Annotated in this window: 93 protein-coding genes, 1 other RNA gene and 1 pseudogene (1 of these 95 running past the window's edge); 71 read left to right on the top strand and 24 right to left on the bottom strand. The window is 65.1% G+C overall.

Annotated elements, in window-relative coordinates; all coding sequences use genetic code 11:
- From DMX06_RS10770 to DMX06_RS10750, 4 genes are all read right to left on the bottom strand, one after another.
- Positions 1–338, bottom strand: the beginning of a protein-coding gene (locus DMX06_RS10770) for a heavy metal sensor histidine kinase (protein ID WP_110736829.1). It extends 1,084 nt beyond the left edge of the window; only the first 338 of its 1,422 coding nucleotides appear in the window; it begins with the start codon at positions 336–338; the stop codon falls past the left edge of the window.
- 159 nt (positions 339–497) lie between these two features.
- A complete protein-coding gene (locus tag DMX06_RS10760; RefSeq protein WP_110736828.1) occupies positions 498–1,169 on the bottom strand; it encodes a heavy metal response regulator transcription factor in 672 nt (223 codons plus the stop codon).
- A gap of 9 nt (positions 1,170–1,178) precedes the next feature.
- Entirely contained in the window at positions 1,179–4,271 is a 3,093-nt protein-coding gene (locus DMX06_RS10755) for a multidrug efflux RND transporter permease subunit (protein WP_110736826.1), read from the bottom strand.
- Positions 4,268–5,431: an efflux RND transporter periplasmic adaptor subunit gene (locus tag DMX06_RS10750; RefSeq protein ID WP_110736824.1), complete on the bottom strand. Its 1,164-nt coding sequence runs from the start codon at positions 5,429–5,431 to the stop codon at positions 4,268–4,270. Before DMX06_RS10750 ends, DMX06_RS10755 begins: the two co-directional genes overlap by 4 nt.
- A gap of 222 nt (positions 5,432–5,653) precedes the next feature.
- On the opposite strand from DMX06_RS10750, the pseudogene DMX06_RS26790 reads away from it, so the two are divergent.
- Both DMX06_RS26790 and DMX06_RS10745 read left to right on the top strand, forming a co-directional pair.
- Positions 5,654–5,935, top strand: a pseudogene (locus DMX06_RS26790) (PAS domain-containing protein); the annotation flags it as partial.
- 210 nt (positions 5,936–6,145) lie between these two features.
- Complete coding sequence (locus DMX06_RS10745) at positions 6,146–7,237, top strand: methyl-accepting chemotaxis protein (RefSeq protein ID WP_375538094.1); 1,092 nt, start codon at positions 6,146–6,148, stop codon at positions 7,235–7,237.
- Positions 7,238–7,352: 115 nt separating this feature from the next.
- Here DMX06_RS10745 and DMX06_RS10740 read toward each other — a convergent pair whose 3' ends face one another.
- Positions 7,353–8,087 carry a YkgJ family cysteine cluster protein gene (locus DMX06_RS10740; protein ID WP_110736820.1) on the bottom strand — a complete coding sequence of 245 codons (735 nt, stop codon included), beginning with the start codon at positions 8,085–8,087 and terminating at the stop codon, positions 7,353–7,355.
- The gene (locus tag DMX06_RS10735) at positions 8,084–8,389 is read right to left on the bottom strand and encodes a hypothetical protein (protein ID WP_110736818.1); all 306 of its coding nucleotides are present in this window, start codon (positions 8,387–8,389) and stop codon (positions 8,084–8,086) included. The genes DMX06_RS10740 and DMX06_RS10735 overlap by 4 nt, the downstream gene beginning before the upstream one ends.
- Positions 8,390–8,576: 187 nt before the next feature.
- On the opposite strand from DMX06_RS10735, the gene DMX06_RS10730 reads away from it, so the two are divergent.
- Positions 8,577–10,328: an anti-phage dCTP deaminase gene (locus DMX06_RS10730; protein ID WP_110736816.1), complete on the top strand. Its 1,752-nt coding sequence runs from the start codon at positions 8,577–8,579 to the stop codon at positions 10,326–10,328.
- Positions 10,329–10,524: 196 nt separating this feature from the next.
- On the opposite strand, the gene DMX06_RS10725 is transcribed toward DMX06_RS10730, so the two are convergent.
- Together DMX06_RS10725 and norR are read right to left on the bottom strand one after the other, a co-directional pair.
- A complete protein-coding gene (locus DMX06_RS10725; protein WP_110736814.1) occupies positions 10,525–11,424 on the bottom strand; it encodes a chemotaxis protein in 900 nt (299 codons plus the stop codon).
- Positions 11,425–11,665: 241 nt separating this feature from the next.
- Complete coding sequence (norR, locus tag DMX06_RS10720; protein WP_110736812.1) at positions 11,666–13,216, bottom strand: nitric oxide reductase transcriptional regulator NorR; 1,551 nt, start codon at positions 13,214–13,216, stop codon at positions 11,666–11,668.
- Positions 13,217–13,370: 154 nt separating this feature from the next.
- Here norR and hmpA point away from each other — a divergent pair, with 154 nt between their 5' ends.
- From hmpA to DMX06_RS10625, 18 genes are all read left to right on the top strand, one after another.
- The gene (gene hmpA / locus DMX06_RS10715) at positions 13,371–14,549 is read left to right on the top strand and encodes an NO-inducible flavohemoprotein (RefSeq protein ID WP_110736810.1); all 1,179 of its coding nucleotides are present in this window, start codon (positions 13,371–13,373) and stop codon (positions 14,547–14,549) included.
- A 450-nt stretch (positions 14,550–14,999) separates the two neighbouring features.
- On the top strand, positions 15,000–15,506 hold the full coding sequence (locus DMX06_RS10710) for a disulfide bond formation protein B (RefSeq protein ID WP_023629873.1): 507 nt from the start codon (positions 15,000–15,002) through the stop codon (positions 15,504–15,506).
- A 561-nt stretch (positions 15,507–16,067) separates the two neighbouring features.
- A complete protein-coding gene (gene cyoA / locus DMX06_RS10700; protein WP_028689802.1) occupies positions 16,068–17,012 on the top strand; it encodes a ubiquinol oxidase subunit II in 945 nt (314 codons plus the stop codon).
- Between the two features lie 3 nt (positions 17,013–17,015).
- On the top strand, positions 17,016–19,034 hold the full coding sequence (gene cyoB, locus DMX06_RS10695) for a cytochrome o ubiquinol oxidase subunit I (RefSeq protein WP_050703798.1): 2,019 nt from the start codon (positions 17,016–17,018) through the stop codon (positions 19,032–19,034).
- 3 nt (positions 19,035–19,037) lie between these two features.
- Complete coding sequence (locus DMX06_RS10690; protein ID WP_023629875.1) at positions 19,038–19,661, top strand: cytochrome o ubiquinol oxidase subunit III; 624 nt, start codon at positions 19,038–19,040, stop codon at positions 19,659–19,661.
- On the top strand, positions 19,661–19,993 hold the full coding sequence (gene cyoD, locus DMX06_RS10685; RefSeq protein ID WP_110736808.1) for a cytochrome o ubiquinol oxidase subunit IV: 333 nt from the start codon (positions 19,661–19,663) through the stop codon (positions 19,991–19,993). The genes DMX06_RS10690 and cyoD overlap by 1 nt, the downstream gene beginning before the upstream one ends.
- Before the next feature lie 11 nt (positions 19,994–20,004).
- The gene (gene cyoE / locus DMX06_RS10680) at positions 20,005–20,892 is read left to right on the top strand and encodes a heme o synthase (protein ID WP_028689798.1); all 888 of its coding nucleotides are present in this window, start codon (positions 20,005–20,007) and stop codon (positions 20,890–20,892) included.
- A 185-nt stretch (positions 20,893–21,077) separates the two neighbouring features.
- Positions 21,078–22,070 (top strand): isocyanide synthase family protein, encoded by a 993-nt coding sequence (locus DMX06_RS10675; RefSeq protein ID WP_110736806.1) that lies wholly within the window; start codon positions 21,078–21,080, stop codon positions 22,068–22,070.
- 10 nt (positions 22,071–22,080) lie between these two features.
- On the top strand, positions 22,081–22,782 hold the full coding sequence (locus tag DMX06_RS10670) for an HAD family hydrolase (protein WP_258378829.1): 702 nt from the start codon (positions 22,081–22,083) through the stop codon (positions 22,780–22,782).
- A 22-nt stretch (positions 22,783–22,804) separates the two neighbouring features.
- A complete protein-coding gene (locus DMX06_RS10665; protein WP_110736802.1) occupies positions 22,805–24,565 on the top strand; it encodes an isocyanide synthase family protein in 1,761 nt (586 codons plus the stop codon).
- Positions 24,566–24,785: 220 nt separating this feature from the next.
- Entirely contained in the window at positions 24,786–25,994 is a 1,209-nt protein-coding gene (gene alaC, locus DMX06_RS10660; RefSeq protein ID WP_110736800.1) for an alanine transaminase, read from the top strand.
- A gap of 201 nt (positions 25,995–26,195) precedes the next feature.
- The gene (locus DMX06_RS10655; protein ID WP_110736798.1) at positions 26,196–26,579 is read left to right on the top strand and encodes a YkgJ family cysteine cluster protein; all 384 of its coding nucleotides are present in this window, start codon (positions 26,196–26,198) and stop codon (positions 26,577–26,579) included.
- Between the two features lie 321 nt (positions 26,580–26,900).
- Entirely contained in the window at positions 26,901–42,185 is a 15,285-nt protein-coding gene (locus tag DMX06_RS10650; RefSeq protein ID WP_258378828.1) for an autotransporter-associated beta strand repeat-containing protein, read from the top strand.
- 430 nt (positions 42,186–42,615) lie between these two features.
- On the top strand, positions 42,616–42,861 hold the full coding sequence (locus tag DMX06_RS10645) for a hypothetical protein (protein ID WP_110736796.1): 246 nt from the start codon (positions 42,616–42,618) through the stop codon (positions 42,859–42,861).
- The gene (locus DMX06_RS10640; protein ID WP_110736794.1) at positions 42,858–43,109 is read left to right on the top strand and encodes a DUF3077 domain-containing protein; all 252 of its coding nucleotides are present in this window, start codon (positions 42,858–42,860) and stop codon (positions 43,107–43,109) included. The genes DMX06_RS10645 and DMX06_RS10640 overlap by 4 nt, the downstream gene beginning before the upstream one ends.
- A gap of 187 nt (positions 43,110–43,296) precedes the next feature.
- Positions 43,297–43,860 (top strand): GNAT family N-acetyltransferase, encoded by a 564-nt coding sequence (locus DMX06_RS10635; protein WP_110604401.1) that lies wholly within the window; start codon positions 43,297–43,299, stop codon positions 43,858–43,860.
- A 33-nt stretch (positions 43,861–43,893) separates the two neighbouring features.
- Complete coding sequence (locus tag DMX06_RS10630) at positions 43,894–44,451, top strand: hypothetical protein (protein WP_375538092.1); 558 nt, start codon at positions 43,894–43,896, stop codon at positions 44,449–44,451.
- An 82-nt stretch (positions 44,452–44,533) separates the two neighbouring features.
- A complete protein-coding gene (locus DMX06_RS10625) occupies positions 44,534–45,073 on the top strand; it encodes a hypothetical protein (protein WP_110736790.1) in 540 nt (179 codons plus the stop codon).
- Between the two features lie 79 nt (positions 45,074–45,152).
- Here the strand turns inward: DMX06_RS10625 and DMX06_RS10620 are convergent, their stop codons facing one another.
- Positions 45,153–45,620: a DMT family transporter gene (locus DMX06_RS10620; protein ID WP_110736788.1), complete on the bottom strand. Its 468-nt coding sequence runs from the start codon at positions 45,618–45,620 to the stop codon at positions 45,153–45,155.
- A 91-nt stretch (positions 45,621–45,711) separates the two neighbouring features.
- Here DMX06_RS10620 and DMX06_RS10615 point away from each other — a divergent pair, with 91 nt between their 5' ends.
- The gene (locus DMX06_RS10615) at positions 45,712–46,632 is read left to right on the top strand and encodes a LysR family transcriptional regulator (protein ID WP_110736786.1); all 921 of its coding nucleotides are present in this window, start codon (positions 45,712–45,714) and stop codon (positions 46,630–46,632) included.
- A 34-nt stretch (positions 46,633–46,666) separates the two neighbouring features.
- Positions 46,667–47,053, top strand: a complete 387-nt coding sequence (locus tag DMX06_RS10610) for a lysozyme inhibitor LprI family protein (protein ID WP_110736784.1) — start codon at positions 46,667–46,669, stop codon at positions 47,051–47,053.
- A 202-nt stretch (positions 47,054–47,255) separates the two neighbouring features.
- Here the strand turns inward: DMX06_RS10610 and mnmH are convergent, their stop codons facing one another.
- Together mnmH and selD are read right to left on the bottom strand one after the other, a co-directional pair.
- Entirely contained in the window at positions 47,256–48,368 is a 1,113-nt protein-coding gene (gene mnmH / locus DMX06_RS10600; RefSeq protein ID WP_110736780.1) for a tRNA 2-selenouridine(34) synthase MnmH, read from the bottom strand.
- Positions 48,368–49,402: a selenide, water dikinase SelD gene (gene selD / locus DMX06_RS10595; RefSeq protein WP_110736778.1), complete on the bottom strand. Its 1,035-nt coding sequence runs from the start codon at positions 49,400–49,402 to the stop codon at positions 48,368–48,370. Before selD ends, mnmH begins: the two co-directional genes overlap by 1 nt.
- A 163-nt stretch (positions 49,403–49,565) precedes the next feature.
- On the opposite strand from selD, the gene DMX06_RS10590 reads away from it, so the two are divergent.
- From DMX06_RS10590 to moaE, 8 genes are all read left to right on the top strand, one after another.
- Positions 49,566–50,420 (top strand): putative selenate ABC transporter substrate-binding protein, encoded by an 855-nt coding sequence (locus tag DMX06_RS10590; protein WP_050703810.1) that lies wholly within the window; start codon positions 49,566–49,568, stop codon positions 50,418–50,420.
- Complete coding sequence (locus tag DMX06_RS10585; RefSeq protein WP_110736776.1) at positions 50,417–51,211, top strand: phosphonate ABC transporter ATP-binding protein; 795 nt, start codon at positions 50,417–50,419, stop codon at positions 51,209–51,211. Before DMX06_RS10590 ends, DMX06_RS10585 begins: the two co-directional genes overlap by 4 nt.
- Positions 51,205–52,032, top strand: a complete 828-nt coding sequence (locus tag DMX06_RS10580) for a PhnE/PtxC family ABC transporter permease (RefSeq protein WP_110736774.1) — start codon at positions 51,205–51,207, stop codon at positions 52,030–52,032. The genes DMX06_RS10585 and DMX06_RS10580 overlap by 7 nt, the downstream gene beginning before the upstream one ends.
- Positions 52,029–52,796 (top strand): phosphonate ABC transporter, permease protein PhnE, encoded by a 768-nt coding sequence (phnE, locus tag DMX06_RS10575; RefSeq protein WP_110736772.1) that lies wholly within the window; start codon positions 52,029–52,031, stop codon positions 52,794–52,796. Before DMX06_RS10580 ends, phnE begins: the two co-directional genes overlap by 4 nt.
- A gap of 294 nt (positions 52,797–53,090) precedes the next feature.
- Positions 53,091–54,485, top strand: coding sequence for a PhoH family protein (locus DMX06_RS10570; RefSeq protein ID WP_110736770.1), 1,395 nt, complete (start codon positions 53,091–53,093; stop codon positions 54,483–54,485).
- 222 nt (positions 54,486–54,707) lie between these two features.
- Entirely contained in the window at positions 54,708–55,178 is a 471-nt protein-coding gene (gene moaC, locus DMX06_RS10565; protein WP_046857035.1) for a cyclic pyranopterin monophosphate synthase MoaC, read from the top strand.
- On the top strand, positions 55,178–55,423 hold the full coding sequence (locus tag DMX06_RS10560) for a MoaD/ThiS family protein (RefSeq protein WP_110736768.1): 246 nt from the start codon (positions 55,178–55,180) through the stop codon (positions 55,421–55,423). Before moaC ends, DMX06_RS10560 begins: the two co-directional genes overlap by 1 nt.
- A 2-nt stretch (positions 55,424–55,425) precedes the next feature.
- Entirely contained in the window at positions 55,426–55,878 is a 453-nt protein-coding gene (moaE, locus tag DMX06_RS10555) for a molybdopterin synthase catalytic subunit MoaE (protein WP_110736766.1), read from the top strand.
- A 154-nt stretch (positions 55,879–56,032) separates the two neighbouring features.
- On the opposite strand, the gene rhlB is transcribed toward moaE, so the two are convergent.
- Both rhlB and DMX06_RS10545 read right to left on the bottom strand, forming a co-directional pair.
- Complete coding sequence (gene rhlB / locus DMX06_RS10550) at positions 56,033–57,484, bottom strand: ATP-dependent RNA helicase RhlB (RefSeq protein WP_110736764.1); 1,452 nt, start codon at positions 57,482–57,484, stop codon at positions 56,033–56,035.
- Between the two features lie 92 nt (positions 57,485–57,576).
- Positions 57,577–58,233: an alpha/beta hydrolase gene (locus DMX06_RS10545; protein ID WP_110736762.1), complete on the bottom strand. Its 657-nt coding sequence runs from the start codon at positions 58,231–58,233 to the stop codon at positions 57,577–57,579.
- A 336-nt stretch (positions 58,234–58,569) separates the two neighbouring features.
- On the opposite strand from DMX06_RS10545, the gene DMX06_RS10540 reads away from it, so the two are divergent.
- The 4 genes from DMX06_RS10540 (at position 58,570) to DMX06_RS10525 (ending at position 62,727) form a co-directional block, all read left to right on the top strand.
- Positions 58,570–59,598: an amino acid ABC transporter substrate-binding protein gene (locus tag DMX06_RS10540; RefSeq protein WP_110736760.1), complete on the top strand. Its 1,029-nt coding sequence runs from the start codon at positions 58,570–58,572 to the stop codon at positions 59,596–59,598.
- Positions 59,599–59,665: 67 nt separating this feature from the next.
- The gene (locus DMX06_RS10535) at positions 59,666–60,844 is read left to right on the top strand and encodes an amino acid ABC transporter permease (protein ID WP_110736758.1); all 1,179 of its coding nucleotides are present in this window, start codon (positions 59,666–59,668) and stop codon (positions 60,842–60,844) included.
- Positions 60,845–60,854: 10 nt separating this feature from the next.
- Positions 60,855–61,952 carry an amino acid ABC transporter permease gene (locus tag DMX06_RS10530; protein WP_110736756.1) on the top strand — a complete coding sequence of 366 codons (1,098 nt, stop codon included), beginning with the start codon at positions 60,855–60,857 and terminating at the stop codon, positions 61,950–61,952.
- Between the two features lie 10 nt (positions 61,953–61,962).
- On the top strand, positions 61,963–62,727 hold the full coding sequence (locus DMX06_RS10525; RefSeq protein WP_050703824.1) for an amino acid ABC transporter ATP-binding protein: 765 nt from the start codon (positions 61,963–61,965) through the stop codon (positions 62,725–62,727).
- A gap of 246 nt (positions 62,728–62,973) precedes the next feature.
- Here DMX06_RS10525 and algW read toward each other — a convergent pair whose 3' ends face one another.
- The gene (gene algW, locus DMX06_RS10520) at positions 62,974–64,134 is read right to left on the bottom strand and encodes a Do family serine endopeptidase AlgW (protein ID WP_110736754.1); all 1,161 of its coding nucleotides are present in this window, start codon (positions 64,132–64,134) and stop codon (positions 62,974–62,976) included.
- Between the two features lie 281 nt (positions 64,135–64,415).
- Between algW and DMX06_RS10515 the strand changes: the two genes are divergently transcribed.
- The 3 genes from DMX06_RS10515 to cysN all read left to right on the top strand — a co-directional run bounded on the left by DMX06_RS10515 (position 64,416) and on the right by cysN (position 68,212).
- Complete coding sequence (locus DMX06_RS10515; protein WP_028689771.1) at positions 64,416–65,174, top strand: Nif3-like dinuclear metal center hexameric protein; 759 nt, start codon at positions 64,416–64,418, stop codon at positions 65,172–65,174.
- A 203-nt stretch (positions 65,175–65,377) separates the two neighbouring features.
- Entirely contained in the window at positions 65,378–66,295 is a 918-nt protein-coding gene (gene cysD / locus DMX06_RS10510; RefSeq protein WP_011535568.1) for a sulfate adenylyltransferase subunit CysD, read from the top strand.
- Between the two features lie 15 nt (positions 66,296–66,310).
- A complete protein-coding gene (gene cysN, locus DMX06_RS10505) occupies positions 66,311–68,212 on the top strand; it encodes a sulfate adenylyltransferase subunit CysN (RefSeq protein WP_110736752.1) in 1,902 nt (633 codons plus the stop codon).
- A gap of 105 nt (positions 68,213–68,317) precedes the next feature.
- On the opposite strand, the gene DMX06_RS10500 is transcribed toward cysN, so the two are convergent.
- Positions 68,318–68,797, bottom strand: a complete 480-nt coding sequence (locus DMX06_RS10500) for an Lrp/AsnC family transcriptional regulator (RefSeq protein ID WP_028689769.1) — start codon at positions 68,795–68,797, stop codon at positions 68,318–68,320.
- Between the two features lie 127 nt (positions 68,798–68,924).
- Between DMX06_RS10500 and DMX06_RS10495 the strand changes: the two genes are divergently transcribed.
- The gene (locus DMX06_RS10495) at positions 68,925–70,121 is read left to right on the top strand and encodes a methionine gamma-lyase (protein ID WP_110736750.1); all 1,197 of its coding nucleotides are present in this window, start codon (positions 68,925–68,927) and stop codon (positions 70,119–70,121) included.
- A 24-nt stretch (positions 70,122–70,145) separates the two neighbouring features.
- A complete protein-coding gene (mdeB, locus tag DMX06_RS10490; protein ID WP_110736749.1) occupies positions 70,146–72,836 on the top strand; it encodes an alpha-ketoglutarate dehydrogenase in 2,691 nt (896 codons plus the stop codon).
- Between the two features lie 112 nt (positions 72,837–72,948).
- Here mdeB and DMX06_RS10485 read toward each other — a convergent pair whose 3' ends face one another.
- Positions 72,949–73,386 (bottom strand): YhcB family protein, encoded by a 438-nt coding sequence (locus DMX06_RS10485; protein ID WP_028689766.1) that lies wholly within the window; start codon positions 73,384–73,386, stop codon positions 72,949–72,951.
- A gap of 135 nt (positions 73,387–73,521) precedes the next feature.
- Between DMX06_RS10485 and DMX06_RS10480 the strand changes: the two genes are divergently transcribed.
- The 3 genes from DMX06_RS10480 to zapE all read left to right on the top strand — a co-directional run bounded on the left by DMX06_RS10480 (position 73,522) and on the right by zapE (position 76,863).
- On the top strand, positions 73,522–74,157 hold the full coding sequence (locus DMX06_RS10480; protein ID WP_110736747.1) for an alpha/beta hydrolase: 636 nt from the start codon (positions 73,522–73,524) through the stop codon (positions 74,155–74,157).
- Positions 74,158–74,182: 25 nt separating this feature from the next.
- Positions 74,183–75,532 (top strand): tryptophan--tRNA ligase, encoded by a 1,350-nt coding sequence (locus tag DMX06_RS10475; RefSeq protein ID WP_110736745.1) that lies wholly within the window; start codon positions 74,183–74,185, stop codon positions 75,530–75,532.
- 236 nt (positions 75,533–75,768) lie between these two features.
- Positions 75,769–76,863, top strand: a complete 1,095-nt coding sequence (zapE, locus tag DMX06_RS10470; protein WP_110736744.1) for a cell division protein ZapE — start codon at positions 75,769–75,771, stop codon at positions 76,861–76,863.
- A gap of 75 nt (positions 76,864–76,938) precedes the next feature.
- Here the strand turns inward: zapE and DMX06_RS10465 are convergent, their stop codons facing one another.
- Both DMX06_RS10465 and DMX06_RS10460 read right to left on the bottom strand, forming a co-directional pair.
- The gene (locus tag DMX06_RS10465) at positions 76,939–77,835 is read right to left on the bottom strand and encodes a GlxA family transcriptional regulator (RefSeq protein ID WP_181427810.1); all 897 of its coding nucleotides are present in this window, start codon (positions 77,833–77,835) and stop codon (positions 76,939–76,941) included.
- Positions 77,836–78,103: 268 nt separating this feature from the next.
- Positions 78,104–79,144, bottom strand: coding sequence for an NADP(H)-dependent aldo-keto reductase (locus tag DMX06_RS10460; protein ID WP_110736743.1), 1,041 nt, complete (start codon positions 79,142–79,144; stop codon positions 78,104–78,106).
- Positions 79,145–79,400: 256 nt separating this feature from the next.
- Between DMX06_RS10460 and rplM the strand changes: the two genes are divergently transcribed.
- The 10 genes from rplM (at position 79,401) to DMX06_RS10410 (ending at position 91,458) form a co-directional block, all read left to right on the top strand.
- Positions 79,401–79,829 (top strand): 50S ribosomal protein L13, encoded by a 429-nt coding sequence (gene rplM / locus DMX06_RS10455; RefSeq protein ID WP_008097538.1) that lies wholly within the window; start codon positions 79,401–79,403, stop codon positions 79,827–79,829.
- A 14-nt stretch (positions 79,830–79,843) separates the two neighbouring features.
- Positions 79,844–80,236 (top strand): 30S ribosomal protein S9, encoded by a 393-nt coding sequence (gene rpsI / locus DMX06_RS10450; RefSeq protein ID WP_110736741.1) that lies wholly within the window; start codon positions 79,844–79,846, stop codon positions 80,234–80,236.
- A gap of 265 nt (positions 80,237–80,501) precedes the next feature.
- Complete coding sequence (gene petA, locus DMX06_RS10445; protein WP_023628711.1) at positions 80,502–81,095, top strand: ubiquinol-cytochrome c reductase iron-sulfur subunit; 594 nt, start codon at positions 80,502–80,504, stop codon at positions 81,093–81,095.
- Positions 81,095–82,306, top strand: coding sequence for a cytochrome b (locus tag DMX06_RS10440; RefSeq protein ID WP_046857021.1), 1,212 nt, complete (start codon positions 81,095–81,097; stop codon positions 82,304–82,306). The genes petA and DMX06_RS10440 overlap by 1 nt, the downstream gene beginning before the upstream one ends.
- Positions 82,306–83,085, top strand: coding sequence for a cytochrome c1 (locus tag DMX06_RS10435; RefSeq protein ID WP_110736739.1), 780 nt, complete (start codon positions 82,306–82,308; stop codon positions 83,083–83,085). The genes DMX06_RS10440 and DMX06_RS10435 overlap by 1 nt, the downstream gene beginning before the upstream one ends.
- A 117-nt stretch (positions 83,086–83,202) precedes the next feature.
- Entirely contained in the window at positions 83,203–83,826 is a 624-nt protein-coding gene (locus tag DMX06_RS10430) for a glutathione S-transferase N-terminal domain-containing protein (RefSeq protein WP_110736738.1), read from the top strand.
- Positions 83,827–83,838: 12 nt separating this feature from the next.
- Positions 83,839–84,258: a ClpXP protease specificity-enhancing factor gene (locus DMX06_RS10425; protein ID WP_110736737.1), complete on the top strand. Its 420-nt coding sequence runs from the start codon at positions 83,839–83,841 to the stop codon at positions 84,256–84,258.
- Positions 84,259–84,317: 59 nt separating this feature from the next.
- Positions 84,318–85,040: a hypothetical protein gene (locus DMX06_RS10420; RefSeq protein WP_146232198.1), complete on the top strand. Its 723-nt coding sequence runs from the start codon at positions 84,318–84,320 to the stop codon at positions 85,038–85,040.
- A gap of 243 nt (positions 85,041–85,283) precedes the next feature.
- Entirely contained in the window at positions 85,284–88,283 is a 3,000-nt protein-coding gene (eprS, locus tag DMX06_RS10415) for an autotransporter serine peptidase EprS (protein WP_110736734.1), read from the top strand.
- A 160-nt stretch (positions 88,284–88,443) separates the two neighbouring features.
- A complete protein-coding gene (locus tag DMX06_RS10410; protein ID WP_258378833.1) occupies positions 88,444–91,458 on the top strand; it encodes an autotransporter outer membrane beta-barrel domain-containing protein in 3,015 nt (1,004 codons plus the stop codon).
- Between the two features lie 74 nt (positions 91,459–91,532).
- Here the strand turns inward: DMX06_RS10410 and DMX06_RS10405 are convergent, their stop codons facing one another.
- From DMX06_RS10405 to DMX06_RS10385, 5 genes are all read right to left on the bottom strand, one after another.
- Entirely contained in the window at positions 91,533–91,751 is a 219-nt protein-coding gene (locus DMX06_RS10405) for a YgdI/YgdR family lipoprotein (protein ID WP_028689754.1), read from the bottom strand.
- Positions 91,752–91,809: 58 nt separating this feature from the next.
- A complete protein-coding gene (locus tag DMX06_RS10400) occupies positions 91,810–92,388 on the bottom strand; it encodes a BON domain-containing protein (RefSeq protein ID WP_050703839.1) in 579 nt (192 codons plus the stop codon).
- Positions 92,385–92,978: a phosphoheptose isomerase gene (locus tag DMX06_RS10395; RefSeq protein WP_050703840.1), complete on the bottom strand. Its 594-nt coding sequence runs from the start codon at positions 92,976–92,978 to the stop codon at positions 92,385–92,387. The genes DMX06_RS10400 and DMX06_RS10395 overlap by 4 nt, the downstream gene beginning before the upstream one ends.
- A gap of 87 nt (positions 92,979–93,065) precedes the next feature.
- The gene (locus tag DMX06_RS10390; RefSeq protein WP_110736730.1) at positions 93,066–93,437 is read right to left on the bottom strand and encodes a YraN family protein; all 372 of its coding nucleotides are present in this window, start codon (positions 93,435–93,437) and stop codon (positions 93,066–93,068) included.
- The gene (locus DMX06_RS10385; protein WP_110736728.1) at positions 93,437–95,254 is read right to left on the bottom strand and encodes a penicillin-binding protein activator; all 1,818 of its coding nucleotides are present in this window, start codon (positions 95,252–95,254) and stop codon (positions 93,437–93,439) included. The genes DMX06_RS10390 and DMX06_RS10385 overlap by 1 nt, the downstream gene beginning before the upstream one ends.
- A gap of 188 nt (positions 95,255–95,442) precedes the next feature.
- On the opposite strand from DMX06_RS10385, the gene rsmI reads away from it, so the two are divergent.
- From rsmI to lpxC, 18 genes are all read left to right on the top strand, one after another.
- The gene (rsmI, locus tag DMX06_RS10380; protein WP_110736726.1) at positions 95,443–96,318 is read left to right on the top strand and encodes a 16S rRNA (cytidine(1402)-2'-O)-methyltransferase; all 876 of its coding nucleotides are present in this window, start codon (positions 95,443–95,445) and stop codon (positions 96,316–96,318) included.
- Between the two features lie 67 nt (positions 96,319–96,385).
- Positions 96,386–96,745: RNase P RNA component class A (gene rnpB / locus DMX06_RS10375), an RNA gene on the top strand.
- A gap of 309 nt (positions 96,746–97,054) precedes the next feature.
- Positions 97,055–97,510, top strand: a complete 456-nt coding sequence (mraZ, locus tag DMX06_RS10370; protein ID WP_011535546.1) for a division/cell wall cluster transcriptional repressor MraZ — start codon at positions 97,055–97,057, stop codon at positions 97,508–97,510.
- Positions 97,507–98,454, top strand: a complete 948-nt coding sequence (gene rsmH, locus DMX06_RS10365; protein WP_110736725.1) for a 16S rRNA (cytosine(1402)-N(4))-methyltransferase RsmH — start codon at positions 97,507–97,509, stop codon at positions 98,452–98,454. The genes mraZ and rsmH overlap by 4 nt, the downstream gene beginning before the upstream one ends.
- Positions 98,451–98,744, top strand: a complete 294-nt coding sequence (gene ftsL / locus DMX06_RS10360) for a cell division protein FtsL (RefSeq protein ID WP_028689746.1) — start codon at positions 98,451–98,453, stop codon at positions 98,742–98,744. The genes rsmH and ftsL overlap by 4 nt, the downstream gene beginning before the upstream one ends.
- A complete protein-coding gene (locus tag DMX06_RS10355; RefSeq protein ID WP_181427808.1) occupies positions 98,744–100,471 on the top strand; it encodes a peptidoglycan D,D-transpeptidase FtsI family protein in 1,728 nt (575 codons plus the stop codon). The genes ftsL and DMX06_RS10355 overlap by 1 nt, the downstream gene beginning before the upstream one ends.
- Positions 100,471–101,934, top strand: a complete 1,464-nt coding sequence (locus tag DMX06_RS10350; protein WP_110736722.1) for a UDP-N-acetylmuramoyl-L-alanyl-D-glutamate--2,6-diaminopimelate ligase — start codon at positions 100,471–100,473, stop codon at positions 101,932–101,934. The genes DMX06_RS10355 and DMX06_RS10350 overlap by 1 nt, the downstream gene beginning before the upstream one ends.
- Positions 101,927–103,294, top strand: a complete 1,368-nt coding sequence (locus DMX06_RS10345; protein WP_110736720.1) for a UDP-N-acetylmuramoyl-tripeptide--D-alanyl-D-alanine ligase — start codon at positions 101,927–101,929, stop codon at positions 103,292–103,294. Before DMX06_RS10350 ends, DMX06_RS10345 begins: the two co-directional genes overlap by 8 nt.
- Positions 103,294–104,376 (top strand): phospho-N-acetylmuramoyl-pentapeptide-transferase, encoded by a 1,083-nt coding sequence (gene mraY, locus DMX06_RS10340; protein ID WP_110736719.1) that lies wholly within the window; start codon positions 103,294–103,296, stop codon positions 104,374–104,376. The genes DMX06_RS10345 and mraY overlap by 1 nt, the downstream gene beginning before the upstream one ends.
- Before the next feature lie 6 nt (positions 104,377–104,382).
- A complete protein-coding gene (gene murD / locus DMX06_RS10335) occupies positions 104,383–105,729 on the top strand; it encodes a UDP-N-acetylmuramoyl-L-alanine--D-glutamate ligase (RefSeq protein WP_110736717.1) in 1,347 nt (448 codons plus the stop codon).
- A complete protein-coding gene (ftsW, locus tag DMX06_RS10330; RefSeq protein WP_110736716.1) occupies positions 105,726–106,940 on the top strand; it encodes a putative lipid II flippase FtsW in 1,215 nt (404 codons plus the stop codon). Before murD ends, ftsW begins: the two co-directional genes overlap by 4 nt.
- On the top strand, positions 106,930–108,009 hold the full coding sequence (gene murG, locus DMX06_RS10325; RefSeq protein WP_110736714.1) for an undecaprenyldiphospho-muramoylpentapeptide beta-N-acetylglucosaminyltransferase: 1,080 nt from the start codon (positions 106,930–106,932) through the stop codon (positions 108,007–108,009). Before ftsW ends, murG begins: the two co-directional genes overlap by 11 nt.
- Positions 108,002–109,450: a UDP-N-acetylmuramate--L-alanine ligase gene (gene murC / locus DMX06_RS10320; RefSeq protein ID WP_110736712.1), complete on the top strand. Its 1,449-nt coding sequence runs from the start codon at positions 108,002–108,004 to the stop codon at positions 109,448–109,450. The genes murG and murC overlap by 8 nt, the downstream gene beginning before the upstream one ends.
- Positions 109,447–110,403 carry a D-alanine--D-alanine ligase gene (locus DMX06_RS10315; protein ID WP_110736710.1) on the top strand — a complete coding sequence of 319 codons (957 nt, stop codon included), beginning with the start codon at positions 109,447–109,449 and terminating at the stop codon, positions 110,401–110,403. The genes murC and DMX06_RS10315 overlap by 4 nt, the downstream gene beginning before the upstream one ends.
- Positions 110,404–110,409: 6 nt before the next feature.
- Positions 110,410–111,279, top strand: coding sequence for a cell division protein FtsQ/DivIB (locus DMX06_RS10310; RefSeq protein WP_110736708.1), 870 nt, complete (start codon positions 110,410–110,412; stop codon positions 111,277–111,279).
- A 14-nt stretch (positions 111,280–111,293) separates the two neighbouring features.
- Positions 111,294–112,562: a cell division protein FtsA gene (gene ftsA / locus DMX06_RS10305; protein ID WP_028689735.1), complete on the top strand. Its 1,269-nt coding sequence runs from the start codon at positions 111,294–111,296 to the stop codon at positions 112,560–112,562.
- A gap of 55 nt (positions 112,563–112,617) precedes the next feature.
- Positions 112,618–113,814, top strand: coding sequence for a cell division protein FtsZ (gene ftsZ / locus DMX06_RS10300; protein ID WP_016395521.1), 1,197 nt, complete (start codon positions 112,618–112,620; stop codon positions 113,812–113,814).
- Positions 113,815–113,926: 112 nt separating this feature from the next.
- Positions 113,927–114,838 carry a UDP-3-O-acyl-N-acetylglucosamine deacetylase gene (gene lpxC / locus DMX06_RS10295; protein ID WP_110736706.1) on the top strand — a complete coding sequence of 304 codons (912 nt, stop codon included), beginning with the start codon at positions 113,927–113,929 and terminating at the stop codon, positions 114,836–114,838.
- Between the two features lie 88 nt (positions 114,839–114,926).
- On the opposite strand, the gene DMX06_RS10290 is transcribed toward lpxC, so the two are convergent.
- On the bottom strand, positions 114,927–115,343 hold a 417-nt coding region (locus DMX06_RS10290; protein WP_110736705.1), incomplete at its 5' end, for a DUF721 domain-containing protein.

Here is a 115,343-nt window from a genome sequence, read left to right as displayed (position 1 = left end):
AAGCCGCGCACCTGTTCGGTGGGGTGGCCGTATTCGAAGGCCGGATTACTGCTCACCACCCAGAAGCGGATGCGCCGGTCTTCCTCGCTGAGCAGGTTGAGCTTGTTGTTGATCTTGGCCCAGTGCTCGGGAGTGCCGTAGCGGTTGAGGGTTGATTCGAGCACGCTGAAGCGCGCGTCCAGTTCGGCGGCGGGTAGCAGGTCGAGGCTGCGGTCGACCTGGCGGTACAGGGCGCTGCCGATCAGCACGAACACGGCCAGGGCCACCAGGGTGAACAGGGCCGAGAGGCGCAGGGCGATGGAGTTGCCGGGTTTGCTGGGCAGAATGGTTTGGATCATTTACCGCCTCTCGCTGGGGCAGGCCCTGTCAGATAAGGCAATGGGGGCCGTTGAGCGGTCTCTGTGGGAGCGGGTTTACCCGCGAACACCGGCGAAGCCGGTGCCAAGCACCGCGCAGGCCACTTCGCGGGTAAACCCGCTCCCACAGGGGCCCCGTCACTACCCACGGTTCTCCAGGACATAACCCATGCCTCGAATGGTATGCAGCAGCTTGTTGTCGAACGGCCCGTCGAGCTTGGCGCGCAGGCGCTTGATGGCCACCTCGACGACATTGGCGTCGCTGTCGAAGTTGATGTCCCAGACCAGCTCGGCGATGGCGGTCTTGGACAGGATCTCGCCCTGGCGCCGGGCCAGCACGCTGAGCAGCGAGAATTCCTTGGCGGTCAGGTCCAGGCGCGATCCCGCGCGGGTGGCCTTGCGCGCCATCAGGTCGATCCACAGGTCGGCGACCTGAATCTGCAAGGGCTCGTGGATGGCACTGCGTCGCGTCAGGGCCTGCAGGCGGGCGACCAGTTCAAGGAACGAGAACGGCTTGCCCAGGTAGTCGTCGGCGCCTTCGCGCAGGCCGTGGATGCGGTCCTCGACCCGCTCGCGGGCGGTGAGCATGATCACCGGTGTCTGCTTGCGCGCCCGCAGCGCGCGCAGCACGCCGTAGCCATCCAGGCCGGGCAGCATCACGTCGAGCACGATCACCGCATAGTCGCCTTCCAGGGCCAGGTGCAGGCCGTCGATGCCGTCGCGGGCCAGGTCGACGGTGAAGCCCTGCTCGGTAAGGCCGCGATGCAGGTAGTCGGCAGTTTTTTCTTCGTCTTCGATGATCAGCACACGCATGGTCTTGTCTCAACTGGCGGTCGGCGCGGGGGCGGCAGCGGCCCGGCGGCGGTGGAACAGGCGCTCCAGGGCCAAGTATATGACCGGGGTGGTGAACAGCGTCAGGGCCTGGCTCACCAGCAGGCCGCCGACCACGGCGATGCCCAGCGGCTGGCGCAGCTCGGCGCCGGTGCCGAAGCCGAACATCAGCGGCACCGCGCCGAGCAGCGCGGCCAGGGTGGTCATGATGATCGGACGGAAGCGCACCAGGCATGCCTGGCGGATCGCCTGTTCGGGCGTCATGCCCTGGTGGCGCTGGGCGTCGAGGGCGAAGTCGATGAGCAGGATGCCGTTCTTCTTGACGATGCCGATCAGCAGCACCACGCCGATCAGGCCCATGATGGTGAAGTCCTGGCCCATGGCCCACAGCAGGATCAGCGCACCGAGGCCCGCCGAGGGCAAGGTGGAGATGATGGTCAGCGGGTGCACGAAGCTCTCGTAGAGCACGCCGAGGATGATGTACACCGCCACCAGCGCGGCGAGGATCAGGTACGGCTGGCTCGACAGCGAGCTCTGGAACGCCTGGGCCGCGCCCTGGAAGTTGCCGGCGATGGCGTCGGGCATGCCCAGCTCGCGCTGGGTGCGTTCGAGGATCTGCACCGCATCGCCCAGGGCCACGCCGGGAGCCAGGTTGAACGACAGGTTGGCCGCCGGGAACAGGCCGTCATGGCTGATCGACAGGGGGCCGGTGCTGGGCGGCGCGACATGGGCCAGGGCCGACAGCGGCACCATCTCGCCGGACAGCGGCGAGCGCAGGTAGAAGTAGTCGAGGCTTTCGGCCTTGCCACGCTGGCGGGCATCCAGTTCGAGGATCACCTTGTACTGGTTGGTCTCGGTCTGGAACTCGCTGATCTGTCGCTGGCCGAAGGCATCGTACAGCGCCTGGTCGACGTCGGTGGTGGTCAGGCCGAAGCGCGCCGCGGCCTGGCGGTCGATGTCGATGCGGGTGACGCTGGCGCCCAACTGCAGGTCGTTGGACAAGTCGCGAAACGCCGGATTCTCGCGCAGGCGATCGGTCAGGCGCTGGGTCCACAGGTTCAGGGCCACGCCGTCGTTGCTCTTGAGCACGTACTGGTACTGGGTGCGCGAGGGGCCGGAGCTGAGGTTGATGTCTTGTCCGGCGCGCAGGTACAGGACGATGCCGGGGATCTGCATCAGTTTCGGGCGCATGCGGTCGATCCATTCACTGGCCGACACATCGCGTTCGCCACGGGGCTTGAGGGAAATCCAGAAGCGGCCGTTGGCGATGGTCTGGTTGCTGCCGGTGACGCCGACCGAGTGGGAGAAAGCGCGCACCGCAGGGTCGGCCTCGATGATCTTCGCCAGGGCCTGGTGTTTCTCGATCATCGCCGGGTAGGAGACATCCGCCGCCGCCTCGGTGGTACCGAGGATGAAACCGGTGTCCTGCAGCGGGAAGAAGCCCTTGGGGATGGCCACGTAGCCGGCCACCGCCAGCGCCAGGGTCAGGCCGAACACGCCGAGGGTGATGCGCCGGTGCGCCAGGGCCCGGTCCAGGCCCTTTTCGTACCCGCGCACCAGGCGCTGGCCGAGGCCGCCGTGCTGCTCCTCGGGCGGGCGGCGCATGCACAGCGCGGCCAGGGTCGGCGCCAGGGTCAGCGAGACCACCACCGAAATCAGGATGGTCGCAGTGGCGGTCAGGGCGAACTCCTTGAACAGCCGGCCGACCACGCCGCCCATGAACAGCAGCGGGATGAACGCGGCGATCAGCGAGAAGCTGATCGACACCACGGTGAAGCCGATCTCGCCGGCGCCCTTGAGCGCGGCGGTGCGGCTGTCGTCGCCGGCCTCCAGGTGGCGGTGGATGTTCTCCACCACGACGATGGCGTCATCCACCACGAAGCCCACGGCGATGACGATGGCCACCAGGGTGAGGTTGTTGAGGCTGAAACCGAACACGTACATCAGCGCGCAACTGGCGATCAGCGACACGCCGAGCACGCTGGAGACGATGAAGGTCGCCGACCACTGGCGCAGGAACAGCGCCATCACGCCGATCACCAGGGCCACGGCGATCATCAAGGTCAGCTCGACCTCGTGCAGCGAGGCGCGGATGGTCTGGGTGCGGTCCTGCAGCACTGAGACATCGACCGCCGCCGGCAGCATCTCCTGCAGGCGCGGCAGGGCGTCGAGCACCCGGTCCACGGTGTCGACGATGTTGGCGCCGGGCTGGCGGAAGATCACCAGGTTAAGCCCCGGCCGGTCGCCGGACCAGGCCTTCACATAGGCGTTCTCGGCGCCATCGATCACTTTGGCCACGTCGGCCAGGTGCACCGGCGCGCCGTTGCGATAGCTGACGATCAGCCTGGCGTAGTCCTCGGGGTGGAACAGCTGGTCGTTGGCGGCAATGGTCGACACGCTGTGCTCGCCGTACAGCGCGCCCTTGGCCAGGTTGAGGCTGGTCTGCTGGATGGCCAGGCGGATATCGGCCAGGGTCAGGCCGATGGCGGCGAGCTTCTCGGGCTGGGCCTGCACGCGGATGGCCGGGCGCAGCTGGCCGGTGATGTTGATCAGGCCGACCCCGTCGATCTGGCTGAGCTGGCGGGCCAGCAGGGTTTCGGCGTAATCGCTCAGTTCGTTGCCGGGCATCTGCGTCGAGCTGACGGTGAGGATCAGCACCGGGCTGTCGGCCGGGTTGACCTTGCGCCAGGTGGGCGGGCTGGGCATGTCCTGGGGCAGGCGCGCGGTGGCGGTGTTGATCGCCGCCTGGACTTCCTGGGCGGCGGTGTCGATGTTCTTGTCGAGGGTGAACTGCAGGATCAGGTTGGTCGAGCCCAGGGCGCTGCTGCTGGTCATCTGGGTCATGCCGGGGATGGCGCTGAACTGCACCTCCAGGGGCGTTGCGACCGACGAGGCCATGGTTTCCGGGCTGGCGCCGGGCAACTGGGCGGTGACCTGGATGGTCGGGAAGTCGGCCTCGGGCAGGGGCGCCACCGGCAGGCGCGGGAAGGCGATGGCGCCCAGCAGCACCAGGGCGAAGGTCAGCAGCAGGGTGGCGATGGGGTGGTCGATGCACCAGGCCGAGACGCCGTTGCGGGTGTTCATGGCTGGCTCCTGCGGTCGGCCATTTCCGCCGGCACGGGGGCGTCAGGTGTCACCTCGACGGTGCTGCCGGGCTTGAGCCGCGACTGGCCGTCCAGTACCAGGCGGTCGCCGGCGTTGACCCCGGCGATGATGTTCAGCGTGCTGTCCTGGTACACCACCTTGACCGGCACGGCGCTGACCTTGTCGCCGTCCAGGCGGTAGACGAAGTGGCCGTCGAGGCTGCGCTGCACCACCGGCGGCGGCACCACCAGGGCGTCCTCGTCCACCGCCGTGCGCAGGCGCACGGTGACCAGCTGGCCGGGCCACAGACGGCCGTCCTGGTTGTCGAACTCGGCCTTGACCCGCACCGTGCCGGTGGTGGCCGAGACCTGGTTGTCGATCAGCATCAGCTGGCCCCTGGCGAGCAGGCTGCGTTCGCCGTCGGCGTCCATGTAGGCCTCCACCTCGGCGGGTGTGGGCGATTTCAACAGGCCCTGCAGGATGGGGAGCTGTTGTTGGGGCAGGGCGAATTCCACGGCGATCGGGTCGATCTGGGTGACGCTGAACAGGCTCTGGGTGTCGCTGGTACGCACCAGGTTGCCGGGGTCGACGTTGCGGATGCCGACACGGCCGGTCACCGGCGAACGGATCTGTGTGTAGCTGAGTTGCACCGCGGTGTTGTCGATGGCCGCCTGGTTGCCCTTGATGGTCGCCTGCAACTGGTTCACCAGGGCCTGCTGCTGGTCGAGGGTCTGCTTCGACACGCCGTCGTCGGTGCTCAGCAACTGGTAGCGCTTGAGGTTGACGTTGGCCACCTGCAACTGCGCCTGGGTCTGGCCGAGCTGGGCGCGGGCCTGGTCCAGGTTCGCGCGGATCGCCCGATCATCGAGGGTTGCCAGCAGGTCGCCTTGCTTGACCGACTGGCCTTCCTTGACCAGCACCTGGGTCAGCACGCCCTCGACCTGGGGGCGGACGTCGACGCTGTGCAGCGACAGCACCGAGCCGATGGCGCCGAGGTAGCGGGGCACGTCCTGCTCGGCCACGGCGATCACCCGCACCGGGATTGCGCTGGCGGCACGGCTGGCCGGAGCCTCGCGGCGCAGGCCTTGCCAGGCTGCGACCGCGACCAGAAGGACAATGGCCAGGCCGGCCAGAACGAGGGAGCGGGACGGACGTCGCATCGGGGCGGGCACCTTGGCCAAGGGGCTGGAAAACGGATTCGGGTATTGCAGGGTTATAGCGCGCCGACCGGGTCGGCAGCGTGACGCCTGGCTGTCACGGCTGTCAGTTTCGGCGGGTTGATGGCCAAGTGCCAATACCCTGCCGTGGATCAATGTTGCGCCGGCGTTTGCCCCTAGAGTCGTACGCCCTGCCGATTTCACGTACAACAACGAGAGCCTCCGATGAAGTGCAATATGCCTGTTACCGGTCGCGAAGTGGATTACCCCGGCGACGCCAACATCCTGTCCACCACCGACCTGGACAGCCGCATCACCTATGCCAATGACGATTTCCTGCGGGTCAGCGGGTTCTCCCGCGAGGAGCTGCTGGGCAACGCCCATCACATCGTCCGCCACCCCGATATGCCGCCCCAGGCCTTCGCCCAGATGTGGCAGGCGCTCAAGGCCGGGCGCTCGTGGATGGGGCTGGTGAAGAACCGCTGCAAGAACGGCGACCACTACTGGGTGAGCGCCTTCGTCTCGCCGATCAGCAGCGGCGGGCAGGCGCTGGAGTACCAGTCGGTGCGGACCAAGCCCGCTGCCGAGCAGGTCGCGGCCGCCGAGCGCTGCTATGCGCATTTGCGCGAAGGCCGGCGTGGCTGGCGCGAGCGCTTGCCGGTGCTGGGGCTGGGCACGCGCTTGTCGTTGGCGGTCGGCATGGTGCTGGCGCTGGTGATGGGGGCAGGGCAGTGGTGGCTGGGGGCGCCGCTGCTGGAATCATTGCTGGAGGTGTTGGCGGCCGCCGGCTTGAGCAGCCTGGCAATCCTGGTGCTGCTGCGCCCCTATGAGCGGCTGCGTCAACAGGCCCAGGTAATTGCCGACAACCCGTTGAGCCAGCAGTTGTACACCGGCCGGCGTGATGGCCTGGGGCAGATCGAGTTCGCCATGCGCATGCTCAAGGCGCAACTGGGGGCGGTGGTCGGGCGTATCGGCGACACCTCGTCGCGCCTGGCCGGGCACTCCGGCTCGCTGGTCGAGGCCTTGCACAGCAGTCACGCCAACAGCCTGGAGCAGCAGAGCGAAGCCGACCAGGTGGCCACGGCGATCCATCAGATGAGCGCCAGCGTCGCCCAGGTGGCCAGCAGCGCGCAGATGGCGGCGATGGCCGCCGACCAGGCCGAGGACGAAACCCAGTCCGGCCACCAGCTGGTCGACCGCAACCGCTGCGCGATCCAGGACCTGGCCGGCTCGCTGGTCGAGGCCAGTGAGGTGATCCACCAGCTGGAAAGCCACAGCAGCGAGATCTCGGGGGTGCTCGACGTGATCCGCGGCATTGCCGAGCAGACCAACCTGCTGGCGCTCAATGCCGCCATCGAGGCGGCGCGGGCGGGTGACCAGGGGCGTGGCTTCGCGGTGGTCGCCGACGAGGTGCGCGGCCTGGCCCAGCGCACCGCGCAGTCCACCCACGATATCCAGCGCATGATCGCCGCCCTGCAGGACGGCGCCCGCGCGGCGGTGCAGGTGATGCAGCAGAGCAGCGCCCATGCCGGGCACAGTGTCGAGCAGGCGCAACTGGCCAGCGACGCGCTGGACAGCATCAGCGTGCGGGTCAACCAGATCAACGAGATGAGCCTGCAGATCGCCGCGGCGGTGGAGCAGCAGAGCCAGGTCAGCGAGAACATCAACCGCAACATCACCAGCATCCGCCAGGCCAGCGAGGCGACGGTCAGCGTCGGGCAGCGCAGTCACAGCAGCGCCAGCGATGTGGCGGATCTTGCCAAGGACCTGCGGCGGCTGGCGGATGAGTTCTGGCGGCGGTGTCAGTGATTGATTGAGTTGTCAGGGCCGGCCCTATCGCGGGGCAAGCCCGCTCCCACAATGTTGGTATCCATGCTTCGAAGTGGGGAGCGTGGGAGCGGGCTTGCCCCGCGATTGGATCTATCTAGAAACCGATGAATGCGTAGTAGACCGGCGCTTCGCCTGTCACCTGCAAGCGATGAGCCTGTAGATCGGCCGCAAGCGCCTCGTCGTGCACATGCACCACCCAATGTCCATCGACCGCCCTTGGCGCCTGTTCCAGCACCGCAGCAAACGCCGCCATGTCCGGCAGCCACGCGGTAAATCCGTTGCCCTTCAGCGCACTGGTGGTCATCCCCAGCGCCTGGCAGATCGCTACCTTGGCCGCGATATCGTCGCGGTCCGCCTGGCGCGAGGCCTCGATCAAGGCACGCAGCCCTTCATCCACCGGCAGGCTGCCGTGAATCAGTTCCGGCCCCTGTTCCCAGGCCTCGGGTGGACAATCCTTGTTTTCCGGCCGCAGTGGCAGGTGCGGGTTGATCTCCGCCGGGTAGATGCGACAGACCAGCGGCCGGCTTTCATAGATGCCGCACAGATCGTTGTCATCGAGGTTGCGGCAACGCCCCGGGTTGAACGCGGCGAAGGTCACTGATACGTGCAGCTGCCCCGCGCCACAGGGTACCGGGTGTGAACGACGCAGCACATGCTCGCGCTGGTCCGTCGGCATGCCAGGGCCATCGGCGATGAACCCTTCGATCAACACCACTACCTGGCCGCCGGCCCCCGCCCACTGATGGGCTTCGGCAAGCGTCAGCGGTACATGATGGCCCGTGCAGCATTTGCCGCAGCCGGTGCAGGCGAAGCGAATGCTGTCGCTCATCGCTTGCCGGCTTCCCATTCGGTGGTGAAGGCTTGCTGGCGTTGTCGGTCATAGAGGCACAGCTCGGTGCCAGTGCGGTTCTGCATGTGCTTCTGGGGGTAGGTGCCCTCGATCAGCAGTGCGCTGTAACCGACTCGGTCGTCGAACTCGGCGGGCTTGCCCAGGGCGTGGGCATCCTTGAACTGGCTGGCGGCCAGGCAGGCCTTGAGCATGTGCTGGCGCTGGTCGCTCCAGGCTTGTGGCGTCGAAGCTTGGGCGGAAACGGTTAGTAACGAAAGGCTAAGCAGTATCGAACGTAGCATGGGGCATGACCTCAACAAGAGAGGGAATTATGCCTTTCCATTGGCGCAACGCAAATTGCGAATTTTCCTACGTTTTTAGCGGAAGGCTGAAACTTTATTAGCAAGCATTGCTCGCGCTGGAAAGAGGATGATTCGTGGCTATACCTGTAGGGATTCAAAAGCCAACGGGCAACGGTGAGGTCATGGAATGCGTTTCGAGGGATCATTCGCGCAGCTGAAGGAGCGCCTGGAAATATTGGCGCAGGTTGGAGCATGGAAAGAACTTAACCCGAACCAGTTTGAGTTTCGCACCCATAGCGGTGGTGTGATGTCTTGGTACCCGGGCACGGGTGAACTGAGTTTTCAGGGGAAGCCGGAGTCCTCCCTGGAGCTGGAGCAGTTGGTAAGAGGGATACTGTCACAGGACGGTGAGGCCATGCCCGATGCCCGGCCACTCATGGAAAATCTTGCGCACGCTCCTGAATTCATGAATATGTCCTTCCTGGATGATTCCTACGCGGATTCCGAGTTGGTTCTGGGATTCGTCGGGGCACTGGGAACTGACCTGAAAGTGGTTTGCCAAATTGTCGAAGATCGGCTCAAGGCGTTTCGCTATACCTCTAACTCCATTCGTATATCCAGTGAGGTTATTTCAAAAATCGGGAACGTTCCGGACACAGAAAACCGCGTTGAGCGTATAGACAGGTACATGCGTGAAGGTAATCGGTTAAGAGAGGTGTCAGGGGATAATTCGATACTGGCGTTGGGTGCTGCTGTCGCCATCAGCCAATTGAGGTACCAGAAAAATCAGGGAGCGCCTGGTAGAAATGCCTATCTGATCAACTCACTGAAAACACCGTTTGAGGTGCAGCGACTGCGGAAGATTTACGCTGGAGGGTTCTTCTTGATCGGCGTGCATGCGGACCATGAGCGCAGAAGTCGCTATCTTCTCAAGGACTTGCAGTTGACTAAGGAGCAGGCGGCGGATCTGATTTCACGGGATGAGAACGAAAAAGAGCCACATGGGCAGCACACCCGAGATACTTACCATTTGTCTGATTTCTTTGTCAGTTATGACGGGAATCTTGATGCCCTCAAGAATCAGGTCTGGCGAATTCTGGATCTGTTGTTCGGAAAGCCCTACGTCACCCCCACTTTCGATGAGTATGCGATGTTCATGGCATTTTCTGCCTCACTGAGGTCCGCTGACCTATCACGGCAGGTCGGTGCTGTACTGACCAAGCACGATTGCATCATCGCAACGGGGGCTAACGATGTACCCAAGGCAGGAGGCGGCCTGTACTGGCCAACCAGGAGTGAAGCACATGAAATTGTGGATGAGGAGGATGGAAGGGACTACAAACGAGGCGAGGACTCCAACGCCATGCAAAAAAAGGAGATTGTAGACAACATCATTCGCTCATTACCCGAGCACTGTCGGGATGAAGTGGCGCCGTTGATAAGAAATAGCGGAATAAAAGATATCACTGAATACGGGCGGGTCGTCCATGCGGAAATGGAAGCGCTGCTGTCATCTTCAAGAATGGGGGTAAGTGCAGTTGATAGCACGCTGTATTGCACCACTTACCCTTGTCACAACTGTGCAAAACACATTATTGCCGCAGGTGTCGACCGTGTGGTTTATGTCGAGCCTTACCCCAAGAGTAAGGCTCAGAAATTTCATTCGGATTCGATTTCCCAGGACCGTTCGAACAAAGGGGTATTTTTTGACGCCTTCATCGGCGTGGGCCCAAGAAGCTTCTTTGATCTGTTTTCCATGAGTCTGGGTAGCGGCTACGCTGTCATACGTAAGACCGAGGATGGGCAAACGGTTGACTGGACTGAAGCAGATGCTAGATTGCGCACCCAGATGCTGCCTTGTTCATACATCGATCATGAGGATGAGGCTGGGTATACTTTGTCAATGTACTTGAAGGATGATTCCGATGAACGGAAGTAAAGAGGAATTTCTTCGTTACCTCGATGAATGTCGAGAAAAGGTCGAGCAGTGGCCGACCTGGAAGCGGGGGGGCGTGAAAGCGCCGAACCGAGAGCCAGTCGTTTCCAGGGCGGCCTCGCAGCCCCGCCCTCAGTCGACGAATAGCCGCTGAGGCCTCAAGAGCCATGCACTCGCATGGCTCTTCACGCTCTGGCTTTCAGCGCTCCTCGAACACCACCGCCCGCGCCGCCGTCACCAGGCAGTTGGTCAGCTCCGGCGAGGAGAACTTGGTCAGGATCGCATTGGCCCCCGCCAGCTTGGCCTTGTCGCCGCTCATCGCGCTGTCCAGCGAGGTGTGCAGCAGGATGTACAGGTGCTGGAAGTCGGGGGTTTCGCGCAAGGTGCGGGTGAAGGCGAAGCCATCCATCTCGGACATCTCGATGTCGGAGACAATGATGTTGATCTCCCTGTCGGTGCCTTGCAGTTCCAACAGCACGTTGATCGCATCCTTGGCGCTGCGCGCGGTATGGCACTCGATGCCGAGGTTGCGCAGGGTGTGCACCGACTGCTGCAGCGCGACCTGGCTGTCGTCCACCACCAGGATGTTGGCGGCGGCCAGCAGGCTGGCGTCCTCCTCGCTGACTTCGCCCGGGTGTGGTTCGTGCGGGGGCGGGGCGATGCCGTGGATGACCTTCTCGATGTCCAGCACCTGCACCAGGGTGTTGTCGACCCGGGTCACGCCGGTGATGAACGAGCGGTTGCCCGAGCCATAGGGCGGCGGCTTGATGTCGGTGCTCAGGCAATGGACGATGCGGCTCACCGCCTGTACGTGCAGGCCCTGGCGCGAGCGGCTGATCTCGGTGACGATCAGGCAGCCGCCGTCGGGGTCGGCCAGGGGCATTTCGCCGATGGCCCGGGACAGGTCGATCACCGACAGCGAGTTGCCGCGCAGGGTGGCGACACCTTTGACATGCGGGTGGGCCTCCGGCAGCTTGGTCAGTGGCGGGCAGGGGATGATCTCGCTGACCTTGAGCAGGTTGATTGCCATCAGCTTGCCGCTGCGCAGGGTGAACAGCAGCAGGGACAACGAGTCCGCGCGGGCTTTTTGCGTGGCCATGGGCAACCTTCGGTTCGAAATGGGGGAGGATGCCGGGTTATCGGCTTTTTGGCGTCAGGCTTTAGCTTAGTTTGCTATTTGCGGTGCATCGCAAAGCTGTAACTGTAGGAGCGGCCTTGTGTCGCGAAAGGGCCGCGAAGCGGCCCCGGCAATCTGTGCTTTAACGCGACAATTCTGGGGCTGCTGCGCAGCCCTTTCGCGGCACAAGGCCGCTCCTATAGGGGCTGCACATGGCCTGAAGCTAGCGCAGTCCCAGTCGCTTGGCCAACCGGCTCAGGTTGGCCCGGTCCAGACCCAGTTCCCGCGCTGCGGCAGCCCAGTTGTCCCCGTGGCGATTCAGGCAGGCTTCGACGATCTGCCGCTGATAATCATCCACTGCCTCGCGCAGCCCACCCTCGGGCAATGGCACGTCGGCCGACGGCACCTCGGCTACTACCGGCATGGCCGGCGCCACGTTGCGCAGGTCGAGGTCGGCCGCCTCCAGGGTGAGGATCTTCGGCCGCTGTCCATGTTGCCCCAGCGCCTTGAGCGCCGAACGGCCGATCAGGTGCTCCAGCTCGCGCACGTTGCCCGGCCAGCCGTAGGCCAGCAGCGCGGTCTGGGCATCGGTGGACAAGCGCAGGCTGCCCAGCCCCAGGCGCGAGCGGTTCTGTTCGAGGAAGTAGCCGGCAAGCAGCAGCACATCACGGCCTCGCTCGCGCAGCGGCGGGACCTGCAGTGGATAGACGCTCAGGCGGTGGTAGAAGTCGGCGCGGAAGTTGCCGCTGCGCACTTCCTCGGCCAGGTCGCGGTTGGTCGCGGCGATCAGGCGCACATCCACCCGGTGCTCGCGATCCGAGCCCAGCCGCTGCAACTGACCGCTCTGCAGTACCCGCAGCAGCTTGGCCTGCACCGCCAGGGGCAGCTCGCCGACCTCGTCGAGGAACAGCGTGCCACCATTGGCCAGTTCGAACTTGCCCCGGCGTTCGCCGTGGGCGCCGGTGAAGGCACCACGCACATGGCCGAACAATTCGCTTTCCACCAGGGTGTCGGGCAGCGCGGCGCAGTTGAGGCTGACCAGCGGTTTGTCGGCGCGCTGGCTGGCGCGGTGCAGGGCCTGGGCCACCAGCTCCTTGCCGACGCCGGTCTCGCCGGTGATCAGCACGGTCAGGTCGCTGCCGCCGACCAGGCGGACCTCCTCGACCAGGCGCTTGTGCGCCTTGCTCTGGCCGATCAGCTCCCGGTCCTGGCCGCTGGCCTGGCGGTACACTTCGGCGCGCTGGTGTTCGTCCTCGGCACGCAGGGCCAGATGCTCGATGCGCTCGGCCACGGTCACCGTGGCGGCGGCCAGGCTGGCGAAGGCCTGCAGGGCGTCGAGCTCCAGGCTCTGGAACTGGCCGGGGGTCAGGGCGTCGAGGGTCAGCAGGCCCCAGGGCCGTTCGTCGACCATCAACGGACAGCCCATGCAGTCGTGGACTTCGAGGTCGACATGCTCGGCATTGACCAGGCCGTCATAAGGGTCGGGCAACGGGCTGTCGCTGGCGAAGCGGGTCGGTTCCGGGCGCCCGAGGAGAATCTTGAAGCGTGGATGCTCGCTGACCTTGAAGCGCCGCCCCAAGGTGTCTGGCGACAGGCCGTCCACCGCCAGCGGCACCAGCCATTCACCGTCCAGGCGCAGCAGCGCTGCGGCATCGCAGGGCAGCAGGCCGCGCATGGCGCCAAGCAGGCGGCGGTAGCGCTCCTGGTCGGGCAAGTCGCAGGAGAGGTCGCTGACCAGGGGGAGGAGGGCGGTGAGCAGGGGCTTTGCAGTCATATGGACTCCTGTTGGTCGTAATGACTATACGCCTGAGTGTGTCTTTATGACACTTATGTGCTCAACACCCTGATTTTATTGATGATTAAAGTTGGCACGATTGCTGAAAAGCCTAACGCAATCATTCGAAGCCAAAGGCTCAGGAGTTGTCGCAATGCTCAATGCCGAACAACGTGCAATCATCAAGGCCACTGTCCCCCTGCTGGAAAGCGGTGGCGAGACCCTGACCACCCACTTCTACAAACTGATGCTCAGCGAGTACCCCGAGGTGCGTCCGCTGTTCAACCAGGCCCACCAGGCCAGCGGCGACCAGCCGCGCGCCTTGGCCAACGGCGTGTTGATGTACGCGCGCCACATTGACCGGCTCGAGCAACTGGGTGGCCTGGTCGGGCAGATCATCAACAAGCATGTGGCCCTGCAGATTCTCCCTGAACACTATCCGATCGTCGGCAGCTGCCTGCTGCGCGCCATCGAGGAAGTGCTGGGCAAGGACATCGCCACCCCTGAAGTGATCGCCGCCTGGGCCGCCGCCTATGGCCAGCTGGCCGACATCCTGATCGGCGCGGAAGAGAACCTCTATAAAGAGAAGGAGCAGGCCGCCGGCGGTTGGCGCGGCACCCGCGAGTTTCGCCTGGTGCGCCGCGAGCAGGAAAGCAGCGAGATCGTCTCGTTCTACTTCGCACCGGTCGATGGCAAGCCGGTGCTCAAGGCCGAGCCGGGCCAGTACATCGGCCTGCAGCTGTTCATCGATGGCCAGGAGCAGCGCCGCAACTACTCGCTGTCGGCCCTGTGCGACGGCGAGCAGTACCGCATCAGCGTCAAGCGCGAAGCGGGTGGCAAGGTCTCCAACTACTTGCATGACGGCTTGATGGTCGGCGATACCCTGCAACTGTTCCCGCCGTCCGGCGACTTCACCCTGGCCGCCAGCGACAAGCCGCTGGTGCTGATCAGTGGCGGCGTGGGCATCACCCCGACCCTGGCGATGCTCGAGGCGGCGCTCAAGACCGAGCGACCGGTGCACTTCATCCACTGCGCGCGCAATGGCGCGGTGCACGCCTTCCGCGACTGGATCGACGGGCTGGCGGCGCGCCACCCGCAGCTCAAACGCTTCTATTGCTACGCCGAGGAAGATGGCAGCCAGGCCGCCGACGCCGTGGGCCTGCTGGACCAGGCGCTGCTGGGCGAGTGGCTGCCGCGTGAGCGTGACATCGATGCCTACTTCCTCGGGCCGAAGGGCTTCATGGCCGCGATCAAGCGCCAGCTCAAGGGGTTGGGCGTGCCGGAAGGGCAGAGCCGCTACGAGTTCTTCGGGCCGGCGGCGGCGTTGGAGTAGCAATCGCCGGGGGCGCAAAGCGCCCCCGGACTCCACCATCCCAATTGCTCGCAAGCCAGCTCTCGTGCCGGATGCTCCCAACCGTGGGTAATCGAGAACGAAGCGGACGATTGCATTCTCCGTGCGGGGGCTGGCTTGCCAGCCATTGGGCCTACCACCCCTTCTCTATATAGAAAGAGATGAACGCCTCTACACCCGCGTTCATCTTTAATCCTCCTTTAATCACTGTATCCTTCACTCCCGGGTGTCGAGGGGCCTGCCCCTGTCCGGCGCTCGGGCTGGCGTATTTTTCATGTGCGCCAGTGAACCGAAACCGACCCGCTCGGTCCTAGGTCATCAATGGATAGCCGCGCACGCCCCTCCTCGATGCATTCAAAGGTCATCTCCAGCGTGTAGACTGGGCGCCCCTCGGGCAGCCCGCGCTGCCACTCTCCATCGAAGGAATCGGCAATGAACGAACTCTCATCGCGCCTGAATCGGGAACGGCGCTTTCTGGTGCTCCTCGGCGTGATCTGCCTGGCGCTGATCGGCGGCGCCCTGTACATGCAGGTGGTGCTGGGCGAGGCGCCGTGCCCGTTGTGCATCCTGCAGCGCTATGCCCTGCTGTTCATCGCGATCTTCGCCTTCATCGCCGCCGCCATGCCTGGGCGGCGCAGCCTGACCTTCTTCGAGGCGCTGGTGGTGCTCAGCGCCATCGGTGGGATCGTTGCGGCCGGCAACCATGTGTATATACTCGCCAACCCGATGGTCAGCTGCGGCATCGATACCCTGCAGCCCATCGTCGACGACCTGCCGCTGGCCAAGCTCTGGCCGCTGGCCTTCCAGGTCGACGGTTTCTGCTCCACCCCGTACCCGCCGATCCTCGGCCTGTCGCTGGCGCAATGGGCGCTGGTGGCCTTCGTCCTGACGGCGGTGCTGGTGCCCCTGGGGATCTACCGGAACCGACGTCGCGCTTAGACCAAAGTCCCGAATTGACCTGGGTCTATTGCGCGGCGAGATAAGCCGCAAAGTGCGCCGCACGATTGATCCAGGTCAGCCATCAGCCCTTGCGTGGCAAGGGTTTCAGGGCTACTGGAAGGGGTGCGACAAACTGTCGCGAAGTTGATTTTTTGACCAGTATTGTTACGCATTCTGTAAAAGACTGTTGCTCAATAAGTCATAGTCATCGTTGAACGACCTATCTACAATCGCCCCCAATTTCCGTTCGGCACTGCTTGCGAGTCGCAGGATTGATGGGAGCCGCAGCGCTTTCCCATTTGCTGACTTCGACAAGTTTCGCCCAACGGCGATACCGGGCGGATACCCCTCCGCGTTTTCCCGCACCAAATGGACTTGGTCTGAAGTACAGGCCTGTTGCCTACGAAACCATAAGCACCGCACACCCGCTTGACGCCAAGATCCTGCAGTCGGATCCCTGGCAGGGGCGAGTACGGGCGCCAATTGCCGCACTTGGCAGGACGAAGTGTTGGCTACCAAAACACAAATTGCATTGAAGCAAGCTGATCTAGAGGTCGTGAGATGAGTAAAAAGCGTTACCCCAGACTGTTTGGCATATTGCCCTTTTTAGGCATGCTTTTACTCAGTGGGTGCAACTGGACCCTGCTCGACCCGAAGGGCCAGGTCGGCATTGAGCAGAAGAACCTGATCCTGATCGCCACCGGCCTGATGCTGCTGGTGGTCGTGCCCGTGATCATCATGACCCTGGCGTTCGCCTGGAAGTACCGTGCTTCCAACAAGGCCGCCACCTACACCCCCGACTGGTCGCACTCGACCAAGATCGAGGCCGCGGTGTGGATCATCCCGATCCTGATCATCATTGCCCTGGGTTACTTCACCTACCACTCCACCCACAAGCTGGACCCGTACCGTCCGCTGGATTCCGATGTGAAGCCGGTGCAGATCGACGTGGTCGCGCTGGACTGGAAGTGGCTGTTCATCTACCCGGAACAGGGCATCGCCACGGTCAACAAGATCGTCTTCCCGGCCAACACCCCGGTCAACTTCCGTGTGACCTCCGACGCCGTGATGAACTCCTTCTTCATCCCGGGTCTGGGCGGCCAGATCTACGCCATGGCCGGCATGACCACCAAACTGCACCTGATCGCCAACGAGAACGGTGTGTTTGACGGTATCTCCGCCAACTACAGCGGCGCCGGTTTCACCGGTATGAAATTCAAGGCTGTTGCCACCTCGCAAGCTGACTTCGATGCATGGGTCGCTGAAGTGAAGGCATCGCCGAAGAAACTGGACCAGGCCGAATATGACGCCTTGGCCAAAGCTAGCGAAAACAACCCAGTCGCGCTGTACAGCGAGGCCCCGGCTGACCAGTTCCAGCGCATCGTCGACAAGTACGAAGGCATGAACCGCGGTCGTCCGAACCACGAAGAAGCAGGCAGCAAAGACCTGGCCACTACCAAGGGTGTGGAATCGAGTATGCAACCAGCTGCCGGTGCAGAGGAGTAAGAGATGTTCGGTAAATTAACTCTGGAGGCGATACCGTATCACGAGCCGATAGTCATGGTGACGCTTGCCATGATCGCGCTCGGTGGTATCGCTGTCGTTGGTGCCATCACCTATTTCCGCAAGTGGACCTACTTGTGGACCGAGTGGTTGACCACGGTCGACCACAAGAAAATCGGCGTGATGTACATCATCGTCGCTATGGTCATGCTGCTGCGCGGCTTCGCCGACGCCATCATGATGCGTACCCAGCTTGCTGCCGCCACCGGTGGCTCGGAAGGCTACCTGCCGCCTGAACACTATGACCAGATCTTCACCGCCCACGGTGTGATCATGATCATCTTCATGGCGATGCCGTTCTTTACCGGCCTGATGAACCTCGCGGTTCCGCTGCAGATCGGTGCGCGTGACGTTGCCTTCCCGTTCCTGAACTCCCTGAGCTTCTACCTGCTGCTGGCAGGCGTGCTGCTGGTCAACATCTCGCTGGGCGTTGGTGAATTCGCCAAGACCGGCTGGGTTGCCTATCCGCCGCTCGCGGGTATCCAGTACAGCCCTGGGGTGGGTGTCGACTACTACATCTGGGCGCTACAGCTATCCGGATTGGGTACGACGCTTACCGGCGTGAACTTCCTCGTCACCGTGATGAAGATGCGCGCCCCTGGCATGAAGCTGATGGACATGCCGATCTTCACCTGGACCTGCACCTGGGCCAACGTGCTGATCGTCGCTTCGTTCCCGATCCTGACCGCCGCACTCGCCCTGCTGACCGTTGACCGTTATCTGGACTTCCACATCTTCACCAACGAGCTTGGTGGGAACCCGATGATGTACGTCAACCTGTTCTGGGCATGGGGTCACCCTGAGGTCTACATCCTGATCCTGCCGGCCTTCGGCGTGTTCTCGGAAGTCACCTCGACCTTCGCAGGCAAGCGCCTGTTCGGTCACCACTCGATGATCTACGCCTCGGGCGCGATCGCCATCCTGGGCTTCGCGGTCTGGCTGCACCACTTCTTCACCATGGGTGCCGGCGCCAGCGTCAACACCTTCTTCGGCCTGGCGACGATGCTGATCTCCATTCCGACCGGTGTGAAGCTGTTTAACTGGCTGTTCACCATCTACCAGGGCCGTCTGCGCTTCACCGCGCCGATCATGTGGACCCTGGGCTTCATGGTCACCTTCTCCATCGGTGGCATGACCGGCGTTCTGCTGGCTGTTCCAGGTGCCGACTTCGTTCTGCACAACAGCCTGTTCGTGATCGCCCACTTCCACAACGTGATCATCGGTGGCGCGGTATTCGGCTACATCGCCGGCTTCGCCTTCTGGTTCCCGAAAGCCTTCGGCTTCACCCTGAACGAGAAGTGGGGCAAGGCTGCCTTCTGGTTCTGGATCTCCGGCTTCTACGTAGCGTTCATGCCGCTGTACGCCCTGGGCTTCATGGGCATGACCCGTCGTCTGAACCACTCCGACAACCCGCTGTGGGAACCCTACCTTTACGTAGCCGTGGTCGGCGCCGTGCTGATCCTGTTCGGTATCGCCTGCCAGCTGATCCAGATCTACGTCTCGGTTCGCGACCGCAAGGACAACATGGACGTCACCGGCGACCCATGGGGCGGCCGTACCCTGGAATGGTCGACTTCGTCGCCACCTCCGTTCTACAACTTCGCTCACATGCCTGAGCATGTTGGCCTGGACGCCTGGCACGAAGCCAAGCAAGCCGGCGCTGCGTACAAGGCCCCTGCCAAGTACGAAGCGATCCACATGCCGAGCAACACCTCCACCGGTCTGTTCATGGGTCTGCTGCTGACCGTGTTCGGCTTCGCCTTCATCTGGCACATCTGGTGGCTGGTGGGCGCGAGCCTGGTGGCAACCATCGCTGTCTTCGTTCGCCACGCCGCGCGTGACGACCAGGGCTACATGGTTCCGGCCGAAGAAGTGGCGCGCATCGAAGGCGAGCGCATGAAAGCGCTGGCCAAAGCAGGTGCTCTGCCTGCCGGCGCACGTGTCGAATCGTTTGAACGGGTGTAATCAATGTCCAGTCAAGTAATCCACGGTGGCGCGCATGGTCATGACCATGCGCACGACGACCACCACCACGACTCGGGCCAGATGACCGTACTCGGTTTCTGGCTCTACCTGATGACCGACTGCATCCTGTTTGCGTCGCTCTTCGCCACCTACGCGGTGCTGTCCGGCGGTTTCGCCGGCGGCCCGTCGGGTCACGACATCTTCCAGCTCGACTTCGTGCTGGTTGAAACCGCGTTCCTGCTGCTGTCCTCGATCACCTTCGGCTTCGCCATGCTGAAGATGTTCGCCGGCAACAAGGCAGGCGTGCTGGGCTGGTTGGCCGTGACGTTCCTGTTCGGTGCCGGCTTCATCGCGATGGAAATCTATGAGTTCCATCACCTGATCGCCGAGGGCTACGGCCCGCAGCGCAGTGGCTTCCTGTCGGCGTTCTTCGCGCTGGTCGGTACCCACGGCCTGCACGTGACTGCCGGCCTGATCTGGATGGCAATCATGATGTACCAGATCAACAAGCACGGCATCACGCCGACCGCCAAGACCCGCATGAGCTGCCTGAGCCTGTTCTGGCACTTCCTGGACGTGGTCTGGATCTGCGTATTCACCGTCGTCTACCTGCTGGGGGTTCTGTAATGGCTAACGCACACGACACTCACCACGAAGGTAATCACGGCAGCGTGAAGTCGTACATGATCGGTTTCGTACTGTCGATCATCCTGACCGCGATCCCGTTCGGCCTGGTGATGTACCCGAGCCTGCCGAAGAACCTGACCGTCCTGATCGTGGTGGCCATGGCCATCATCCAGGTTGTCGTGCACCTTGTGTACTTCCTGCACATGGACCGTTCGAAAGAGCAGCGTTCCAACGTGTCGACGTTCCTGTTTACCGTCCTGGTAATTGCACTGCTGGTCGGCCTGTCGCTGTGGATCATGTTCAGCATCCACTTCGAAATGTTGGCCAAGTGAGGTAAGACTGCATGTCCGTGAAGCACTTTATCCAAATCACCAAACCGGGGATCATTTTCGGTAACGTGCTTTCCGTGGCAGGCGGTTTCTTCCTTGCCGCTAAGGGGCATGTGGATTTCGCCCTGTTCCTGGCGGTGGTGATCGGTACGTCCCTGGTGGTCGCGTCCGGATGCGTGTTCAACAACTGCATCGACCGTGACATCGACCACAAGATGGAACGTACCAAGAACCGCGTCATGGTCCAGGGCGGCATGTCGCTGCCCCTGGCGCTGATCTACGCCACCCTGCTCGGGGTGGCGGGTTTCAGCCTGCTGTATGTGCAAGCCAACCCGCTGGCGGCGTTCTGCGCCCTGGTCGGTTTCGTTGTCTACGTCGGTTTCTACAGCCTGTGGCTGAAGCGCAAATCGGTGCACGGCACCTTGGTCGGCAGCCTGTCCGGTGCCATGCCTCCGGTGATCGGCTACTGCGCCGTGAGCAACAGCTTCGACCTGGCCGCGGTGACCCTGCTGGTGATGTTCAGCCTGTGGCAGATGCCGCACAGCTTTGCCATCGCCATCTTCCGCTTCAAGGACTACAGCGCCGCCAACATTCCGGTCCTGCCGGTGGCACGCGGTATCCTCGCGGCGAAGAAGCAGATCGTGCTGTACGTGCTGGCCTTCGTCCTCGCCACCCTGATGCTGACCCTCGGCGGCTACGCCGGCCTGGGTTACCTCGCCGTGGCGGCCGCCATGGGCCTGTACTGGCTGTACATGGCCTGGGGCGGCTACAAGGCCGAGGACGACAGCAAGTGGGCCCGCAAGGTATTCGGCTTCTCCATCCTCACCGTCACCGCCCTGAGCGTGATGATGGGCGTGGACAGCCAGACCGCGGCCGATGTGCTGATGACCTACGCGCGCTGAAACACCGCTGCTGCACAAGACGCCCCGGCTTGCCGGGGCGTTTTTTTGTCTCGGAAAATTCATTCGAAGGGCAGTTGACAGCGCCATGCCCTTTGCCGGATGTTATGCGCCGCAGGTCAGGATGACCTGCAGGCCAGGGTAGGCCGCGATCCATTCGGATCGATCCACATGACAAGGACTGTTCCATGACCGAATCGAGCTTCGCTCCTTCGCCGTGCGCTGCTTCGCCGCGCCAACGCCATGCCTGCGCCAGCACCGATACCGCGCTGGCCATCCTCGAATGCCTGTTTCGTCGGCGCAGCCTGGCCCCAGGGCAGGATGAGGCGCTGGACGATGCCGTGCTCGCCCCGCACCTGCCCAAGGTGCTGCAGGCCGTCGAACACGGCCTGCCGGTGGAAATGGTCCTCCCGGCCTTCCCCGGCAAGTCGCCCAACCGCCAGAAGACCCTCGGCCCACTCCCGGACCTGGCAGAGCACCATGCCATCGACGAGCTGAACCGCCTGGGTGAGGAAATCCGCGCATTGCATGCTCCCGGTGCGGTCATTCACATCTGCTCGGACGGCTACGTCTTCGCCGACCTGGTGCGGGTGCCCGATGCCCACGTCCAGGCCTACACCGACGATATTCAGCGCTATGCCGGCCAGCACTACCCCGGCCGTTTCACCCTGTTCGACCTCAAGGATGCCTATCCGCAACTGGGTTGCCTGGACTCCATGCGCGAAGAGCTGATGATCGAGCATGGCCAGTCGCTGCGTGCCCTGCAGCAGCGCTTCGAGGACGAGGAGCACATGCGGCTGATGTACTGCGGCATCCATCGTTTCCTCGCGGAGGACTACGCCGGGCTGGTGGAGTTCGAAGGCATGAGCATGAATGCGGTGAAGAAGGCCGCCAAGCCAGCCTCCCAGCGGGTGATCCAGCGTAGCGAGGCCTGGAGCGCGTTGCTGCAAGCGCGTTATCCGCACTGCCTGCGCCTGTCGATCCACCCGCAGCTGGCGGTATCGAGCAAGATCGGCATCCGCCTGGTACCAACCAGCGACTTGTGGCGCACCCCCTGGCATTCGGTGGCGATCAAGCGTCGCGGCGTGGTGACCCTCGACCGGCGCAGCAATGTCGATGAGCGTTACAGCCGGCTGGTATTCCGCCGTGGCCGGCCTTGCCACTATGCCAGTGCCCAGTGAGGGGGCGCCAATGGACATACGCGCGGTTCTGTTTGACCTGGACGGCACCTTGGTCGATACCCTGCCTGATATCGCCTGGTGCCTGAATCATGTGCTGAGCCTGCACGGGCTGCGCGCGCTGCAGCCGGATGAGGTGCGCGGCATGATCGGTGGCGGTGTGTCGGCGATGCTCGAACGGTCCGCCGTCGGGCTCGACGCCGAACGGCGCCAACGCCTGCATGACGACTACAGCAGCTGTTATTACGACAACCTGATCCAGCGTTCCCGACCGTTCCCTGGATGCATCGCACTGATCGAGACGATCGCCGGCAAAGGGTTGCCCATGGCCGTCGTCACCAACAAAGCCCACGCGCTCGCCGAGCGTGTTGTGCAAGGGCTGCTGCCCGCGCAGCGGTTTGGCGCGGTGCTGGGCCATCGCCCCGGCGAGCGTCTCAAACCGGCACCGGACATCGCGCTGCAGGCCGCCCAACGGCTGGGCATTGACCCAGGCCACTGCCTGCTGGTCGGCGATACCCCCATTGACCTCCTTACTGCCAAGGCCGCCGGCATGCCCGCTGCCGCCGTCGGTTGGGGCTACGGCGTGTGGCAAGCCTTGCTCGAGCAGCGGCCGCAGTTCCATTGCCAGCAACCCTTGCAGTTGCTCCGCGCCCTGCGCCCGGAGCAACTGCGCCACTGTGCAAGCCAATCCGCAACGCCAATCGGTTCGCTGTAGCCGCTCTCAAGGAAGACACGACATGCAAGATAAAGACAGCTGGATCCAAGCCGTCGGCCAGGTGCTGGACGGTTACCTGCTCAAGGCGCAGGACGACCGCTTCGACCAGGCGGGCAGGGCGCACCTGGCCCGCGACCTGGCGCGCTGCTTCGACAGCGGCGAGCCCCTGCGCATGGTACTGCCGGGCTTCCCCTGCAAGTCGCCGAATGATCGCGACAAGACCTTTGGCGTGCTGCCCGATCATGGCGAGGTGATCGCCATCGAACGCCTCGACCGCCTTGCCCAGGAACTTGCCGAACTCCACGCCCCAGGCTGCGAAATCGCGATCCTCAGTGACGGCACCACCTTCAACGATATCGTCGGCGTGCCCGACGAAGTGCGCCGCGCCTACAACCAGGCGCTGCGCACCCTGTGCACGACCCATTGCATCCGCTGGGTGAGCATGGAAGACCTGTTTCCCCAGGCCAGCAGTGCCGAGGCCTTGCGCGCCACCCTGATCAAGCAGGCCCGCCTGCCATGGAAGAACGTCGAGGCGCTGATCGAGCAGTGCCAGCACGACGAGGCCCTGGGCCGGACCCACGACAAGTTGTGCAGTCACCTCTACAACGACCTGCGGCTGTGCCGCCAGGCCGGGCAGGACGAAGACGAGCACCTGCGCCAGATCAGCTACAAGGCTTACCAGATGATGCTGCGCGGCCAGGCCTTGAATGCGGCGGTCGAGCGGTTTTTCCCCGGCCACGTGCGCCTGTCGGTGCACCAGTACGACAACGCAGGCCCCAAGTTCACCGTGGCCTTGGCCGAGGGCCTCGATCATGTAGCCAGCCCCTGGCATGCAGTGCCGGTGTGTCAGCTTGACGGTCACCAGACCCTGCGTGGCCGCGCGCAGATCGAGCCCGCGCGGCATGTGCTGGTGACCTGGCAGGGGCAGCCGTGGCTGTTCCATGAAACGGCGGGCGAGGCACTGGAAGGCTTCAGCTTCGCATTGCAGAAGCTCCCCCTGTTCGGGTTGCTGGTCTGCGACCCGCTGGGGCTGGGTTTCCAGCGACTGTCCACCGAGACCTTGCAGGCACTGGTGCGCAGTTTCGGTTTTGTCTGCCTCAGAGGCTGTGAATTCGCCGATCAGCAGGCATTCGCCGCCGACTGCGAGCGTTTCGGCACCATCTACCGCTGGTCCTTTGGCGAAGTGCATGTGGTCAAGCCTGCCGAGCAGCCCCAAGGCGTGGTGCATTCGCTGGAGAAGACGCCGTTGCACTGGGACCTCAACATGCTGCCCGACAGCGATCCGCTGGTGCAGCGCGATCCAAAGTTCTGTGCCCACACCTTCATGCTGTATTGCAAGACGCCGCCGCAGGCAGGGGAAGGGCAGACCACCGTCGTCGACAGCCGCAACGCCTTGCGCAAGGTGGGCCTGCGCACCGCCCGCCAGTGGCAAGGCATCCATTTCACCTACTACACCCGCATGACCTATTTCGGTGGTTCGCCGCGCAGCTACGCGCTGGTCGACCTCGATCCGCGCAGCGGCGAGCGGGTGCTGCGCTATCAGGAGGGGTGTCAGTCGTCGTTGCAGACGCTCGAACAGAAGGTGCAGGGGCACGACGAAGCCTTCCAGCAGGCTCTGATCAGCGAGCTCGACGAACTGGTCTACGACCCCGAATGCCTGATTGCCCATGAGTGGCAAGCGGGCGACCTGGTGCTGATCGATAACTACCAGACCTTGCACGGGCGCCTGCCGATGAGCGCGGCCTCGGCCGCGCGCGAACTGTGGCGGGTGCAGGTGTACTGAGCCCTTTGGCGGCGGTGCTTGCCGGTGTTTCGGCAAGCACCGCCTGCTGGAGGGTGATTCTGTAATTACGATTTATTCAAATGAAGTGGCTGAAAAAATCTAATAAAACAGGAAATTATCCTTTACGAAGTGATCATTGCGGGATTATGTTGTGTGTCGGCCGCCGCAGCGGCCAGCGTCGCTCGGACGGTTCCGGGCGCTTACGTCTCTCGAGGAACACATGGCCAACCCAGGTTCGCCGCGCCGCTTTGCGCGCATCGATCGTCTCCCGCCTTACGTCTTCAACATCACTGCCGAGCTCAAGATGGCTGCCCGCCGCCGTGGCGAGGACATCATCGACCTGAGCATGGGCAACCCCGATGGCGCGACCCCGCCGCACATCGTCGAGAAGCTGGTGCAGGTTGCCCGGCGCGAGGATACCCACGGCTATTCCACCTCCCGTGGCATCCCACGCCTGCGCCGCGCCATCTCCAATTGGTACAAGGAACGCTACGATGTCGGCATCGACCCGGAAAGCGAAGCCATTGTCACCATCGGCTCGAAGGAAGGCCTGGCGCACCTGATGCTCGGCACCCTCGACCATGGCGATACGGTCCTGGTCCCCAACCCCAGCTACCCGATCCATATCTACGGTGCGGTCATTGCCGGTGCCCAGGTGCGCTCCGTGCCGCTGGTGCCGGGGGTGGACTTCTTCAACGAGCTGGAACGGGCGATCCGCGAGTCGATCCCCAAGCCGAAGATGATGATCCTCGGCTTCCCGTCCAACCCCACCGCCCAGTGCGTCGAGCTGGACTTCTTCGAGCGCGTGGTGGCCCTGGCCAAGCAGTACGATGTGCTGGTAGTGCACGACCTGGCCTACGCCGACATCGTCTACGACGGCTGGAAAGCCCCTTCGATCATGCAGGTGCCGGGGGCCAAGGACATCGCGGTGGAGTTCTTCACCTTGTCCAAGAGCTACAACATGGCCGGCTGGCGAATCGGCTTCATGGTCGGCAATCCTGAGCTGGTCAGCGCCCTGGCGCGGATCAAGAGCTACCATGACTACGGCACCTTCACCCCGTTGCAGGTGGCTGCCATCGCCGCACTGGAGGGCGACCAGCAGTGCGTGCGCGACATCGCCGAGCAGTACCGCCAGCGCCGCAACCTGCTGGTCAAGGGCTTGCACGAACTGGGCTGGATGGTCGAGAACCCCAAGGCGTCGATGTACGTGTGGGCCAAGATTCCCGAGGCCTATGCGCACCTGGGCTCGCTGGAGTTCGCCAAGAAGCTGCTGGCCGAGGCCAAGGTCTGCGTGTCGCCGGGGATAGGCTTCGGTGACTACGGCGACGACCATGTGCGCTTTGCCCTGATCGAGAACCAGGACCGCATCCGCCAGGCTATTCGCGGGATCCGCCAGATGTTCCGTGCCGATGGTTTGACCAGCAAGTAAACAGGCCGTTGCAGATCGCGGGGCAAGCCCGCTCCCACAGGCTGGATACGTTTGTGGGAGCGGGCTTGCCCCGCGATGCGTTTGCGCCGATCAGCGGCGATCTTTTTTTGCATTCCCCCTCTTCTCAGCCGCCCGCGCCTGGATTACAAATAGCGCCGCGGGCGCTCGCCCCGATAACAACAACCTCCTTCCCTGGCCATCATGTCCGAACAGAACCCTTGCCTGACCTGCGGCGCCTGCTGCGGCTACTTTCGTGTGTCTTTCTTCTGGGGTGAATGCCAGTCCGCCGGCGGCGTGGTGCCCGACGATCTGGTGGTGCAGATCAACCCGACCCGGGTCGCCATGATCGGCACCGACGCCAAGCCCTGTCGCTGCGTCAGCCTGGGTGGCGAGATCGGCACGCAAGTGGCGTGCTCCATCTATGAGAACCGCTCCAGCCCCTGCCGTGAGTTCGACGCCTCCTGGGAAAACGGTGTGCACAACCCCAGCTGTGACGACGCCCGTGCGGCCTATGGCCTGCCACCGCTGACACCACCGGGCGCCAATGAGCCGCATTGGCCGGATGAGGGCGCCGAGGTCGCCTGACGGGGCTCCTTGGCCACAGGTTGTCGAGCCACTCCCCAAAATCCCATCACATTCTGGCCATTCGACATGACCGTTCGTCGGTTGGATCCAATGGCCAAGCGGCTGAAACCCGCGAAACACGTGCCGCCTAGACAAAGTATTAACACCATTTGACCGTCCCCTGCGCCGTACCGCCCGCGCCTGAGCGGCTACACATTCCCTCAAAGGATATTCGTAGCCAATAGATCAGGCGTTTCGGCCGTCGCGTGTTCCACCGCTCTTTCCTGCCCCGCTGTACACGCATCCAAGGACTGAAGTGCCTGATCCACGAAGGAGCTCTCCGTGGACAGACGTGCCGCCCCCCGTTCACCCGCCCGTTTCTCGCAACTGTCGCTGGCTGTCAGCCTGGCTGTCGGTGCGATGGCATTTGGTCTGTCCAGCGAGCAGGCCCTGGCCGCCTGTAGCGCGGCCGGGTCCACGATCACCTGCAACGGCGCGGCCAACCCGCTGGCGCCAAGCTATACCAATGGCGGCAGCGGTCTCACCGTCAACGTCAACCCGGGCGCGACCCTGGGCACCTTGCTGGGCGTGGGCGGCACCTCGCTGTCGCTGGCCGGCAACAACAACACCCTGAACAACTCCGGCACCATCGACCCGACGTTGCTCGGGCTGCTGAGCATCCAGTCCTCCGCCGTGCTGATCGGCAACACCGGCACCGGCAGCAACCTCACCATCAACAACAACGCCACGGGTGTGATCAAGGGCACCGGCGCCTTGCTCGGCGCCAACCTGCTGAACCTCACCGGCATGGCGCTGGACGCGCGCAACGGCGCCGCCGGCACCACCACCATCAGCAACGCCGGCAGCATCGGCTCCTCGGCGCTGGCGAGCCTGAGCCTGATAAGCGAGGATACCCCGGTCATCGCCGTGACCGGCGGCAGCACGGTGAACTTCACCAACACCGGCACCATCCTTGGTCGTGCCGCGTTCGAGGCTTCCGCGGCGGGCAACACCTTCACCAACGCCGGGACCCTGACCGGCAGCCTGTCGATGGGTGCCAACAGCACCAACCGCTTCAACGCCATCACCGGCTCCAGCGTCGGGGCAGGGCTTGGCGTCAGCGTGGCCTTGCTGGTCACCAGCAACCCCAACCTTACCTTTGCCGCGGCCGGCAAGATCGACGGTGGCGCCGGTGGCACCAACACCCTGGCACTGCAAAACGCCATTGGCGGCGGCAGTGGCACCAGTGGCAGCGGTACAATCAACGCCACCAACTACATCAACTTCAGCCGCCTGATTGTCGACGCCGGCACCTGGAGCCTGATCGGCCAGGTGCTCAACGGCACCACCCAGACCACCCTCAACGGTGGCCAGCTCAACTTCGACAACTCCAATGCCTTCGGCAGCGGTGCCATCACCGTCAATGGTGGTGGGCTGGCGGGCACCGTCGGTGGCCTGAGCCTGGCCAACAACTTCACCCTCAACGCCGGCCTGAGCGTCGGCGGCGCCACCGACATGGCCCTCAATGGCGTGGTTTCGGGTGTCGGCGGCCTGACCAAGACCGGTACCGGGCTGCTTACCCTCGGCGCCACCAACACGTACAGTGGCGGCACCAACCTGGCCGCCGGCGGTCTCAACCTGGCCAGCGCCGCGGCGCTGGGCAGCGGCGGGCTCACCGTCAGCGGCGCCAGCAGCCTGCAGGGCAGCGTGCCGCTGGTGTTGAACACCGCCGTGGCGCTGAACGCGGCGCTGACCCTGCCTGGCAGCAACGCCCTGACCCTGGGCGGTGTGCTCAGCGGTACCGGCTCGCTGGTCAAAAGCGGCAGCGGCACCGTGACGCTCAACGGCGTCAACACCTTCAGTGGCGGTACCACACTGGCCAGCGGCACGCTGACCATCGGCAACGACAGTGCCCTCGGTACCGGCGCGCTGACCCTTACCGGCAACGGCACCCTGAACCACACCGCCGCGCTCAGCCTGGGCAACGCCATCAACCTGGGCGGCAACACCCTCACGCTGCCGGGCAGCAATGCCGCCATTCTCAACGGCGTGATCAGTGGTACCGGCAACCTGACCAAGAACGGCACCGCCGACCTCACCCTCAACGGCGTCAACACCTACAGCGGCACCACCACCCTGGGCGGTGGCAAGCTCTCCGTCGGCAACAGCGCCGCGCTGGGCACCAGCGGCCTGACCCTGGGCGGCAATGCCAGCCTGGACGCCAGCAGCGCCGTCAGCCTGAGCAATGCGATCAACCTGGGGGCCAACACCCTCGACCTGCTGGGCACCAGCGCCACCACCCTGGGCGGTGTCATCAGCGGTACCGGCGCGCTGGTCAAGAATGGCGCCGGCGACCTGACCCTCAATGGCAACAGCACCTTCAGCGGCGGGCTGACGCTCAACACCGGCAAGCTCACCGTCGGGCACAGCAACGCACTGGGCAGCGGTGCGCTGACCCTGGGCGGCAACGTCAGCCTCGACGCCGGTACGGCGGTCAACCTGGGCAACGCGATCAACCTCGGCGCCAACACCCTCAACCTGCTGGGCACCAGTGCCACGACGCTGGGCGGTGTCATCAGCGGCACCGGCGCGCTGGTCAAGAACGGCAGCGCCGGCCTGACCCTCAACGCCAGCAACACCTTCAGCGGCGGCACCACCCTCAATGGCGGCGTGCTGACCGTGGGCAACAACAATGCCCTGGGCACCGGCGCGCTGTCCCTGGGCGGCAATGCCAGCCTCGATGCGGGCGTGGCGGTCAACCTGGGCAACGCCATCAACCTGGGTGGCAACACACTCACTCTGCCGGGCACGAGTGCCACCACCCTGGGTGGCGTGATCAGCGGCACCGGGGCGCTGGTCAAGAATGGCAGCAGCAACCTGACCCTGGGTGGCGCCAACACCTTCAGCGGCGGGTTGACCCTCAATGCCGGTACCCTGACCCTGGCCAGCGCCGCGGCCCTGGGCACGGGAGACTTGACCGTCGGCGGGCCCTCGACCCTGGCCAACGCCGTGACGATGACCCTGAACAATGGCGTCAACCTCGGCGCCAACCTGACCCTGGCCGGCGCCAACAATCTCACGCTGGCCGGCAACCTCGGCGGCACCGGCGGCCTGATCAAGAACGGCAGCGCCAGCCTGACCCTGAGCGGCAACAACACCCAGAACGGCGCCACGGCGCTGAACGCCGGCACCCTGGTGCTCGGCAGCAACACCGCGCTGGGCACAGGCGCGCTCAGTGCCGCGGCCAACACCACCCTGGACACCAGTGTCGCCGGGCTGAACATCGGTAACGCCCTCAACCTGGCCGGCAACCTGAACCTGCCCGGCAGCAACGACCTGACCCTGAGCGGCGTCATCGCCGGCGTCGGCGGTATCACCAAGGGCGGCAACACCACCTTGACCCTGACCGGTGCCAACACCAACAGCGGCTCCACCTTCCTCAACGCCGGTACCCTGGTGGTCGGCAGCAACACCGCGCTGGGCACCGGCACCCTCAACACCGCCGCCGGCACCCACCTGGACGCCAGCACGGCCGTGAGCCTGGCCAACGACGCCATCATCGCCGGCCCCCTGACCATCGACGGCACCGCCAACCTGGGCCTGAGCGGCGTGCTCAGCGGCATCGGCTCGCTGGTCAAGAACGGCAACGCCAGCCTGACCCTGAGCGGCAACAACGTCTTCACCAACGGCACCCAGCTCAACGCCGGTACGCTGATCCTGGGCAGCAACACGGCATTGGGCATCGGTGGCCTGACCCTGGGTGGCAACGCCAACCTAGACACCAGCACCGCGGTGGCCGCCACCAACACCATCAGCCTCGGCGCCAACACCCTGACCGTGCTGGGCAGCAACGCCACCACCCTGACCGGCCAGATCAGCGGTACCGGCGCGCTGGTCAAGAGCGGCAGCGCCGCCCTGACCCTCAACGGCAACAACACCTACAGCGGCGGCACCACCCTCAACGGTGGGTTGCTGACCCTGGGCAACAACAACGCCCTGGGCAGCGGCGCCTTGACCCTGGGTGGCAATGCCAGCCTCGACAGCAGCGGCACCCTCAACCTGGGCAATGCCATCAACCTCGCCGGCAATACCCTGACCCTGGCGGGCAGCAATGCCACTACCTTGGGTGGCGTGATCAGTGGCACTGGCGCGCTGATCAAGAACGGCAGCACCAACCTGACCCTGTCAGGCGCCAACACCTTCAGTGGTGGTCTCAACCTCAATGCCGGGACCTTGACCCTGGCCAGCGCCGCCGCGCTGGGAACCGGCGCGTTGAACGTCGGCGGCGCCGCCACCCTGGCCAACTCCACGGCCATGACCCTGAACAACGCCATCAACCTCGCCGCCGACCTGTCGCTGCCCACCACCAGCAACCTCACCCTGGCCGGCAACCTCAGTGGCACCGGCGGCCTGGTCAAGAGCGGCAGCGCCACCCTGACCTTGAGCGGCAACAACACCCACAGCGGCGCCACCGCGCTCAACGCCGGCACCCTGGTACTGGGCAGCAACACCGCCCTGGGCACTGGCGCGCTGAATGCCGCCAACAACACCACCCTGGACACCAGCGTCGCTGGGCTGAACATCGGCAATGCCTTGAACCTGGCCGGCAACTTCATCCTGCCCGGCAGCAACGACCTGACCCTGAGCGGCACCATCGCCGGCGCCGGCGGCATCACCAAGAACGGCGCCACCAGCCTGACCCTGACCGGCAACAACAGCAACAGCGGCATCACCCGTCTGAACGCCGGTACCCTGGTGGTCGGCAGCAACACCGCGCTGGGCACCGGCACCCTCAACACCCTGGCCGGCACCCACCTGGATGCCAGCACCGCGGTCAGCCTGGCCAACGACGTCACCATCGCCGGCCCCCTGACCATCGACGGCAGCGCCGACCTGGGCCTGAGCGGCGTGGTCAGCGGCATCGGTTCGCTGGTCAAGAACGGCAACGCCAACCTGACCCTGAGTGGCAACAACCTCTACACCAACGGCACCCAGCTCAATGCCGGCACGCTCACCCTCGGCAGCAACACCGCGCTGGGGATCGGCGCCCTGACCCTGGGCGGCAACGCCAACCTCGACGCCAGCACCGCAGTGGCGGTGACCAACGGCATCAGCCTGGGCGGCAACACCCTGACCGTGCTGGGCAGCAATGCCACCACCCTCGGTGGCCTGATCAGCGGCAGCGGCGCGCTGGTCAAGAACGGCAGCGCCGGGCTGACCCTCAACGGCAACAACACCTACAGCGGCGGCACCACCCTCAATGCCGGGCTGCTGACCCTGGGCAACAACAACGCCATCGGCAGCGGCGCACTGAGCGTGGGCGGCAATGCCAGCCTCGACGGCAGCGCCGCGCTCAACCTGACCAACGCCATCAACCTGGGAGTCGGCGCCACCCTGACCTTGCCGGGCAGCAATACCACCACCCTCGGTGGCGTGATCAGCGGCACTGGCGCGCTGATCAAGAACGGCAGCACCAACCTGACCCTGTCGGGCGCCAATACCTTCAGCGGGGGCCTCAACCTCAACGCCGGCACCCTGACCCTGGCCAATGCCGCGGCGCTGGGGACCGGCGCGCTGAACGTCGGGGGCGCCGCGACCCTGGCCAACAGCGTGGCGATGACCCTGGGCAACGACGTCAACCTCGGCGCCAACCTGACCCTCGGCGGCAGCAGCAACCTGACCCTGGGCGGCGTGCTCGCGGGCACCGGTGGCTTGCTCAAGAACGGTGTGTCCGACCTGACGCTGACCGGTAACAACACCTTCAGCGGTGCCATTGACCTGCTCGGCGGCAGCATCACCACAGTCGGTACCACGGCGTTGGGCAATACCTCGGCGGTCAGCGTCGGCGCCGGTACCAGCCTCAATCTCGGCGCCAGCGCCACCATCGGTGGCCTGAGCGGCGCCGGTACGGTGAACATCGCCGGCGGCGGCGACCTGACCCTGGGCGGCAACAACCTCAACAGTGTATTCAGCGGTGCCCTGGCCGGCAGCGGCGGGCTGGTCAAGACCGGCACCGGCAGCTTCGAGCTGTCCGGGGTCAGCGTGCTTGGCGGCAGCACCACGGTCAATGCCGGCCTGCTCAATGTCACCGGCTCGCTGGCAAGCCCCAGCGTGCAGATCAACAGCGGCGCCAGCCTCGGCGGCACCGGCAGCCTGCTGGGGACGGTCGACATCGCCAACGGCGCGCACCTGCTGGCCAACAGCGGCGCGACCCTCGGTACTGGCGCGCTGACCCTGCACAGTGGCTCGATCCTCGACTTCGGCCTGGGCTCGCCCGCCACCGGCGGCACGGCGCTGGTCAACGTCAACGGTAACCTGACCCTGGACGGTACCCTCAACGTCACCGACGTCGGCGGCTTCGGCACCGGTATCTACCGGCTGTTCGACTACACCGGCGCGCTGGTCGACAACGGCCTGCTGGTGGGCAACGTGCCGGGCGCCATGTTGCCCGGCGACCTGCAGGTGCAGACCTCCATCGGCAGCCAGGTCAACCTGCTGGTCGGCGGCGCCACCGGCACCGTGCAGTTCTGGGACGGCGCCCAGAGCGTGCCCAATGGCGTGATCGACGGCGGCACCGGCACCTGGAATGGCAGCAACACCAACTGGACCGATGTCAACGGCGTGCTCAACGGCAGCTGGGCCAGTGACTTCGCGGTGTTCCAGGGCACCGCGGGGGATGTCACCGTGGTCGGTACCCAGGCCGCCACCGGGCTGCAGTTCGTCACCAACGGCTATCGCCTGATCGGCGCCGGTGGGCTGGACCTGGTCAACGGCAGCAACGGCGCCTTCGCCGTGCGTGTCGACCCCGGCGTCACCGCGACCCTCAACGTCGGCCTCTCGGGCAGCGGCCAACTGGCCAAGCTCGACAGCGGCACCCTGGTGCTCAATGGCGCCAACAGCTACACCGGCGGCACCCTGTTCAACGGCGGCACGGTCGTGGTTGGCAACAACACCGCTTTGGGTAGCGGCTCCGTCAGTACCGCCAACGGCACCACCCTGGACAGCAACACCGCGGTGACCCTTGGCAACGCCTTCAATCTCAGCGGCGCCCTGACCGTCGCCGGTTCCGCCGACCTGGGGCTGTCCGGCGTGGTCTCCGGCCTTGGCAGCCTGATCAAGGCCGGCGGCGCCAACCTGACCCTGGGCAACGCCAACACCTACAGCGGCGGCACCAGCCTGGGTGCTGGCACCCTGACCTTGGGCAACGCCCAGGCGCTGGGCACGGGCGGCTTGACGGTATCTGGCGCCTCCAGCCTGGACACCAGCGGCAACCTGGCACTGGGCAATACCATCGCCCTGAACGCCAACCTCACCCTGCCGGGCAGCAATGACCTGACGCTCAATGGTGCGATCAGCGGCACTGGTGGCCTGATCAAGGCCGGCGCCAGCACGCTCACCCTCAACGGCAGCAACAGCCAGCAGGGTAGTACCAGCCTGAACGGCGGCACCTTGGTGGTGGGCAGCAACACCGCGCTGGGCACAGGCGCCTTGAACGCAGTCGGCGGCACCACCCTGAGCAGCAATGCCAACGTCACCCTGGCCAACCAGCTCAACCTGGCCGGCAACCTGACGATTGCCGGGGCGCAGAGCCTGACCCTGGGCGGTAACGTCAACGGCGTCGGCGGCCTGACCAAGACCGGCAGCGGCACCCTGACCCTGAACGGTACCAATGGCAACCTGGGCAACACCAACCTCAATGCCGGCACCCTGGTGCTCGGCAGCGCCAGCGCCCTTGGCCTCGGCCAGCTCAACGCGGCGGCCGGCACCACGCTGGACAGCTCCGCGGCGATCAACATCGGCAACACGGTCAACCTGGGAGGCAACCTCACCATCACCGGCAGCAACGACCTGGGCCTGGGCGGCCTGGTCACGGGGGCCGGCAGCCTGACCAAGAACGGTGCCAGCAACCTCACCCTCAGTGGCGCCAACACCCTGACCGGAGGCGTGACCCTCAATGCCGGCACGCTGACCCTGGGCAACAACCAGGCACTGGGCACCGGCACCCTGACCGTCGGCGGCGCCAGCAACCTGGCCACCACCGGCGCCCTGACCCTGGCCAACCAGGTGACACTCAACAACACCCTGAGCCTGACCGGCAACAACAACCTGGCCCTCAATGGTGTGATCAGCGGTACCGGCGGCCTGACCAAGACCGGCAGCGGCAACCTGAGCCTCGGCGCCGCCAACACCTACCAGGGCACCACCACCCTGGGTGGCGGCACCCTGACCCTGGGCAACAACACCGCTTTGGGCACGGGCAACCTGGCGGTGACCGGCAGCAGCACCCTGGCCACCGCCGGCGTGCTGCAAGTGGCCAATGCCATCGGCCTTGGTGCCGGTACCAGCCTCGGCGTCAACAATACCCAGGCCCTGACCCTCGATGGTGTCATCAGCGGTGCCGGGGCGTTGAACAAACTGGGTGCCGGGCAGCTGATACTCAATGGCAGCAACACCTACGCCGGCGGTACCTCGCTGCAGGCCGGCAGCCTGCTGCTGGGCAATGCCGGCGCCCTGGGCAGCGGTGCGCTGACCGTCAACGGCGCCGCCAGCCTCGATGCCAGTCAGGCGCTGGCGCTGGTGAACGCCGTCAACCTCGCCGGTGGCAACCTGACCCTTGGCGGCAGCCAGGCGCTGACCCTCAACGGCGTGGTCTCGGGCAGCAACGGCCTGGTCAAGAACGGCGCCGCCACCCTGACCCTCAACGGCAACAACACCTACAGCGGCGGCACCACCCTCAACGCCGGCACCCTGGTGGTCGGCAGCAACACCGCGCTGGGCAGCGGCGACCTCAGCACCGGTGCCAACACCAGCCTCGATGCCGGCGGCGCGGGCGCCACCCTGGCCAACAACGTGCACCTGGGCGGTACCCTCAACGTGCCGGGCAGTGCCGACCTGACCCTCAACGGCGTGGTGGATGGCGTTGGCGGCCTGAACAAGGCCGGCGCCAGCACCCTGACCCTCAACGGCGCCAACAACTACCTGGGCGGCACCACCCTGAATGCCGGCCGGCTGGTGGTCGGCAACGACAACGCGCTGGGGCAGGGCGCGCTGACCGTCGCCGGGGCCTCGACCCTGAGCGGCGGCGCCAGCACCACCCTGGCCAACAACGTCACCCTCAACGCCGGCCTGACCGTCGATGGCGGCAACGACCTGACCCTCAACGGCGTGATCAACGGCACTGCCGGCCTGACCAAGAACGGCAGCGGCAACCTGACCCTCAACGGCAACAACGGCTACCAGGGCGGCACCCAGCTCAATGCCGGGCGCCTGACCCTGGGCAGCAGCGGCGCGCTGGGCACCGGCACCCTGTCGGTCACCGCCGACGCCACCCTGGCCAACAGCGCGCCCATGGCCCTGGGCAACACCATCGCCTTGAGCAATGGTGCCAACCTGACCGTTGAAGCCGCCAACGCGCTGATCCTCAGCGGCGACCTCGGCGGCAGCGGCAACCTGGTCAAGACCGGCGTCGACGACCTCACCCTGGTCGGCGTCAAGACCTTCACCGGCAACGTCGACATCCAGGCCGGCTCCCTCACCACCCTCGGCAGCGGTGTGCTGGCCAACGTCGACACCCTCAACGTCGGCGCCAGCGGCCAGCTCAACCTCAACGGCAACGCCAGCCTCGGCAGCCTGACCGGCAGCGGCCAGGTCGATGTCGGCATCGGCAGCGTCCTGAGCCTGGGCGGCAACAACCTAAGCAGCACCTTCGCTGGTGGCCTCAACGGCCTGGGCGGCCTGACCAAGGTCGGCAGCGGCACCCTGACCCTGACCGGCACCAGCAACCTGGCCGACAACACCCAGGTCAATGCCGGCACCTTGAAAATCGACGGCACCCTGGGCAGCAACCTGCTGACGGTCGCCAGTGGTGCCACCCTGGCGGGTAGCGGCACCGCGAACGCTACGGTGGTGATCAGCAACGGCGGCCACCTGGCCGGGCAGAGCGGCGCCACCCTGGGCCTCGGCAGCCTGGTGCTCAACAGCGGCTCGATCGTCGATGTCGGCCTGGCGTCACCGTCCACCGGCGGTACCGCGCTGTTCAACGTCGGCGGCAACCTGACTCTCGATGGCACGCTCAATGTCAGCAGCATCGGCGGCTTCGGCAACGGTGTGTACCGCATCTTCGACTACACCGGCTCCCTGACCGACAACGGCCTGGACTTCGGCAGCCTGCCGCTGGGCGTGGGCCTGGGCGACGTGACCCTGCAGACCGTCCTGGCCAACCAGGTCAACCTGCTGGTCAGCGCCGCCGGCCTGAACATCCAGTTCTGGGACGGCAGCCAGAACGTGCCCAACGGCCAGGTCGACGGCGGCACCGGCGTGTGGAACGCCGGCAACACCAACTGGACCGACCTCAACGGCGTGCTCAATACCACCTGGGGCAGCACCTTCGCGGTGTTCCAGGGCACCGCGGGCGACGTCACCGTCGACGGCAGCCAGACCGTCAATGGCCTGCAGTTCGTCACCGATGGCTATCGCCTGCTGGCGGGCACCGGCGGCGCGCTCGACCTGATCAACGGCAGCGGCGGCGACACCAGCGTGCGGGTCGACCCGGGCGCCACGGCGACCCTCGATGTCGGCCTGGCCGGCGTCGGTAAACTCAACAAGCTCGACAGCGGCACCTTGGTGCTCAACGGTAGCAACACCTACAGCGGTGGTACCCTGCTCAGCGGCGGTACCTTGATTGTCGGCAACAACGCGGCCCTGGGCAGTGGTGCACTCGACACTGCGGCGGGTACCACCCTCGATAGCAACGCCTCGGTTGCATTGGGCAATGCCATCACGCTGGCCGGCCCGTTGAACATCGCCGGTAGCAACGACCTGGCCCTGAACGGCAACATCGGCGGCGCCGGAGGCCTGGTCAAGGCGGGCAGCGCACGGCTGGCACTGGCTGGCAACAACACCTTTGCCGGCAACACCGCGCTCAACGGCGGCACCCTGGTGCTGGGCTCCAGCACCGCGCTCGGCACCGGTAACCTGACCACGGCGCCCGGCACCAGCCTGGACAGCAGCCAGGCGGTCACCCTGGCCAACAACGTCACCACCACGGGCGACCTCACCGTGCTGGGCAGCAACGACCTGACCTTGGGCGGCACCGTCGGCGGCACCGGCCGCCTGCTCAAGGCCGGCTTGGCGCGCTTCGCGCTGATGGGGGCGAACACCTACAGCGGCGGCACCGAGTTGCAGGCCGGCACGCTGGTGGTCGGCAACAACGCGGCGCTGGGCACCGGCGGCCTGGAGGTCACCGGCAATGCCAACCTCGACAGCGCCAGCGCCGTCACCCTGGCCAATGCGGTCAATGTCAGTGGCGTGCTTAACGTACTGGGCAGCAACGACCTGCACCTGGCCGGTGTGCTCAGCGGCGCGGGCGAGCTGAACAAGAGCGGCCTGGCCGACCTGACCCTGTCGGGCAACAACACCTTCAGCGGCATCCTCAACATCCTCTCCGGTAGCCTGAGCACCATCGGCACCACCGCCCTCGGTACCCAGAGCCAGCTGAATGTGAGCAACGGCGCCAGCCTCAATCTCGACGGCAACACCAGCCTTGGCGACATCGGCGGCACCGGCGCGATCCAGATCGCCGCCGGCAACAGCCTGGCGGTCGAAGGCGGCGTGTTCGACGGCAACATCAGCGGCACCGGTACCCTGAACAAGCTCGGCAGCGGCACCCTGGCGCTGAACAGCGCCAACAGCCACACCGGCACCACCAACGTGCAGGCCGGGGGGCTGCAGGTGGACGGCTCCCTGGCCAGCGGCGCGGTCAACGTGGCCAGCGGTGCCAGCCTCAGCGGCGCCGGCAGCCTTGGCGGCTCGGTGACGGTGGCCAACGGCGGCAATCTTGCGGCCACCAGCGGCAGCACGCTGAACGCCGGCAACCTGGTGCTCGACAGCGGCGCCAACTTCAACGCCTCGCTGGGCGCGCCGTCGGGTGGCGGCAGCCCGCTGGTCAACGTGGCCAACAACCTGACCCTTGGCGGTACCCTCAATGTCACCGACATCGGCGGCTTCGGTGCCGGGGTATACCGGCTGTTCGCCTACGGTGGCAGCCTGGTCAACAACGGCATGAGCTTCGGCACCACGCCGGTACCGATCACCGACCTGACCGTGCAGACTGCCGTGGCCAACCAGGTCAACCTGGTGGTCGGCGGTGCCAGCAACGTACTGTTCTGGGACGGCAGCCAGAGTGTCGCCAACGGCCAGATCGACGGCGGCAGCGGTACCTGGGACGCCACCAACACCAACTGGACCGACGTCAACGGCGTGTTGAACAGCACCTGGAACGACACCTTCGCGGTGTTCCAGGGCGCCCCCGGTACCGTCACCGTCAACGGCAGCCACAGTATCACCGGGTTGCAGTTCGTCACCGATGGCTATGTGCTCAACGCCGGTACCACCGCTGAACTGCTGGGCAACGGCACCACCAACCTGCGGGTCGACAACGGCGCCACCGCCACCCTGAACGTCGCCCTCAACGGCACCGGCAGCGTCGCCAAGCAAGACGGCGGCACCCTGGTCCTCAACGCGGCCAACGGCTACAGCGGTGGCACCGCCCTCAACGGCGGCACCCTGGTGCTGGGCAACGACAGCGCGCTGGGCAGCGGCACCCTGACCGCCGCAGGCGGCACCACGCTGGACAGCAACACCGCCGTCACCCTGGCCAACACCACCGTGCTCAACGGCGCCATGGCCATTGCCGGCAGCAATGACCTGACCCTCAACGGCGAGGTCAGTGGCACGGGCGGGCTGATCAAGAACGGCGCCGGCCTGCTGACCCTCAACGGGGCCAACACCTACAGCGGCGGCACCCAGATCAACGCCGGCGGTGTGGTGGGCAACAGCACCAGCCTGCAAGGCGCGATCTTCAACAACGGGGCCCTGACCTTCGCGCAGAACGCCAACGGCAGCTACACCGGCAACCTCAGCGGCAACGGCACCCTGACCAAGAGTGGCACTGGCGAGCTGCTGCTGACCGGGGCCAGCACCTTCACCGGCGCCACCAGCGTCAATGGCGGCACCTTGCTGGTCAACGGTCGCCTCGACAGCGCCAGCGTGCAGGTCGCCACCGGCGCCCGCCTGGGTGGCAGCGGCACCTACGGCGGTGCCGTGCAGATCGCCAACGGCGCTACCCTGGCCGCTGGCCAAAGCGCCACACCGCTGACCGTCGGCAGCCTCGACCTGGCGTCGGGCAGCGCCCTGGACTTCAGTCTCGGTGCCCCGGCCGCCTCCACCACCGTGGTCAGGGTCAACGGCAACCTGGTGCTCGACGGCACGCTGAACATCACCGATGGCGGCGGCTTCGGCACCGGTGTCTACCAACTGTTCAGCTACGGCGGCACGCTCACCGACAATGGCCTGGTGTTCGGTGCCATTCCAGGCAGCGTGGTCCTGGGCGACCTCAGCCTGCAGACCGCCATCGCCAATCAGATCAACCTGGTGGTGCAGAACTACGGCGAGGAGCTGCAGTTCTGGAATGGCGGCAAGACCAACCCCGATGGCAGCATCGGCGGCGGCAGCGGCACCTGGGGCTCGAACACTGGCTGGACCAATGCTGGCGGCACCACCAGCGAAGGCTGGAGCGGTGGCTACGCGGTCTTCGGCGGTACGCCGGGCACCGTGACCGTGGTCGGCAACCAGTCGTTCGATGGCTTGCAGTTCCTCAGCAATGGTTACCAGGTCGTCCCGGGTGCCGGCGGCAGCCTGACCCCGCTCAATGGTACCGACGGCAGCCTGGCGGCGGTGCGCGTCAACGCCGGCGCCACGGCCACCGTCAGCGCGCCGCTGGTGGGGACGGGCGGTATCGAGAAACTCGATGCCGGCACCCTGATCCTCGCGGGCGCCAATACCTACAGCGGTGGCACCACCGTCAGCGGCGGTACCCTGGTCGGCAACACCACCAGCCTGCAGGGCAACATCCTCAACAACGCCAACCTGGTGTTTGCCCAGGGCAGCAATGGCACCTTCAACGGCACCCTCAGCGGTACCGGCACCACCACCAAGCAGGGCGGCGGCACCTTGCTGCTGACTGGCAACCAGCCGTTCAGCGGCGCCTTCAACGTCAACCAGGGCGTGCTCCAGGTGGGCGATGCCGCCCACCCGGGCAGCAACCTCGGCGCCCAGGTCACGGTGGCCAACGGCGCCGCGCTGACCGGCAACGGCACCGTCGCCGGGCTAACCAACAACGGTACCGTGCTGCCGGGGCCGGCCGGCAACCTGAACGTGTCGGGCAACTTCACCAATGGCGCCACCGGTACCCTGGTGATCGATCTTGCCACTTCGCCGGTGAACTACCTGAACGTGGGCGGCACTGCCAACCTCGGCGGTAGCCTGATGGTGGCCAACCTCGCCAGCGGCAACGGCCAGTACACCGTGGTCAGCGCCGCGGGCGGCGTCACCGGCACCTTCGCCACCACCAACCTGGCCAACTCGGCGTTCCTCAACAGCTCGCTGGACTATGGCGCCAACCAGGTGACCCTGTCGGTCAGCCGCAACGGCAATTCCTTCGCCGATGTCGCCGCCACCGGCAACCAGCGTGGCGTGGCCACGGCCCTGAGCAGCGCCGGCGCGCCGGCCGAGCTGGTCAACAACCTGCTGCCGCTGGACCGTCAGGGCGCCCAGGCGGCGTTCGACAGCCTGTCCGGCGAGATCCACGCCAGCACCGCGACCGTGCTGATCGAGGATTCGCGTTACGTACGCGACGCGGTCAACGACCGCTTGCGCCAGGCCGACTGCAGCAACCAGGACGATCCGCGTCGCACCCTGGCGCCAACCGCCAACCAGCAGCTGACCAGCGAAGGTTGCCAGGGCCAGGCCGTGGGCTGGATCCGCGCCATCGGCGGCTGGGGTACCTACGACGGCAGCAGCAGCCATGCCAGCGTCGACCGCGACCTGTCGGGCTTCATGCTTGGCGTCGACCGTGGCCTGGATGACCAGTGGAAAGTCGGCGCCGCCGCCGGCTACACCCGCTCGAGCATCGACGCGCACCGTCGTCGCTCCGACGCCACGGTGGACAGTTACCACCTGACCACCTACCTCGGCTACCAGCTGGACGCCTTCGCCGCCCGTATGGGCGTGGCCTACAGCTGGCACGACATCGACACCAAGCGCGATGTCACCGTCGGCAGCTACGACGACCGCCTCAAGGCCAAGTACAAGGCGCGCAGCGCCCAGGTGTTCGGCGAGGTGGGCTACGCCATCGATGCCGGCGGCATCGCCCTGGAGCCGTTCGCCGGGCTGGCCTATGTCAACTACGACAGCGACACCGCCCACGAGAAGGGCGGGGCAGGGCGGCTGGAGGGCAAGGTCGACCAGGATGTGACCTTCTCCACCCTGGGCGTGCGGGCCGGCAAGCGCATCCTGCTCGACAACGGCAGCAGCATCACGCCGCGGTTGTCGGTGGGCTGGCGGCATGCGTTCGGTGATGACAAGCCTGATGCCGATCTGCGTTTCATCAACGGTGGCGCCGGGTTCAGCACCGAGGGTGTGCCGATTGCCAAGGATGCGGCGGTGGTCGAGGCCGGGGTGGATCTGTCGGTGGGCGCTAGCGGCAAGCTGGGGGTCGGGTACTCTGGGCAGCTGTCGAGCGAGAACCGTGACCATGGGGTGGTGGTGAGCTTCAGCATGGGGTTCTGAGGTAGCTTGCAGGGGCCGTCGTGTGGCCCATCGCGGGGCAAGCCCGCTCCCACGAGAACGTCAAGTCTCGTGGGAGCGGGCTTGCCCCGCGATGCGTTTCTGCTGCGTAAGATTTTTCCGAACTTGAAACCAAATCCTTCAGTCAGCCAGCGCTTCGGACCTATCCTACGCGTCTGCCGGAAGGCTCTGAATTGGCCGGGAAATACATCAGGGGTACCGTCACTGGGTCGTCACATTTGGCGACCGGGTGTGAGAAGCCCGTTGTGTGAACCATGTCGATTCCGTCAATGGCGGTCGTGCGCGTGCAGGCTTTGGCCTGACCGTGGATTCATGGTTACACACGGGCTTCTCACCATGCGTACGACTGCCACCCTAATCTGTGAGAAGGATCGAGGTGGTTGTTCCTGAAATTCAATTTCGAGGAGTAACCATGAAAAAGCTAGTACCCGACCCACCCTACCCAATCCCCTTCGTCACCATCATCAGCGACCTCGACCCCGAGGAAGCCATGGCCCACGCCAACAAGCTGATGCACATCCTCAGCGACACCGTCCACGCCTACACCGTCTGCCAGCGTGACGTGCGTCTCGACGTGATGATGGACAGCGTCGAGATCCTCGGCCAACTGGTCATCTCGCTGGTCCGCCACGCCCGGGCCAAGGGGGCGCCGGTATGAGTGACGACAGCAAACCCGGCCCGACCCAGGGCAAGACCACCTGCCTCGAGATCTTCTGCATCCAGCCCGGCATCCCGTTCGATCACGCCTTCAGCGACCTGTCGGTGTTGCTCGGCTGTGTGGCGCATTTCACCACCGAGGCGGAGATGGAAGGGGACCTAATGGCCGCCAGTGCCGCACGGATTCTCAGTGGGCTGGCCAAGGGGCTGATCGATGACATGGAATTGGGGCTGAATCGAGCGCGGTGAATGGGGGCTGCTGCGCAGCCCTTTCCGGCCGGTCCGACGCCTCGGCAAGGCCGCTCCTATAGGGGATCGCATTTTCTTGTAGGAGCGGCCTTGTGCCGCGAACGGGCCGCAAAGCGGCCCCAGGGATGCCATACCGGGCCACTGTCGTTAGACTGTCATCTCCCCACCACCGGACAGGAGTCCCGGCGTGCCCGACCCCCGCAGTTTCCCCAGCGACCTGTGCCTTGAAAGCCCACGCCTGCAGCTGCGCCCCATGCGCCATGGCGACGCGCAGCAGTGGCTGACCATCATGGCCGACCCGGAAGTGATGCGTTACTGGTACCACGCCCCCTGGCAGACCCTGGCCGAGGCCGAAAGCGCCCTGGCCGCAGACCGCGAAGCCTACGCCGCCGGCCAGTTGCTCAAGCTGGGCATGTACCGTCGCGACAACGGCGAGCTGATCGGCATGGTCCAGCTGTTCAACCTCGAGGAGGGCTCGCGCCGTGGCGAGATCGGCTACTGCCTGGCCAAGTCGGCCCAGGGCCGAGGCTACATGGACGAGGCGCTGACCTGTTTCATCGACTACCTCGCCCATACCCTGCACCTGCGTCGCCTGGAGGCGGAAATCGACCCGCGCAACCAGGGCTCGGCGCGTACCCTGGAACGCCAGGGGTTCGTCCTCGAGGGCACGCTGCGCGCCCGCTGGTGCGTGGCGGGTGAGCTGTCTGACTCGGGGCTGTACGGGCTGCTGCTGGAACCGCCTGTGGCCTGATGCCCGAGGGGGTCATGGACGAGTTTTTTATTGATGGATGGAGCCCGTGTTTTGCCTGTTTTATATGTGACGTTCACCTTGCTGCTGTTCCTGCTGTGCCTGTGTTTCGACGGCATCCTGATGGGCGTCGATGGGCATATGCCTGCTTTACAGATACTGCTCATGGGCCCTTGGGGCATTGCCTTCGGACAATACCAGTGGTTTGCCAACCCGCTGCTGGGGCTGGCGCTGCTCGCCCATCGACGCTTTCGCCGGTTGGCGCTTGCAGCCGGGGTGATCGCGCTGGGGCTGGCGCTCAGTTGCCTTGGCATCGAACGGGTGCCGGACAACCGCAGCTATAACTTCCTGCCTCTGACGGGCTTTGGCGCCGGTTACTATCTATGGACACTGGCGATCCTGCTGTTCTGCGTCGGGCAGGCCTGGTGGTGCCGCAAGGTGCGTTCGGCGGCGGATGTGCCGGGCTGGCGCTGGTTCGATGGTGTGTTGATCACGGTGCTGGTGGCGACTATCTACGCCGGGACGCAGATGCCGAGCCTGCGCGTCCAGCCGAGCGGCGCCGACGAGTTGCCGGAGCAGGCTGCGACACGCTGATGCAGCGCGGCCCGTCGGGTTTGGAAAGACGCCAGGGCTGGGTTAAGGTCGCAGCTTGTCCCGTTTTCTCCAGGTGCCTGACTTGCCCGCTTTCTACCTGACCACCAGCCTGGCCCTGTACCTGCTGAGCCTGGCCTTCGATGGCGCCCTGACGGGGGCGGGTCGGCATGTGCCGGCGTTGCAGATGCTGCTCTACGGCCCCTGGGGCATCGCCTTCGGTCTGTACCAGTGGTTCGCCAACCCGCTGCTGGCGCTGGCTATCCTCGCCCATCGACGGTTCCGCCGCCTGGCGCTGGTATGCGGCCTGGTGGCGCTGTACCTGGCGGCCAGCAGCTTCGCCATCACCCGCTTGCCGGACAACCAGAGCTACGCCTTCCAGGATGTGACCGGCTTTGGCGCGGGCTTCTACCTGTGGCTGCTGGCGATCCTGGTGTTCTGCCTGGGCCAGCTGTGGTGGTGTTGGAAGGCGCGCTCGGCGGAGGATGTGCCGGGCTGGGGCTGGCTCGATGTGGCGCTGATCGCAGCCCTGAGCGTGGCGCTGTATGCCGGTACGCAGATGCCCTCGCTGCGCTTCGAGCCGCACAAGGTGATCGTGCCGCCGGAGCAGCCACGCACCTTGTGATGGCAATTGCCCCTACAGGGCAGCGCAATGACTGCGTGGGAGCGGGCTTATCCCGCGATAGGGCTGCTATGTCAGGCGCTCAACGCGCCGTGCCCCACTGCACCACGATCATCCCGAGCACGATCATTCCCACTCCCGCCAGCCGCAACAGGTTCACCGGCCGCTCCGGCAACCCCATCAAGCCAAACTGGTCGATCAGCAGCGACGACAGCACCTGCCCGGCCACCACGCAGACGATGAACCCGGCTGCCCCCAGGCGCGGCGTCAGCACCAGCGCGGCGGTGATGTAGAGCACTCCGGCGACCCCGCCGAACCAGGCCCACCAGGGCGCATGGGCCAGTTGCTGCACCTGCGGCAGCGGCGCGCGCATCAGCAGCAGGGCCGGCACCAGCATCAGCAGGCTGACCAGCAACGACACCCCGGCGGCCCACAGCGGATGGCCGAGCAGGCGCCCGAGCGCGGCGTTGCTGCCGGCCTGGAACGGCACGGCGGCCCCGGCGAGCAGGGCGATGAGCAAGGGGAGGGCGGCGAAGAGGCTGGCGGGCATGGTGTCTACTCCTGATCAGAACACTGGCCTTAGTCTCGATCATGCATTTCAATGATGGAAATTCGAACTTCGCACAGGTTGTATTCGTACCATGGATGATCTGCGTCGCATCGACCTCAACCTGTTGCTGACCCTGCATGCCCTGCTCAGTGAGCAACATGTTTCCCGGGCGGCCTTGCGCCTGCATCGCAGCCAGCCGGCGGTCAGCCATGCCCTGGCGCAGTTGCGCGAGCTCTTCGCCGACCCGCTGCTGGTGCGACGCGATGGCCGCCTGCAACTGACGGCCCGCGCCGAAGCCCTGCAGGCGCCGTTGCAGGAGGCCTTGCAGCAACTCGACGGACTGCTCGGCACGCCGGGCTTCGAGCCGGCGCGGGCACGGCGCACCTTTCGCCTGGCCATGTCCGACTACGGCGCCCGTGTGGTGCTGCCAGCGCTGATGCGCCTGCTGCGGCGCGAAGCACCGGGCATTGACCTGGTGGTGTCCCAGGGCAGCCGCGAGGCGATGCTCGGCCAGTTGATCGACGGCGAGGCGGACCTGGCACTGGGCGTGTTCCCGGAGCTGCCGACGGAAATGGCCCAGCAGGTGCTGTTCGAGGAATCCTTCGTCTGCCTGGCCGACCGGGCCAGCCTGCCGCCCCGCGGCGGCCTTGCGCTCGAACCGTGGCTGGCGCGGCCCCATGTGCTGGTGGCGGTACGCCCCGGCATCGACAACGAGATCGACCAGGCCCTGGCCAGCTTGGGCGCACGCCGACGCATCGCCCTGACCTTGCCGCATTGGGGCGTGGCCCAAAGTGTCATTGCCGGGACCGACCTGGTGCTCACCGTGGCCCGCCGCAGCCTTGCCGGTGCCCGGCTGGACCCGGCGCTGCGCCAGTTCGCGCCGCCCCTGGCGATCTCGCCGTTCGCCTTCGCCCAGGCCTGGCACTCGCGGCGCGACGGCGATGCCGGACACCGCTGGCTGCGGGCGCGGATCCAGGCGCTGTGCGTGAACGAAGGCGCGGCAGGGTGCTAGGCTGTGCCGCATTCATCTGCGAAAAGGAAAGCCCATGTTCAAGCATTGCCTGGTCGGCGCCGCCGCCCTGCTGATCGCCGCCGGCGCCCAGGCCGAGGACTATTCGCCCACCTACACCCAGTGCATGGACAAGGCCTCCAGCACCCTGGCCATGGGCGCCTGCATCCAGGCCGAGACCCAGCTGCAGGATGACCGGCTGAACCGCGTCTACAAGCAACTGATGGCCAAGCTCGACAGCCAGCATCAGAAAGACCTGCGCGAAGTCCAGCGCACCTGGATGAAGTACCGCGACGGCAACTGCGCCTTCCACGGCAAGTTGAGCAACGGCAGCATCTACCGCATCGAAGGCGCGATGTGCGAGATGGACATGAGCAAGGACCGGGCGGCGGAGCTGCAGCGGGTGCTCAGCCCGGGGCAGTAATTGTGGGTTTGCTTGCCCTGTTGCGCAGGGAACTATGATTACCCAGCCAGCGCGTACCCTGTGGGAGCGGCTTTAGCCGCGAAGCAAGCAACGCGGTGCCTGGCACCGGCTTCGCCGGTGTTCGCGGCTAAAGCCGCTCCCACAGGTCCCTGCTAAATCAATCAGTCATTTGCAGTTCCATTGGAGCGGTCTTGCCCGAGCTTCAGGCGCTGCGGTGCGCGCGTCGTGCCCGGGCCTTCAGGTACTCGCGCACCTCCACGCCGTCTCCGGCGAACTCGATCCGCTGTGCCTTGGCCTCACGCTGGTAGGCGTACATCGGGTCGTAGTACTCCTTGAGCAGCCCTTCGATCCACCCTCGGTGCAGGCTCACGTCTCCACTGCGCAACTGCTCCTCCAGCGCCTGGTCGAGCAACGCCGACAGCCGCTGGAAGCGTTCGCCGCCCAGGCGCTTGTAGATGTTGGCCATGCTCTGGCGCATGCGCTCGGCGAACAGCGGGCCGCCGGTTTCTTCACCGTGCACGGCGATGTACTCGGCGCAGAGGTTGATCACGTAGTCGCGCAGGATACGTTCCACGCGATGCGCGAAGCTGTCTTCCAGCCACACCAGCGGATAGCGCTGCATGCCCTGGTACAGCTCCAGCGGCACCGCGCAGCTGCCGACCACGCGGCCTTCGTCCTCGAGCACGAACTGGCCGATGCCACGCTCGCGTTTCTTGAGGATGTCGATGGCCAGCGCATTCTCGAAATCGATCTGCGCCGGCTGCGCCGTGGCGCGCTTGCCGAAGCTGGAGCCGCGGTGATTGGCGTGGCCTTCGAGGTCGAGCACGTTGTCCAGCTGGTGCAGCACATCGGTCTTGCCGGTGCCGGTCAGTCCGCCCACCAGGACGAACTCGCACTGCTGCAGCGCCTGCAGCGTGGTATCCATCAGCAGGGTGCGCATGGCCTTGTAGCCGCCCACCACCTTCGGATACTGGATGCCGGCGTCCTTGAGCCAGCCCTGGACGATCTGCGAGCGCAGGCCGCCACGGAAGCAGTAGAGGTAGCCGTCGGGATGGGCCTGGGTGAACGCGGCCCAGGCCTCCAGGCGCTGCTGCTTGAGCGCGCCGTTGACCAACTGGTGGCCCAGGGCGATGGCGGCGGCCTGGCCCTGCTGCTTGTAGCAGGTGCCGACCTTCTGTCGCTCCTGGTCGTTCATCAGCGGCAGGTTGACCGCGCCGGGGAAGGCGCCCTTGGTGAATTCGATCGGCGCGCGCATGTCCATCATCGGCACGTCGTCGAGGAACAGCTGTTTCAGCTCGGTGCAGTCGGGGCGCATCAGATCACCTCGACTGCGTGGCTCTGTCGCTCGACCAGCTCGCCGATCGGCGCCAGTTCGAGCCCGAGCTCCCGCGCCACGGCGAGGAACTCAGCCTCGCCTTGCGGGGTGACCGCCACCAGCAGGCCGCCGCTGGTCTGTGGGTCGCACAGCAGGTGCTTCTGCTCGTCGCTCAGCGCGCCGATCTTGTGCCCGTAGCTGTCGAAGTTACGCAGGGTGCCGCCGGGGATGCAGCCCTCGGCCAGGTAGTGTTCGACGCTGGGCAGGCGTGGCACGGCAGCGAATTGCAGGCGGGCGGTGAGGCCGCTGCCTTCGGCGACTTCGACCAGGTGGCCGAGCAAGCCGAAACCGGTGACGTCGGTCATCGCCTGCACGCCGTCGAGCTTGCCGAAGCGGCTGCCCGGGGTATTGAGGGTGCACATCCAGTCGCGGGCCAGGCCTTGGTCCTGTTCGCGCAGCTTGGCCTTCTTCTCGGCGGTGGTGAGGATGCCGATGCCCAGCGGCTTGGTCAGGTACAGGCGGCAGCCGACGCTGGCGGTGTCGTTGCGCTTGAGGTGGCGCTTGCTCACCACGCCGGTCACGGCCAGGCCGAAGATCGGCTCGGGGGCGTCGATGGAGTGGCCGCCGGCCAGCGGGATGCCCGCTTCGGCGCACACGGCGCGGCCGCCGCGGATCACCTCGCGGGCGACCTCCGGTGGCAGCACGTTGATCGGCCAGCCGAGGATGGCGATGGCCATCAGCGGGTCGCCGCCCATGGCGTAGATGTCGCTGATGGCGTTGGTGGCGGCGATGCGGCCGAAGTCGTACGGGTCGTCGACGATGGGCATGAAGAAGTCAGTGGTCGAGACCACCCCACGCTCGTCATCCAGGGCATAGACCGCGGCGTCGTCGCGCGAGGCGTTGCCGACCCAGAGTTTCGGGTCGAGGGCCTGGGTGCCGCTCTCGGCGAGGATCACATCCAGGACCTTGGGAGAAATCTTGCAGCCACAGCCAGCGCCGTGGCTGTACTGTGTCAGACGAATCGGCTCGCTCATGTGCACCTCGACTTTTCGTGATGCGCGATTGTAGCAAAGCTGGCCTTTGTGCCTGCGGCTCTTATACTTCCCTCGTTTATCAGCATCGCGGGGCAAGCCCGCTCCCACGCAGACCCGCGATGCGACACCGACTCATGCCCCGCTATCGAACCGGAGAACCCCCATGCTCAAACGCCCCCTGGCACTGTTTGCCGGCCTCGCGCTGTCCTGCTGCGCCGTGGTCGCCCAGGCCGCCGATGTGCTGCGCGTCAGCGCCATCCCCGACGAGGCGCCGACCGAACTGCTGCGCAAGTTCAAGCCGCTGGGCGAATACCTCGAGCAGCAGCTGGGCATGAAGGTGCAGTTCGTGCCGGTGGCCGACTACCCGGCGGTGGTCGAGTCGCTGGCCAGCGATCGCCTGGACCTGGCCTGGCTGGGGGGCTTCACCTTCGTCCAGGTGCACCTGAAGGACCCCAAGGCCACGCCGCTGGTGCAGCGTGAGCAGGATGCCAAGTTCACCAGCAAGTTCATCACCGCCAACCCGGATGTGAAGAGCCTCAAGGATCTGAAGGGCAAGACCTTCGCCTTCGGTTCGATTTCGTCCACCTCGGGCAGCCTGATGCCGCGTTACTTCATGCTCAAGAACGACAACATCAAGCCCGAGGAGTACTTCAGCCGCGTCGCCTATTCCGGCGCCCACGATGCCACCGCCGCCTGGGTCCAGGCCGGCAAGGCGGATGCCGGCGTGCTCAACGCCAGCGTCTGGGACAAGCTGGTCGCGGCCGGCAAGGTCGACACCAGCAAGGTCAAGGTGTTCGCCACCACGCCGGAGTACTTCGACTACAACTGGACCGTGCGCGGCAACATGGACCCGGCACTGAAAGAAAAGATCAAGCAGGCCTTCCTCGCCCTGGACCCAGCCAAGCCTGCGGACAAGGCGATCCTCGACCTGCAGGCCGCCAGCCGCTTCATCGAGACCAAGCCCGAGAACTACGCGGGCACCGAGCAAGCCGCGCGTGAGGCCGGCCTGCTCAAGTGAGTATCCGTGTTCAGGGCGCCGGCGTGCGCCACGGCCAGGTCCAGGCCTTGGGCGCGGTGGACCTGCAGATCGGCCAGGGCGAGCGGGTGGCGATCATCGGTCCGTCCGGGGCCGGCAAGTCCAGCCTGCTGCACCTGATGGGCACCGCCGTGCCGCCCAGTGGCGGGCGGCTGGAGTTGTTGGGCGAGCAGCCTTGGGCATTGTCTGCCCGGGCCCGCCAGCGCTTGCGCGCACGGGTCGGCCTGGTGCACCAAGCGCCGCCCCTGCCGCCGCGCCAGCGGGTGGTCACCGCCGTGCTGGCGGGGCGCCTGGGGGAGTGGGGCACGCTGCGCGGGCTGCTCAACCTGATCCACCCCGGCGATGTACCCGGTGCTCGCGCGGCACTCGCCGAGCTGGGCATGGCCGACAAGCTGTTCGCCCAGTGCGGGCAGTTGTCCGGTGGCCAGTTGCAGCGGGTCGGCATCGCCCGCGCCTTGTACCAGCGACCCGAAGTGCTGCTGACCGACGAGCCGGTCTCGGCCATGGACCCGGTGCTGGCCGACCACAGCCTGGCACTGCTCAACCGTCATGCCCAGGCCCATGGCGTGACCCTGGTCGCCAGCCTGCACGCGGTGGAGCTCGCCTTGGCGCATTTCCCACGCATTGTCGGCATTCGTGCCGGGCAGGTGGTGTTCGATTGCCCGGCAGAAGCGGTCAGCGAAGCGATGCTCGATGCCTTGTACGCCAACGAGCAACTGACGTCGCCTGTCGCCGCGACGGCGAGCCTGCAGGTGCAGATTCCGCGATGCTGAGCACTGACCACCGCGATCCCGCTGCCATCCCTCGCTTGCTGCTGACCCTGCTTTGCCTGGCGCTGCTGTGGCCGGGCCTGCGTTTGAGCGAGTTGGATCCCGGCGTGCTGTTGCAGGCCGAGAACCGTCAACAGATGGCCGGTTTCGTCAGCGCGTTCTGGCCCCCGGCTCACGACTTCGGGTTTCTCGACCTGCTGTTCACCGCCACCGTGCAGACCCTGGCCGTGGCCACGGCGGGCATGACCCTGGCGCTGCTGCTGGCGGTGCCTGCCAGCCTGTTGGCCAGCCGGGCGCTGTCGCTGCGGGCCGCTTCCAATGGTGGACGTCTGGGACCATGGTCACGCGCTGCGCGCCTGCCGGTGCGCGGCGTACTGATCTTCCTGCGCAGCGTGCCCGAGATTGTCTGGGCACTGCTGTTCGTCCGTGCCGTGGGCCTGGGCCCGACCGCCGGGGTGCTGGCCATCGCCATTACCTACAGCGGCATGCTCGGCAAGGTCTACGCGGAGATCTTCGAGTCGGTGGACCAGCGTCCGGCCCATGCCTTGCTCCAGGCCGGCAGTAGCCGCCTGTCGGCGTTTTTCTACGGCACCCTGCCCGAGGCCGCGAGCGAGGTGGTGTCCTATACCGTGTACCGCTGGGAATGCGCGGTGCGCGCCTCGGTGGTGATGGGCTTCGTCGGCGCCGGTGGCCTGGGCCAGCAGATCGACCTGTCGATGCGCATGTTCGCCGGCGCCGAGGTGGCGAGCATGCTGCTGACCTTCCTGTTGCTGGTGGTGCTGGCCGACCTGCTCAGCCGCTTCCTGCGCGGGAGGCTCGCATGAGGCGGGTGATCAATGGGCTGGTGATCGTCGCGGTCCTGGCGGCGGTGCTGGCGTCGTTCGCCTACCTGGAGCTGGATCTGGCAGCGGTCGTCGGCAGCGGCGGACCGGCGCAGATGGGCGAATACGCGGCGCGCTTCCTGCACCCGGACCTTTCCCTGGCGCACCTGCGGGCGGTGGGGCAGGGCGCCCTGGAAACGCTGGCCATGTCCGGGATGGGGACGCTGCTGGCGATGCTGCTCGGCCTGTTGCTGGCGCTGCCGGCCGCCGGGCGTTTCGGCTGGCCGTTGCAGGGCGGGGCGCGCCTGCTGCTCAATGCGTTGCGGGCGATCCCGGAACTGGTCTGGGCGGCGCTCACTGTGCTGGCCGCAGGCCTCGGGCCGAATGCCGGTACCCTGGCGCTGGCGCTGCACACTGCCGGGGTACTGGGGCGGCTGTTCGCCGAGGCGCTGGAGAATGCACCGCCTGAGCCTGCGGCGGCGATCCGCCTGCAAGGGGGCAGCCAGGTGGCGGCGTTCTGTTTCGGCACGCTGCCCAACCTGTGGCCGCAACTGCTGGCGTACAGCCTGTATCGCTGGGAGAACAACATCCGCATGGCCAGCGTGCTGGGGTTCGTGGGGGCGGGCGGTCTGGGGCAGATGCTCTACGCGACCCTGAGCCTGTTCCAGGAGGCACAGGCCAGCACGGTGATCATTGCCATGCTGTTGCTGGTGCTGCTGGTGGACGCCCTGAGCGATGTGCTGCGCCAGCGTTTCGTACGCGCCTGAAAGGGCTTGATGCGCTACCTGACCTCTGACTGTAGTCCCGCTCAGGCCCCACGCCAAGCCCTGTTCGTCAATCCGAAAAATAAACTTCACCTGAGCGTAAAAAGACTTTTTTCGGTCATGGTTTTTGCGGTATCAAGGAACCAGACAGCCGAACCCTGCAGCACAGGTGGCGTCATCCACGCCCCTTTTGCCAGGTGAGCTTCCCGCCCGTAACGACGCGGATACGGGAAGAACGGCAGTCACTCTGCGGCGCAGCCGTTCGCGCCGTGTGGCTTTCACATAAGGTGAACGAGTATGGATGACCAAGGACGCACCCCTTCCTCCAACCAGCCAATCCTGTATGTGCTCGATACCAACGTCCTGATTCACGACCCCAACGCCCTGCTCAACTTCGAGGAGCACCACGTCGCCATACCGATGACGGTGCTGGAGGAACTCGACAAGCTCAAGACCGGTAAACACACCATCGCCGCCGAGTGTCGCCAGGCCATCCGCCTGATCGACCAGACCCTCGGTGATGCCTCGCCCAGCGATGTCGAGCAGGGCGTGCCGATCCAGCGTGGCAAGAGCGGGCCCAAGGGTTTCCTGTCCATTCTCATGAGCACGCGCAACGAGCCGAACCGCCTGCTCCCCGAAAACCTCGCCGACAACATCATCATCAACCAGCTGCTGGACCTGCGCGCCAAGCGCAAGGACCTCGACGTGGTGCTGGTGACCAAGGACATCAACATGCGCCTGAAGGCGCGTGCCTGCGGGATCGCCGCGGAGGACTACAGCACCGACCAGCTGGTCGACGACGTGTCCTTGCTGTCCAAGGGCTACCACTCGGTCACGGGGTCGTTCTGGGACCGTGTGAGCAAGGTCGATACCCGCCAGGAACGCGGCCGTACCTGGCACCGGGTGCAGCTGATCGACAACCTGCCGGCGGTGCACATCAACGAGTTCATCATCGACGAACAAGGCTTCGTCGGCTGGATCAAGGGCATCCGCAACGACGAGCTGCTGCTGCTCGACCTGCACCAGGAACCGCTGCTGCACCAGGAGGCCTGGGGCCTGAAGCCACGGGACATCCACCAGAGCCTGGCGCTGTTCGCCCTGCTCGACCCGGATATCCACCTGGTCAACCTGACCGGCGCCGCCGGCTCGGGCAAGACCATCCTGGCGCTGGCCGCAGCCATCGAGCAGACCATGGTCAGCAAGCGCTACCGGCGCATCATCGCCACCCGCAGCGTGCAGGGGCTGGACCAGGAGATCGGCTTCCTGCCGGGCACCGAGGCGGAGAAGATGGAGCCCTGGCTGGGCGCCATCACCGACAACCTCGAAGCGCTGCACATGGACGACGAGAGCACCCACGGCAGTGTCGAGTACATCCTCGAGCGGGTGCCGTTGCAATTCAAGTCGCTGAACTACATCCGGGGTCGCAGCTTCCAGCAGAGCCTGATCCTCATCGACGAGTGCCAGAACCTCACGCCGCACCAGATCAAGACCATCATCACCCGCGCGGGGAACGGGTCCAAGGTGGTTTGCCTGGGCAACCTGGCGCAGATCGACACGCCCTACCTGTCGGCCACCAGCTCCGGGCTGACCTACCTGACCGAACGCTTCAAGGACTTCCCCCACGGCGTTCACATCACCCTGCAGGGCGTGCCCCGCTCGGTGCTGGCCGAGTACGCCGAGTCGCATCTGTAAACCCTGCGCCGGGTCTTGTGGGAGCGGCCTTGCGTCGCGAAAGGGCTGCGAAGCAGACCCGGCAATCTAAGCATCACAGCAGAAATTCTGGGGCCGCTTTGCGGCCCTTTCGCGACGCAAGGCCGCTCCCACATTTGTCCGTGTACGTCTGGCAGATACTTTCCGCTGCTCAAAGCTGACCTGCAGGTTTACACTCTGTATTCCCTACCCAGGAGCAGAGCAGTGCTGACTCATCTTGATTCCCAGGGGCGCGCCAACATGGTCGACGTCACTGAAAAGGCCGTGACCGCGCGCGAGGCGATTGCCGAGGCACGGGTGCGCATGTTGCCGGACACCCTGCGCATGATCGTCGATGGCCAACACCCCAAGGGCGACGTGTTCGCCGTGGCGCGCATCGCCGGCATCCAGGCGGCGAAGAAGACCAGCGACCTGATTCCGCTGTGCCATCCGCTGATGCTCACCGGCGTCAAGGTCGAACTGGCCGCCGAAGGCGAGGACGTGGTGCATATCGTCGCCCGCTGCAAGCTGGCCGGGCAGACCGGCGTCGAGATGGAAGCCCTGACTGCCGCCAGCGTCGCCGCGCTGACGATCTACGACATGTGCAAGGCGGTGGACAAGGGCATGGTCATCGAGCAGGTGCGCCTGCTGGAGAAGACCGGCGGCAAGAGCGGCCACTACAAGGTGGAGGGGTGATGAAGGTCAAGGTCATGTATTTCGCCCGCTACCGTGAGTTGCTGGGCGTCGATGCCGAGCGCCTGGAAGGCGACTTCAAGGTGCTGGACGATGTGCGCCAGGCCCTGGTGGGCAAGGGTGGGTACTACACGGTGCTGGCCGAGCAGAACCTGATGTGCGCCCGCAACGAAGAGCTGTGCCGGCTCGATGAGCCACTGGAAGAGGGTGACGAGATCGCGTTCTTCCCACCCGTGACCGGAGGTTGACCGTGGCCGTACGTGTTCAGCAGGCGGCCTTCGACCCGGGCATCGAGGTCAACGCCATGCACGCCGCCAATGTCGGCGTGGGCGCGGTGGTCGGTTTCGTCGGCTACGTGCGCGACTTCAACGATGGCCTGGACGTGGCAGGGATGTTCCTCGAGCACTACCCGGGCATGACCGAGAAGGCCCTGGCCAAGATCGTGGTCGAGGCCGAGCAGCGCTGGCCGTTGCTCAAGGTCGAGGTGCTGCACCGCATCGGCGCACTGGAGCCGGGCGAGCCGATCGTCTTCGTCGGCGTGGCCAGCGCGCACCGGCAGGCGGCGTTCGATGCCTGCAATTTCATCATGGATTACCTGAAGACCCGGGCGCCGTTCTGGAAGAAGGAAAATACCCGGGAAGGGCCGCGCTGGGTGGAGGGGAAGCAGAGCGATCAGGATGCGGCGGGGCGCTGGGAGTCCTAGGGAAAGATCGCTTTCTGTAGGAGCGGCCTTGTGCCGCGAAAGGGCCGCAAAGCGGCCCCAGGGTTTCAGCATTGATGCAGATATTGCTGGGGCCGCTGCGCGGCCCTTTCGCGGCACAAGGCCGCTCCTACAGGGAGGTGAGCGGCCTTGAAGATCAATGATGCTTGCGCGGCACCGGCTTCAACAGCTCATCCGGCGGCATCTCGCACTTGATCTTGCGCCCCAGCAGCTCCTCGATCGCCGGCAGCTGGTACGAATCGTCCTCACCGGCAAAGCTGATCGACACACCGCTGCTGCCCGCACGGCCGGTACGGCCGATGCGGTGCACGTAGTCGTCCGGGTCTTCCGGCAGGGTGAAGTTGATCACGTGGCTGATGCCGTCGATATGAATGCCGCGACCGGCCACGTCGGTGGCCACCAGCACGCTGATGCGCCCCTCGCGGAAGTTCTCCAGGGTACGGATGCGCTTGTGCTGCGGCACGTCGCCCGACAACTGGGCGGCGTTGATGCCGTCGCGCACCAGTTTCTCCTCGATGCGCCGTACCTCGTCCTTGCGGTTGGCGAAGACCATCACCCGTTCCCACTTGTTCTGTGTGACCAGGTTGTACAGCAACTTGTACTTGTCGCTGCCGGCCACGGCATAGACGTGCTGTTCGACGGTCTCGCTGGCCACGTTTTCCGGCTCGATCTCGACGATGGCCGGGTCGGTGGTCCACTGCTTGGCCAGGTTCATCACGTCGTCGGTGAAGGTGGCCGAGAACAGCAGGGTCTGGCGCTCGCTCTTGGGCGGGGTCTGGCGGATGATCTGGCGGACCTGGGGGATGAAGCCCATGTCGAGCATGCGGTCGGCCTCGTCCAGCACCAGCACCTCGACCATGTCCAGGTGCACCTCGCCGCGCTGGTTGAAGTCCAGCAGGCGGCCGGGGGTGGCCACCAGGATGTCGCAGTGGCGAGCCTCCAGCGATTTCAGCTGCTTGTCGAAGTCCATGCCGCCGACGAAGCTCATCACGTTCAGGCCGCTGTACTTGGTCAGGGCCTGGGCGTCCTTGGCGATCTGCACCACCAGCTCGCGGGTCGGGGCGATGATCAGCGCCCGCGGTTCGCCCATGTAGCGCTCCTTGGGCGGCGGCACCTGCTGCAACTGCGAGATGATCGAGATCAGGAACGCGGCGGTCTTGCCGGTGCCGGTCTGGGCCCGGCCGATGGCGTCCTGGCCACGCAGGGTGTGGCCCAGGACCTGGGCCTGGATCGGCGTGCAGTAGGGGAAACCGAGGTCGTGGATGGCGTGCATCAGCTCGTTGGAGAGCTTGAAGTCGTGGAAGCGGGTCTTGCCCTCCTGCGGCTCGACCACGAAATCCTCGGGCTTCCACAGGCTGGCCTGGGGCTTGGGCTTGCGTTCGCGGCGCGGCTTGTCCCGGGCGGGCTGCTCGGCGGGCTGGGGTTCGGCCTGCGGTTTGGTCGCGGCCCTGGGCTTGGCGTGCTGGCGCGCCGGGGCCTTTTCGACGGCCGGTTGCGCGGCCGGCGCGGGCGGGGTCACGGCGACGGGCTCGGCGGCCTGTGGCGCGGCGTCTCCCTTGGCGAATATTTTCTTGAGTGCCTTGAGCACGGTCGTCTCGTCAACTGGTTAAGGAATGTACGCCGGGCAGTGTAATGCAAGAATCGGGCGCGGCGTAGTGCAATGCATGGCGGGCTACAGGGTTACTGCAACTGGCGGCTCAACCATTCATGGATGTCGTTGAGCTCCTCGACCACCACTTCGTGCTCCATCGGGTACTCGTACCAGCGGGCGGCGACGCCCCAGGTATTGAGGTATTCGAAAGCGGTGCGGCCCATCGACGGGACCACCACCGGGTCGTGCACGCCGTGCAGGCACAGCGCCGGGGTGCGCTGCTGGCAGGCGCTCAACTGCTGGCTGTCGGTGAAGGTCGGTGCGTAGGTGGACAGGGCGATCACCCCGCCCAAGGCTTCCTGCCACTTTATATAGGCAGTGTGCAGCACCACAGCGCCGCCCTGGGAGAACCCGGCGAGGATGATGCGCGACAGGCTGATGCCCTTGGCCTGCTCGTCCTTGATCAAGGCAATGACCTGCTCGGCGGATTCTTCCAGTTGCGCTTCGTCGATGGCTCGCGCCGGGGTCATGGCCTTGATGTCATACCAGCTGGGCATCTGGTAGCCGCCGTTGATGGTCACCGCGCGGGTGGGGGCCTGGGGCATGACGAAACGCGTGCTGAGCAGGCGCTCCTGGAGAAATTCGGCGACCGGTAGGAAGTCGTAACGGTCGGCCCCAAGGCCGTGCAACCAGATCACACAGGCGTCGGCGGGTTTCTGGGGTTCGAGGATCAACGGCTGGGTCATGACTGCTCCGAAAGAGTGCGTGCGTACGGATTGGGTGCGTAAAAAGAAGGCGATGACGGTTAATGCCAGAAAAGAATGTCGCAACTCTACAACTTTTCCTACTTGACGCCCGCTTAATCGCTTAAGCCCTCGACTGTGGTACGCCCTTTGCTATGTCTCTGGTTATGCGTAGGGGTGAGCCTCTGACGGTAACACCCCTCGTGTGGATAGAAGGCTGTCACAGAACAGCCCATTGCGCCAATTGACCCAAAAACAAGCCAACAAGGGGTCGGATGCGCCTCATAAGGGTGCGGTGCAATTCCGGCTCATACAACAAGAGCGATTTGGAGGTTGTTGATGAAGATGTTGAAAACCACCCTGGCAGTCCTGACCGCCGCCGCCGCGCTGGGTGCCACCAGCTTCGCCCAGGCCGGTGCTACCCTCGATGCGGTGAAGAAGAAGGGCTTCGTCCAGTGTGGCGTGAGCGATGGTCTTCCAGGCTTCTCCGTGCCGGACGCGCAAGGCAAGATCGTCGGCATCGACGCCGATGTGTGCCGCGCCGTGGCCGCTGCCGTCTTCGGCGACGCGAACAAGGTCAAGTTCAGCCAGCTCAACGCCAAGGAGCGCTTCACCGCGCTGCAGTCCGGCGAAGTCGACGTGCTGTCGCGCAACACCACCTGGACCAGCTCGCGTGATGCCGGCATGGGCCTGGTGTTCGCCGGTGTCACCTACTACGACGGCGTCGGCTTCCTCGCCAACAAGAAGCTCGGCGTCTCCAGCGCCAAGGAACTCGACGGCGCGACCATCTGCATCCAGGCCGGTACCACCACCGAGCTGAACGTTTCCGACTACTTCCGCGCCAATGGCCTGAAGTACACCCCGATCACCTTCGACACCTCCGACGAAAGCGCCAAGTCGCTGGAGTCCGGCCGTTGCGACGTGCTGACCTCCGACAAGTCGCAGCTGTTCGCCCAGCGTTCCAAGCTGGCCGCGCCGACCGAGTACGTGGTGTTGCCGGAAACCATCTCCAAGGAACCGCTGGGCCCGGTGGTGCGCAAGGGCGACGAGGAGTGGTTCAGCATCGTCAAGTGGACCCTGTTCGCCATGCTCAACGCCGAAGAGGCCGGCGTCACCTCGAAGAACGTCGAGGCCGAGGCCAAGTCCACCAAGAACCCTGACGTCGCCCGCCTGCTGGGCGCCGACGGCGAGTATGGCAAGGACCTCAAGCTGCCCAAGGACTGGGTAGTGCAGATCGTCAAGCAAGTCGGCAACTATGGCGAAGTGTTCGAGAAGAACCTGGGCCAGAGCACCGACCTGAAGATCGACCGTGGCATGAACGCCCTGTGGAACAACGGCGGCATCCAGTACGCGCCACCGGTGCGCTGATGGTTGCACCCCGCGGCGGCATCCTGCCGCCGCGGGTCGTTCGAATCCCTTCTTTTCGGGGCACTTCATGCAAAATCAAATCGGCGCACGGAAAGGGTTTTCCCTTAGTGATCCACGTGTGCGCGCGTGGCTGTTCCAGATCCTCACGGTGGTCTTCGTGGTGGGCCTGGGCTGGTACCTGTTCCACAACACCCAGACCAACCTGCAGCACCGGGGCATCACCTCGGGCTTCGATTTTCTCGAGCGCAGCGCCGGCTTCGGCATCGCCCAGCACCTGATCCCCTACGTGGAATCGGACAGCTACGCCCGGGTGTTTGTCATCGGCCTGCTCAACACCCTGCTGGTGACCTTCATCGGCATCATCCTGGCGACGCTGCTGGGCTTCATCATCGGCGTGGCGCGGCTGTCGCCGAACTGGATGATCAACAAGCTGGCGACGGTGTACGTGGAAACCTTCCGCAACATTCCGCCGCTGCTGCAGATCCTGTTCTGGTACTTCGCCGTGTTCCTGACCCTGCCGGGGCCACGGGGCAGCATCAACATCGACGACACCTTCTTCATCAGCAACCGCGGCCTGAACATGCCCGGCGCCGCGATGGCCGAGGGCTTCTGGCCGTTCGTCATCGCGCTGGCGCTGGCGATCGTCGCCATTGTGGTGATGGTGCGTTTCGCCAACAAACGTTTCGACGAAACCGGCGAGCCGTTCCACAAGTTCTGGGTCGGCCTGTTGCTGTTGATCGGCATCCCCGGCGTCTGCGCGCTGCTGTTCGGCAGCCCGGTGCACTGGGAGGTGCCGCAGCTCAAGGGCTTCAACTTCGTCGGTGGCTGGGTGTTGATCCCCGAGCTGCTGGCGCTGACTCTTGCGCTGACCATCTACACCGCGGCATTCATCGCCGAGATCGTGCGTTCCGGTATCCGTTCGGTCAGCCATGGCCAGACCGAGGCGGCCCGTTCGCTGGGCCTGCGCGAAGGCCCGACGCTGCGCAAGGTGATCATTCCCCAGGCCTTGCGGGTGATCATTCCGCCGCTGACCAGCCAGTACCTGAACCTGGCGAAGAACTCGTCACTGGCCGCCGGTATCGGCTACCCGGAGATGGTCTCGCTGTTCGCCGGTACCGTGCTCAACCAGACCGGCCAGGCCATCGAGGTGATTGCCATCACCATGAGCGTCTATCTCGCCATCAGCATCAGCATTTCGCTGTTGATGAACTGGTACAACAAGCGCATTGCGCTGATCGAACGGTGAGGGTACATCCGTGACAGCCCATGTTTTCAAACCCGACATGCCGCCACCGGTGAAGACCGTTGGCGTGCTCGCCTGGATGCGGGCCAACCTGTTCTCCAGCTGGCTCAACACCCTGCTGACGTTGTTCGCCCTGTACCTGGTCTGGCTGATCGTGCCGCCGCTGGTGCAGTGGGCGTTCATCGACGCCAACTGGGTCGGTACCACCCGCGCAGACTGCACCAAGGAGGGCGCCTGCTGGGTGTTCATCCAGCAACGCTTCGGCCAGTTCATGTACGGCTACTACCCGGCGGAACTGCGCTGGCGCGTCGACCTGACCGTGTGGCTTGCCGTGCTCGGTGCCGCACCGCTGTTCATCAAGCGCTTCCCGCGCAAGGCCGTGTACGGCCTGGGCTTCCTGGTGCTGTACCCGATCCTCGCCTACATCCTGCTGCACGGCGGCGTGCTGGGCCTGGACACGGTACCCACCAGCCAGTGGGGCGGCCTGATGCTGACCCTGGTGATCGCCACGGTCGGTATCGTCGGTGCCTTGCCGCTGGGCATCCTGCTGGCGCTGGGGCGTCGCTCGAACATGCCGGCGGTGAAGGTGGTCTGCGTGACCTTTATCGAGTTCTGGCGCGGCGTGCCGCTGATCACCGTGCTGTTCATGTCGTCGGTGATGCTGCCGCTGTTCCTGCCCGAGGGCATGAGCTTCGACAAGCTGCTGCGGGCAATGATCGGCGTGATCCTGTTCCAGTCGGCGTACATCGCCGAGGTGGTGCGCGGCGGCCTGCAGGCAATCCCCAAGGGCCAGTACGAAGCCGCCGCGGCCATGGGCCTGGGCTACTGGCGGGCGATGGGCCTGGTGATCCTGCCCCAGGCGCTCAAGCTGGTGATCCCCGGCATCGTCAACACCTTCATCGCCCTGTTCAAGGACACGAGCCTTGTGATCATCATCGGCCTGTTCGACCTGCTCAACAGCGTCAAGCAGGCGGCGGCTGACCCGGCCTGGCTGGGCATGGCCACCGAGGGCTACGTGTTCGCCGCCCTGGTGTTCTGGATTTTCTGTTTCGGTATGTCCCGCTACTCCATGCACCTGGAGCGCAAGCTGGACACTGGCCACAAGCGTTAGGAGTTTCGAAATGAGTGAAGCGATCAAGCAGCCTGCCGGCCCCGAAGGCATCATCCAGATGCAGGGCGTGAACAAGTGGTACGGCCAGTTCCATGTGCTCAAGGACATCAATCTGAACGTGCGCCAGGGTGAGCGCATCGTCCTGTGCGGGCCGTCCGGTTCGGGCAAGTCGACCACCATCCGCTGCCTCAACCGGCTGGAGGAGCACCAGCAAGGGCGCATCGTCGTCGATGGCGTGGAGCTGACCAATGACCTCAAGCAGATCGAGGCGATCCGCCGCGAGGTGGGCATGGTGTTCCAGCACTTCAACCTGTTCCCGCACCTGACCATCCTTGAAAACTGCACCTTGGCGCCGATGTGGGTGCGCAAGCTGCCGCGGCGCAAGGCCGAGGAAATCGCCATGCACTTCCTCGAGCGCGTGCGCATTCCGGAGCAGGCGCACAAGTACCCGGGGCAGTTGTCCGGTGGTCAGCAGCAGCGGGTGGCGATTGCCCGGGCGCTGTGCATGAAGCCTAAGATCATGCTGTTTGACGAGCCGACTTCGGCGCTGGACCCGGAGATGGTCAAGGAGGTGCTCGATACCATGGTCAGCCTGGCCGAAGACGGCATGACCATGCTCTGCGTGACCCACGAGATGGGCTTTGCCCGCACCGTGGCGAACCGGGTGATCTTCATGGACAAGGGCGAGATCGTCGAACAGGCCGCGCCGGATGACTTCTTCGACCGGCCGCGCAGTGATCGGACCAAGCTGTTCCTGAGCCAGATCCTGCATTGATGCAATCGGGGCCGCCCCACCGGGGCGGCTGACGCGGTCCCTGTAGGAGATCGCCCAGCCCTTTGGGGGCTGCGCTGTCGCGCAGGGAACTGTCCCCCTGTGGGAGCGGCCTTGTGTCGCGATGGGCCGCGTAGCGGCCCCGGGGATATGTGCTGCGAAGCTGAAAACCTGGGGCCGCTTACGCGCCCCATCGCGACACAAGGCCGCTCCTACAGGGACCGCGCATAAGGTTCACCCTGTGTTGGTTTACTTCTCTTCCTTCGTGGCCACCGGCGCTGGCGGCGGCCGCAGCCCCACCTCGGCCACCAGTTTCAGTTGCTGCCCATTGCGCACCACCTCGATGGTGATCTTCTCGTTGGGCTTGATCCGCGCCACCTGGTTCATCGACTTGCGTCCGTCACCGGCCGGCTCGCCATTGATGCTCAGTATCACGTCGCCCAACTGCAACCCCGCGCGCGCCGCCGGGCCATCGCGGAAGATACCTGCCACGACAATGCCTGGGCGGCCCTGCATGCCGAACGATTCGGCCAGTTCCTGGCTCAGCGGCTGCACTTCGATGCCCAGCCAGCCACGGATCACCTGGCCGTGCTCGACGATCGACTTCATCACCTCCAGCGCCAGCTTGACCGGGATGGCGAAGCCGATGCCCTGGGAGCCGCCGGACTTGGAGAAGATCGCCGTGTTGATGCCCACCAGGTTGCCGTTGGCATCCACCAGCGCGCCGCCGGAGTTACCCGGGTTGATCGCAGCGTCAGTCTGGATGAAGTCTTCGTAGTTGTTCAGGCCCAGCTGGTTGCGACCGGTGGCGCTGATGATGCCCATGGTCACGGTCTGGCCGACGCCGAACGGGTTGCCGATGGCCAGGGTCACGTCACCGATGTGGATGTTGTCGGAGCGGCCGATGGTGATCGCCGGCAGGCTCTTGAGGTCGATCTTCAGCACTGCCAGGTCGGTTTCCGGGTCGCTGCCGATCACCCGGGCGAGGGTCTCGCGGCCGTCCTTGAGGGCCACGACGATCTGGTCGGCGCCGCTGGTGACGTGGTTGTTGGTCAGCAGGTAGCCTTCCGGGCTCATGATCACCGCCGAGCCCAGGCTTGACTCCCAGCGCCGCTGCTTGGGCAGGTTGTCGCCGAAGAAGCGGCGGAACTGCGGGTCTTCGAACAGCGGGTGGGCGCTCTTGTTCACCACCTTGGTGGTGTACAGGTTGACCACCGCGGGCGCGGCCAGGGTCACGGCGTCAGCGTAGGACACCGGGCCCTGCATGATCTTCGTGGTTTGCGGGGCCTGCTGCAGGTTGACGTCCTGGCTGGGCAGGCCGACCCATTGCGGGAAGCGCTGGATGATCAGCATGGCGATCAGCACACCGGTGAGCAGGGGCCAGCCGAAGTAACGCAGAGCCTTGAACATGAATGAATCCTGGGAGTAGGGCGGGGGCCATGTCAGTTCGGCCCGGGGCGAGCGCGCGCGATCATACACGTGAACACAACGATCGGCGACGGGTCTGCGCGATCGCGGGGCAAGCCCGCTCCCACGGTGTGACGAGGTGGCGTGGGAGCGGGCTGGCCCCGCGATGGCTGGGATCCCCCAGGCGACTGCCGCCGGTTCCCCCGAAACCGGCGACGGCCCATAATGGCGGCCATTATAGGGCCTTGCGCCCTGGTGCAACGCCGAATTCGAGGAGATTTTTCATGGCCGTCGCCCTCAATACCCTGGTCGAGGAAGCCGAGCGCTACCTGGGCAGCGCGAAGATCCAGGACTACTGCCCCAACGGCCTGCAGGTCGAGGGCCGTCCCCAGGTCAGCCGTATCGTCAGCGGCGTCACCGCCAGCCAGGCGCTGCTGGACGCGGCGGTCGAGGCCGAGGCCGACCTGGTGCTGGTGCACCATGGCTACTTCTGGAAGGGCGAGAACCCGTGTATCACCGGGATCAAGCAGCGGCGCCTGAAGACCCTGCTCAAGCACGACATCAGCCTGCTGGCGTTCCACCTGCCGCTGGACGTGCACCCGGAAGTGGGCAACAACGTGCAGCTGGCGCGCCAGCTGGACATCACCGTCGAAGGCCCGCTGGACCCGAACAACCCCAAGGTGGTCGGTTTGGTCGGTTCGCTGGCGGAGCCGGTGTCGGCGCGGGACTTTGCCCGTCGGGTACGCGAGGCGCTGGGGCGCGAGCCGTTGGTCGTCGAGGGTGAGCAGATGATCCGCCGGGTCGGCTGGTGCACCGGGGGCGGGCAGGGTTACATCGACACCGCCATCGCCGCCGGGGTCGACCTGTTCATCAGTGGCGAGGCGTCCGAGCAGACCTTCCACAGTGCCCGCGAGAATGGCGTGAGCTTCATCGCCGCCGGGCACCACGCCACCGAACGCTATGGTGTGCAGGCGCTGGGCGATTACCTGGCGCGGCGCTTCGCGGTCGAGCACCTGTTCATCGATTGCCCGAATCCGATCTGACGGCCTCATCGCGGGGCAAGCCCGCTCTCACGATGACCGTGGGAGCGGGCTTGCCCCGCGATGTTTTTTGCCCAAACCCCCAGTCATATCGTTAGATTGTTTCGATCTAGGCAGCCTCCTAAATAGAATCAGGTGCTGTGATAAAGTGGCTCGCTCGAACACGGCCCGCAGGCCGTCCATAAGATCGTTTTTCGTGAGTAGCCATGGTCGACAATCTGACGCACTTGAAACAGCTGGAGGCGGAGAGCATCCACATCATCCGCGAGGTGGCCGCCGAGTTCGACAACCCGGTGATGCTGTACTCGATCGGCAAGGATTCCGCGGTCATGCTGCACCTGGCGCGCAAGGCGTTCTTCCCGGGCAAGCTGCCGTTCCCGGTGATGCACGTCGACACCCAGTGGAAGTTCCAGGAGATGTACCGCTTCCGCGACAAGATGGTCGAAGAGATGGGCCTGGAGCTGATCACCCACGTCAACCCCGAGGGTGTGGCGCAGGGCATCAACCCGTTCACCCATGGCAGCTCCAAGCACACCGACATCATGAAGACCCAGGGCCTGAAGCAGGCGCTGGACAAGCATGGTTTCGACGCCGCCTTCGGCGGTGCGCGCCGTGACGAAGAGAAGTCGCGGGCCAAGGAGCGCGTCTACTCGTTCCGTGACAGCAAGCACCGTTGGGACCCGAAGAACCAGCGCCCGGAGCTGTGGAACATCTACAACGGCAAGGTCAACAAGGGCGAGTCGATCCGCGTGTTCCCGCTGTCGAACTGGACCGAGCTGGACATCTGGCAGTACATCTACCTCGAAGGCATCCCGATCGTGCCGCTGTACTTCGCCGCCGAGCGCGAAGTGATCGAGAAGAACGGCACCCTGATCATGATCGACGACGAACGCATCCTCGAGCACCTGAGCGACGAGGAGAAGGCGCGCATCGTGAAGAAGAAAGTGCGTTTCCGTACCCTGGGCTGCTACCCGCTGACGGGCGCGGTCGAGTCTGAAGCCGAGACCCTGACGGACATCATCCAGGAAATGCTCCTGACCCGAACGTCCGAGCGCCAGGGCCGCGTCATCGACCACGATGGCGCCGGTTCCATGGAAGACAAAAAACGCCAAGGCTACTTCTAATTTCAGGGTTTCCTCATGTCGCACCAATCCGATTTGATCAGCGAAGACATCCTCGCTTATCTGGCTCAGCACGAGCGTAAAGAACTGCTGCGTTTCCTCACCTGCGGCAACGTGGACGACGGCAAGAGCACCCTGATCGGGCGCCTGCTGCACGACTCGAAGATGATCTACGAGGACCACCTCGAGGCCATCACCCGCGATTCGAAAAAGTCCGGCACCACCGGCGAGGAAGTCGACCTGGCGCTGCTGGTCGACGGCCTGCAGGCCGAGCGCGAGCAGGGCATCACCATCGATGTCGCCTACCGCTACTTCTCCACCGCCAAGCGCAAGTTCATCATCGCCGACACCCCGGGCCACGAGCAGTACACCCGCAACATGGCCACCGGCGCGTCCACGTGCGATCTGGCGATCATCCTGGTCGACGCCCGCTACGGCGTGCAGACCCAGACCCGCCGGCACAGCTACATCGCCTCCCTGCTGGGCATCAAGCACATCGTTGTCGCGGTCAACAAGATGGACCTCAAGGGCTTTGACGAGCAGGTCTTCGAGTCGATCAAGGCCGACTACCTGACGTTCGCCGAGGGCATCAACCTCAAGCCTTCGAGCCTGCACTTCGTGCCGATGTCGGCGCTCAAGGGCGACAACGTGGTCAACCGCAGCGAGCGTTCGCCGTGGTACACGGGGCCGGCGTTGATGGAGATCCTCGAGACCGTCGAGATCGCCGCCGACCGCAATGTCACCGACCTGCGTTTCCCGGTGCAGTACGTCAACCGTCCGAACCTGAATTTCCGCGGCTTCGCCGGCACCATCGCCGGTGGCGTGGTGCACAAGGGCGACGAGATCGTCGTGCTGCCGTCGGGCAAGAGCAGTCGGGTCAAGTCCATCGTCACCTATGAAGGCGAGCTGGAGAACGCCGGCCCCGGCCAGGCCGTGACCCTGACCATGGAAGACGAGATCGACATCTCCCGTGGCGACCTGCTGGTGCATGCCGACAATGTTCCGACGGTGACCGACCAGTTCGACGCCATGTTGGTGTGGATGGCCGAGGAGCCGATGCTCCCGGGCAAGAAGTACGACATCAAGCGCGCCACCAGCTACGTGCCGGGCTCGATCGCCAGCATCACCCACAAGGTCGATGTGAATACCTTGGAGCAGGGCGCCGCCAGCGCGCTGCAGCTCAACGAGATCGGTCGGGTCAAGGTCGCGCTGGACAGCGCCATCGCCCTGGACGGCTACGAGAGCAACCGCACCACCGGCGCGTTCATCGTCATCGACCGCCTGACCAACGGCACCGTCGGCGCCGGCATGATCATCGCCCCGCCGGTACTGCCGCACGGTGGCACCGGTCAGCACGGCAAGCTAGCCCATGTGTCGACCGAAGAGCGTGCTCTGCGCTTCGGCCAGCAGCCGGCCACCGTGCTGTTCAGCGGCCTGTCCGGCGCCGGCAAGAGCACCCTGGCTTATGCCGTGGAGCGCAAGCTGTTCGACATGGGCCGTGCGGTCTATGTGCTCGATGGCCAGAACCTGCGTCACGACCTGAACAAGGGTCTGCCGCAGGACCGCGCCGGCCGCACCGAGAACTGGCGCCGCGCCGCCCATGTGGCGCGCCAGTTCAACGAAGCCGGCCTGCTGACCCTGGCCGCCTTCGTTGCCCCGGATGCCGAAGGCCGCGAGCAAGCCAAGGCGCTGATCGGCAAGGAGCGCCTGGTCACCGTCTACGTCCAGGCGTCGCCGCTGGTCTGCCGTGAGCGTGATCCGCAAGGGCTGTACGCAGCCGGTGGCGACAATATCCCGGGCGAGAGCTTCCCGTTCGATGTGCCGCTGGATGCGGACCTGGTGATCGACACCCAGTCGGTCAGTGTCGATGAAGGTGTGAAGCTGGTGCTGGATGTGCTGCGTCAGCGTGGTGCGATCTGAGTATCCGCGTGATCTGAGAAACCCCGCTTCGGCGGGGTTTTTTGTTTGGTTCGGGAGAGCCGGGGCTGCTGTGCCGCGAACGGGGCGCAGCGCGCCCCCGACTCTCTAAATGTGTTTCTCGGAAACGGGAATCACCCGCCGCTCCTTCACCGCCTTGTACGAAAAACTCGAATAGATCTCTTTCACCCCCGGCAACCGTTGCAGCACCTCCCGGGTGAATTCGCCAAACGACTCCAGGTCCCGCGCCAGGATCTCCAGCAAAAAATCATAGCGCCCGGAGATGTTGTGGCAGGCGACGATCTCGGGAATCTCCATCAGCCGCTGCTCGAACGCCAGGGCCATCTCCTTGGTGTGCGAGTCCATCATGATGCTGACGAACGCGGTCACCCCGAAGCCCAGCGACTTGGGTGAAAGAATGGCCTGGTAGCCGGTGATGTAGCCGTTGTCCTCCAACAGCTTGACCCGCCGCCAGCAGGGCGAAGTGGTCAAGGCGACCTGGTCGGCAAGTTCGGAAACGGTCAGGCGGGCGTTGTCCTGCAGGGCGGCGAGTAGGGCGCGGTCGGTACGGTCAAGAGCTGAAGGCATATCTTGCCCTCCTGGTTCTGTTTTTGTTGTTTTTCTTTCAAAACTTGCGCAATCGCGTGGGCAAGTTTGGAAAAAGCGCGGCAGCTTGGTGGCATAAGCTTATAACAAACCACAAGAGGCTGTTGCCATGCGCGACTCCAACAAGAACACCGGTTTCTCCACGCGGGCCATCCACCATGGCTATGACCCGATGTCCCACGGCGGCGCTTTGGTGCCGCCGGTATACCAGACCGCCACCTATGCCTTCCCCACCGTCGAGTACGGCGCCGCCTGCTTCGCGGGCGAGGAACCGGGGCATTTCTATAGCCGTATTTCCAATCCGACCCTGGCCCTGCTCGAGCAGCGCATGGCGTCTTTGGAAGGGGGCGAGGCCGGGCTGGCGCTGGCCTCCGGCATGGGCGCCATCACCGCCACGCTATGGACCCTGCTACGCCCCGGCGACGAGCTGATCGTCGGCAGCACCTTGTATGGCTGCACCTTCGCCTACCTGCACCACGGCATCGGCGAGTTCGGCGTGAAGATCCGCCATGTTGATCTCAACGACATCCCGGCACTGCAGGCCGCGATCACGCCGAAGACGCGGATGATCTATTTCGAGACCCCGGCCAACCCCAACATGCAACTGGTGGATATCGCCGCGGTGGTCGATGCCGCCCGTGGCCACGACCTGAGCATCGTGGTCGACAACACCTACTGCACGCCCTACCTGCAACGCCCGCTGGAGCTGGGCGTGGACCTGGTGGTGCATTCAGCCACCAAGTACCTGTCCGGGCATGGCGACATCACCGCCGGCCTGGTGGTCGGGCGCAAGGCGCTGGTCGAGCGCATCCGCCTGGAAGGGCTCAAGGACATGACCGGCGCGGTGCTGTCGCCCCATGACGCGGCGCTGCTGATGCGCGGCATCAAGACCCTGGCGCTGCGCATGGACCGTCACTGCGCCAATGCCCAGCAGGTGGCCGAGTTCCTCGCCGAACAATCACAGGTAGAGCTGCTGCACTACCCGGGCCTGCCGTCCTTCCCGCAGTACGCGTTGGCCCAGCGGCAGATGCGCCTGCCGGGCGGCATGATCGCCTTCGAGCTCAAGGGCGGGATCGAGGCCGGTCGTCGCTTCATGAACGCCCTGCAGCTGTTCAGCCGCGCGGTGAGCCTGGGCGATGCCGAGTCGCTGGCCCAGCACCCGGCGAGCATGACCCACTCCAGCTATACCCAGCAGGAGCGTGCCGAGCATGGCATCTCGGAAGGGCTGGTGCGCCTGTCGGTGGGGCTTGAAGACATCGACGACCTGCTCGCCGACATTGCCCAGGCCTTGAAGGCCTGCGCCTGAACCGCCACGGATGAGGCCTGCGCGATGGTAGCGATGATGAACCCGAACGAGCCGTTGACGGCCCTGGAAGCCGTCCTGGACAGTGACCCCGAGGAAACCGCCGAGTGGTGCGAGGCCCTGTCCTCGACCTTGGCCCACTGCGGCCCGGTGCGGGCGCGCTACCTGCTGCAGCGCCTGCAGGCCCATGCCCTGGAGCTGGGCCTGGAGCGTGAGGCCCAGGCCTTTTCGGCCTACCGCAACACCTTGCCGGTGGAGCAGCAGGGTAACTATCCGGGCGATCTCGAACTGGACGAGCGAATCACCGGCATCCTGCGCTGGAATGCCCTGGCCATGGTGGTACGGGCCAACCATGCCTATGGCGAGCTGGGCGGGCATATCGCCAGCTATGCCTCGGCGGCGGAAATCTTCGAGGTCGGTTTCCAGCACTTCTTCCGTGGCGAGGGCGGCGGCGCGCAGCGCAGTGGCGACCTGGTGTTCTTCCAGCCGCACTCGGCGCCGGGCATCTATGCCCGCGCCTTCCTTGAAGGGCGCCTGAGCGAGGCGCAACTGGCCAACTATCGCCAGGAGGTCGCGGGCAACGGCCTGTGCTCCTACCCGCATCCCTGGCTGATGCCCGATTTCTGGCAGTTCCCCACCGGCTCCATGGGCATCGGCCCGCTCAACGCCATCTATCAAGCCCGCTTCATGCGCTACCTGCAGCACCGCGGCCTGCTCGACACCTCGGCGCGGCATGTGTGGGGCGTGTTCGGCGATGGCGAGATGGATGAGCCGGAGTCGATCGCCGGCCTGACCCTGGCCGCCCGCGAAGGCCTGGACAACCTGACCTTCATCGTCAACTGCAACCTGCAGCGCCTGGACGGCCCGGTGCGTGGCAACGGCCAGATCATCCAGGAGCTCGAAGCGCTGTTCAGCGGCGCCGGCTGGAACGTGATCAAGGTGCTGTGGGGCTCGGAGTGGGACGCGCTGTTCGCCCGGGATCATGAGCATGCGCTGCTGCGCCAGCTGGCGGCGACACCTGATGGGCAGTTCCAGACCCTCGGCGCCAAGGATGGCAGCTACAACCTCGAGCACTTCTTCAAGCAGAACCCCGCCTTGCAGCGCCTGGTGGCGCACATGAGTGCCGACGAGATCAACGCCCTCAAGCGTGGTGGCCACGATTTTCGCAAGCTGCATGCCGCCTATGCCGCGGCCAAGGCCTGCAAGGGCCGGCCGACGGTGATCCTGGCCAAGACCAAGAAAGGCTACGGCATGAGCAGCGCCGGCGAGTCGCGGATGACCGCGCACCAGGCCAAGAAGCTCGATGTGCAGGCGCTGCTGGCCTTCCGCGACCGCTTTCACCTGCCGCTATCGGACGAGGAAGTGGAGCAGCTGCGCTTCTACCGTCCGGCCGCCGACAGCCCGGAGATGATCTACCTGCGCCAGCGCCGCGAGGCCCTGGGCGGGCCGCTGCCGGTGCGGCGCAGCGACTGCTCCGGCCTGCCCGTGCCGGACCTGGACAGCTTCGCCGGCTTCGCCCTGTGCGCCGAAGGCAAGGAGATGTCCACCACCATGGCTGCCGTGCGCCTGCTCGGCAACTGGCTCAAGGTGCCGGGGCTGGGGCCGCGGGTGGTGCCGATCGTCGCCGACGAGGCACGCACCTTCGGCATGGCCAGCCTGTTCCGCCAGATCGGCATCTACTCGCCCCAGGGGCAACGCTACGAGCCGGAGGACGCCGGCTCACTGCTGGTCTACAAGGAAGCGCGCGACGGCCAACTGCTGGAGGAGGGCATCACCGAGGCCGGGGCGATCTCTTCGTGGGTCGCGGCGGCGACCGCCTACGCGGTGCATGGCGAGGCGATGCTGCCGGTATACATCTACTACTCCATGTTCGGCTTCCAGCGGGTCGGCGACCTGATCTGGGCCGCCGCCGACCAGCGCGCCCGCGGCCTGTTGCTCGGCGCCACGGCGGGGCGCACCACGCTGGGTGGCGAGGGGCTGCAGCACCAGGACGGCTCGAGCCTGGTCATGGCTTCCATGGTGCCCAATTGCCGTGCCTGGGACCCGTGCTTTGCCGGCGAGCTGGCGGTGATCCTTGATCATGCCGCACGGCGCATGCTGGTGGAGCAGCAGGATGAGTTCCACTACGTGGCGGTGATGAATGAAAACTACCCGCAGCCGTCGTTGCCCGCGGACGTGCACGAGGATGTATTGCGAGGCATGTACCGGTTTGCCCGGCATGCGTCGGCAGCGCCTCGTGGCCAGGTGCGGCTGCTGGGTTCGGGCACCATCCTGCGCGAGGTGATCGCCGCCGGCGAGTTGCTGGCCAGTGATTGGCAGATCGACAGCGAGGTGTTCAGCGTCACCAGTTTCAGCGAGCTGGCGCGTGGGGCCAGGGATGCGCAACGCCTGGCGATGGCAGGGGAGCCGGGGGATTGCCACGTGCGCCATTGCCTGCCCGGTGATGCTCCGGTGATCGCGGCCAGCGACTATGTGCGTGCCTGGCCGCAGCTGATCGCCGAGTATGTGCAGGCGCCCTATATCACCCTGGGCACCGATGGTTTCGGGCGCAGTGACACGCGTCAGCAGTTGCGACGGTTCTTTGAGGTGGACCGGCATGCGGTGGTGATGGCGGCGTTGTACGGGCTGGTATGCCACGGCGTGTTGCCGGCGGATGTGCTGGGGCAGGCGAGGGCGCGCTATGGGATTGGCGAGGAGGGGGCGGCCTGGTATCGGTGAGCTGATCTGGGCCGGCCCTGTCGCGGGGCTAGCCCGCTCCCACGGAGTGATATGGCGGGTAGATCCTGCCCACAAAAAAGGCCTCTTTCGAGGCCTTTTGCATGTCATCGACTCAACGCTTGAGCCCGTAGCTCTCGTCGAGCATGCCCGGCGAGTTCGGGGCCTTCGGTGCGTAGTCGCGCGGCACCTCGGCGGTGTCCTTCGGCGGGGTCAGGCGATCACGCGGGCCTTGCGCGGCTTCCGAGTGCAGCGCGGCCAGCAGGCGCTGGCGGGTCAGTTCGTCCAGGGCCAGGCGGTTGGCGCCGTCGGCCAGGTGGTCCTGGACGTCCTGGTAGCTCTGGGTCAGCTTCTTGACCAGTGAAGCGGTGCTGTTGAAGTGGGTCACCACTTCATTCTGGTAATTGTCGAAGCGCTGCTGGATGTCATCCAGCTGGCGTTGGGTGTTGCTCGGTGCCGCATTGGGCAGCAGGCGGGCCAGCGCGAAACCGACGACGACGCCGACAACCAGGGCCAGGGTCGGCAGCAACCAAACAAGGAGCGAGTGTTCCACGAGTCCTTCCTCTATAAACGGCTTTGCTTTACGTTAACGGCTCAGACCTGCGCTGTATACCGCGAGCGATCGCAAATCAGAACAGAATTCCTCAGCTAGACGAGTCGACCCTCCTCGAGGTCACGGAGTAGTGCCTTGCTTATCCGCGAAACACCCTTGTTCATCGATGGCCCTTGCGGCCAGCTGGAAGCCTTGTACCTGGACGTGGCCGATGCCCGCGGCGCCGTGCTGATCTGCCACCCCAACCCGGTCCAGGGCGGCACCATGCTCAACAAGGTGGTCTCGACCCTGCAACGCACCGCACGCGACGCTGGTTACGTCACCCTGCGCTTCAACTACCGTGGCGTTGGCCAGAGCGCCGGCAGCCACGACATGGGCGCCGGTGAAGTGGCCGATGCCGAGGCCGCCGCCGCCTGGCTGCGCGAGCAGCACCCCGAACTGCCGCTGGTGCTGATGGGTTTCTCCTTCGGTGGTTTCGTCGCCGCCAGCCTGGCCGGACGCCTGGAGGCCGGGGGCGTGGCACTGCAGCACCTGTTCATGATTGCCCCGGCGGTGATGCGCCTGACCGAGCAGTTCCCGCTGCCCGAGCGCGTCACCCTCACGGTGGTGCAGCCGGACACCGACGAAGTGGTCGACCCGCAGTTGGTCTACGACTGGTCGAACTACCTGTCGCGCCCCCATGAGCTGCTGAAAGTGGCAGAATGCGGACACTTCTTCCATGGCAAGCTGACCGATCTGAAGGATCTGCTGCTGCCGCGCCTTTCGAACTGAGCCAAGCCTGAATAAGCGAACACCCATGACCACGCGCATCCTCACCGGTATCACCACCACCGGCACCCCGCACCTGGGCAACTACGCCGGCGCCATCCGCCCGGCCATCCTCGCCAGCCAGCAGCCCGGCGTCGACTCGTTCTACTTCCTGGCCGACTACCACGCCCTGATCAAGTGCGACGACCCGCAGCGCATCCAGCGCTCGCGCCTGGAAATCGCCGCCACCTGGCTGGCCGGTGGCCTGGATCCGGACAAGGTGACCTTCTACCGCCAGTCGGACATCCCCGAGATCCCCGAGCTGACCTGGCTGCTGACCTGCGTCGCCGCCAAGGGCCTGCTCAACCGCGCCCACGCCTACAAGGCCTCGGTGGACAAGAACGTCGAGGCCGGCGAAGACCCGGACGCTGGCGTGACCATGGGCCTGTTCAGCTACCCGGTGCTGATGGCCGCCGACATCCTGATGTTCAACGCCAACAAGGTGCCGGTCGGCCGCGACCAGATCCAGCACGTGGAAATGGCCCGCGACATCGGCCAGCGCTTCAACCACCTGTTCGGCCAGGGCAAGGACTTCTTCGCCCTGCCGGAGGCGGTGATCGAGGAGAGCGTCGCCACCCTGCCGGGCCTGGACGGTCGCAAGATGTCCAAGAGCTACGACAACACCATCCCGCTGTTCACCAGCGCCAAGGACATGAAGGACGCCATCTCGCGCATCGTCACCGACTCCAAGGCGCCGGGCGAGGCCAAGGATCCGGACAACGCGCACCTGTTCACCCTGTTCCAGGCCTTCTCGACGCCGGCGCAATGCGCCGCGTTCCGCGAAGAGCTGGTGCAGGGCCTGGGCTGGGGCGAGGCCAAGCAGCGCCTGTTCCAGCTGCTCGACGGCCAGCTGGCGGAAAAGCGTGAGCACTATCACCAGCTGATCTCGCGCCCGTCGGACCTGGAGGACATTCTCCTTGCCGGCGCCGCCAAGGCCCGCAAGATCGCCACGCCGTTCCTGGAGCAGTTGCGCGAGGCGGTTGGCCTGCGCTCGTTCCGCACGGCGGTCCAGGCAAATGCCGAAGTGAAGAAAAAGGCCGCCAAGACCGCCCGCTTCGTCAGCTTCCGCGATGAAGACGGCAGCTTCCGTTTCCGCCTGCTGGCTGCCGATGGCGAGCAACTGCTGCTGTCGCGCAGCTTCGCCGATGGCAAGAGCGCCGGTGCAGTGAGCAAGCAACTGCAGCAAGGTGGCGAGGCCGATGTGCGGGTCGAGGGCCTGAGCTTCAGCCTGTGGCTGGAGGGCGAGCAGGTAGCCGATGGGCCGCAGTTCGAGGCTGCTGAGGCCCGTGACGCGGCCATCGCGAGTCTGCGCGAGGCCCTGGCGCCACAGCAGGACTGAGCGCCCACCCTGTAGGAGCGGCCTTGTGTCGCGAAAGGGGCGCGAAGCGGCCCCAGGATTTCAGCGTTTACGCATCAATTGCCGGGGCTGCTTCGCAGCCCTTTCGCGACACAAGGCCGCTCCCACAAGAAACGTGGAACGCAGGTAATGAGTCAAGTGGTCGCATGTATCATTGCCATCAGGCGGGCCGGTCGCTACAGTGACGGCCCGTTTTTTGTTGCCTCGCTAACGAAATCATGACGCCCCTAGAACGATATCAAGCAGATCTGAAACGTCCCGACTTCTTCCATGACGCGGCGCAGGAAACTGCGGTGCGTCACCTGCAGCGCCTGTACGACGACCTGGTGCGCGCGCAGAACAACAAGCCGGGTGTGTTCGGCAAGCTGTTCGGCAAGAAGGAGCAGACGCCGGTCAAGGGCCTGTATTTCTGGGGCGGGGTAGGGCGAGGCAAGACCTACCTGGTCGACACCTTCTATGAAGCGCTGCCGTTCAAGCAGAAGATGCGCACGCACTTCCACCGCTTCATGAAGCGCGTCCACGAGGAAATGAAGACCCTCAAGGGCGAGAAAAACCCGCTGACCATCATCGCCAAGCGTTTCAGCGAAGAGGCCAAGGTGATCTGCTTCGACGAGTTCTTCGTCTCCGACATCACCGATGCGATGATCCTCGGCACCCTGATGGAAGAGCTGTTCAAGAACGGCGTGTCGCTGGTGGCCACCTCCAACATCGTCCCCGATGGCTTGTACAAGGACGGCCTGCAGCGCGCGCGCTTCCTGCCGGCCATCGCCATGATCAAGCAGTACACCGATGTGGTGAACGTCGACAGCGGGGTGGACTACCGGTTGCGCCATCTGGAGCAGGCCGAACTGTTCCACTTCCCGCTCGACGCCGCAGCCCACGAGAGCCTGCGGGCGAGCTTCAAGGCACTGACCCCGGAGTGCACCCAGGCCGTCGAGAACGACGTGCTGATGATCGAAAATCGCGAGATCCACGCCCTGCGCACCTGCGACGACGTCGCCTGGTTCGACTTCCGCGCCCTGTGCGACGGGCCGCGCAGCCAGAACGACTACATCGAGCTGGGCAAGATCTTCCATGCCGTGCTGCTGAGTAACGTCGAGCAGATGGGCGTGACCACCGACGACATTGCCCGGCGCTTCATCAACATGGTCGACGAGTTCTACGACCGTAACGTGAAGCTGATCATTTCGGCGGAAGTGGAACTGAAGGACCTGTATACCGGGGGACGCCTGAGCTTCGAGTTCCAACGGACCCTGAGCCGGTTGCTGGAAATGCAGTCCCACGAGTTCCTGTCGCGGGCGCACAAGCCGTAAACCAACGCGGCAAACCATCGCGGGGCATGCCCGCTCCCACCGGTCCGTGGGAGCGGGCTTGCCCCGCGATGGTTTTCAGGCTTCCTGCATGAACTGCTGCCGATACTGGTTCGGCGACAGCTCGGTATGCTGGCGGAACAACCGGGCGAAGAAGCTTGCGTCGTCGTACCCCACCTCGTAGCTGATGGTCTTGATGCTCTTGCGCGTGCTCGAAAGCAGGCCCTTGGCTGTCTCGATGCGCAGGCGCTGCAGGTAGTGCAGGGGCTTGTCGCCGGTGGCGCTCTGGAAGCGGCGCATGAAGTTGCGGATGCTCATGCCGTGATTACGGGCCACGTCCTCGAAGCGGAACTTGTCGGCGAAGTGTTCCTCGAGCCAGTGTTGGATCTGCAGGATGATCAGGTCCTGGTGCAGCTTCTGGCCGCCGAAGCCCATGCGCCCCGGCGTGTAGCTGCGCTGCACCTCGTAGAGAATGTCTCGGGCCACGGCGCGGGCCACGTTGGCGCCGCAGAAACGCTCGATCAGATAAATGTACAAGTCGCAGGCCGAGGTGGTGCCGCCGGCGCAGTACAGGTTGTCGGCGTCGGTCAGGTGCTTGTCCTGGTTCAGGCGAATCTTCGGGAAGCGCTCGGTGAAGCTGGCGAAGAAGCGCCAGTAGGTGGTCGCCTCCTTGCCATCGAGCAGCCCGGACTCGGCCAGCCAGAACACGCCACTGGCCTCGGCGCACAACACCGCGCCGCGGGCGTGCTGCTCGCGCAGCCAGGGCAGGACCTGGGGATAGCGTTGTAGCAGGTTGTCGAAGTCGTCCCAGAAGGCCGGCAGGATGATTACGTCGGCGTCGTTCAGGCCGCTGTCTACCGGCAACTGCACGTTGCTGAAGCTGTCCACGGGCAAGCCGTCCGGGCTCACCAGGCCGATCTCGAACATCGGCTGCAGGCCCAGGCCCAGCTGTTTGCTGTAGCGCAGGCTGGCCAGGTGGAAGAAATCCTTGGCCTGCATCAGTGTCGAAGCGAACACTTTGTCCACAGCCAGGATGCTGACGCGCCGCAAGGACGCGGAGGGTTGGGTAAACATCATTGTCATTGTTCTTATAGGGTAGAGTGGTCAATCACCGGCTGGATCGTCTTATTTTTTGGCGATTGTGTCTACCCCGCCAAAGTACGATCTCCATCGCGCGGCAAGCCCGCTCCCACGTATCCGCGCAGTACGTGGGAGCGGGCATGGCCCGCAATGGGGTATCCGCTCAAGGCGCCGGGTTCGGCTGCTCCTGATGCACCGCCTCGATCGCCGCCAGCAGTTCATCGCCCAGGCTCAGCGCCTGGCTGTCGATATTGCTCTGCAACTGTTCGATGCTGGTGGCGCCGATGATGTTGCTGGTCACGAACGGCTGGCGCGTCACGAACGCCAGTGCCATCTGCGCCGGGTCCAGCCCATGCTCGCGGGCCAGCTGCACGTAGCGGTCGCAGGCGGCCACGGTCTGCGGGTTGGAGTAGCGGGCGAAGCGGCTGAACAGGGTCAGGCGGGCGTTCGCCGGGCGGGCGCCGTTTTCGTACTTGCCCGAGAGCATGCCGAAGGCCAGCGGCGAATAGGCCAGCAGGCCGCACTGCTCGCGAATCGCCACCTCCGCCAGTCCCACCTCGAAGCTGCGGTTGAGCAGGTTGTAGGGATTCTGGATGGACACCGCCCGCGGCCAGCCGCGGGTTTCGGCCAGGTGCAGGAACTTCAGGGTGCCCCACGGGGTTTCGTTGGACAGGCCAATATGGCGGATCTTGCCGGCGCGTACCTGTTCGTCGAGTACCTCGAGGGTTTCCTCCAGCGGAGTGAAGATGTCCTGGGGCAGGTGCTGGTAGCCGAGCTTGCCGAAGAAGTTGGTGCTGCGCTCGGGCCAGTGCAGCTGGTACAGGTCGATGCGGTCGGTCTGCAGGCGCTTCAGGCTCTCGTCCAGGGCGGCGACGATATGCTGGCGGTTGTGTTTAAGCTGGCCGTCGCGGATGTGGCTGATACCGTTGCCGGGGCCGGCGACCTTGCTGGCCAGGATCCAGTCGTCACGGTCGCCGTTGGCGGCGAACCAGTTGCCGATGATGCGTTCGGTGGCGGCGTAGGTCTCCGGGCGCGGTGGCACCGGGTACATCTCGGCGGTATCGATGAAGTTGATGCCGTGGGTCTTGGCCAGGGCGATCTGGGCGAAGGCCTGGTCCTGGGTGTTCTGCTCGCCCCAGGTCATGGTGCCCAGGCACAGGGCGCTGACGTTGAGGTCGGTACGACCGAGCTTGCGGTATTGCATCGGGAAGACGCTCCGTGGCAAAGAGGTCCATAAAAGCAGGTTGAAATTTTTCCTGCAATCTGGATAATTCGGCCCCTCTCCGTGTGGCGGAAGTGATGCACCACCACAAAGGGAACCCTTGTCGAACATTGGCGTGCCCGACCCGAGCCCCCAAAAGCGTCAGCGTTCGGCTGCGCGCTTGCCCTTGGCAAGCTGTGCACTATCCAGTAAGATTCGCCGTCTATTTTTCGCTGGGCGGCCTCTGAGGCTTTAGAGAATGAAAACTTTTACTGCTAAACCGGAAACAGTAAAGCGCGAGTGGTTCGTAGTCGACGCCGCTGGTCAGACCCTGGGTCGTCTGGCTACCGAAATCGCTAGCCGCCTGCGTGGCAAGCACAAGCCAGAATACACCCCTCACGTTGACACCGGCGACTACATCGTCGTCATCAACGCCGAGCAAATCCGTGTGACTGGTGCCAAGTCTTCCGACAAGATGTACTACTCCCACTCCGGCTTCCCGGGCGGTATCAAGGAAATCAACTTCGAGAAGTTGATCGCCAAGGCCCCTGAGCGTGTTATCGAAACCGCGGTCAAAGGCATGCTGCCGAAGAACCCGCTGGGTCGCGACATGTACCGCAAGCTGAAAGTGTACGCGGGTGCTGCTCACCCACACACTGCTCAGCAGCCTCAAGAACTGAAGATCTAACGGGATAGTTCATTATGTCGGCGACTCAAAACTACGGCACTGGCCGTCGCAAGACCGCAACCGCACGTGTATTCCTGCGTCCGGGCACCGGTAACATCTCCATCAACAACCGTTCTCTGGACGTGTTCTTCGGCCGCGAAACCGCTCGCATGGTTGTTCGCCAGCCGCTGGAACTGACCGAGACCGTTGCGAAGTTCGACATCTACGTCACCGTTTCCGGTGGTGGTGTCAGCGGTCAGGCCGGTGCAATCCGCCACGGCATCACCCGCGCCCTGATGGAATACGACGAAACCCTGCGTGGCGCCCTGCGTCGTGCTGGCTACGTCACCCGCGACGCTCGTGAAGTCGAGCGTAAGAAAGTGGGTCTGCGTAAAGCGCGTAAGCGTCCTCAGTACTCCAAGCGTTAATACCGCTTCGGCAGTCGAAAAAAGCCCGGTTCCTTTTTGGAACCGGGCTTTTTTTATGTCTTCAACTAACCTGTTTGCTAGTCCGTGGCCGTTTGTCGCATAGACGCAGATCAAGCAAAGCGAGGGTAGTGGCCCGACCAGCGGGTAATCACCTTGTCAGCGTGTGGATTTGTTCCTTACCATTGCGGCCAATTTTTAGTGCCACAGACGTACCTAAGTAGATGCCTGTTAGAACAGGCCAAGCAAGCTGATGGGAGAGGACTGAATGAGCAATGACGGCGTCAACGCAGGCCGGCGCCGCTTCCTCGTAGCCGCGACATCCGTGGTCGGGGCAGCGGGGGCAGTGGGGGCAGCGGTACCGTTCGTGGGGTCATGGTTTCCCAGTGCCAAGGCGAAAGCCGCAGGGGCACCGGTGAAGGTCAATATCGCCAAGGTCGAACCCGGCCAGCAGATGGTGGCCGAGTGGCGTGGTCAACCTGTATTCATCGTGCGGCGAACGGAAGAGATCCTCGGAAATCTGAAAAAGATCACCGGTGAGCTGTCCGACCCCGAATCCAAGGCGTCGGTGCAGCCGACCTACGTCGATCCGCAAGTTCGCTCGATCAAGCCCGAGATCCTCATCCTGGTCGGCCTGTGCACCCACCTGGGCTGTTCGCCGACGTTCCGTCCCGAAGTCGCTCCCGCCGACCTCGGCCCGAAATGGGTCGGTGGCTATTTCTGCCCGTGCCACGGCTCGCACTACGACCTCGCCGGGCGCGTCTACAAGTCCCAGCCGGCGCCTCTCAACCTGCCAGTGCCGCCGCACTCGTACGAGTCGGACGAAATCATCGTCATCGGCGTCGATCAGGAGAACGCATGATGAGCAAGTTCATGGAGTGGATCGATGCGCGCTTCCCCGCGACGAAGATGTGGGAAGACCATCTAAGCAAGTATTACGCGCCCAAGAACTTCAACTTCCTGTACTTCTTCGGCTCGCTGGCGTTGCTGGTGCTGGTCAACCAGATCGTCACCGGCGTATGGCTGACCATGAGTTTCACCCCCTCGGCGGAAGAGGCCTTCGCCTCGGTCGAGTACATCATGCGCGACGTCGAGTACGGCTGGATCCTGCGCTACCTGCACTCCACCGGCGCCTCGGCGTTCTTCATCGTGGTCTACCTGCACATGTTCCGCGGTCTGCTCTACGGCTCCTACCAGAAGCCGCGCGAGCTGGTCTGGCTGTTCGGCATGCTGATCTACCTGGCACTGATGGCCGAGGCGTTCATGGGCTACCTGCTGCCGTGGGGCCAGATGTCCTACTGGGGCGCCCAGGTGATCATCTCGCTGTTCGGCGCGATCCCGGTCATCGGTGACGACCTGACCCAATGGATCCGCGGTGACTACCTGATCTCCGGCATCACCCTGAACCGCTTCTTCGCCCTGCATGTGGTGGCCCTGCCGATCGTGATCCTCGGCCTGGTGGTGCTGCATATCCTGGCGCTGCACGAAGTGGGGTCGAACAACCCCGATGGCGTGGACATCAAGAAGAAAAAGGACGAGAACGGCATCCCGCTGGATGGCATCCCGTTCCACCCGTACTACACCGTCAAGGATATCGCCGGCGTGGTGGTGTTCCTCTTCGTGTTCTGCGCGGTGGTGTTCTTCTTCCCGGAAATGGGTGGCTATTTCCTGGAAAAACCGAACTTCGAACAGGCCAACGCCTTCAAGACCCCTGAGCACATCGCGCCTGTGTGGTACTTCACACCGTTCTACGCGATCCTGCGCGCGGTGCCCGACAAGCTGTTCGGGGTCATCGCCATGGGGGCGGCGATCGCCGTGCTGTTCGTGTTGCCCTGGCTTGACCGCAGCCCTGTGCGCTCCATGCGTTACAAGGGCTGGCTGAGCAAGATCTGGTTGCTGGTGTTCTGCGTGTCCTTCGTCATCCTTGGCGTGCTGGGCGTACTGGCGCCAACCCCGGGGCGTACCTTGCTGTCGCAGGTGTGCACGGTGTTGTACTTCGCCTACTTCCTGCTGATGCCGTTCTACACAAGGCTCGAGAAGACCAAACCGGTTCCGGAAAGGGTGACTGGCTGATGAAAAAGTTGATTGCAGTATGCTTGCTGGCACTGATGCCTAGCCTGTCGTTCGCCGCCGAACATGGCCTGGAGCTGGACAAGGTCGATATCGACCTGACCGACAAGGCCGCGATGCAGGATGGCGCGCGCACCTTCGCCAACTATTGCATGGGTTGCCACAGCGCCAAGTTCCAGCGTTACGAGCGAGTCGCCGACGACCTGGGGATCCCTCATGAGCTGATGCTCGAGAACCTGGTGTTCACCGGCGCCAAGATCGGTGACCACATGAAGATCGGCATGCAGCCCAACGATGCCAAGACCTGGTTCGGCGCCGCGCCGCCCGACCTGACCCTGGTCGCCCGGGTGCGTGGCAACGACTGGCTGTACACCTACCTGCGCAGCTTCTACGAGGACAAGACGCGGCCATACGGGGTGAACAACAAGGTCTTCCCCAACGTCGGCATGCCCAACGTGCTGGTGGGCCTGCAGGGCAACCAGGTGATCGGTTGCAAGCAGGTGCAGACCGAGGTCGATGGCAAGAAGCAGTTCGACCCGCTGACCGGCAGCCCGCTGACCCATGAGGCGTGCGACCAGCTGACCGTGGAGGAGAAATCCGGTACCCTGACGACCGAGCAGTTCGACGAGAAGGTCAAGAACCTGGTGACCTTCCTGGCCTATTCGGCCAACCCGGTCAAACTGGAAAGCCAGCGCATCGGTACCTACGTGTTGCTGTACCTGGCTTTCTTCTTCGTGTTCGCCTACTTGCTCAAGCGCGAATACTGGAAGGACGTGCACTGATCACGCAGTAGTTTCTGGTAGTTGAACGCGCCCGGGGGGCTCCAGCGATATCGCTGGGGCGCCCCGGGCGCGTTTTCATTTGAAGTTTTACAAGCATCCCGTGCGAGGAGGCGCTACATGGGCGCAACCAACAGGTTAGCCTGCTATTCCGACCCCGCTGATCATTACTCTCATCGGGTCCGCCTGGTGCTCGCGGAGAAAGGCGTCACGGTGCAGATCATCGATGTCGACGCCAATCGCCTGCCGCCCAAGCTGATTGAAGTGAACCCTTACGGCAGTTTGCCGACCCTGGTCGATCGCGACCTGGCGCTGTACGAATCGACCGTGGTGATGGAGTACCTCGAGGAGCGTTACCCGCACCCGCCGCTGATGCCGGTCTACCCGGTGGCCCGGGGCAACAGCCGCTTGCTGATGCACCGCATCCAGCGTGACTGGTGCGCCCTGGCCGACACCGTGCTCGATGCGCGCAGCAGCGAGGCGGCACGCACCCAGGCGCGCAAGGAGCTGCGCGAGAGCCTGACCGGCGTGGCCCCGTTGTTCGGCGAGATGGCCTGCTTCATGAGCGAGGAGCAAAGCCTGGTCGATTGCTGTCTACTGCCCATTCTCTGGCGTTTGCCGGTGATGGGTATCGAATTGCCGCGGCAGGCCAAGCCGCTGCTGGATTACATGGAGCGACAGTTCGCCCGCGAGCCTTTCCAGGCGAGCCTGTCCGCTGCCGAACGTGAAATGCGCAAGTTTTAAGAGGAACCGTTGATGAACTCCAGTCGCCCCTATCTGGTTCGTGCGCTGTACGAGTGGATCGTCGACAACGATTGCACGCCGCATATGCTGGTCAATGCCGAATACCCGGCAGTCCAGGTGCCCCAGGGTTTCGCCAGCGATGGCCAGATTGTCCTGAACATCTCCCCCAGTGCCGTGCGCAGCCTGCACATGGACAACGAGGCGGTGAGCTTCGAGGGCCGCTTCGGTGGCGTGGCGCACTCGCTGTTTGTGCCGATCGGCGCGATCCTCGGGATCTATGCCCGGGAGAACGGCCAGGGCATGGTCTTCGAGCTGGAGCCGCCGCTCGAGGATGAGGACGACCTTGAAGACGACGCCGTAGAGCCGGATGACCAAGGTCCGCCCGAGCCGCCGCGCCCGAGTGGCCGTCCAAGCCTGAAGGTGGTCAAGTAAGCCACGCCGCAAGGTGATCCCAGCCTCTGCGCGAGCCTCCTGGGCTATTGAATGGATGATTGAAAGGAATCAGCGCAGTGGCACGGATTGGCACGAGGTTTAGGCGCGGGTTGCTGCTGTCCGGTGTGGCCATCGTCGTGGGGTTGCTGGTCTGGTTCGCCTGGTTGCAGTTCAGTGCGCACCAGATGCAGTGGGCCATGGAGCGTATCGGCGGCCATGCAGTGTTGTACGACACTCGGCTGCAACCTGATCCTGACGAAGAGCGGTTTCTCAAGGCATTGTCGCTGGCCCCGACGCCGGCCCTGCGCGAGTGGGTGATGAAGCCTGAAATCTGCCGCGGCGTTGACGCGCGATGCGCCCTGGTCAACCTGGCCATGCTCAACTTCATGATGCTCGGCATGCCGGACGAGTTTTCAAACCTGAACACCCTCGATCTGTATATCAATCATTGGAAAGATCAGGGTGGTACGGGATGTCCGGCAGTCGAGGAGATTTCCGCCATGGTCCGGGCTTCCAGCCGGGCTCTGACCCAGCAGGGCGATGCGCGGGCCCGTTCTGCCCAGGAAGCATTTGCGCGCTTTCAGGCGCATGGTGGGGTGCTGGGGGCAATGGACTCGAACGCGTGCAAGGCCTACTTTGCGCACAAACCCTTCATGGCGCGAGCCTATCTGGCTCACTTGGGATACCTGCTGGCGCTGGCACAAGGCAAGAACTCCATGCAGGCGGCCTACCTGCTCAGCTTGCCCACGGTATTTTCGATTCTCAAGTACGAAGGGCCTTGAGCGCATGCCTGTGTTTTGTGACATCTGTTGGCTATTTATCAACGCCGATTGACATATCGTAACCAATTTCAGAAGCTCACCACTTGCAGCCGAAGGCCGCCTCCTGGCCTGAGGCCGAAGTAACCTGGCCAGGGGCGCGCGTCCGTCTCTGGCTCGATGGGGCCTTGCGGCCAGGCAACGCAGCGACACACCGGTCGACCCAGGACGGGCGACCCGACAACAAAAACAAGAGAAGTCATCGACATGGATGTGAGATGTGATCAGCTCAAGGCGCTGACGGGCACCCTGTGCCTGGCGTTCGCCACCGGACTGCCGCTTTCTGCTGCGGCGGCCTATCAGGAACCCGGCCGCCCGGGCGACCCCGCCAGTTGGCGGTCGGCCGAGTACCAGCAGGACTGGGGCCTGGAACGCATGCAGGCGAGTCAGGCCTATGCTGCCGGCATCACCGGCGCCGGGGTCAGCATCGGCGCCCTGGACTCGGGGTTCGATGCCGCCCATCCCGAAGCCAGTCCCGGACGTTTTCACTCGGTTACCGCCACCGGCCAGTACCTGGACGGCACCCCGTTCAGTGTGTCCGGGGTGCTCAATGGCGCCAACGACAGCCATGGCACCCATGTCACCGGCACCATGGGCGCGGCCCGTGATGGCGCTGGCATGCATGGCGTGGCCTTCAATGCCCAGGTCTACGTGGGCAACACCAACCACGACGACAAGTTCCTGTTCGGTCCCGGCCCTGACCCCAAGTATTTCAAGGCGGTCTACGATGCCCTGGTGGATGCCGGGGTGCGGGCCATCAACAATAGCTGGGGCAGCCAGCCCAAGGATGTCAGCTACCAGACCCTGGGCGGCTTGCGTGCGGCCTACGCCCAGCATTTCCAGCAGGACACCTGGCTCGATGCCGCCGGCGACGTGGCGCGTCGGGGCGTGATCAATGTGTTCAGCGCCGGCAACAGCGGTTATGCCAACGCCAGTGTGCGCTCGGCGTTGCCGTACTTCCAGCCGGAGCTGGAAGGCCACTGGCTGGCGGTGTCGGGCCTGGACAAGAACAACCAGCAGAAATACAACCAGTGCGGCATCGCCAAGTACTGGTGCCTGGCGACCCCGGGCGCGGCGATCAGCAGTACCGTGCCTGGTGGCGGCTACGCCACCTACAACGGCACCTCGATGGCCGCGCCCCATGCCACCGGTGCCTTGGCCCTGGTCATGGAGCGCTATCCCTACCTGAACAACCAGCAGGCCCTGCAAGTGCTGCTGACCACCTCGCGCCAGCTCGATGGTTCGCCGACCCAGGGACCCAGCGAGCGGGTGGGTTGGGGTGTCCCGGACCTGGGCCGGGCGTTGCACGGCCCAGGGCAGTTGCTGGGTGAGTTCGACGTCAACCTCGGGCGCGGGCAGGGCGATACCTGGAGCAACGGCATCTCTGACCAGGCCCTGGTGCAGCGTCAGGCCGAGGACGCCGCAGAGCGTCAGGCCTGGCAACAGACCCTCAAGGATCGCGGTTGGGAGCATGGCCTGGCAGCGGGCGCCAGTCAGCAGGATCGCAGCGATTATGCCCTGGGCATGGCTCGCGACGCGGCTGCCGCGCAGCGGGTCTACCAGGGCAGTCTGGTCAAGTCCGGGGCCGGCTGGCTAGAGCTCACGGGTGACAGCAGCTACCGTGGCCCGACCCGGGTCGATGGCGGGCTGCTGGCGATCAACGGCAGCCTGCAATCGGCGGTGACGGTCAACGCAGGCGGTACCCTGGGCGGCAACGGGCGGGTCGGCGCCCTGACCGCCAGCGCCGGGGGCGTGGTTGCCCCGGGTAACTCCATCGGTACCTTGATTGTCGCCGGCAACCTGGACTTGCAGCCGGGCTCGACCTATCGGGTGGAGCTGTCACCCGCGGCCAGCGACCGGCTCGTCGTTGTTGGCCAGGCCAGTGTAGGCGGCGCCAATCTCAGCCTGCAGCCCCAGGCGCGGCCCAACCTGTTGGCCGGCGGCCCGGTATCCAGCCTGGTGGGGCGCCAGTTCGACATCCTGCAGGCGGCGGGTGGCGTCAACGGGCGCTTTGCCCAGGTCGAGCCCGACTACCTGTTCCTGGGGACCTTCCTCGATTATTCGGCCAACGGCGTGCAACTGGACGTGACGCGTAGCGACACGACCTTCGCCAGCGTCGGCACCACGCCCAACCAGCGCGCCAGCGGCGGCGCCGTGGAGCGGCTGGGTCCAGGCAATCCCGTGTATGAAAGCCTGCTGCTTTCGAGCTCGGCAGACCAGGCCCGGGACGGCCTGCGCCAGCTGGCCGGGGAGATCTACCCGGCGCTGGACTCGATGCTGCTCAGCCAGGGCTCGGTCTTGCGCGATGCCTTGGGCGAGCGTGTGCAAGGTCGCGCACTGAAAACCAATGCCTCTGGAAAGGGTGACAGCGAGTCGGGTACGACCCAACTCTGGCTCAAGGGCCTGGGCAGCTGGGGGCGCATCGAGGGCGTGCAGGGCAGCGAGTCCTATACCAGTTCCCTGGGCGGCCTGCTGCTGGGCGTGGACCATGACCTTGACGAGCAGACCCGGGCCGGCCTGGCCGCAGGCTATAGCGACAGTTCCCTGGGCATGGGCGGCAGCCATTCCCGGGCCACGGTCGACAGCTATCACCTGGGCGCCTATGTCCGCCACGACCTGGACCAACTGCGCCTGAGCCTGGGCGCCAGCCACAGCTGGCACCGTGCCGAGGTCCGGCGCGACCTGGCCTATGGCGAGGTGTCCGGTCGTCAGCGCGCACGGGTCGATGCCCGCAGCCAGCAGGTGGTCGCCGAGGCGGCCTATCGCCTGGCGTTGCCAGCGGTGCAGTTGGAACCTTTTGCCAATCTGACCTACCAGCATCTGGATCGCGACGGCTTCCACGAGAAAGGCGATGCCGCGGCGCTGCATGCCGGTGACGAGCAGCGCGACGCCTGGCTCAGCACCTTGGGCCTGCGTGGGCGCCAGCAATGGCAACTGGGCCCGCAACAAGACCTGCAGTTGGCGGCAAGCCTGGGCTGGCAGCATCGCCTGAGCGGCACCCAGGATCGCGAGCATCTGGCTTTCGCCGGCAGCGACCTGCCGTTTCGGGTGGAGACTGCGCCGGCCTTGCGCGATGCCGCGCTGGTGGGGCTGCAGGCTCGGGTGGGGTTGACCCGCGACCTGGACCTGAGCCTGGACTACCAGGGGCGCCTGGCCAGTCGCGAGCAACAGCATGGCGCTGGGCTCAACCTGCAATGGCGGTTCTGAAACGCCCTGGCGCGGGTTGGGCCAGGCGTTGCAACACGGAGTGTGACCAACGCGGTACTTAACCAAAACAAAACTAAGGAAGGTTGTAGTGAAGCACGTCAGAAAGGATGACAGCGCCCTCGCGCAGTGCTGGGCCCTGGCCCCGCTGGGGCGGGCATTGATGGGTTGGGCGGCGCTGGTGGGCACGGCCCAGGCCGCGCCCTATGTGGAGAGTGGCCGGCTGGGCGATGCCAGCAGTTGGCGCAGCAGCGAGTTCAAGGCCGACTGGGGGCTGGGGGCGATCCACGCCGACAGCGCCTATGCCGCCGGCTACAGCGGCAAGGGGGTGAAACTGGGGATTTTCGACCAGCCGGTATATGCCCCGCACCCCGAGTTTGCCGGCAAGGACAAGATCGTGACCCTGGTCACCAGCGGCATCCGCCAGTACACCGACCCCTATATCCCGGTGAAGGCCGGCGATGCGTTCCGCTATGACGGCAGCCCGTCGGTGGGCTCGGACGGCAAGCTCGGCTCCCATGGCACCCACGTCGGCGGGATCGCCGCCGGCAACCGTGACGGCGAGTCGATGCACGGCGTGGCCTACGCTGCGCAGATCATCAGTGCCGACAACGGCGACCCCGGCCCCGAGGATGGCATCGTCCTGGGCAACGATGGCGCGGTGTACAAGGCCGGCTGGGACAGCCTGGTGGCCAGCGGCGCGCGGATCATCAACAACAGCTGGGGCATCGGCATCACCGACCGCTTTGCCAAGGGCGGGCGCAATCCGGACTTTCCGCATTTCACCGTGGACGATGCCCGGGCACAGTTCGCGCAGATCCAGCCGCTGCTGGGCACCTTGCCCGGCGGCGCCTATGACGGGGCCATCGCTGCAGCCCGCAGCGGAGTCCTGACGATCTTCGCCGCCGGCAACGACTACAACCTGAACAACCCCGATGCAATTGCCGGGCTGGGCTATTTTGTCCCGGAGATCGCGCCCAACTGGCTGACCGTCGCGGCGTTGCAGCAGAACCCCGACACCAGCAGCGCAAACCCCTATCTGGTCAGTACGTTCTCTTCCCGTTGCGGCTATACCGCGAGCTTCTGCGTCTCGGCTCCCGGTACCCGGATCTACAGCGCGGTGATCGGCGGCACCAGCCTGGAAGACCTGACCCAGGGCTACGCCAACAAGAACGGCACATCCATGGCCGCGCCCCATGCCGCTGGCGCGGCGGCGGTGCTGATGGAGCGCTTCCCCTACATGAGCGGCGCGCAGATCGCCAGCGTGCTGCGCACCACCGCCACCGACATGGGCGCGCCCGGCATCGATGCCTTGTACGGCTGGGGCATGATCAACCTGGACAAGGGGATCCGCGGCCCGGGCATGTTGGTCACCGAGCAGGACATCCCCGAAGAGTTCCGCATCGCCGGTGGCTACGGCCCGAGCCAGTTCGTGGTTGATCTGCCAGGTGTTGGCGCCGTGGTCGATGCCGGCAGGCCGACCCAGCGACTTTGCAACGACCTTAGCTGCGTCCTGGATCTGTGGAGCAACGATATCTCCGGCCATGGCGGGCTGACCAAGCAGGGCATCGGTACCCTGGTGCTCAGCGGTAACAACACCTATGCCGGGCCGACCCTGGTCAACCAGGGGCGCCTGGCGGTCAATGGCTCGCTGCAATCGACGGTGACCGTCAATGACGGCGGCGTGCTGGGTGGCAATGGCCGGATCGGTGCGCTGGTGGTCAACCGTGGTGGCGTGGTGGCGCCGGGCAACTCCATCGGTACCTTGCGCGTGGGCTCCGACGTGACCTTCCAGCCGGGCTCGGCCTATGCCGTGGAGGTTGATGCTACTGGCAGCGACCGCCTGGTCAGCGATGGCACGGTTTCCGTAAACGGTGCGAACCTGGCCTTGGATCTGCAGAACCCCGGGGTTTCGCTGCAGTCCCGGCAGGCAACCAGCCTGGTGGGGCGTCAGTTCGACATCCTGCAGGCCGCAGGCGGCGTGCAGGGCGGTTTTGCCGCTGTGCAGTCCAACCTGCTGTTCCTTGGGGGTGGCCTGGCCTATACCGGCACCGGGGTGCAGCTGGCGGTGCAACGTAGCGCCAGCTTCGCCAGTGTCGGCTTGACCGCCAACCAGCGTTCGGTGGCCGCGGCCGCCGATCAGCTCGGCGCGGGCAACCCGGTCTACGAGAGCCTGCTGTTGTCGGCTGATGCCGGCAGCGCCCGGCAGGCGTTCGACCAACTGTCCGGTGAAATCCACCCGGCGGTGGGCAACCTGCTGCTCAACGACAGTCGCCAGTTGCGCGACGCCGTGGGCGAGCGTACCCGCCAGCAGGGTGTCGCTGCCGCTCCGGCCTTGGACGGCCAGGGCAACGGCCTGTGGGTCAAGGCCCTGGGAGCCTGGGGCAAGGCCGACGGTGATTCCGGACATGCGCGCTACAGCAGTTCGATCGGCGGCATGCTGTTGGGTGTCGACGGGCAAATGAGCGAGGACACCCGCCTTGGCATCTTCACCGGCTACAGCGACAGTTCGCTGAGCATGGGCGATGGTCGTCATTCCTCGGCCAGCGTCGACAGCTACCACCTGGGTGCCTATGCCGGCAAGGAACTGGAGCAGGTGCGCCTGAGCCTGGGCGGCAGCCACAGCTGGCACCGCATCGAAACCAAGCGCGAGCTGCAGTACAACGAGGTCAGCGATCGGCAGAAGAGCAAGCGTGATGCGCAGAGCACCCAGGTGTTCGGCGAGGCCGCCTGGAAGGTCGCGTTGCCGGGCATGGCGCTGGAGCCGTTCGCCAACCTGGCCTATGTGCATATTGCCAGCGACAGCTTCAAGGAACACGGCGGCGCGGCCGCGCTCAAGGGTGGACGGGATAACCGTGATGCCTGGCTCTCGACCCTGGGCATGCGTGCCGGCAAGCAGCTGCAATTGTCCGGCGGCCAGGCGGTAGAGCTTTCCGCCACCCTGGGCTGGCAGCACAACCTGAGCTCCACCGGATCCGACCAGCACCTGGCCTTTGCCGGTCAGGGCGATACCTACAAGGTCCAGGCGCTCTCTCTGGACCGTGATGCGGCGGTGGTCGGCGCACGGGCGGGGATCAGCCTGGGGCGTCAGGCCCGGGTCAACCTCGACTACAACGGACTGCTGGGTAGCCGCGACAAGAGCCACGGGGTCGGCCTGACCCTGGACTGGGCGTTCTGAGGCCCTGAAAAACAAAACGCCCGATGCTGTGCATCGGGCGTTTTGCTTGGCCTGGCTGAACCGCCATTTCGCAATTACAGGTCCTTGATGCTCTGCACCTGGTCCTTGTTGATGCGGGTCGGCTTGCCGTCCAGTTGCTTGAACTCGTAGAAGCCGGAGTTGCGGTCGAAGTGCGGAGTGTCGGTGGTCTGCAGTTCGCGACCATCGTTGAGGGTGATCACGCTCGGGGTGGAGCAGCCGGCCAGGGTGGCGAAGGCGCCGATCAGCAGGGCGGGCAGCAGCAGCTTTTTCATGGGTACTTCCTGGATCAGAGGGAAAAAGCGGGTGTCATGACACCCGCCGCGAGACTTGTCAGTCGATGTATTCGAACAGCTTGACGATCTTCTGCACGCCCGACACGCCCTGCACCACGTTGGTGGCGGCGTTGGCCTCCTGCTGCCGGACCAGGCCGAGCAGGTAGACGATGCCATTCTCGGTGATCACCTTGATGCGCGAGCTGGGAACGCTTTCGTCGGTTAGCATCTGGGTCTTGATCTTGGTGGTCAGCCAGGCGTCGTTGTTGCGCGCCAGGATCGACGAAGGCTGAATCACCTGCAGCTCGTTATGCACCTTCTTGACCCGCTGCACTTGGCCGGCGGTCTGCTCGGCAAGGGACTTGAGGTCGGCGCGCGGGGTCTGGCCGGCGAGCAGTACCACGCCGTTGTAGCTGCTGACGACGATGTGCGAGCCCTTGTCCAGCTCAGGGTTGGCCTTGGCGATGTTGACCGAGACCTTGGTCTCGATCAGCGAATCGTCGATCTTGCTACCGATGGTGCGGGTGCCGCGGTCGTCCTCGATCGGCGAGTTGCGGGTCGAGGTCAGCACGGAACTGCAGCCGGAAACACCCAGGCACAGGGTTAGGGCCATCAGGCCGAGACGCTTGGAGATCATTCTTCACTCCCGAACAGTTGGCTGTCGATCAGGTCGCACAGACAGTGGATCGCCAGCAGGTGGACTTCCTGGATGCGTGCGGTCACGGTCGAGGGTACGCGGATTTCCACGTCCTCGGGCAGCAGCAGCGATGCCATGCCGCCGCCGTCGCGCCCGGTCAGGGCAACGACGATCATTTCGCGGTCATGGGCGGCCTGGATCGCCTGAATCACGTTGGCCGAGTTGCCGCTGGTGGAGATCGCCAGCAGAACGTCGCCGGGCTGGCCCAGGGCGCGGATCTGCTTGGAGAAGACTTCGTTGTAGCTGTAGTCGTTGGCGATCGAGGTGAGCGTGGAGCTGTCGGTGGTCAGGGCGATGGCCGGCAGACTCGGGCGCTCGCGCTCGAAGCGGTTGAGCAGTTCCGATGAGAAATGCTGGGCGTCGCCGGCCGAGCCGCCGTTGCCGCAGGCGAGCATCTTGCCGTCGTTGAGCAGGGTGTTGACCATGACCAGGCTGGCCTGCTCGATGTAGGGTGCCAGGATGTCCATTGCCTGTTGCTTGGTGTCGATGCTGTTCTGGAACAGTCGGCGGATTCGGGATTGCATGTCCATCTGGGTGACCTTAAGAGGGGCGGTGGCCTTTGCTACGCGCAACAGTGACCAGCCCGCGAAACATAGAGCTAGAAAATCGAATTGGGTTCAGCATTCGAAGGCGTTTTTCAGCCATTGAAGCGGTTGCCCCGCATGCCCCTGGCCCTGCAGGGCGACAACGTCGAAACGGCAGGGGTGGGTGGCCCAGCGGGGCATTTGCTGCAGGAAGAGGTTGGCGGCCAGCGCCAGTCGCTGCTGCTTGCGCCCATCGATACTGGCGAGCGCTCCGCCGAACTCCGCATGCAACCGGTAGCGGACTTCGACGAATACTACTGTATCGGCATCGAGCATGACCAGATCGAGCTCGCCCCGCTTGCATCGCCAGTTGCGCGCCAGTAGCTGCAGACCTTGCCCTTGAAGGTACTCAAGGGCGTGGTCTTCGGCGGCCTGGCCGGCGTGGCTGGGCGATGCGCCGGGCATCAGCGCGGCGTGTCCGGCAGGCGCTTGACCTGGCCGCCGGCGAACTCGGCCCATGGCAGCTGGCGCTCGACGCGCTGGCTGGCGTTCATGCTCAGGCTGCCCGACAGGCCTTCGACGCGGTTGTCCGGCAGTGCCTTGAGCTGGCCCAGGCGCGGCGCCAGGCTGTAGGCGTCGACACCCATGGCATACAGGCGGCCGAGGCTGCCGGCGGCCTGTGGCCACTGCTGCACGACCTGCTGACGCAGGCTGTTGGTGGTGTCCAGCAGCCACGGCGTTTCACAGAAGCGGATGCCGTTCATGTCGTTGTACTGGTTCACGTCGCCGCTGGCGCTGTACAGGTTGGAGGTGGCATAGACCGGCACGTCGCCAGCGTACTGGAAGTTCAGCGTCGGCTTGATCTGCTGGGCCTGCTGCGGCGTCGAGGCGAGGAAGATGAAGTCGATGTCCTGGCGACGCGAAGGCTGGGCGGCGATGTTGCCGCCGACGGTGCTCTGCAGACTCTTGGCACGGCCTTCGCTCTGGCGCAGCTGGAACAGGTCGGCGATCTGCTGGGCGAGGGCGACCGGCTGGGCAATGCGCTGGGCACTGATCAGGGTGCCGCCATTGCCTTCCCAGTCCTGGCGGAAGGCGGCGAGCACGCGGTCGCCCCACTCGCCGCTCGGCACCAGGGCCACGGCGCGGACCATGCCATCGGCGCGAGCGCGGCGGGCGACTTCGCGGGCCTCGTCCTCGGCGGCCAGGCCGAACTGGAACAGTTGCGGCGGGGCTTTCTGGCCGGCGTCGGCGTAGTTCAGGGCCAGGGTGGTGATGGGCAGTTGCGGGTAGGCGGCGAGTTTCTTGACCAACGGTTTTTCCAGCGGGCCGACCACCAATTGCACGCCGGCGGCCTGGGCCTGGCGGTAGAAGTCATCGAGCGAGGTGATGCGCGAGCTGTCGAACACCTGCACGGCCGGGGCCGGCTGGCCACCTTGCTGGGCCTGGAAGTGGGCGGCCATGAAGCCGTCGCGCAGGGCGCGGGCGACACCGGCCAGCGGGCCTTCCTGAGGCAGCAGCAGGGCGATCTTGGTCAGTGGCTGGCTGGCCAGCTCCTTGAGCTTGACCAGGGCGGTCGGCAGTTGCCTGGCCGCCGGGTGCTCGGGGTGTTGTTGGCGCCAGCTGTCGATGGCGGCCTGTTGTTGCTCCAGGGTGCCGGCGCGCTTCACGGCGAGGGCCAGGCTGGTCCAGCCGGCCAGGGTCTCGTTGGCGGCGGGCTGCTGCAGCTGTTCGGCGGGCAGCGAGGCGACCAGGGCCCAGGTCGCGTCGTTGTTGGCGGCGGCGGCCTGCTCGCTGAGCAGCGGCGCCAGCAGCACGCGCTGCTGGGCGGCGGCCAGGGCCTGGCCGTCGGCCTCGAGGGCGGCAGCGTGGACGCTGTAGGTGCGTGCCTGCTGCTCGGCCGGCAGTTCGCCGACGCGCTGCAGGCTCGGGTGGCCGAGGGCGGTCAGGGCGGCCTTGGGCTGGTTGCGGCTCATGGCCAGTTCCGCGGCCAGGGTCGAGGCGAACACCTGCTGGGCGGGCTTGAGCGGTTCCAGCGGGACCTGCTCGAGGATCCGCGCGGCGCGCGGGAAGTCCTTCTGCTTGTATGCCAGGTCCGCGGCGCTCAGGCGCAGCAGGGCCGCGTCCTCGGCGGACTTGCTGGAGGCCGCCTTCTCGAGCAGTTGCTCGATGCTGGCGTCCGGGGTGCGCGGCAGTTCGCCCAGGCTGGATGAGGGCGAGCTGGCGCAGGCTGCCAGCAGGGCAGCGAGGCAGAGGGCTGTGAGCAGCCGCAGACAAGCGATCATGTAAAGGTCCTGTTACTCGATCAAGTTGGCCGGCAATTGTACCCAAGCGGGGGGCGGGGCGCGATCTCGTCGACACTGATCCTTCACTATAGGTGGCCGCCGGCTGCCCGGGGGTGAAGTTCTTTGCGCCCTGTTACCGGCGCTCGGGCTACAATGGCGACCTTTGATCCGGAAAGCAGGTGTGCGCAGTGACTGATGTTGCAGGGGTTTCGAAATCCACGTTGGGCAAGCTTTACGTCGTCGCCACGCCCATCGGCAACCTCGACGACATGAGCGCCCGGGCGCTGAAGGTGCTGGCCGATGTGAGCCTGATCGCCGCCGAGGACACCCGCCACTCGGTGCGCCTGCTGCAACATTTCGGCATCGACACGCCGCTGGCGGCTTGCCACGAGCACAACGAGCGCGACGAAGGCGGGCGCTTCATCACCCGCCTGCTGGCCGGCGACGATGTGGCGCTGGTGTCCGATGCCGGAACGCCGCTGATTTCCGACCCGGGCTATCACCTGGTGCGCCAGGCGCGCGCCGCCGGGGTGCAGGTAGTGCCGGTGCCCGGCGCCTGCGCGCTGATCGCCGCGCTGTCGGCGGCGGGGCTGCCGTCGGACCGCTTCATCTTCGAGGGTTTCCTGCCGGCCAAGGCTGCCGGGCGTCGAGCTCGCCTGGAGCAGGTCAGGGAAGAGCCGCGCACGCTGATCTTCTATGAGGCGCCGCATCGCATCCTCGAGTGCCTGGAGGACATGGAGGCGGTGTTCGGCGGCGAGCGTCCGGCGCTACTGGCCCGTGAGATCACCAAGACCTTCGAGACCCTGAAAGGGCTGCCCCTGGCCGAGCTGCGCGCGTTCGTGCAGGACGACAGCAACCAGCAACGTGGTGAGTGCGTGGTGCTGGTGGCCGGTTGGAGTGCGCCGGAGGGCGAGCAGGCGATCAGCAGTGAAGCGCAGCGCGTTCTGGACTTGCTGCTGGCCGAGCTGCCGTTGAAGAAGGCTGCGGCACTGGCGGCCGAGATCACGGGTGTGCGCAAGAACCTGCTTTATCAGTTGGCGTTGGAAAAACAGAAATCCCACTAATGGCGTAATGACATTATTTGTCACATCGCTTGTTCTTGGGCGCGCCTACCGGTAACCTTGGCGGCGGAGAGTCGATCGGACAGTCGCTGCCGTCTTTTGTTCCGCAAAAGGCGGGGGAGGAAAGTCCGGGCTCCATAGGGCAGAGTGCCAGGTAACGCCTGGGAGGCGCGAGCCTACGGAAAGTGCCACAGAAAACAACCGCCTAAGCACTTCGGTGCCGGTAAGGGTGAAAAGGTGCGGTAAGAGCGCACCGCACGGCTGGCAACAGTCCGTGGCTAGGTAAACCCCACTCGGAGCAAGACCAAATAGGGTTCCATACGGCGTGGCCCGCGTCGGAACCGGGTAGGTTGCTAGAGGCGTCCAGTGATGGCCGTCGTAGAGGAATGACTGTCCTCGACAAAACCCGGCTTACAGATCGACTCTCCACCTCTTCCCTCCCTGCTTGAATCGATAGCAGAAGCGTCCTGGTAATACCGAAAAATTCTTACTCTTAATAAATCACTTTAACTTCGCACTCTATCCGCTTGAGTGTGTTTGATTTTTCCCGTCAGTTTTCTTCTCCGGCAATCCTTCCACCTTCCTTTGTTGCGCTAAATCGCCGTCCTGTAAGGGATTTCCTTATGAACGTGCCTTGACGGTGTGGCGGACGGATTCCTATAGTGTGCGCAAGTGGCAGAAAGTGGGATGAAGTGGGTTTTCTGGCACAAAAAAGCTAACATTGTGGGGAATCGCAGCCGTGTTCCGCGGAGCCAACGCCGTCAGCCTCGATGCCAAGGGCCGTCTCGCCATGCCGAGCCGGTACCGTGACGAGCTCGATTCGCGTTGCAATGGTCAGTTAATCGTGACCATCGACGCCGTTGACCCCTGCTTGTGTGTTTATCCCCTCGACGAGTGGGAACAGATAGAAGCCAAGTTGCGCGCCTTGCCGTCGTTGCGTGAGGAAAACCGCCGCCTGCAGCGTTTGCTGATCGGCAATGCGGTTGACCTGGAGCTCGATGGCAGTGGGCGTTTCCTGGTGCCGCCACGCCTGCGTGAGTACGCCAAGCTGGACAAGAAGGCGATGCTGGTGGGGCAACTGAACAAATTCCAGCTGTGGGACGAGGATGCCTGGAACGCGGTTTCGGCAGCCGACCTTGCAGCTATTCAACAACCGGGCGCCATGCCCGATGATTTGCGTGACCTGATCCTGTGACCATAGATAGCGGCTTCAACCACATCACCGTCCTCCTCGACGAAGCCGTCGAGGCCTTGGCCCTGCGCGCCGACGGTTGCTATCTGGACGGCACCTTCGGGCGTGGCGGCCACAGTCGCCTGATCCTCAGCAAGCTCGGGCCGCAAGGGCGGCTGCTGGGGTTCGACAAGGATCCACAGGCGATTGCCACCGGGCAAGCGCTGGCGGCCGAAGACGGCCGCTTTGTCATTGTGCAACGCAGCTTTGCCGAGCTGGGCGACGAAGTGCGCGCGCGCGACCTGGACGGCAAGGTCAGCGGTATCCTGCTCGACCTGGGCGTGTCCTCGCCACAGCTGGACGACCCCGAGCGCGGGTTCAGCTTCCTTAACGACGGCCCGCTGGACATGCGCATGAACCCCGATCAGGGCATCAGCGCCGCCGAGTTCATTGCCACCGCCCCGGCCGAAGAAATTGCCCGTGTGTTCAAGGAATACGGCGAGGAGCGTTTCGCCGGGCGCATGGCGCGTGCGGTGGTCGAGCGTCGCGAGAAGCAGCCGTTCACCCGTACCGCCGACCTGGCCGAAGTGCTCAAGGTCGCCAACCCGGCCTGGGAAAAGGGCAAGAACCCGGCAACCCGCGCCTTCCAGGGCCTGCGCATTCACGTCAACAACGAACTGGGCGATCTCGAGACGGGCCTTGAAGCCGCGCTCGATGCCCTCGAAGTGGGCGGTCGCCTGGCAGTGATCAGCTTCCACTCGCTGGAAGACCGTATCGTCAAACTGTTCATGCGCAAGCTGGTCAAGGGCGAGGCGGACAACCTGCCGCGCAACCTGCCGGTACAGCACAAGACCTTCGAACCGAAGATAAAGCTCATCGGCAAGGCGCAGTTCGCCTCCGAGGCCGAGCTCAAGGCCAACCCGCGGTCGCGCAGCGCCGTGATGCGGGTGGCGGAGAAGTTGCGGTGAGCCGGCTGTTTGCCAAACCTTTGCCAGGCGGAAGCTTCCTGATGCTTCTGCTGTTCGTCGCCGTCCTGATTTCGGCCATCGCCGTCTCCTACAGCGCCCACTGGAACCGCCAGTTGCTCAACACCCTGTACGGTGAATTGAGCGAGCGCGACAAGGCTCAGGCCGAGTGGGGGCGGCTGATCCTCGAACAAAGCACCTGGACCGCCTCCAGCCGTATCGAGAGCCTGGCCTCCGAGCAGCTCAAGATGCGCGTGCCCGCGGCGGACGAAGTGCGGATGGTGGCGCCATGATGAAGCTCGAGGGCGCGCTCTACCCCTGGCGGTTCAGGGTGGTGATCGGCTTGCTGGCGCTGATGGTCGGCGCCATCTGCTGGCGCATCATCGACCTGCAGGTGGTCGACCGTGACTTCCTCAAGGGGCAGGGCGATGCCCGCAGCCTGCGTCATATCCCCATTCCCGCGCACCGTGGCCTGATCACCGACCGCAACGGCGAGCCGCTGGCCGTCAGTACCCCGGTCACCACCCTGTGGGCCAACCCCAAGGAAATGCAGGCGGCCAAGGAGCGCTGGCCGCAGCTGGCCGCCGCGCTCGGGCAGAACCCGCAGCAGCTGACCGAGCGTCTCACCCAGCAGGCCAGCAAGGAATTCATCTACCTGGTCCGCGGCCTGACCCCGGAACAGGGCCAGCACGTGCTCGACCTGAAGGTGCCGGGCGTCTACGGCCTGGAAGAGTTCCGTCGCTTCTATCCGGCCGGCGACGTCACCGCGCATATGGTCGGCTTCACCGATCTGGACGACCATGGCCGTGAAGGCGTCGAGCTGGCCTACGACGAATGGCTCGCCGGGGTGCCCGGCAAGCGACAGGTGATCAAGGACCGGCGCGGCCGGCTGATCAAGGACATCCAGGTAACCAAGAACGCCAAGGCCGGCAAGACCTTGGCGTTGTCGATAGACCTGCGCCTGCAATACCTGGCCACCCGCGAACTGCGCAACGCCATCGCCGAACAGGAAGCCAAGGCCGGCAGCCTGGTGATCATGGACGTCAAGACCGGCGAGGTCCTGGCCATGGTCAACCAGCCGACCTACAACCCGAACAACCGCCGCAGCATGTTCCCGGCGGCCATGCGCAACCGGGCGATCATCGATGTCTTCGAGCCTGGCTCGACGGTCAAACCGATCTCCATGAGCGCGGCGCTGCAGAGTGGCCGCTGGAAACCCACCGACAAGGTCGAGGTGTATCCGGGCAGCCTGCAGATCGGCCGCTACACCATCAAGGACGTGTCCAGGAGCGAGGGCCCGATCCTCGACCTAACCGGCATCCTGATCAACTCGTCCAACGTCGGCATGAGCAAGATCGCCTTCGATATCGGTGGCGAGGCCATCTATCGGGTGATGTCCCAGGTCGGCCTGGGCCAGTACACCGGCCTCGGCTTCCCGGGAGAGCGCGTCGGCAACCTGCCCAACCATCGTGAGTGGCGCAAGGCCGAAACCGCGACCCTGTCGTATGGCTACGGCGTGTCGGTGACCGCCCTGCAACTGGTGCATGCCTACGCCGCGCTGGCCAACGACGGCAAGATGGTGCCGCTGTCGATCCTCAAGGTCGACAAGGCGCCGGAAGCCGTGCAGGCCATCCCCAGGGAAACAGCCGAAACCGTGCAGGCCATGCTGCAGCAGGTGATCGAGGCGCCGCGTGGGGTGTTCCGCGCCCAGGTGCCGTTCTACCACGTAGGCGGCAAGTCGGGTACCGCGCGCAAGGCCACCGTCGGCTCCAAGGGCTACACCGAGAACGCCTACCGATCGCTGTTCGCCGGCTTCGGCCCGATGAGCGACCCGCGCTACGCCATCGTCGTGGTCATCGACGAGCCGAGCAAGGGTGGCTACTTCGGCGGCCTGGTCTCGGCCCCCGTATTCAGCAAAGTGATGTCGGGCACCCTGCGCCTGATGAATGTACCGCCGGACAACCTGCCGCCTTCGACGCAGCAAGCCAGCGCAGTACCCGCCAAGGGAGGGCGAGGTTGATGACGATGCCATTGAGCAAATTGTTCGCCCATGCCAGCCGCGATCCGTTGATCCGCGAGCTGACCCTGGACAGCCGCGCGGTGCGTCCGGGCGACCTGTTCCTGGCCGTGCCGGGGGCCAAGGTCGATGGCCGCGCGCACATCGCCGATGCCTTGGCCCGTGGCGCCGCCGCGGTGGCCTACGAAGAGCAGGGCGCCAGCGTGCTGCCGCTCACCGATGCGCCGCTGATTCCGGTCAAGGGCCTGATCGGTCAGTTGTCGCAGATCGCCGGGCGCTTCTATGGCGAGCCGAGCCGTCAGCTCGACCTGGTCGGCGTGACCGGCACCAACGGCAAGACCAGCGTGACCCAGTTGCTGGCTCAGGCACTTGACGCCCTGGGCAAGCGCTGTGGCCTGATCGGCACCCTCGGCACCGGCTTTTATGGCGAGCTGCAGAGCGGCCGCCTGACCACACCGGACCCGATCGCCGTGCAATCGACCTTGAACGACCTGAAGAAGGGCGGGGCCAAGGCCGTGGCCATGGAGGTATCCTCCCATGCGCTCGAGCAGGGTCGGGTCGCCGCACTGGACTTCGATATCGCGGTAATGACCAACCTGTCCCGCGACCACCTGGACTACCACGGCAGCATGGAGGCCTACGAGGCCGCCAAGGCCAAGCTGTTCGCCTGGTCGAGCCTGCGTGCCCGGGTGGTCAACCTGGATGATGACTTTGGGCGTCGCCTGGCAGATGCTCCTGCCACATCGCGTCTGATCAGCTACAGCCTGCAGGATTCGGCGGCGACGCTGTTCTGCAAAGAGGCTGCCTTCAACGATGATGGCGTGCGCGCGGTGATCGTCACCCCGCAGGGCGAGCATGTCTTGCGCAGCCGCCTGCTGGGGCGTTTCAACCTGAGCAACATGCTGGCGGCGGTAGCCACGCTGATGGCGCTGGATTACCCGCTGGATGAAATTCTCAAGGTCGCCCCGCAACTGCATGGGCCGGTCGGCCGCATGCAGCGCCTGGGTGGCGGTGACAAACCGTTGGTGGTGGTCGATTACGCCCACACCCCGGATGCCCTGGAGAAAGTACTCGAAGCCCTGCGTCCGCACGCTCACGGCAAGCTGCTGTGCCTGTTCGGCTGTGGTGGCGATCGTGACGCCGGCAAGCGCCCGCTGATGGCCGAAGTGGCCGAGCGCCTGGCCGACCGAGTGCTGGTAACCGACGACAACCCGCGTACCGAAGACCCCCTGCGGATCTTCGACGATATTCGTCCCGGTTTCGCCCGGCCTGCTGCCGTCGCGTTCGTCGCTGGCCGTGGCGTGGCCATTGCCCAGCTGATCGCCAGTGCCAGTGCCGACGACGTGATCGTCCTGGCTGGCAAGGGGCACGAGGATTACCAGGAGATCAATGGCCAGCGCCATGACTTCTCCGACCTGGTCGAAGCCGACAAGGCACTTGCAGCCTGGGAGGCGCCACATGCTTAAGCCGATGATCCTCAGCCAGCTGACAGGCGTCCTGAATGCGCGCCTTGCAGGCGCCGACGCCAGCTTCACCGGCGTGAGCATCGACAGCCGCACCGTCGCTGCCGGCCAGCTGTTCGTCGCCCTGACCGGCCCGCGCTTCGATGGCCACGACTACCTGGCCGACGTGAAGGCCAAAGGCGCCGTCGCCGCGCTGGTCGAGCGTGAAGTCACCGATGTCGACCTGCCGCAGCTGCTGGTCGCCGACTGTCGCGTCGCCCTTGGCCAGCTCGGCGCCCTGAACCGTGCCGCCTTCGACAAGCCGGTGGTGGCCATCACCGGTTCCAGCGGCAAGACCACGGTCAAGGAAATGCTCGCCGCGATCCTGCGTACCCGCGGGCCGGTGCATGCCACCCGGGGCAACCTGAACAACGACCTCGGCGCACCGCTGACATTGCTGGAGATCGCTCCGGAGCACAGCGCTGCGGTGATCGAGCTGGGCGCATCGCGCATTGGCGAGATTCGCTACACCGTCGGCCTGACCCAGCCGCAGGTGGTCATCATCAATAACGCCGGCACCGCCCATGTCGGTGAGTTCGGCGGCCCGGAGAAGATCGTCGAAGCCAAGGGCGAGATTCTCGAAGGCCTGGGCGAGGACGGCACGGCCATCCTCAACCTGGCCGACAAGGCGTTCGACATCTGGCGCAAGCGGGCGGGCGCCCATCGGATCTTCAGTTTCGCCCTGGACAACCCGCAGGCGGACTTCCACGCCAGCGACATCGGGCGCGACGCCCGTGGCTGCCCGTCGTTCACCCTGCACGGCCCGACCGGCAGCGTCCCGGTGCAGCTGAACCTGCTCGGCACCCACAACGTCAGCAACGCCCTGGCCGCCGCCGCCGCCGCCCATGCCGTTGGTCTGAGCCTGAGCGGCATCGCCGCCGGCCTTGTCGCCGTGCAACCGGTCAAGGGCCGCACCGTGGCGCAGATCGCGCCCAACGGCGTGCGGGTCATCGACGACAGCTACAACGCAAATCCCACCTCGATGTGCGCCGCCATTGATATACTCGCCGGCTTTTCCGGACGCACCGTTCTGGTGCTCGGGGATATCGGCGAGCTGGGGCAATGGGCCGAGGAAGGTCACCGCCAGGTGGGCGACTACGCCCGCGGCAAGGTCGACGCGCTGTACGCGGTGGGCACCAACATGGCCCATGCGGTCAAGGCGTTCGGCGCCAATGGCCGCCATTTCGCTACTCAAGCTGAGCTGATCGCTGCCGTTGGCGCCGAGAATGCCAGCGACACCACTATCTTGATCAAGGGCTCGCGCAGCGCTGCGATGGAAAACGTCGTGGCCGCACTGTGTGGTGCCAGCGGGGAGAAACATTAATGCTGCTGCTGTTGGCTGAGTATCTGCAACAGTTCCACAAGGGCTTCGCGGTCTTCCAGTACCTGTCCCTGCGCGGGATCCTGGGTGTGCTGACCGCGCTGTCCCTGGCCCTGTGGCTGGGCCCGTGGATGATCCGTACCCTGCAGATTCGCCAGATCGGTCAGGCCGTGCGCAACGACGGCCCGCAATCGCACCTGTCCAAGTCCGGCACCCCGACCATGGGCGGCGCGCTGATCCTGTCGGCCATCGCCATCAGCACCTTGCTGTGGGCCGACCTGTCCAACCGCTATGTGTGGGTGGTCTTGATCGTCACCCTGGCGTTCGGCGCCATCGGCTGGGTCGACGACTACCGCAAGGTGATCGAGAAGAACTCCCGTGGCCTGCCGAGCCGCTGGAAGTACTTCTGGCAATCGGTGTTCGGCCTGGCCGCTGCGATCTTCCTGTACAAGACCGCGCCCACCAGCGTCGAGACCACGCTGATCATCCCGATGCTCAAGGACCTGGCGATTCCGCTGGGCGCTGGGTTCATCGTGCTGACCTATTTCGTCATCGTCGGCTCGAGCAACGCGGTCAACCTGACCGACGGCCTCGATGGCCTGGCGATCATGCCGACGGTGATGGTTGGTGGCGCCCTGGGTATCTTCTGCTACCTGTCGGGCAACGTGAAGTTTGCTGAATACCTGCTGATCCCGTACGTGCCTGGCGCGGGCGAGCTGATCGTGTTCTGCGGCGCGCTGATCGGCGCCGGTCTGGGCTTCCTGTGGTTCAACACCTACCCGGCCCAGGTGTTCATGGGCGACGTCGGCGCCCTGGCGCTGGGTGCGGCCCTGGGCACCATCGCGGTGATCGTTCGCCAGGAGATCGTCCTGTTCATCATGGGCGGCGTGTTCGTGATGGAAACCCTGTCGGTGGTCATCCAGGTGGCTTCGTTCAAGCTCACCGGCAAGCGCGTGTTCCGCATGGCGCCGATCCATCACCACTTTGAACTCAAGGGTTGGCCCGAGCCACGGGTGATCGTCCGCTTCTGGATCATCACCGTGATTCTGGTGCTGATTGGCCTTGCCACCCTGAAACTGAGGTAAACGAGCGTGTCACTGATCGCTTCCGACCAATTCCGCATCGTTGTCGGCCTCGGCAAGAGCGGCATGTCCCTGGTTCGCTTCCTGGCGAACCGGGGCATTGCCTTTGCGGTCGCCGACACCCGCGAGCAACCGCCGGAACTGGACACCCTGCGCCGTGAGTACCCGCAGGTGGAAGTGCGCTGTGGCGAGCTGGATGTGGACTTCCTGTGCCGGGCCAACGAGCTGTACGTGAGCCCTGGCCTGGCCTTGGCCACGCCTGCCCTGCAGCAGGCCGCCGCGCGTGGCGTGAAGCTGTCCGGCGACATCGAACTGTTCGCCCGCCATGCCAGGGCACCGATCGTTGCTATCAGCGGTTCCAACGCCAAGAGCACCGTCACCACCCTGGTTGGCGAGATGGCCGCCAAGGCAGGCAAACGTGTGGCTGTCGGTGGCAACCTCGGCACCCCGGCCCTTGACCTGCTGGCCGATGACGTCGAGCTGTACGTGCTGGAGCTGTCGAGCTTCCAGCTGGAGACCACCGACCAGCTCAACGCCGAAGTGGCCACCGTGCTGAACATCAGCGAAGACCACATGGACCGCTACAGCGGCCTGCCGGCCTATCACCTGGCCAAGCACCGGATCTTCCGTGGTGCCCGCCAGGTGGTGGTCAACCGCCAGGATGCCCTGAGCCGTCCGTTGCCGGTCGAAGGCCGTCCGAGCTGGAGCTTCGGACTCAACGCGCCGGACTTCAAGGCCTTTGGCCTGCGCGAGGTCGAGGCCGAGAAGTACCTGGCGTTCGAATTCAAGACGCTCATGCCGGTGCGTGAGCTGAAGATCCGTGGCGCCCATAACCAGAGCAACGCCCTGGCCGCGCTGGCCCTCGGCCACGCTGTCGGCTTGCCGTTCGCGCCGATGCTCGACGCCCTGCGCGAGTTCAAGGGCCTGGCCCATCGCTGCCAATGGGTGCGCGAGCGCAACGGGGTGAACTGGTACGACGATTCCAAGGCCACCAACGTCGGTGCCGCCCTGGCGGCCATCGAAGGCCTGGGTGCCGATATCGAAGGCAAACTGGTGCTGATTGCCGGTGGCGATGGCAAGGGCGCCGACTTCGCCGCATTGCGCGAGCCGGTGGCTCAACACTGTCGGGCCGTGGTGCTGCTTGGTCGTGACGCCGAGCGTCTGGCTGAAACCTTGGGCGATGCCGTGGCGCAAGTCCGGGTCAAGACCCTCGAGGAAGCTGTACAGCGTTGCGCCGAGCTGGCCCAGCCGGGTGACGCGGTCCTGCTGTCGCCAGCCTGCGCCAGCCTGGACATGTTCAAGAATTTCGAAGAGCGCGGGCGCCTGTTCGCCCAGGCGGCGGAGGGGCTGGCATGATCTTCGGCATCCTCAAACCGTATCCGTCGCCGCTGATCAGCGGCCGTGGCATCGACCTCGACTTCCCGCTGCTGGCCGGTTGCCTGGCGCTGCTCGGCCTGGGCCTGGTGATGATCACCTCGGCCTCGTCGGAAGTGGCAGCGGTGCAGTCGGGCAACCCGCTGTACCACATGTTCCGCCACCTGGTGTACGTCACCCTCGGCCTGGGCGCCGGGGTGCTGACCATGCTGGTGCCGATCGCCACCTGGCAGCGCATGGGCTTTCTCATGCTGATCGGCGCCTTCGGCCTGCTGGTGCTGGTGCTGGTGCCGGGCATCGGCCGCGAGGTGAACGGCTCGATGCGCTGGATCGGCTTCAGCTTCTTCAACGTGCAGCCGTCGGAGATCGCCAAGGTCTTCGTGGTCATCTACCTCGCCGGCTACCTGGTACGCCGGCAGACCGAGGTGCGCGAGAGCTGGATGGGCTTCTTCAAGCCGTTCATCGTGCTGCTGCCGATGGCCGGCCTGCTGCTGATGGAGCCGGACTTCGGCGCCACGGTGGTGATGATGGGCGCTGCGGCGGCCATGTTGTTCCTCGGCGGGGTGGGGTTGTTCCGTTTCTCGCTGATGGTGGTGCTGGCGGTCATTTCTGTGGTGGTGCTGGTCCAGGCCCAGCCGTACCGCATGGCGCGCCTGATCACCTTCACCGACCCCTGGTCCGACCAGTTCGGCTCCGGCTACCAGTTGACCCAGGCGCTGATCGCCTTCGGCCGCGGCGAGTGGCTGGGCGTGGGCCTGGGCAACAGCGTGCAGAAGCAGTTCTACCTGCCCGAGGCGCACACCGACTTCGTGTTCTCGGTACTGGCCGAAGAGCTGGGCGTGGTCGGCTCGCTGCTGACCATCGCGCTGTTCGTCTTCATTACCGTGCGCGCGCTTTACATCGGCCTGTGGGCCGAGAAGGCCAAGCAGTTCTTCGCCGCCTACATGGCCTTTGGCCTGTCGTTCCTGTGGATCGGCCAGTTCCTGATCAACATCGGCGTGAACGTCGGCCTGTTGCCGACCAAGGGCCTGACCCTGCCGTTCCTCAGCTACGGAGGTAGCTCGCTGGTGATCTGCTGCGCCTGCGTAGGGCTGTTGCTGCGGATCGAGTGGGAGAGTCGCACGCACCTGGGCAGCGAGGAGCACGAATTCAAGGAGAGCGATTTTGCCGAGGAGACCAGTCATGGCCGCTGACGGCAAGAACATCCTGATCATGGCCGGCGGTACCGGGGGCCACGTGTTCCCGGCCCTGGCCTGCGCCCGCGAGTTCCAGGCCCGTGGCTACAGTGTGCACTGGCTGGGCACCCCGCGTGGCATCGAGAACGAACTGGTACCCCAGGCCGGCCTGCCGCTGCACCTGATCCAGGTCACCGGCCTGCGTGGCAAGGGCAAGCTGTCGCTGCTCAAGGCGCCATTCACCCTGGTCAAGGCCGTGCTGCAGGCGCGGCGCATCGTGCGTGAGCTCAAGCCGGTTTGCGTGGTCGGCTTCGGTGGCTATGTGACCGGCCCCGGCGGTGTTGCCGCCCGGTTGTGTGGGGTGCCGCTGGTGATCCACGAGCAGAATGCCCGCGCCGGCACCACCAATCGCCTGCTGCTGCCGTTGGCCGCGCGTGTCTGCGAAGCCTTCCCGGACACCTTCGCCGCCAGCGACAAGCTGCGTACCACCGGTAATCCGGTGCGTCCGGAGCTGTTCATGGACGCGGCGCGCGCGCCCCTGGCCGAGCGCCGTGCGCGCTTGCTGGTCATGGGCGGCAGCCTGGGTGCGGAACCATTGAACAAATTGTTGCCTAAGGCCCTGTCCGAAGTGCCGGAAAACCTGCGCCCCGAGGTGTTCCACCAGGCCGGGAAGAACCATGCCCCCGTCACCGCCGAGCGGTATCACGAGGCGGGTGTCGAGGCCCAGGTCGAACCGTTCATCAAGGACATGGCCCATGCCTATGGCTGGGCCGATATGGTGGTGTGTCGGGCCGGCGCCCTGACCGTCAGCGAACTCGCGGCGGCGGGCCTGCCCTCGATGCTGGTGCCCTTGCCCCATGCCATCGACGACCACCAGACCCACAACGCCCAATACCTGGCTCGCGAAGGTGCCGCCTTCCTGATGCCACAAGCGACTACTGGCGCAGCGCAGCTCGCTGAACGCCTGAACGAGGTGCTGATGCAACCCGAGAAACTCAACGCCATGGCCGGCACCGCCCGCCGCCTGGCCAAACCTGGCGCAACCAGCACCGTGGTCGATATCTGCCTGGAGGTGGCCCATGGTTGAGAGCCAGAAAGCCATGCCCCACCCGAAAATGGGCCGTATCCGTCGCATCCACTTCGTCGGTATCGGCGGCGTGGGCATGTGCGGCATCGCCGAAGTGCTGCTGAACCTGGGCTATGAAGTGTCCGGTTCCGACCTGAAAGAGTCGCCGGTTACCCAGCGTCTGCAGTCGTTCGGCGCGCAGATCTTCGTCGGCCACCGCGCCGAGAACGCGGCCAACGCCGACGTGCTGGTGGTGTCGAGCGCGATCAACCCGGCCAACCCTGAAGTCGCCACTGCCCTGGAGCGGCGTATTCCCGTGGTGCCGCGCGCCGAGATGCTCGCCGAGCTGATGCGCTATCGCCACGGCGTGGCCGTTGCCGGCACCCACGGCAAGACCACCACCACCAGCCTGCTGGCCTCGGTGTTCGCCGCCGGTGGCCTGGACCCGACCTTCGTCATCGGCGGTCGCCTGACTGCGGCCGGCACCAACGCGCAGCTGGGCACCAGCCGCTACCTGATCGCCGAGGCCGACGAGAGCGACGCCAGCTTCCTGCACCTGCAGCCGATGGTTGCCGTGGTCACCAATATCGACGCCGACCACATGGCCACCTACGAGGGCGACTTCAACAAGCTGAAGAAGACCTTCGTCGAATTCCTGCACAACCTGCCGTTCTACGGCCTGGCGGTGATGTGCCTGGACGACCCGGTGGTGCGCGAGATCCTGCCGCAGGTCAAGCGTCCGACCGTGACCTACGGCTTCAGCGAAGAGGCCGATATCCGCGCCATCAACGTGCGCCAGCAGGGCATGCAGACCCACTTCACCGTGCTGCGCCGTGACTGCGAGCCGCTCGAGGTGTCGGTGAACATGCCGGGCAACCACAACGTGCTCAACGCCCTGGCCACCATCGCCATCGCCACCGACGAAGGCATCAGCGACGAAGCCATCGTCCAGGGCCTTTCGGGCTTCCAGGGTGTCGGTCGACGCTTTCAGGTGTACGGCGAGCTGCCGGTCGACGGCGGCAGCGTGATGCTGGTCGATGACTACGGCCATCACCCGACCGAAGTCGCCGCGGTGATCAAGGCCGTGCGTGGTGGCTGGCCGAGCCGTCGCCTGGTGATCGTCTACCAGCCGCACCGCTACAGCCGCACCCGCGACCTGTACGACGACTTCGTGCAGGTGCTGGGCGATGCCAACGTGCTGCTGCTGATGGAGGTCTACCCGGCCGGCGAAGAGCCGATCCCCGGCGCCGACAGCCGCCAGCTGTGTCACAGCATCCGCCAGCGCGGCAAGCTCGACCCGATCTACATCGAACGTGGTGCGGAGCTCGCGCCACTGGTCAAGCCGCTGCTGCGCGCCGGCGACATCCTGATCTGCCAGGGTGCCGGTGATGTCGGCGGCCTGGCCCCGCAACTGATGAAAAGCCCGCTGTTCGCTGGCGCCAAGCAGGAGAAGTCGAAATGACCAGCGCCTACGACACGCTGCACTCCACCCTCGACGTCAAGGCCTTCGGCCGCGTCGCCGTGCTGTACGGCGGCAAGAGCGCCGAGCGCGAGGTTTCGCTCAAGTCGGGCAAGGCCGTGATCGAGGCGCTGACCAGCGCCGGTGTCGACGTGGTCGCCATCGATGTCGGTGACGACCTGCTGGATCGCCTGCAGCGCGAGAAGATCGACCGCGCCTTCATCATCCTCCACGGCCGTGGCGGCGAGGATGGCAGCATGCAGGGCCTGCTCGAGTGCCTGGGGATTCCCTACACCGGCAGTGGCATCCTCGCCTCGGCGCTGGCCATGGACAAGCTGCGCACCAAGCAGGTGTGGCAGAGCCTGGGCATCCCGACCCCGCGTCACGCGGTACTGGGCAGCGAGCAGGACTGCATTGGCGCCAGTGCGGAACTGGGCTTCCCGTTGATCGTCAAACCTGCCCATGAAGGTTCGAGCATCGGCATGGCCAAGGTGAACAGCGAGCAGGAGCTGGTCGCTGCCTGGAAAGACGCCGCCAAGTACGATTCGCAGGTACTGGTCGAGCAGTGGATCCACGGCCCGGAGTTCACCGTCGCCGTATTGCGTGGCCAGGTGTTGCCGCCGATCGCGCTGGGCACCCCGCACGTGTTCTACGACTACGACGCCAAGTACATCGCCAATGACACCCAGTACCGCATTCCGTGCGGCCTGGACAGTGCCAAGGAACAAGAGCTGATCGACCTGACCGCGCGCGCCTGCGATGCCGTTGGCATCGAGGGCTGGGGCCGTCTGGACGTGATGCAGGACGAGCAGGGCCGGTTCTGGCTGCTCGAGGTCAACACCGCACCGGGCATGACCGACCATAGCCTGGTGCCCATGGCGGCCCGCGCCGCCGGCCTGGACTTCCAGCAGCTGGTGCTGGCGATCCTGGCCGACAGCGTAGCGAAGCGAGGTTAACAAGCCATGCAAGGCGCGATGATACGTCAGCAACCACCCGTTACCGGCCGCAGCAAGCCGGTGCCGCGTGGTGCCAGCCGACTGGTGGCCGACGAGCCCGTATCGGCGCGCCTGCCACGGCCAAGCTTCGGCGGCCTCAAGCGCCTGCTGTGGCCGGTATTGCTGGTGGCTGCGGGCTTTGGCGCCTATGAGGGCGCCATCCGCCTGATGCCGTACGCCGACCGGCCGATCACCAAGATCGACGTGCAGGGCGACCTCAGCTACATCAGCCAGCAGTCGGTGCAGCAGCGGATCGCCCCCTATGTGGCGGCGAGCTTCTTCACCGTCGACCTGGCGGCGATGCGCGTGGAACTGGAACAGATGCCCTGGATCGCCCACGCCGAAGTGCGCCGGGTGTGGCCGGACGAGGTGGTCATCCGCCTGGAAGAACAGTTGCCGGTGGCGCGCTGGGGCGACGAGGCCTTGCTCAACAACCAGGGCCAGGCCTTCACCCCGCGCGAGCTGGCCAACTACGAGCACCTGCCGCAGCTGTTCGGGCCGCAGCGCGCTCAGCAACAAGTCATGCAGCAGTATCAGGTATTGAGCCAGATGCTGCGCCCCATGGGTTTTTCCATCGCTCGCCTGGAGCTGCGCGAGCGAGGCAGCTGGTTCCTGACCACCGGTGCGGGCAGTGCCGGTCCGGGTGTCGAGCTGCTGCTGGGGCGCGACCACCTGGTGGAGAAGATGCGCCGTTTCATTGCCATTTACGACAAATCGCTTAAAGACCAGATCACCAATATCGCCCGCATCGATCTGCGTTACTCCAACGGACTTGCCGTTGGTTGGCGGGAACCGAATGCACCGACGACGGCCCAACCCGCCGTTGCGAAGAATTAGAGAGAGGCAGGACCATGGCAAACGCGCATAGCGGCAAAATGATCGTCGGGCTGGACATCGGCACCTCCAAGGTGGTGGCGCTGGTGGGTGAGGTCGGCGAGGACGGTACCCTGGAGATCGTCGGGATCGGCACCCATCCGTCCCGCGGCCTGAAGAAGGGCGTGGTGGTGAACATCGAATCGACCGTGCAGTCGATCCAGCGCGCCGTCGAAGAGGCCCAGCTGATGGCCGGCTGCCGCATCCACTCGGCGTTCGTCGGCGTGGCCGGCAATCACATCCGCAGCCTGAACTCCCACGGCATCGTCGCCATCCGCGACCGCGAAGTCAGCACCGCCGACCTCGAGCGCGTGCTCGACGCCGCTCAGGCCGTGGCCATTCCGGCTGACCAGCGGGTGCTGCACACCCTGCCGCAGGACTACGTGATCGACAACCAGGAAGGCGTGCGCGAGCCCCTGGGCATGTCGGGCGTGCGCCTGGAGGCCAAGGTCCATGTGGTCACCTGCGCGGTCAACGCCGCACAGAACATCGAGAAGTGCGTGCGCCGCTGCGGCCTGGAAATCGACGACATCATCCTCGAGCAGCTGGCCTCGGCCTACTCGGTGCTGACCGACGACGAGAAAGAGCTGGGTGTGTGCCTGGTGGACATCGGCGGCGGCACCACCGACATCGCCATCTTCACCGAGGGCGCGATCCGTCACACCGCGGTGATCCCGATCGCCGGCGATCAGGTCACCAACGACATCGCCATGGCCCTGCGCACCCCCACGCAGTATGCCGAGGAAATCAAGATCCGCTACGCCTGCGCCCTGGCCAAGCTGGCCGGCGCCGGCGAGACCATCAAGGTGCCAAGTGTCGGCGACCGCCCGCCGCGCGAGCTGTCGCGTCAGGCCCTGGCCGAAGTGGTGGAGCCGCGTTACGACGAGCTGTTCACCCTGATCCAGGCCGAACTGCGTCGCAGCGGCTTCGAGGACCTGGTGCCGGCCGGCATCGTCCTCACCGGCGGCACCGCGAAGATGGAAGGCGCCGTGGAACTGGCCGAGGAGATCTTCCACATGCCGGTACGCCTGGGCGTGCCGCACAGCGTTCGGGGCCTGAGCGACGTGGTGCGCAACCCGATCTATTCCACCGGTGTGGGCCTGCTCACCTACGGGCTGCAGAAGCAGTCCGAGGATCCGTCCCTGACCGGTATCAGCAACAGCAACAGCAGCAACAACAGCTATGGCGATGAACCGAAGGGCCCTGTGCTTGAACGACTCAAGCGTTGGGTCCAGAGCAACTTCTAAGTTTCAAAGCAGTAGTGGTAGGCGCGACAACTAGAGAACTGTAAGGAGAGGGAAAATGTTCGAGCTCGTAGACAACGTCCCGCAAAGTCCGGTCATCAAGGTGATCGGCGTTGGCGGTGGCGGCGGCAACGCCGTCAACCACATGGTCAAGAGCAGCATCGAAGGCGTGGAATTCATCTGCGCCAACACCGATGCTCAGGCGCTGAAAAACATCGGTGCCCGTACCATCCTGCAACTGGGCACTGGCGTGACCAAGGGGCTGGGTGCCGGCGCCAATCCGGAAGTCGGCCGTCAGGCCGCGCTGGAAGACCGTGAGCGCATCGCCGAGGTGCTGCAGGGCACCAACATGGTGTTCATCACCACCGGCATGGGCGGCGGTACCGGTACCGGCGCGGCGCCGATCATCGCCGAAGTGGCCAAGGAAATGGGCATCCTCACCGTTGCGGTGGTGACCCGTCCGTTCCCGTTCGAGGGCCGCAAGCGCATGCAGATCGCCGACGAAGGCATCCGCATGCTGGCTGAAAGCGTCGACTCGCTGATCACCATCCCCAACGAGAAGCTGCTGACCATCCTGGGCAAGGATGCAAGCCTGCTGTCCGCCTTCGCCAAGGCCGACGACGTGCTGGCCGGTGCCGTTCGCGGTATCTCCGACATCATCAAGCGTCCGGGCATGATCAACGTCGACTTCGCCGACGTGCGCACCGTGATGGGCGAGATGGGCATGGCGATGATGGGGACCGGTTGCGCCAGCGGCCCGAACCGTGCGCGTGAAGCCACCGAGGCGGCGATCCGCAACCCGCTGCTTGAGGACGTCAACCTGCAGGGCGCCCGCGGCATCCTGGTGAACATCACCGCAGGTCCGGACTTGTCGCTGGGCGAGTACTCCGACGTGGGTAGCATCATCGAAGCCTTCGCCTCCGACCACGCGATGGTCAAGGTCGGCACCGTGATCGACCCGGACATGCGCGACGAGCTGCACGTGACCGTGGTGGCCACTGGCCTGGGCGCGCGCATCGAGAAACCGGTCAAGGTGGTCGACAATACCCTGCAGACCGCTCAGCAGGCGTACGAGGCTTCCAACCCGGCCCCGGTTCGCCAGGAGCAGTCGGCGGTCAACTACCGTGACCTGGAGCGTCCGACCGTGATGCGCAACCAGGCCCACGCGGGTGCGGCGGCGGCAGCTAAACTCAACCCTCAGGATGATCTGGACTACCTGGATATCCCGGCGTTCCTGCGTCGTCAGGCCGATTAATGGAATTTATCAGGGGTATTAGGGTGATTGGTGTTCAGCAAAGGCCGGGTCTGTTATCATCCCCAGCCTTTGTTGATACCTGTTCGCAATTTGCGCTGAAGCGGCCAATGCCATGATTAGACAACGCACCCTGAAGAATACCATCCGTGCCACAGGTGTCGGCCTGCACTCCGGGGAGAAGGTCTACCTGACCCTCAAGCCTGCGCCTGTCGACACCGGCATCGTCTTCCGTCGCGCCGACCTCGACCCTGTGGTCGAAATCCCGGCGCGCGCGGCCAACGTCGGTGAGACCACCATGTCCACGACATTGGTCAACGGTGACGTCAAAGTCGATACGGTCGAGCACCTGCTCTCCGCCATGGCGGGCCTGGGCATCGATAACGCCTACGTCGAGCTCTCCGCCTCGGAAGTGCCGATCATGGATGGCAGCGCCGGACCCTTCGTATTCCTGATCCAATCGGCCGGCCTGGAAGAACAGGACGCAGCCAAGAAGTTCATCCGCATCCTGCGCGAAGTGACAGTGGAAGAGGGCGACAAGCGCGCCACTTTCCTGCCTTTCGACGGGTTCAAGGTGAGCTTCGAGATCGACTTCGATCACCCGGTCCTCAAGGGCCAGACCCAGAGCGCGGTCGTCGACTTCTCCAGTACCTCGTTCGTCAAGGAAGTCAGCCGTGCCCGCACGTTCGGCTTCATGCGTGACATCGAGTACCTGCGCAAGCACAACCTTGCGCTGGGCGGCAGCGTGGAGAATGCCATCGTGGTCGACGAAGATGGCGTGCTCAACGAAGACGGTCTTCGTTCCGAAGACGAGTTCGTCAAGCACAAGATCCTCGACGCCATCGGCGACCTTTATCTGCTGGGCAACAGCCTGATCGGCGAGTTCAAGGGCTACAAGTCCGGGCACGCGCTGAACAACCAGCTGCTGCGCAAGCTGATCGCTGAAACCGACGCTTGGGAAGTGGTCACCTTCGAAGATGCCAGCACGGCACCGATCTCGTACATGCGCCCTGTTGCGGCCGTGTAAGTTCGAACACTCTCTCTAGTGATTAAGGCCACCTTCGGGTGGCCTTTTTTATGGCGGGTTGCCCATCAATCTTTGGTTTTTCGGGCGGTCAATCCTTGGCCTGCGCATGGGACGCCAGACGCTCCAACGCGGCCTTGAGCTTGGGGTCACTGATCCCCTCGGCCGAGCCGCGGATGCTGTCGGCGGCAGATTCCGACAGTTCAGGCCCATGACCTTCACGCTTCGCCGAGACCAGCGGCGGCTGTACCTTGAACTGGATGCGGCTCAGGTTGGCGAACGCCTCCATGGCGTGCAGCTGGCGTTGAAGGCGCTTCTGCTGGTAGCGCAGGCGGGTGGCCCAGTGGCCGTCGGTCACCACCAGCAACAAAGTCCCTTCCTTCCAGGAGGCCACGTGGCAGTGCTCGCGGGCGGCCGGTTGCAGCTGGCTTTCCAGCAGGCGCTGCAGGTGCTCGAGGCGCTCGGCCTGGTTGAGCAGCAGGCGCAGCGGCCGGGCCTTGCGCAGCAG

It is taken from the genome of Pseudomonas mosselii, from assembly GCF_003205295.1.
GTDB lineage: Bacteria > Pseudomonadota > Gammaproteobacteria > Pseudomonadales > Pseudomonadaceae > Aquipseudomonas > Aquipseudomonas mosselii_B.
This window is presented reverse-complemented; position numbering and strand designations above follow the sequence as displayed.

What these genes read in the sequence shown, in the direction of transcription:
- DMX06_RS10760 (WP_110736828.1), bottom strand. Translation starts at nt 1,169, where the DNA reads ATGCGTGTGCTGATCATCGAAGACGAAGAAAAAACTGCCGACTACCTG.
- DMX06_RS10755 (WP_110736826.1), bottom strand. Translation starts at nt 4,271, where the DNA reads ATGAACACCCGCAACGGCGTCTCGGCCTGGTGCATCGACCACCCCATC.
- DMX06_RS10750 (WP_110736824.1), bottom strand. Translation starts at nt 5,431, where the DNA reads ATGCGACGTCCGTCCCGCTCCCTCGTTCTGGCCGGCCTGGCCATTGTC.
- DMX06_RS10745 (WP_375538094.1), top strand. Translation starts at nt 6,146, where the DNA reads ATGGGGGCAGGGCAGTGGTGGCTGGGGGCGCCGCTGCTGGAATCATTG.
- DMX06_RS10740 (WP_110736820.1), bottom strand. Translation starts at nt 8,087, where the DNA reads ATGAGCGACAGCATTCGCTTCGCCTGCACCGGCTGCGGCAAATGCTGC.
- DMX06_RS10735 (WP_110736818.1), bottom strand. Translation starts at nt 8,389, where the DNA reads ATGCTACGTTCGATACTGCTTAGCCTTTCGTTACTAACCGTTTCCGCC.
- DMX06_RS10730 (WP_110736816.1), top strand. Translation starts at nt 8,577, where the DNA reads ATGCGTTTCGAGGGATCATTCGCGCAGCTGAAGGAGCGCCTGGAAATA.
- DMX06_RS10725 (WP_110736814.1), bottom strand. Translation starts at nt 11,424, where the DNA reads ATGGCCACGCAAAAAGCCCGCGCGGACTCGTTGTCCCTGCTGCTGTTC.
- norR (WP_110736812.1), bottom strand. Translation starts at nt 13,216, where the DNA reads ATGACTGCAAAGCCCCTGCTCACCGCCCTCCTCCCCCTGGTCAGCGAC.
- hmpA (WP_110736810.1), top strand. Translation starts at nt 13,371, where the DNA reads ATGCTCAATGCCGAACAACGTGCAATCATCAAGGCCACTGTCCCCCTG.
- DMX06_RS10710 (WP_023629873.1), top strand. Translation starts at nt 15,000, where the DNA reads ATGAACGAACTCTCATCGCGCCTGAATCGGGAACGGCGCTTTCTGGTG.
- cyoA (WP_028689802.1), top strand. Translation starts at nt 16,068, where the DNA reads ATGAGTAAAAAGCGTTACCCCAGACTGTTTGGCATATTGCCCTTTTTA.
- cyoB (WP_050703798.1), top strand. Translation starts at nt 17,016, where the DNA reads ATGTTCGGTAAATTAACTCTGGAGGCGATACCGTATCACGAGCCGATA.
- DMX06_RS10690 (WP_023629875.1), top strand. Translation starts at nt 19,038, where the DNA reads ATGTCCAGTCAAGTAATCCACGGTGGCGCGCATGGTCATGACCATGCG.
- cyoD (WP_110736808.1), top strand. Translation starts at nt 19,661, where the DNA reads ATGGCTAACGCACACGACACTCACCACGAAGGTAATCACGGCAGCGTG.
- cyoE (WP_028689798.1), top strand. Translation starts at nt 20,005, where the DNA reads ATGTCCGTGAAGCACTTTATCCAAATCACCAAACCGGGGATCATTTTC.
- DMX06_RS10675 (WP_110736806.1), top strand. Translation starts at nt 21,078, where the DNA reads ATGACCGAATCGAGCTTCGCTCCTTCGCCGTGCGCTGCTTCGCCGCGC.
- DMX06_RS10670 (WP_258378829.1), top strand. Translation starts at nt 22,081, where the DNA reads ATGGACATACGCGCGGTTCTGTTTGACCTGGACGGCACCTTGGTCGAT.
- DMX06_RS10665 (WP_110736802.1), top strand. Translation starts at nt 22,805, where the DNA reads ATGCAAGATAAAGACAGCTGGATCCAAGCCGTCGGCCAGGTGCTGGAC.
- alaC (WP_110736800.1), top strand. Translation starts at nt 24,786, where the DNA reads ATGGCCAACCCAGGTTCGCCGCGCCGCTTTGCGCGCATCGATCGTCTC.
- DMX06_RS10655 (WP_110736798.1), top strand. Translation starts at nt 26,196, where the DNA reads ATGTCCGAACAGAACCCTTGCCTGACCTGCGGCGCCTGCTGCGGCTAC.
- DMX06_RS10645 (WP_110736796.1), top strand. Translation starts at nt 42,616, where the DNA reads ATGAAAAAGCTAGTACCCGACCCACCCTACCCAATCCCCTTCGTCACC.
- DMX06_RS10640 (WP_110736794.1), top strand. Translation starts at nt 42,858, where the DNA reads ATGAGTGACGACAGCAAACCCGGCCCGACCCAGGGCAAGACCACCTGC.
- DMX06_RS10630 (WP_375538092.1), top strand. Translation starts at nt 43,894, where the DNA reads ATGGATGGAGCCCGTGTTTTGCCTGTTTTATATGTGACGTTCACCTTG.
- DMX06_RS10620 (WP_110736788.1), bottom strand. Translation starts at nt 45,620, where the DNA reads ATGCCCGCCAGCCTCTTCGCCGCCCTCCCCTTGCTCATCGCCCTGCTC.
- DMX06_RS10615 (WP_110736786.1), top strand. Translation starts at nt 45,712, where the DNA reads ATGGATGATCTGCGTCGCATCGACCTCAACCTGTTGCTGACCCTGCAT.
- DMX06_RS10610 (WP_110736784.1), top strand. Translation starts at nt 46,667, where the DNA reads ATGTTCAAGCATTGCCTGGTCGGCGCCGCCGCCCTGCTGATCGCCGCC.
- mnmH (WP_110736780.1), bottom strand. Translation starts at nt 48,368, where the DNA reads ATGCGCCCCGACTGCACCGAGCTGAAACAGCTGTTCCTCGACGACGTG.
- selD (WP_110736778.1), bottom strand. Translation starts at nt 49,402, where the DNA reads ATGAGCGAGCCGATTCGTCTGACACAGTACAGCCACGGCGCTGGCTGT.
- DMX06_RS10590 (WP_050703810.1), top strand. Translation starts at nt 49,566, where the DNA reads ATGCTCAAACGCCCCCTGGCACTGTTTGCCGGCCTCGCGCTGTCCTGC.
- DMX06_RS10580 (WP_110736774.1), top strand. Translation starts at nt 51,205, where the DNA reads ATGCTGAGCACTGACCACCGCGATCCCGCTGCCATCCCTCGCTTGCTG.
- phnE (WP_110736772.1), top strand. Translation starts at nt 52,029, where the DNA reads ATGAGGCGGGTGATCAATGGGCTGGTGATCGTCGCGGTCCTGGCGGCG.
- DMX06_RS10570 (WP_110736770.1), top strand. Translation starts at nt 53,091, where the DNA reads ATGGATGACCAAGGACGCACCCCTTCCTCCAACCAGCCAATCCTGTAT.
- DMX06_RS10560 (WP_110736768.1), top strand. Translation starts at nt 55,178, where the DNA reads ATGAAGGTCAAGGTCATGTATTTCGCCCGCTACCGTGAGTTGCTGGGC.
- DMX06_RS10545 (WP_110736762.1), bottom strand. Translation starts at nt 58,233, where the DNA reads ATGACCCAGCCGTTGATCCTCGAACCCCAGAAACCCGCCGACGCCTGT.
- DMX06_RS10540 (WP_110736760.1), top strand. Translation starts at nt 58,570, where the DNA reads ATGAAGATGTTGAAAACCACCCTGGCAGTCCTGACCGCCGCCGCCGCG.
- DMX06_RS10535 (WP_110736758.1), top strand. Translation starts at nt 59,666, where the DNA reads ATGCAAAATCAAATCGGCGCACGGAAAGGGTTTTCCCTTAGTGATCCA.
- DMX06_RS10525 (WP_050703824.1), top strand. Translation starts at nt 61,963, where the DNA reads ATGAGTGAAGCGATCAAGCAGCCTGCCGGCCCCGAAGGCATCATCCAG.
- algW (WP_110736754.1), bottom strand. Translation starts at nt 64,134, where the DNA reads ATGTTCAAGGCTCTGCGTTACTTCGGCTGGCCCCTGCTCACCGGTGTG.
- DMX06_RS10515 (WP_028689771.1), top strand. Translation starts at nt 64,416, where the DNA reads ATGGCCGTCGCCCTCAATACCCTGGTCGAGGAAGCCGAGCGCTACCTG.
- cysD (WP_011535568.1), top strand. Translation starts at nt 65,378, where the DNA reads ATGGTCGACAATCTGACGCACTTGAAACAGCTGGAGGCGGAGAGCATC.
- cysN (WP_110736752.1), top strand. Translation starts at nt 66,311, where the DNA reads ATGTCGCACCAATCCGATTTGATCAGCGAAGACATCCTCGCTTATCTG.
- DMX06_RS10500 (WP_028689769.1), bottom strand. Translation starts at nt 68,797, where the DNA reads ATGCCTTCAGCTCTTGACCGTACCGACCGCGCCCTACTCGCCGCCCTG.
- DMX06_RS10495 (WP_110736750.1), top strand. Translation starts at nt 68,925, where the DNA reads ATGCGCGACTCCAACAAGAACACCGGTTTCTCCACGCGGGCCATCCAC.
- mdeB (WP_110736749.1), top strand. Translation starts at nt 70,146, where the DNA reads ATGGTAGCGATGATGAACCCGAACGAGCCGTTGACGGCCCTGGAAGCC.
- DMX06_RS10475 (WP_110736745.1), top strand. Translation starts at nt 74,183, where the DNA reads ATGACCACGCGCATCCTCACCGGTATCACCACCACCGGCACCCCGCAC.
- zapE (WP_110736744.1), top strand. Translation starts at nt 75,769, where the DNA reads ATGACGCCCCTAGAACGATATCAAGCAGATCTGAAACGTCCCGACTTC.
- DMX06_RS10460 (WP_110736743.1), bottom strand. Translation starts at nt 79,144, where the DNA reads ATGCAATACCGCAAGCTCGGTCGTACCGACCTCAACGTCAGCGCCCTG.
- rplM (WP_008097538.1), top strand. Translation starts at nt 79,401, where the DNA reads ATGAAAACTTTTACTGCTAAACCGGAAACAGTAAAGCGCGAGTGGTTC.
- rpsI (WP_110736741.1), top strand. Translation starts at nt 79,844, where the DNA reads ATGTCGGCGACTCAAAACTACGGCACTGGCCGTCGCAAGACCGCAACC.
- petA (WP_023628711.1), top strand. Translation starts at nt 80,502, where the DNA reads ATGAGCAATGACGGCGTCAACGCAGGCCGGCGCCGCTTCCTCGTAGCC.
- DMX06_RS10440 (WP_046857021.1), top strand. Translation starts at nt 81,095, where the DNA reads ATGAGCAAGTTCATGGAGTGGATCGATGCGCGCTTCCCCGCGACGAAG.
- DMX06_RS10435 (WP_110736739.1), top strand. Translation starts at nt 82,306, where the DNA reads ATGAAAAAGTTGATTGCAGTATGCTTGCTGGCACTGATGCCTAGCCTG.
- DMX06_RS10430 (WP_110736738.1), top strand. Translation starts at nt 83,203, where the DNA reads ATGGGCGCAACCAACAGGTTAGCCTGCTATTCCGACCCCGCTGATCAT.
- DMX06_RS10425 (WP_110736737.1), top strand. Translation starts at nt 83,839, where the DNA reads ATGAACTCCAGTCGCCCCTATCTGGTTCGTGCGCTGTACGAGTGGATC.
- eprS (WP_110736734.1), top strand. Translation starts at nt 85,284, where the DNA reads ATGGATGTGAGATGTGATCAGCTCAAGGCGCTGACGGGCACCCTGTGC.
- DMX06_RS10410 (WP_258378833.1), top strand. Translation starts at nt 88,444, where the DNA reads ATGGGTTGGGCGGCGCTGGTGGGCACGGCCCAGGCCGCGCCCTATGTG.
- DMX06_RS10405 (WP_028689754.1), bottom strand. Translation starts at nt 91,751, where the DNA reads ATGAAAAAGCTGCTGCTGCCCGCCCTGCTGATCGGCGCCTTCGCCACC.
- DMX06_RS10400 (WP_050703839.1), bottom strand. Translation starts at nt 92,388, where the DNA reads ATGATCTCCAAGCGTCTCGGCCTGATGGCCCTAACCCTGTGCCTGGGT.
- DMX06_RS10395 (WP_050703840.1), bottom strand. Translation starts at nt 92,978, where the DNA reads ATGGACATGCAATCCCGAATCCGCCGACTGTTCCAGAACAGCATCGAC.
- DMX06_RS10390 (WP_110736730.1), bottom strand. Translation starts at nt 93,437, where the DNA reads ATGCCCGGCGCATCGCCCAGCCACGCCGGCCAGGCCGCCGAAGACCAC.
- DMX06_RS10385 (WP_110736728.1), bottom strand. Translation starts at nt 95,254, where the DNA reads ATGATCGCTTGTCTGCGGCTGCTCACAGCCCTCTGCCTCGCTGCCCTG.
- DMX06_RS10355 (WP_181427808.1), top strand. Translation starts at nt 98,744, where the DNA reads ATGAAGCTCGAGGGCGCGCTCTACCCCTGGCGGTTCAGGGTGGTGATC.
- DMX06_RS10350 (WP_110736722.1), top strand. Translation starts at nt 100,471, where the DNA reads ATGACGATGCCATTGAGCAAATTGTTCGCCCATGCCAGCCGCGATCCG.
- DMX06_RS10345 (WP_110736720.1), top strand. Translation starts at nt 101,927, where the DNA reads ATGCTTAAGCCGATGATCCTCAGCCAGCTGACAGGCGTCCTGAATGCG.
- mraY (WP_110736719.1), top strand. Translation starts at nt 103,294, where the DNA reads ATGCTGCTGCTGTTGGCTGAGTATCTGCAACAGTTCCACAAGGGCTTC.
- ftsW (WP_110736716.1), top strand. Translation starts at nt 105,726, where the DNA reads ATGATCTTCGGCATCCTCAAACCGTATCCGTCGCCGCTGATCAGCGGC.
- murG (WP_110736714.1), top strand. Translation starts at nt 106,930, where the DNA reads ATGGCCGCTGACGGCAAGAACATCCTGATCATGGCCGGCGGTACCGGG.
- murC (WP_110736712.1), top strand. Translation starts at nt 108,002, where the DNA reads ATGGTTGAGAGCCAGAAAGCCATGCCCCACCCGAAAATGGGCCGTATC.
- DMX06_RS10315 (WP_110736710.1), top strand. Translation starts at nt 109,447, where the DNA reads ATGACCAGCGCCTACGACACGCTGCACTCCACCCTCGACGTCAAGGCC.
- DMX06_RS10310 (WP_110736708.1), top strand. Translation starts at nt 110,410, where the DNA reads ATGCAAGGCGCGATGATACGTCAGCAACCACCCGTTACCGGCCGCAGC.
- ftsA (WP_028689735.1), top strand. Translation starts at nt 111,294, where the DNA reads ATGGCAAACGCGCATAGCGGCAAAATGATCGTCGGGCTGGACATCGGC.
- ftsZ (WP_016395521.1), top strand. Translation starts at nt 112,618, where the DNA reads ATGTTCGAGCTCGTAGACAACGTCCCGCAAAGTCCGGTCATCAAGGTG.
- lpxC (WP_110736706.1), top strand. Translation starts at nt 113,927, where the DNA reads ATGATTAGACAACGCACCCTGAAGAATACCATCCGTGCCACAGGTGTC.